107 protein-coding genes, 3 tRNA genes and 1 pseudogene (2 of these 111 running past the window's edge) are annotated in these 115,343 nt (G+C 71.3%); 47 read left to right on the top strand and 64 right to left on the bottom strand.

The genetic code is table 11. The annotated features are described in order from the left end of the window. Nucleotides 1-45, top strand: partial view of a hypothetical protein gene (locus tag AC5L35_RS09270; RefSeq protein WP_495059133.1) — the 3' portion only. Its footprint begins 324 nt before the window's first position; only the last 45 of its 369 coding nucleotides appear in the window; its start codon lies beyond the left edge, outside the window; it ends in the stop codon at nt 43-45. An 81-nt stretch (nt 46-126) separates the two neighbouring features. Here the strand turns inward: AC5L35_RS09270 and AC5L35_RS09265 are convergent, their stop codons facing one another. The 12 genes from AC5L35_RS09265 to AC5L35_RS09210 all read right to left on the bottom strand — a co-directional run bounded on the left by AC5L35_RS09265 (nt 127) and on the right by AC5L35_RS09210 (nt 13,488). Then, nucleotides 127-1,764 carry a monocarboxylic acid transporter gene (locus AC5L35_RS09265; protein WP_495059269.1) on the bottom strand — a complete coding sequence of 546 codons (1,638 nt, stop codon included), beginning with the start codon at nt 1,762-1,764 and terminating at the stop codon, nt 127-129. Between the two features lie 2 nt (nt 1,765-1,766). After that, nucleotides 1,767-2,099 carry a DUF485 domain-containing protein gene (locus AC5L35_RS09260; protein ID WP_495059132.1) on the bottom strand — a complete coding sequence of 111 codons (333 nt, stop codon included), beginning with the start codon at nt 2,097-2,099 and terminating at the stop codon, nt 1,767-1,769. Nucleotides 2,100-2,366: 267 nt separating this feature from the next. Next, complete coding sequence (locus tag AC5L35_RS09255; RefSeq protein ID WP_495059268.1) at nt 2,367-4,085, bottom strand: sodium/solute symporter; 1,719 nt, start codon at nt 4,083-4,085, stop codon at nt 2,367-2,369. 163 nt (nt 4,086-4,248) lie between these two features. Beyond that, the gene (locus AC5L35_RS09250) at nt 4,249-5,979 is read right to left on the bottom strand and encodes a sodium/solute symporter (protein ID WP_495059131.1); all 1,731 of its coding nucleotides are present in this window, start codon (nt 5,977-5,979) and stop codon (nt 4,249-4,251) included. A 9-nt stretch (nt 5,980-5,988) separates the two neighbouring features. Continuing rightward, nucleotides 5,989-7,122 carry a hypothetical protein gene (locus tag AC5L35_RS09245; RefSeq protein WP_495059130.1) on the bottom strand — a complete coding sequence of 378 codons (1,134 nt, stop codon included), beginning with the start codon at nt 7,120-7,122 and terminating at the stop codon, nt 5,989-5,991. Continuing rightward, nucleotides 7,119-7,991: a LytR/AlgR family response regulator transcription factor gene (locus AC5L35_RS09240; RefSeq protein ID WP_495059129.1), complete on the bottom strand. Its 873-nt coding sequence runs from the start codon at nt 7,989-7,991 to the stop codon at nt 7,119-7,121. Before AC5L35_RS09240 ends, AC5L35_RS09245 begins: the two co-directional genes overlap by 4 nt. 136 nt (nt 7,992-8,127) lie before the next feature. After that, on the bottom strand, nt 8,128-9,000 hold the full coding sequence (locus tag AC5L35_RS09235; protein ID WP_495059267.1) for a S49 family peptidase: 873 nt from the start codon (nt 8,998-9,000) through the stop codon (nt 8,128-8,130). A gap of 81 nt (nt 9,001-9,081) precedes the next feature. Beyond that, nucleotides 9,082-10,287 (bottom strand): sensor histidine kinase, encoded by a 1,206-nt coding sequence (locus AC5L35_RS09230; protein ID WP_312859429.1) that lies wholly within the window; start codon nt 10,285-10,287, stop codon nt 9,082-9,084. 14 nt (nt 10,288-10,301) lie between these two features. Beyond that, nucleotides 10,302-11,177, bottom strand: coding sequence for an Fpg/Nei family DNA glycosylase (locus AC5L35_RS09225; protein WP_495059128.1), 876 nt, complete (start codon nt 11,175-11,177; stop codon nt 10,302-10,304). 9 nt (nt 11,178-11,186) lie between these two features. Further along, nucleotides 11,187-11,627, bottom strand: a complete 441-nt coding sequence (locus AC5L35_RS09220) for a hypothetical protein (protein WP_169399048.1) — start codon at nt 11,625-11,627, stop codon at nt 11,187-11,189. 72 nt (nt 11,628-11,699) lie between these two features. Continuing rightward, nucleotides 11,700-12,206 (bottom strand): cupin domain-containing protein, encoded by a 507-nt coding sequence (locus AC5L35_RS09215; RefSeq protein WP_495059127.1) that lies wholly within the window; start codon nt 12,204-12,206, stop codon nt 11,700-11,702. 55 nt (nt 12,207-12,261) lie between these two features. Continuing rightward, nucleotides 12,262-13,488, bottom strand: coding sequence for a cytochrome P450 (locus AC5L35_RS09210; protein WP_495059126.1), 1,227 nt, complete (start codon nt 13,486-13,488; stop codon nt 12,262-12,264). Between the two features lie 178 nt (nt 13,489-13,666). Between AC5L35_RS09210 and AC5L35_RS09205 the strand changes: the two genes are divergently transcribed. Genes AC5L35_RS09205 through AC5L35_RS09195 form a run of 3 tightly spaced genes read left to right on the top strand, consistent with a single transcriptional unit; the run spans nt 13,667 to nt 17,864 of the window. Further along, the gene (locus AC5L35_RS09205; protein WP_495059125.1) at nt 13,667-14,128 is read left to right on the top strand and encodes a MarR family winged helix-turn-helix transcriptional regulator; all 462 of its coding nucleotides are present in this window, start codon (nt 13,667-13,669) and stop codon (nt 14,126-14,128) included. Then, nucleotides 14,128-17,067 (top strand): MFS transporter, encoded by a 2,940-nt coding sequence (locus AC5L35_RS09200; protein WP_495059124.1) that lies wholly within the window; start codon nt 14,128-14,130, stop codon nt 17,065-17,067. Before AC5L35_RS09205 ends, AC5L35_RS09200 begins: the two co-directional genes overlap by 1 nt. Next, the gene (locus AC5L35_RS09195) at nt 17,064-17,864 is read left to right on the top strand and encodes a YceI family protein (protein ID WP_495059123.1); all 801 of its coding nucleotides are present in this window, start codon (nt 17,064-17,066) and stop codon (nt 17,862-17,864) included. Before AC5L35_RS09200 ends, AC5L35_RS09195 begins: the two co-directional genes overlap by 4 nt. Nucleotides 17,865-17,871: 7 nt before the next feature. Here AC5L35_RS09195 and AC5L35_RS09190 read toward each other — a convergent pair whose 3' ends face one another. The 4 genes from AC5L35_RS09190 to AC5L35_RS09175 all read right to left on the bottom strand — a co-directional run bounded on the left by AC5L35_RS09190 (nt 17,872) and on the right by AC5L35_RS09175 (nt 22,738). Next, a complete protein-coding gene (locus tag AC5L35_RS09190; protein WP_495059122.1) occupies nt 17,872-18,405 on the bottom strand; it encodes a methylated-DNA--[protein]-cysteine S-methyltransferase in 534 nt (177 codons plus the stop codon). 4 nt (nt 18,406-18,409) lie between these two features. Continuing rightward, complete coding sequence (locus AC5L35_RS09185; RefSeq protein WP_495059121.1) at nt 18,410-18,979, bottom strand: TetR/AcrR family transcriptional regulator; 570 nt, start codon at nt 18,977-18,979, stop codon at nt 18,410-18,412. A gap of 180 nt (nt 18,980-19,159) precedes the next feature. Further along, the gene (locus AC5L35_RS09180; protein ID WP_495059120.1) at nt 19,160-20,947 is read right to left on the bottom strand and encodes a gamma-glutamyltransferase family protein; all 1,788 of its coding nucleotides are present in this window, start codon (nt 20,945-20,947) and stop codon (nt 19,160-19,162) included. Nucleotides 20,948-21,025: 78 nt separating this feature from the next. Further along, on the bottom strand, nt 21,026-22,738 hold the full coding sequence (locus AC5L35_RS09175; RefSeq protein ID WP_495059266.1) for a TM0106 family RecB-like putative nuclease: 1,713 nt from the start codon (nt 22,736-22,738) through the stop codon (nt 21,026-21,028). Nucleotides 22,739-22,951: 213 nt separating this feature from the next. Here AC5L35_RS09175 and AC5L35_RS09170 point away from each other — a divergent pair, with 213 nt between their 5' ends. The 5 genes from AC5L35_RS09170 to AC5L35_RS09150 all read left to right on the top strand — a co-directional run bounded on the left by AC5L35_RS09170 (nt 22,952) and on the right by AC5L35_RS09150 (nt 26,482). Then, a complete protein-coding gene (locus tag AC5L35_RS09170; protein ID WP_495059119.1) occupies nt 22,952-23,518 on the top strand; it encodes a DUF6474 family protein in 567 nt (188 codons plus the stop codon). Nucleotides 23,519-23,607: 89 nt separating this feature from the next. Beyond that, on the top strand, nt 23,608-24,144 hold the full coding sequence (locus AC5L35_RS09165; protein ID WP_495059118.1) for a hypothetical protein: 537 nt from the start codon (nt 23,608-23,610) through the stop codon (nt 24,142-24,144). Nucleotides 24,145-24,180: 36 nt separating this feature from the next. Then, a complete protein-coding gene (locus tag AC5L35_RS09160; RefSeq protein WP_495059117.1) occupies nt 24,181-24,915 on the top strand; it encodes a YcnI family copper-binding membrane protein in 735 nt (244 codons plus the stop codon). Continuing rightward, nucleotides 24,912-25,490, top strand: coding sequence for a copper resistance CopC family protein (locus AC5L35_RS09155; protein ID WP_495059116.1), 579 nt, complete (start codon nt 24,912-24,914; stop codon nt 25,488-25,490). The genes AC5L35_RS09160 and AC5L35_RS09155 overlap by 4 nt, the downstream gene beginning before the upstream one ends. Continuing rightward, nucleotides 25,487-26,482 carry a copper resistance D family protein gene (locus AC5L35_RS09150; protein WP_495059115.1) on the top strand — a complete coding sequence of 332 codons (996 nt, stop codon included), beginning with the start codon at nt 25,487-25,489 and terminating at the stop codon, nt 26,480-26,482. The genes AC5L35_RS09155 and AC5L35_RS09150 overlap by 4 nt, the downstream gene beginning before the upstream one ends. A gap of 1 nt (nt 26,483) precedes the next feature. Here the strand turns inward: AC5L35_RS09150 and AC5L35_RS09145 are convergent, their stop codons facing one another. From AC5L35_RS09145 to AC5L35_RS09135, 3 genes are all read right to left on the bottom strand, one after another. Further along, on the bottom strand, nt 26,484-27,905 hold the full coding sequence (locus AC5L35_RS09145) for a dihydrolipoyl dehydrogenase family protein (protein WP_495059114.1): 1,422 nt from the start codon (nt 27,903-27,905) through the stop codon (nt 26,484-26,486). Further along, on the bottom strand, nt 27,902-28,561 hold the full coding sequence (locus AC5L35_RS09140) for an NAD(P)H-binding protein (protein ID WP_495059113.1): 660 nt from the start codon (nt 28,559-28,561) through the stop codon (nt 27,902-27,904). The genes AC5L35_RS09145 and AC5L35_RS09140 overlap by 4 nt, the downstream gene beginning before the upstream one ends. 87 nt (nt 28,562-28,648) lie before the next feature. Further along, on the bottom strand, nt 28,649-29,116 hold the full coding sequence (locus AC5L35_RS09135) for a DUF4442 domain-containing protein (protein ID WP_495059112.1): 468 nt from the start codon (nt 29,114-29,116) through the stop codon (nt 28,649-28,651). A 230-nt stretch (nt 29,117-29,346) separates the two neighbouring features. On the opposite strand from AC5L35_RS09135, the gene AC5L35_RS09130 reads away from it, so the two are divergent. From AC5L35_RS09130 to AC5L35_RS09120, 3 genes are read left to right on the top strand one after another with little or no spacing between them, the layout of a single operon-like run. After that, on the top strand, nt 29,347-30,375 hold the full coding sequence (locus AC5L35_RS09130; protein ID WP_495059111.1) for an NAD(P)-dependent alcohol dehydrogenase: 1,029 nt from the start codon (nt 29,347-29,349) through the stop codon (nt 30,373-30,375). A gap of 45 nt (nt 30,376-30,420) precedes the next feature. After that, nucleotides 30,421-31,485: an amidohydrolase family protein gene (locus AC5L35_RS09125; RefSeq protein ID WP_495059110.1), complete on the top strand. Its 1,065-nt coding sequence runs from the start codon at nt 30,421-30,423 to the stop codon at nt 31,483-31,485. After that, entirely contained in the window at nt 31,485-32,213 is a 729-nt protein-coding gene (locus AC5L35_RS09120) for an iron-sulfur cluster assembly protein (RefSeq protein WP_495059109.1), read from the top strand. The genes AC5L35_RS09125 and AC5L35_RS09120 overlap by 1 nt, the downstream gene beginning before the upstream one ends. A 75-nt stretch (nt 32,214-32,288) precedes the next feature. Here the strand turns inward: AC5L35_RS09120 and AC5L35_RS09115 are convergent, their stop codons facing one another. Both AC5L35_RS09115 and AC5L35_RS09110 read right to left on the bottom strand, forming a co-directional pair. Beyond that, nucleotides 32,289-32,738, bottom strand: a complete 450-nt coding sequence (locus AC5L35_RS09115) for a cytochrome P450 (protein WP_495059108.1) — start codon at nt 32,736-32,738, stop codon at nt 32,289-32,291. A 189-nt stretch (nt 32,739-32,927) separates the two neighbouring features. Further along, nucleotides 32,928-34,166, bottom strand: coding sequence for an acyl-CoA thioester hydrolase/BAAT C-terminal domain-containing protein (locus tag AC5L35_RS09110; RefSeq protein ID WP_495059107.1), 1,239 nt, complete (start codon nt 34,164-34,166; stop codon nt 32,928-32,930). 99 nt (nt 34,167-34,265) lie between these two features. Here AC5L35_RS09110 and AC5L35_RS09105 point away from each other — a divergent pair, with 99 nt between their 5' ends. Then, entirely contained in the window at nt 34,266-34,961 is a 696-nt protein-coding gene (locus tag AC5L35_RS09105) for a haloacid dehalogenase type II (RefSeq protein ID WP_495059106.1), read from the top strand. A 17-nt stretch (nt 34,962-34,978) separates the two neighbouring features. Here the strand turns inward: AC5L35_RS09105 and AC5L35_RS09100 are convergent, their stop codons facing one another. Further along, nucleotides 34,979-35,695 carry a class I SAM-dependent methyltransferase gene (locus tag AC5L35_RS09100; RefSeq protein ID WP_495059105.1) on the bottom strand — a complete coding sequence of 239 codons (717 nt, stop codon included), beginning with the start codon at nt 35,693-35,695 and terminating at the stop codon, nt 34,979-34,981. A 177-nt stretch (nt 35,696-35,872) separates the two neighbouring features. Further along, on the bottom strand, nt 35,873-36,991 hold the full coding sequence (locus AC5L35_RS09095) for a 5-methyltetrahydropteroyltriglutamate--homocysteine S-methyltransferase (protein WP_495059104.1): 1,119 nt from the start codon (nt 36,989-36,991) through the stop codon (nt 35,873-35,875). Nucleotides 36,992-37,084: 93 nt separating this feature from the next. On the opposite strand from AC5L35_RS09095, the gene AC5L35_RS09090 reads away from it, so the two are divergent. Further along, entirely contained in the window at nt 37,085-37,924 is an 840-nt protein-coding gene (locus AC5L35_RS09090) for an LLM class F420-dependent oxidoreductase (RefSeq protein ID WP_495059103.1), read from the top strand. Nucleotides 37,925-37,927: 3 nt separating this feature from the next. Here the strand turns inward: AC5L35_RS09090 and AC5L35_RS09085 are convergent, their stop codons facing one another. Continuing rightward, a complete protein-coding gene (locus AC5L35_RS09085; RefSeq protein ID WP_495059102.1) occupies nt 37,928-38,698 on the bottom strand; it encodes an IclR family transcriptional regulator in 771 nt (256 codons plus the stop codon). A 62-nt stretch (nt 38,699-38,760) separates the two neighbouring features. On the opposite strand from AC5L35_RS09085, the gene AC5L35_RS09080 reads away from it, so the two are divergent. Further along, entirely contained in the window at nt 38,761-39,003 is a 243-nt protein-coding gene (locus AC5L35_RS09080; RefSeq protein WP_495059101.1) for a DUF2630 family protein, read from the top strand. Between the two features lie 50 nt (nt 39,004-39,053). After that, the gene (locus tag AC5L35_RS09075) at nt 39,054-39,719 is read left to right on the top strand and encodes a nucleoside/nucleotide kinase family protein (protein WP_495059100.1); all 666 of its coding nucleotides are present in this window, start codon (nt 39,054-39,056) and stop codon (nt 39,717-39,719) included. 3 nt (nt 39,720-39,722) lie between these two features. Here the strand turns inward: AC5L35_RS09075 and AC5L35_RS09070 are convergent. Next, a tRNA-Leu gene (locus tag AC5L35_RS09070) sits at nt 39,723-39,805 on the bottom strand. A 132-nt stretch (nt 39,806-39,937) separates the two neighbouring features. Here AC5L35_RS09070 and AC5L35_RS09065 point away from each other — a divergent pair. From AC5L35_RS09065 to AC5L35_RS09020, 10 genes are all read left to right on the top strand, one after another. Continuing rightward, complete coding sequence (locus AC5L35_RS09065; RefSeq protein ID WP_495059099.1) at nt 39,938-41,218, top strand: FHA domain-containing protein; 1,281 nt, start codon at nt 39,938-39,940, stop codon at nt 41,216-41,218. Nucleotides 41,219-41,276: 58 nt separating this feature from the next. Further along, complete coding sequence (locus AC5L35_RS09060; protein ID WP_169395592.1) at nt 41,277-41,732, top strand: FHA domain-containing protein FhaB/FipA; 456 nt, start codon at nt 41,277-41,279, stop codon at nt 41,730-41,732. Nucleotides 41,733-41,823: 91 nt separating this feature from the next. Then, entirely contained in the window at nt 41,824-43,167 is a 1,344-nt protein-coding gene (locus tag AC5L35_RS09055) for a PP2C family protein-serine/threonine phosphatase (RefSeq protein WP_495059098.1), read from the top strand. Next, entirely contained in the window at nt 43,167-44,606 is a 1,440-nt protein-coding gene (locus AC5L35_RS09050) for an FtsW/RodA/SpoVE family cell cycle protein (protein WP_495059097.1), read from the top strand. Before AC5L35_RS09055 ends, AC5L35_RS09050 begins: the two co-directional genes overlap by 1 nt. Then, complete coding sequence (locus tag AC5L35_RS09045; protein WP_495059096.1) at nt 44,603-46,075, top strand: peptidoglycan D,D-transpeptidase FtsI family protein; 1,473 nt, start codon at nt 44,603-44,605, stop codon at nt 46,073-46,075. The genes AC5L35_RS09050 and AC5L35_RS09045 overlap by 4 nt, the downstream gene beginning before the upstream one ends. A gap of 52 nt (nt 46,076-46,127) precedes the next feature. Beyond that, on the top strand, nt 46,128-47,417 hold the full coding sequence (locus AC5L35_RS09040; protein WP_495059095.1) for a serine/threonine-protein kinase: 1,290 nt from the start codon (nt 46,128-46,130) through the stop codon (nt 47,415-47,417). Nucleotides 47,418-47,526: 109 nt separating this feature from the next. Continuing rightward, entirely contained in the window at nt 47,527-49,470 is a 1,944-nt protein-coding gene (gene pknB, locus AC5L35_RS09035) for a Stk1 family PASTA domain-containing Ser/Thr kinase (RefSeq protein ID WP_495059094.1), read from the top strand. 42 nt (nt 49,471-49,512) lie between these two features. Further along, a complete protein-coding gene (locus AC5L35_RS09030) occupies nt 49,513-50,148 on the top strand; it encodes an aminodeoxychorismate/anthranilate synthase component II (protein WP_495059093.1) in 636 nt (211 codons plus the stop codon). 94 nt (nt 50,149-50,242) lie between these two features. Next, entirely contained in the window at nt 50,243-50,506 is a 264-nt protein-coding gene (crgA, locus tag AC5L35_RS09025) for a cell division protein CrgA (RefSeq protein WP_495059092.1), read from the top strand. Nucleotides 50,507-50,579: 73 nt separating this feature from the next. Continuing rightward, nucleotides 50,580-51,014 (top strand): PH domain-containing protein, encoded by a 435-nt coding sequence (locus tag AC5L35_RS09020; protein ID WP_495059091.1) that lies wholly within the window; start codon nt 50,580-50,582, stop codon nt 51,012-51,014. Between the two features lie 301 nt (nt 51,015-51,315). On the opposite strand, the gene AC5L35_RS09015 is transcribed toward AC5L35_RS09020, so the two are convergent. The 3 genes from AC5L35_RS09015 to AC5L35_RS09005 form a co-directional block, all read right to left on the bottom strand. Beyond that, a complete protein-coding gene (locus AC5L35_RS09015) occupies nt 51,316-51,978 on the bottom strand; it encodes a rhomboid family intramembrane serine protease (RefSeq protein ID WP_495059090.1) in 663 nt (220 codons plus the stop codon). Between the two features lie 229 nt (nt 51,979-52,207). Further along, a complete protein-coding gene (locus AC5L35_RS09010) occupies nt 52,208-52,741 on the bottom strand; it encodes a peptidylprolyl isomerase (RefSeq protein ID WP_495059089.1) in 534 nt (177 codons plus the stop codon). Nucleotides 52,742-52,772: 31 nt separating this feature from the next. After that, nucleotides 52,773-53,897, bottom strand: a complete 1,125-nt coding sequence (locus AC5L35_RS09005) for an alpha/beta hydrolase family protein (RefSeq protein WP_495059088.1) — start codon at nt 53,895-53,897, stop codon at nt 52,773-52,775. A 244-nt stretch (nt 53,898-54,141) separates the two neighbouring features. Here AC5L35_RS09005 and AC5L35_RS09000 point away from each other — a divergent pair, with 244 nt between their 5' ends. Further along, the gene (locus tag AC5L35_RS09000) at nt 54,142-54,669 is read left to right on the top strand and encodes a hypothetical protein (RefSeq protein ID WP_495059087.1); all 528 of its coding nucleotides are present in this window, start codon (nt 54,142-54,144) and stop codon (nt 54,667-54,669) included. Between the two features lie 62 nt (nt 54,670-54,731). Here the strand turns inward: AC5L35_RS09000 and AC5L35_RS08995 are convergent, their stop codons facing one another. Beyond that, nucleotides 54,732-55,220: a GNAT family N-acetyltransferase gene (locus AC5L35_RS08995; protein ID WP_495059086.1), complete on the bottom strand. Its 489-nt coding sequence runs from the start codon at nt 55,218-55,220 to the stop codon at nt 54,732-54,734. A gap of 133 nt (nt 55,221-55,353) precedes the next feature. Between AC5L35_RS08995 and AC5L35_RS08990 the strand changes: the two genes are divergently transcribed. After that, nucleotides 55,354-56,859, top strand: a complete 1,506-nt coding sequence (locus AC5L35_RS08990) for an ArnT family glycosyltransferase (protein WP_495059085.1) — start codon at nt 55,354-55,356, stop codon at nt 56,857-56,859. A gap of 37 nt (nt 56,860-56,896) precedes the next feature. On the opposite strand, the gene AC5L35_RS08985 is transcribed toward AC5L35_RS08990, so the two are convergent. Continuing rightward, entirely contained in the window at nt 56,897-57,892 is a 996-nt protein-coding gene (locus AC5L35_RS08985) for an Ldh family oxidoreductase (protein ID WP_495059084.1), read from the bottom strand. Between the two features lie 236 nt (nt 57,893-58,128). On the opposite strand from AC5L35_RS08985, the gene AC5L35_RS08980 reads away from it, so the two are divergent. Together AC5L35_RS08980 and AC5L35_RS08975 are read left to right on the top strand one after the other, a co-directional pair. Next, nucleotides 58,129-59,121 carry an undecaprenyl-diphosphate phosphatase gene (locus AC5L35_RS08980; RefSeq protein WP_495059083.1) on the top strand — a complete coding sequence of 331 codons (993 nt, stop codon included), beginning with the start codon at nt 58,129-58,131 and terminating at the stop codon, nt 59,119-59,121. Nucleotides 59,122-59,310: 189 nt separating this feature from the next. Further along, nucleotides 59,311-60,933: an APC family permease gene (locus AC5L35_RS08975; protein WP_495059082.1), complete on the top strand. Its 1,623-nt coding sequence runs from the start codon at nt 59,311-59,313 to the stop codon at nt 60,931-60,933. Nucleotides 60,934-60,939: 6 nt separating this feature from the next. On the opposite strand, the gene AC5L35_RS08970 is transcribed toward AC5L35_RS08975, so the two are convergent. The 3 genes from AC5L35_RS08970 to AC5L35_RS08960 are packed head-to-tail and all read right to left on the bottom strand — an operon-like array spanning nt 60,940 to nt 63,093. Further along, a complete protein-coding gene (locus AC5L35_RS08970) occupies nt 60,940-61,362 on the bottom strand; it encodes a hypothetical protein (protein ID WP_495059265.1) in 423 nt (140 codons plus the stop codon). Between the two features lie 10 nt (nt 61,363-61,372). Beyond that, complete coding sequence (locus tag AC5L35_RS08965) at nt 61,373-62,206, bottom strand: heavy metal-binding domain-containing protein (RefSeq protein ID WP_495059081.1); 834 nt, start codon at nt 62,204-62,206, stop codon at nt 61,373-61,375. 17 nt (nt 62,207-62,223) lie between these two features. Next, nucleotides 62,224-63,093 carry a heavy metal-binding domain-containing protein gene (locus AC5L35_RS08960; protein ID WP_495059080.1) on the bottom strand — a complete coding sequence of 290 codons (870 nt, stop codon included), beginning with the start codon at nt 63,091-63,093 and terminating at the stop codon, nt 62,224-62,226. Nucleotides 63,094-63,501: 408 nt separating this feature from the next. Here AC5L35_RS08960 and AC5L35_RS08955 point away from each other — a divergent pair, with 408 nt between their 5' ends. Then, complete coding sequence (locus AC5L35_RS08955; RefSeq protein ID WP_495059079.1) at nt 63,502-63,693, top strand: helix-turn-helix domain-containing protein; 192 nt, start codon at nt 63,502-63,504, stop codon at nt 63,691-63,693. 55 nt (nt 63,694-63,748) lie between these two features. Here the strand turns inward: AC5L35_RS08955 and AC5L35_RS08950 are convergent, their stop codons facing one another. The 12 genes from AC5L35_RS08950 to dnaA form a co-directional block, all read right to left on the bottom strand. After that, on the bottom strand, nt 63,749-64,177 hold the full coding sequence (locus AC5L35_RS08950) for a pyridoxamine 5'-phosphate oxidase family protein (protein ID WP_495059078.1): 429 nt from the start codon (nt 64,175-64,177) through the stop codon (nt 63,749-63,751). A gap of 146 nt (nt 64,178-64,323) precedes the next feature. Continuing rightward, nucleotides 64,324-64,399: transfer RNA gene (locus AC5L35_RS08945), tRNA-Ala, on the bottom strand. Between the two features lie 50 nt (nt 64,400-64,449). Continuing rightward, nucleotides 64,450-64,563, bottom strand: a complete 114-nt coding sequence (locus AC5L35_RS08940; RefSeq protein WP_312859057.1) for a DLW-39 family protein — start codon at nt 64,561-64,563, stop codon at nt 64,450-64,452. Between the two features lie 34 nt (nt 64,564-64,597). Beyond that, nucleotides 64,598-64,671 (bottom strand) — tRNA-Ile (locus tag AC5L35_RS08935). An 80-nt stretch (nt 64,672-64,751) separates the two neighbouring features. Continuing rightward, nucleotides 64,752-65,564, bottom strand: a complete 813-nt coding sequence (locus AC5L35_RS08930) for a DUF3566 domain-containing protein (RefSeq protein WP_495059077.1) — start codon at nt 65,562-65,564, stop codon at nt 64,752-64,754. Nucleotides 65,565-65,820: 256 nt separating this feature from the next. Further along, nucleotides 65,821-68,343 carry a DNA gyrase subunit A gene (gene gyrA / locus AC5L35_RS08925; RefSeq protein WP_495059076.1) on the bottom strand — a complete coding sequence of 841 codons (2,523 nt, stop codon included), beginning with the start codon at nt 68,341-68,343 and terminating at the stop codon, nt 65,821-65,823. Nucleotides 68,344-68,385: 42 nt separating this feature from the next. Next, nucleotides 68,386-70,365, bottom strand: coding sequence for a DNA topoisomerase (ATP-hydrolyzing) subunit B (gene gyrB, locus AC5L35_RS08920; protein WP_495059075.1), 1,980 nt, complete (start codon nt 70,363-70,365; stop codon nt 68,386-68,388). A 300-nt stretch (nt 70,366-70,665) separates the two neighbouring features. Next, complete coding sequence (locus AC5L35_RS08915; protein WP_495059074.1) at nt 70,666-70,992, bottom strand: DciA family protein; 327 nt, start codon at nt 70,990-70,992, stop codon at nt 70,666-70,668. A 360-nt stretch (nt 70,993-71,352) separates the two neighbouring features. Then, nucleotides 71,353-72,519: a DNA replication/repair protein RecF gene (recF, locus tag AC5L35_RS08910; RefSeq protein ID WP_495059073.1), complete on the bottom strand. Its 1,167-nt coding sequence runs from the start codon at nt 72,517-72,519 to the stop codon at nt 71,353-71,355. Beyond that, a complete protein-coding gene (gene gnd, locus AC5L35_RS08905; protein ID WP_495059072.1) occupies nt 72,519-73,466 on the bottom strand; it encodes a phosphogluconate dehydrogenase (NAD(+)-dependent, decarboxylating) in 948 nt (315 codons plus the stop codon). Before gnd ends, recF begins: the two co-directional genes overlap by 1 nt. A 53-nt stretch (nt 73,467-73,519) precedes the next feature. Next, complete coding sequence (gene dnaN, locus AC5L35_RS08900) at nt 73,520-74,680, bottom strand: DNA polymerase III subunit beta (RefSeq protein WP_495059071.1); 1,161 nt, start codon at nt 74,678-74,680, stop codon at nt 73,520-73,522. Nucleotides 74,681-75,562: 882 nt separating this feature from the next. Next, nucleotides 75,563-77,227 (bottom strand): chromosomal replication initiator protein DnaA, encoded by a 1,665-nt coding sequence (gene dnaA / locus AC5L35_RS08895; RefSeq protein WP_495059070.1) that lies wholly within the window; start codon nt 77,225-77,227, stop codon nt 75,563-75,565. Nucleotides 77,228-77,668: 441 nt separating this feature from the next. Between dnaA and rpmH the strand changes: the two genes are divergently transcribed. From rpmH to AC5L35_RS08855, 8 genes and pseudogenes are all read left to right on the top strand, one after another. Continuing rightward, nucleotides 77,669-77,812 (top strand): 50S ribosomal protein L34, encoded by a 144-nt coding sequence (gene rpmH / locus AC5L35_RS08890; RefSeq protein ID WP_169399592.1) that lies wholly within the window; start codon nt 77,669-77,671, stop codon nt 77,810-77,812. A gap of 13 nt (nt 77,813-77,825) precedes the next feature. Continuing rightward, the gene (gene rnpA / locus AC5L35_RS08885) at nt 77,826-78,185 is read left to right on the top strand and encodes a ribonuclease P protein component (protein WP_495059069.1); all 360 of its coding nucleotides are present in this window, start codon (nt 77,826-77,828) and stop codon (nt 78,183-78,185) included. Continuing rightward, complete coding sequence (gene yidD / locus AC5L35_RS08880; protein WP_495059068.1) at nt 78,178-78,465, top strand: membrane protein insertion efficiency factor YidD; 288 nt, start codon at nt 78,178-78,180, stop codon at nt 78,463-78,465. The genes rnpA and yidD overlap by 8 nt, the downstream gene beginning before the upstream one ends. Continuing rightward, the gene (gene yidC, locus AC5L35_RS08875; RefSeq protein ID WP_495059067.1) at nt 78,459-79,628 is read left to right on the top strand and encodes a membrane protein insertase YidC; all 1,170 of its coding nucleotides are present in this window, start codon (nt 78,459-78,461) and stop codon (nt 79,626-79,628) included. The genes yidD and yidC overlap by 7 nt, the downstream gene beginning before the upstream one ends. A gap of 93 nt (nt 79,629-79,721) precedes the next feature. Continuing rightward, nucleotides 79,722-80,252 carry a Jag family protein gene (locus AC5L35_RS08870; protein WP_433277268.1) on the top strand — a complete coding sequence of 177 codons (531 nt, stop codon included), beginning with the start codon at nt 79,722-79,724 and terminating at the stop codon, nt 80,250-80,252. Next, nucleotides 80,245-80,940, top strand: a complete 696-nt coding sequence (rsmG, locus tag AC5L35_RS08865; protein WP_495059066.1) for a 16S rRNA (guanine(527)-N(7))-methyltransferase RsmG — start codon at nt 80,245-80,247, stop codon at nt 80,938-80,940. Before AC5L35_RS08870 ends, rsmG begins: the two co-directional genes overlap by 8 nt. Before the next feature lie 53 nt (nt 80,941-80,993). Then, nucleotides 80,994-81,885, top strand: a pseudogene (locus tag AC5L35_RS08860) (ParA family protein). A 34-nt stretch (nt 81,886-81,919) separates the two neighbouring features. Further along, complete coding sequence (locus AC5L35_RS08855) at nt 81,920-82,912, top strand: ParB/RepB/Spo0J family partition protein (RefSeq protein WP_495059065.1); 993 nt, start codon at nt 81,920-81,922, stop codon at nt 82,910-82,912. Nucleotides 82,913-83,030: 118 nt separating this feature from the next. Here the strand turns inward: AC5L35_RS08855 and AC5L35_RS08850 are convergent, their stop codons facing one another. Beyond that, nucleotides 83,031-83,978 (bottom strand): D-alanine--D-alanine ligase family protein, encoded by a 948-nt coding sequence (locus AC5L35_RS08850; RefSeq protein ID WP_495059064.1) that lies wholly within the window; start codon nt 83,976-83,978, stop codon nt 83,031-83,033. A 718-nt stretch (nt 83,979-84,696) separates the two neighbouring features. Beyond that, nucleotides 84,697-86,028 (bottom strand): aminotransferase-like domain-containing protein, encoded by a 1,332-nt coding sequence (locus AC5L35_RS08845; RefSeq protein WP_495059264.1) that lies wholly within the window; start codon nt 86,026-86,028, stop codon nt 84,697-84,699. Nucleotides 86,029-86,263: 235 nt separating this feature from the next. On the opposite strand from AC5L35_RS08845, the gene AC5L35_RS08840 reads away from it, so the two are divergent. Next, entirely contained in the window at nt 86,264-86,920 is a 657-nt protein-coding gene (locus AC5L35_RS08840) for a GNAT family N-acetyltransferase (protein WP_495059063.1), read from the top strand. A gap of 169 nt (nt 86,921-87,089) precedes the next feature. Here AC5L35_RS08840 and AC5L35_RS08835 read toward each other — a convergent pair whose 3' ends face one another. The 6 genes from AC5L35_RS08835 to AC5L35_RS08810 all read right to left on the bottom strand — a co-directional run bounded on the left by AC5L35_RS08835 (nt 87,090) and on the right by AC5L35_RS08810 (nt 91,923). Beyond that, nucleotides 87,090-88,244 carry an N-acetylmuramoyl-L-alanine amidase gene (locus AC5L35_RS08835; RefSeq protein WP_495059062.1) on the bottom strand — a complete coding sequence of 385 codons (1,155 nt, stop codon included), beginning with the start codon at nt 88,242-88,244 and terminating at the stop codon, nt 87,090-87,092. A gap of 172 nt (nt 88,245-88,416) precedes the next feature. After that, the gene (gene trxA, locus AC5L35_RS08830; protein WP_169400095.1) at nt 88,417-88,743 is read right to left on the bottom strand and encodes a thioredoxin; all 327 of its coding nucleotides are present in this window, start codon (nt 88,741-88,743) and stop codon (nt 88,417-88,419) included. A gap of 38 nt (nt 88,744-88,781) precedes the next feature. Further along, a complete protein-coding gene (gene trxB, locus AC5L35_RS08825) occupies nt 88,782-89,789 on the bottom strand; it encodes a thioredoxin-disulfide reductase (RefSeq protein WP_495059061.1) in 1,008 nt (335 codons plus the stop codon). 87 nt (nt 89,790-89,876) lie between these two features. Then, nucleotides 89,877-90,617 carry an RsmA family anti-sigma factor gene (locus tag AC5L35_RS08820; RefSeq protein WP_495059060.1) on the bottom strand — a complete coding sequence of 247 codons (741 nt, stop codon included), beginning with the start codon at nt 90,615-90,617 and terminating at the stop codon, nt 89,877-89,879. Next, complete coding sequence (sigM, locus tag AC5L35_RS08815; RefSeq protein WP_495059059.1) at nt 90,614-91,165, bottom strand: RNA polymerase sigma factor SigM; 552 nt, start codon at nt 91,163-91,165, stop codon at nt 90,614-90,616. Before sigM ends, AC5L35_RS08820 begins: the two co-directional genes overlap by 4 nt. 182 nt (nt 91,166-91,347) lie before the next feature. Next, a complete protein-coding gene (locus AC5L35_RS08810) occupies nt 91,348-91,923 on the bottom strand; it encodes a TetR/AcrR family transcriptional regulator (protein ID WP_495059058.1) in 576 nt (191 codons plus the stop codon). 301 nt (nt 91,924-92,224) lie between these two features. Between AC5L35_RS08810 and AC5L35_RS08805 the strand changes: the two genes are divergently transcribed. Next, nucleotides 92,225-93,004 (top strand): alpha/beta hydrolase, encoded by a 780-nt coding sequence (locus tag AC5L35_RS08805; RefSeq protein WP_495059057.1) that lies wholly within the window; start codon nt 92,225-92,227, stop codon nt 93,002-93,004. A gap of 106 nt (nt 93,005-93,110) precedes the next feature. On the opposite strand, the gene AC5L35_RS08800 is transcribed toward AC5L35_RS08805, so the two are convergent. Genes AC5L35_RS08800 through AC5L35_RS08785 form a run of 4 tightly spaced genes read right to left on the bottom strand, consistent with a single transcriptional unit; the run spans nt 93,111 to nt 99,555 of the window. Then, the gene (locus tag AC5L35_RS08800; protein ID WP_495059056.1) at nt 93,111-94,814 is read right to left on the bottom strand and encodes a protein kinase family protein; all 1,704 of its coding nucleotides are present in this window, start codon (nt 94,812-94,814) and stop codon (nt 93,111-93,113) included. Nucleotides 94,815-94,868: 54 nt separating this feature from the next. Next, entirely contained in the window at nt 94,869-96,530 is a 1,662-nt protein-coding gene (murJ, locus tag AC5L35_RS08795) for a murein biosynthesis integral membrane protein MurJ (protein ID WP_495059055.1), read from the bottom strand. Then, the gene (locus AC5L35_RS08790; protein ID WP_495059054.1) at nt 96,527-99,064 is read right to left on the bottom strand and encodes a DUF6049 family protein; all 2,538 of its coding nucleotides are present in this window, start codon (nt 99,062-99,064) and stop codon (nt 96,527-96,529) included. Before AC5L35_RS08790 ends, murJ begins: the two co-directional genes overlap by 4 nt. Further along, entirely contained in the window at nt 99,061-99,555 is a 495-nt protein-coding gene (locus AC5L35_RS08785) for an NUDIX domain-containing protein (RefSeq protein WP_169400212.1), read from the bottom strand. The genes AC5L35_RS08790 and AC5L35_RS08785 overlap by 4 nt, the downstream gene beginning before the upstream one ends. A gap of 98 nt (nt 99,556-99,653) precedes the next feature. Here AC5L35_RS08785 and AC5L35_RS08780 point away from each other — a divergent pair, with 98 nt between their 5' ends. Continuing rightward, nucleotides 99,654-101,120: a CCA tRNA nucleotidyltransferase gene (locus tag AC5L35_RS08780; protein WP_495059053.1), complete on the top strand. Its 1,467-nt coding sequence runs from the start codon at nt 99,654-99,656 to the stop codon at nt 101,118-101,120. Nucleotides 101,121-101,126: 6 nt separating this feature from the next. Here AC5L35_RS08780 and AC5L35_RS08775 read toward each other — a convergent pair whose 3' ends face one another. Then, nucleotides 101,127-102,458, bottom strand: a complete 1,332-nt coding sequence (locus tag AC5L35_RS08775) for an MFS transporter (protein ID WP_495059052.1) — start codon at nt 102,456-102,458, stop codon at nt 101,127-101,129. 33 nt (nt 102,459-102,491) lie between these two features. Between AC5L35_RS08775 and AC5L35_RS08770 the strand changes: the two genes are divergently transcribed. Then, nucleotides 102,492-103,100: a YqgE/AlgH family protein gene (locus tag AC5L35_RS08770; RefSeq protein ID WP_495059051.1), complete on the top strand. Its 609-nt coding sequence runs from the start codon at nt 102,492-102,494 to the stop codon at nt 103,098-103,100. A 24-nt stretch (nt 103,101-103,124) separates the two neighbouring features. Here AC5L35_RS08770 and AC5L35_RS08765 read toward each other — a convergent pair whose 3' ends face one another. Next, nucleotides 103,125-103,583, bottom strand: a complete 459-nt coding sequence (locus tag AC5L35_RS08765) for an SdpI family protein (RefSeq protein ID WP_495059050.1) — start codon at nt 103,581-103,583, stop codon at nt 103,125-103,127. Nucleotides 103,584-103,817: 234 nt separating this feature from the next. Between AC5L35_RS08765 and leuS the strand changes: the two genes are divergently transcribed. Continuing rightward, nucleotides 103,818-106,718, top strand: coding sequence for a leucine--tRNA ligase (gene leuS, locus AC5L35_RS08760; RefSeq protein WP_495059049.1), 2,901 nt, complete (start codon nt 103,818-103,820; stop codon nt 106,716-106,718). Between the two features lie 13 nt (nt 106,719-106,731). Here the strand turns inward: leuS and AC5L35_RS08755 are convergent, their stop codons facing one another. The 4 genes from AC5L35_RS08755 to AC5L35_RS08740 all read right to left on the bottom strand — a co-directional run bounded on the left by AC5L35_RS08755 (nt 106,732) and on the right by AC5L35_RS08740 (nt 110,363). Further along, nucleotides 106,732-107,430: an SDR family oxidoreductase gene (locus tag AC5L35_RS08755; RefSeq protein ID WP_495059048.1), complete on the bottom strand. Its 699-nt coding sequence runs from the start codon at nt 107,428-107,430 to the stop codon at nt 106,732-106,734. A gap of 108 nt (nt 107,431-107,538) precedes the next feature. Beyond that, complete coding sequence (locus AC5L35_RS08750) at nt 107,539-108,111, bottom strand: C40 family peptidase (protein WP_495059263.1); 573 nt, start codon at nt 108,109-108,111, stop codon at nt 107,539-107,541. A gap of 538 nt (nt 108,112-108,649) precedes the next feature. Then, entirely contained in the window at nt 108,650-109,729 is a 1,080-nt protein-coding gene (locus tag AC5L35_RS08745) for an inositol-3-phosphate synthase (protein WP_495059047.1), read from the bottom strand. Between the two features lie 13 nt (nt 109,730-109,742). Next, the gene (locus tag AC5L35_RS08740; RefSeq protein WP_495059046.1) at nt 109,743-110,363 is read right to left on the bottom strand and encodes a PadR family transcriptional regulator; all 621 of its coding nucleotides are present in this window, start codon (nt 110,361-110,363) and stop codon (nt 109,743-109,745) included. A 150-nt stretch (nt 110,364-110,513) separates the two neighbouring features. On the opposite strand from AC5L35_RS08740, the gene AC5L35_RS08735 reads away from it, so the two are divergent. From AC5L35_RS08735 to AC5L35_RS08725, 3 genes are all read left to right on the top strand, one after another. Next, nucleotides 110,514-110,930, top strand: coding sequence for a DUF5318 domain-containing protein (locus AC5L35_RS08735; protein ID WP_169400625.1), 417 nt, complete (start codon nt 110,514-110,516; stop codon nt 110,928-110,930). A 397-nt stretch (nt 110,931-111,327) separates the two neighbouring features. Then, complete coding sequence (locus AC5L35_RS08730) at nt 111,328-113,709, top strand: transglycosylase domain-containing protein (RefSeq protein WP_495059045.1); 2,382 nt, start codon at nt 111,328-111,330, stop codon at nt 113,707-113,709. 74 nt (nt 113,710-113,783) lie between these two features. Continuing rightward, nucleotides 113,784-115,277, top strand: a complete 1,494-nt coding sequence (locus AC5L35_RS08725) for a glycosyltransferase family 87 protein (protein WP_495059044.1) — start codon at nt 113,784-113,786, stop codon at nt 115,275-115,277. Between the two features lie 9 nt (nt 115,278-115,286). Here the strand turns inward: AC5L35_RS08725 and AC5L35_RS08720 are convergent, their stop codons facing one another. After that, a protein-coding gene (locus AC5L35_RS08720) for an N-acyl homoserine lactonase family protein (protein ID WP_495059043.1) crosses the window boundary here: on the bottom strand, nt 115,287-115,343 show its 3' end. It continues 753 nt past the right edge of the window; only the last 57 of its 810 coding nucleotides appear in the window; its start codon lies off the right edge, out of view — the gene reads right to left on this strand; its stop codon occupies nt 115,287-115,289.

Raw genomic sequence — 115,343 nt, 5'->3', positions numbered from 1 at the left:
TGGGCCACGGCGGTGCACTCCCGCCGGATCGTGACGATCTGCTGACACGCGAAACGGGGCGGGCCCGTGGGCCCGCCCCGTTCCGGTACAGGTACCGGACGCGTGTCGGCTGTACTCGGTGCGCGACTAGTGCGCGATCGCCTTCTCGGAGCCGGCGCCGGTGAGCGACCGGACCTCCATCTCCGCGAACTTGCCCTCCTCGACGGGCCGCCTGCCACCGATGTAGGTGCCGATGATGCCCAGGAGGAACGACGCCGGGATCGAGACCAGGCCCGGGTTGTCGAGCGGGAACCAGTGGAAGTCCACACCCTGGAGCATCGACGCGCTCCGGCCGGTGGCCGCGTTGACCGGCTTGCCGGACACCGCCGGCGAGAAGACGATCAGGACGATGCAGATCGCCAGGCCGCCGTAGATGCTGAACAGCGCGCCGGTGGTGTTGAACTTCTTCCAGAACAGCGAGTAGAGGATCGTCGGCAGGTTGGCCGACGCCGCGACCGCGAAGGCCAGCGCCACCAGGAAGGCGATGTTCTGCCCGTTGGCGACGATGCCGCCGATGATGGCGACGACCCCGATCACCAGCGCGGTGATGCGGGCGACCCGGACCTCGGCGTCCGGCGAGGCCTGCCCGCGCTTGATCACGCTGGCGTAGACGTCGTGGGCGAACGAGGCCGACGCGGTGATCGTCAGGCCTGCCACCACGGCCAGGATCGTCGCGAACGCGACGGCCGAGATGATGCCGAGCAGGACCTCGCCGCCGAGCTGGTAGGCCAGCAGCGGCGCCGCGTTGTTCTGGGTGGCGCTGGTGATGGTGCCCGGCGGCAGGAGCGCCGCAGCGCCGTAGCCCAGCACCAGCGTGAACAGGTAGAAGAGCCCGATCAGCCAGATGGCCCACACCACCGAGCGGCGGGCTTCCTTCGACGAGGGCACCGTGTAGAAGCGCATCAGGATGTGCGGGAGGCCCGCGGTGCCGAGCACCAGCGCGAGTCCGAGCGACACTAGGTCGATCGGGTTGGTGTACTGCAGTCCCGGTGCGAGCAAGGCGTCGCCCTTCGGGCTGGCCGCGGCGGCGTCACCGAGCAGGGCCGAGAGGTTGAAGCCGGCGATGCCGAGCACCCAGACCGTCATGACAGCGGCCCCGATGATCAGCAGCACGGCCTTGATGATCTGGACGTACGTGGTGCCCTTCATGCCGCCGACGAGCACGTAGACGATCATCAGGATGCCGACGACGGCGATCACGGCGCCCTGGCCGACGCGGTTGCTGGTGGGGATCTGCAGCAGCAGGGCGATCAGGCCGCCCGCGCCCGCCATCTGCGCGAGCAGGTAGAAGAACGACACGACGAGCGTGGACGTGGCCGCCGCGGCACGCACGGGCCGCTGCCGCATGCGGAACGCGAGGACGTCGCCCATGGTGAACTTGCCGGTGTTGCGGAGCAGTTCGGCCACCAGCAGCAGCGCGACGAGCCACGCCACCAGGAAGCCGATCGAGTAGAGGAAGCCGTCGTAGCCGTTGAGCGCGATGGCTCCGGCGATGCCGAGGAAGGACGCCGCGGAGAGGTAGTCGCCCGCGATCGCCACCCCGTTCTGCGGTCCGGTGAAGGCACGGCCTGCCGCGTAGTAGTCGGACGCCGTCTTGTTGGTGCGGCTCGCCCGGTAGACGAACACCAGGGTGACGGCGACGAAGGCGAGGAAGATGCCGATGTTGAGGCCGACGTCGCCGACGGCGGTGGCGGCAGGCGGGGCAGGTGCCTGCGCGATGTCCATGTTCATTCTGCGCCCTCGATCTGCTGACGGATCTTCTCGGCGGCCGGGTCGAGGTGCTTATTGGCGTACCGCACGTAGATGGTGGTGATGGCGAAGGTGCTGACGAACTGCAGCAGGCCGATGATCAGGCCGATGTTGATGTTGCCGGCCACCTTGATCGCCATGAAGCCCGGCGCGTACGAGGCGAGCAGCACGTACGCCAAGTACCATGCCAGGAAGGCGACGCTCATGGGGAACACGAACCGCCGTAGCCTGCGGCGTAGGTCAGCGAACTCCGGACTTGCCTGCACCTGTTCATACACGGTGCCTGTAGATCGCTCGCCTGTCGTGCTCACGGCGTCCTCCCCGCTCGTATCCGGCTGCGCACCGCGTCCCGCCGCGCCATCCGGGGTATCACAACGAAGCGAACGATAGTTCAGTCACACTCGCTCGTCGGAATACTCCGGTGGGGTGAACGCGAGGGTCGTCGCAGTTGCGCGACAAGGGCCCGATCAGCGGTCGAATCACCAGGACGAGCGGTCAACGAGCGGTCGATGATGGACAGAGCGTCACAAATGTGACCGCGCAGTCACGCGACCGTTAGCGCTTTGGTATGTGTGGCGTCAACCACTTGCGCGTTTCACGCGCTCTTCGAGACGGTCCCTGGTCAATCCGAGGCGTTCCGGGGCGTGCAGCCGGAGCAGCACCTGGTCGACGTCGGCAGGCCGCTGCTTCGCCGTCAACCGGCTCACCACCACCATCGTGAGGAACGCGGCGGGCACGGTGGCCAGCGCAGGCCGGTAGAGCAGCACCCCGATCCAGCCCGTCCCGCCGAATCCCGACAGGCTCACCGCCACCGCTCCGGCCGAGGTCAGCCCGCCCACCAGCACCCCGGCGATCGAGCCGACGGCGGTCAGCCCCCGCCACCAGACGCCCAGCACGAGCAGCGGGCAGAACGTCGACGCGGCCACCGCGAACACCAGCGCGACGGCCTCGGAGAAGTCGAGGCGGGTGACCGCGAGCGAGAGCCCCAGCGGGATCGCGCCTGCCACGACAGCGGACATCCGGAAGTCCCGCACCCTGCTGCTGCCCAGGATGTCGGTGGAGAGCACCCCGGCGACGCTCACGACGAGGCCGGACGACGTGGACAGGAACGCGGCCCATGCACCCGCCGCCACCAGGCCGCCGAGCAATGCCCCCGCCCAGCCGCTGCCCAGCACGGCAGTGGGCAGGAGCAGCACGGCGGCGTCGGTGTCCCCGCTGACGAGGAGTTGCGGGGTGTAGAGCCGGGAGAGCGCACCGAGCAGCGTGACCACGCCGTAGAACCCGCCGAGCAGCGCCAGCACGACCACCGCGCTGCGCCGGGCCGCCCGGCCGTCGGGGTTGGTGTAGAAACGCACCAGCACGTGCGGCAGGCCCATCGTGCCCAGGAACAGCGCGATGATCAGCGAGTAGGTGGCCAGCAGGCTGTCGTTGCGATCGTCCGGGAACGGGGTCAGCCAACTCTCGTCCGAGGCGGGCGCGCCCGCCGTCGTCGGCACGGACGAACCGCCGGGGAACTCGAGCGTCGCCGGCGCGTCGACGGTGTGGGTGCCGACGTCCCAGCGGACGAGGCTGTCGACGCGCTGCACGCCGTCGACCTCGCCGGTGGCGGTGAAGCTGACCGGGTCCGCGACCTCCAGCACCACGTCCGTGCGGATGTCGACGGTGGTGTTCTCCTGGAACTGCGGCGGGGCCGGTCGGTCGAAGGTGCGCTGGTCGCTGAGGAAGAAGATCAGGGCGATGACCGCGGGCAGCGCCAGCGCGGTGAGCTTGAGCCAGTACTGGAACGCCTGCACGAACGTGATGGACCGCATGCCGCCCAGCACCACCGTGGCGACGACGACGACCGCGGCCGCGACGACGCCGATCCACGACGGCAGCCCGGTGACCGTGGCGACGGTGAGGCCGGCGCCCTGCAACTGGGGCAGCAGGTAGAGCCAGCCGATGATGACCACGAAGACCGTGCAGACCTTGCGCAGCACCGGCGACCGCAGCCGGGCCTCCGCGAAGTCGGGCACCGTGTACGCCCCCGACCGGCGCAGCGGGGCCGCCACGAACATCACGAGTGCCAGGTAGCCCGCCGTGAAGCCGACCGGGTACCAGAGCGCGTCCACCCCGTCACGCAGGATGAGCCCCGCGATCCCGAGGAACGACGCCGCCGACAGGTATTCACCCGAGATCGCACCCGCGTTCGCGGCCGGGCCCACGGTGCGGGACGCCACGAGGAAGTCCGAGGTGCTGCGGACGACCCGGACGCCCAGCGAACCGATCACGGCCGACGCCAGCGCCACGAGGCCCATGGCGAAGAGCGCGATCAGGCCGGTCGTCGTCACGCGCACCACTATGTCAACGCGGTCGTCGCTCTACCACATCGTCTTCGGCGCGCCGCTCACCGCATCCCTACGCGAGCCGGGCGGTTGATCCGCTCTGTCCGATAGGTCCAGGCCCATCCGCCCGGAACGGCTATGCCTCGCGGTCGAGCCGGTCGTGGGAGAGACCGAGCCGCTCCGGAGCGTGCAGGCGCAGCAAGGTGCTGTCGACGCCCGGTGGGATCTCGGCCCGCGTCATCATGCTCACCACGACCATCGTGAGGAACGCGGCAGGCACCGTGAGCGCGGCAGGCCGGTGCAGCAGCACTCCCACCCAGTCCGACGGCACCGTCGCGAACAGCGTGAGGCAGACCGCGACGCCGGACAGCGCCCCGCCCACCAGTACCCCGGCGAGGGCACCGCGCGCCGTGAGCCCGCGCCACCAGATCCCGAGCACGAGCAGCGGGCAGAACGTGGATGCGGCCACCGCGAACACCAGCGGCACCGTCAGGGCGAAGTCGAGCCGGGTGACCGACAGGGCCAGCGGCAGCGGCACGAGCGCCGCCACGAGCGCGGCCAACCGGAAGTCGCGCAGCCGTCCCCGGAGCAGATCGGTGAACAGCACCCCGGCCAGGCTCACCACGAGCCCCGACGAGGTGGCCAGGAACGCGGCCGCCGCACCGGCCGCCACCAGGCCACCCAGCAGCCAGCCTGCCCAGCCCTCGCCGAGCACCGCCGTCGGGACGAGCAGGACCGCCGCATCGGTCTGCCCGCTCACCAGCAGCTGCGGCGTGTACAGCCGGGAGAGCGCCCCCATGAAGGTCACCAGCATGTAGAAGGACCCGATCATCGCGAGCACGACGACCGTGGTGCGCCGGGCGGCCCGCCCGTCCGGGTTGGTGTAGAAGCGCACCAGCACGTGCGGCATCCCCATCGTGCCGAGGAAGCCGGCAACGAGGATGGAGTAGATCTCCAGCAGCTGGTGGGGGGCGCTGCCGGACATCGGCTCGAGCCACGCCCGGTCGGTGGCCGGGGCCCCGACCACGGTCGGCACCGCCGCACCGATGACGAAGCCCAGGCTGGTGTCCGCCGCCACCTCGTAGCGGCCGGGCTCCCACGTCACCCGGCCGTTCACCGGCCTGCGGTCCACCTCGCCGTCCACGTCGACGCGGACCCGCGCGGCCACCTCCAGCACGACGGGCGTGCGTACCTGCACGGTCGTGTCGGCCACGAAGTTCGGCGGGGCAGCCCGGTCGAAGGTGCGGGTGTCGGACAGGAAGAACCCCAGCACGATGACGGCGGGCACGGCCAGCGCGCTGAACTTGAGCCAGTACTGGAAGGCCTGCACGAACGTGACGGAGCGCATGCCGCCCCCGATCACCGTCAGCACGACGATCACTCCGGCCGCCGCGACACCGCTCCAGGCCGGGAGCGGGGTGAGCGTGGTGAGCGCGAGGCCCGCTCCCTGCAGCTGCGGCAACAGGTACAGCCAGCCGATCACCAGCACGCACGCGGTGCACACCCGGTGCAGCGCAGGCGAGGACAGGCGGGCCTCGGCGAAGTCCGGCACGGTGTACGCGCCCGACCGGCGCAGAGGCGCCGCCACGAACAGCACCAGCGCCAGGTAGCCGGCGGAGAACGCGATCGGGTACCAGAGCGCGTCGGCTCCCTCGCGGAGGATCAGGCCCGCGATGCCGAGAAAGGACGCGGCGGACAGGTACTCGCCCGAGATCGCGCCCGCGTTGGCCACCGAGCCGACGGTGCGCGACGCCACCAGGAAGTCCGACGTGCTCCGCGCGACCCGGACCCCGACCGAACCGATCACGGCGGACGCGATGCCGACGAGCGCGATCGAGACCAGCGCGACCAGCGCGGGCGTGCTCAAGATCGGAGCTCAGTCCTGCACGTGGTCGGCGAAGTTCTGTTCCACCCGCTCAGCCGTACGCGTGTGCCAGAGGCCCAGCCCGAACAGGAACGGGTAGACGAGCACGCCCAGCAGCAGCCACGGCACGCGCAGCCCGAGCACCTCCATCCGGCCGATCTCGGGGAAGATGTAGAACAGGACCGGGAGCACCCCCAGGGTGAGCCCGGCGACCACGGCGAACCGCAGCGCGACGGCCAGCTGCGAACCGATTAGGTTGCTGCGCAGCAGCTCGCCGACGCCCGTACCCTCCTGGATGTCGACCACGGTGCGGACCGGCCGGGCCACTCCCTTGCGCTCGGCGAGCACCACCCGCACGCGCCTGCTCTCGACGTCGTCCGGGCTGCCGGAGCCGGGCCCCTCGTCGGTGCCGTCCTGTTCCGACGGTGGGGCGGACGGTCCGCGGGTGCGGGAGCCGGGGGCCGGGGTGCGCGCGGTGAACAGCGGGTCACCCGACAGGTCCGTGACGGCGGCCTGCTCGTCGGGTTCGCCCGTGCCGGGCTCGGCCTCCTCGGGCGGGTCGGTGGCCTGCTCGACGGGCGCAGGCGGCGCGGGGGCGACGGCGATCAGGTCCACCGTGGCCGGGAGCACGGGCAGGCCGGGACGGGTGGCGTCCACGTCCGTCTCGGGACCGGGGTCGGGGTCGTCCGGCTGCTGCGGGCGCGACCACGCGGCCGGGGCCAGCGGCGGGAAGACCTGGTCGTCACCGGTGCGCTCCCGGCGGAGCAGTCCGCTCGGCCGGGACGCGACCGGGCTGCCGACCGGCTCGGGGCGCGGTGCACCGGGTCCGGGGGTGGCCACGGAGTGGCGCGGCACGTACCCGAACGAGCCGGTGGAGTCGACGCTCTCCCGGCGGGCATGCCGCCCGCCGGTGGCCGAGTGGCCCGAGGCGATACGGCGCTGGATCTCGTCGCGCAGCCACCCGGCTCCGCTGTCGGTCTCGTCGTCGGCGTCCGCGTCGTCGTTCTCGCGGTCCTCCGCGGACTCCTGTTCGCGGTCGTCGGGCGGGTTCTCCTCGCGACGCGCCGCCCCGGGCCCGGGGGGACCTGGATCGTCCCCGGGCTCGGGTGTCACCGACGGCGGGACGCCGTCGGTGAACGTGGTCACCGCTGGCTCCACGCCTGTTTCGTCGCGCGGACGAGCCGGTCCTTCAGCTCACGGGTGTGGCGCCGGCTCACCGGCAGCTCCGCGCAGTCGGGGCCGTTGCCGACCCGGACGACGTAGCCCGATCCCGACAACCGCAGCTCGGTGACCAGCGGGAGCGACACCAGGAACGAGCGGTGGATGCGCACGAAGCCGGCGTCGCGCCAGCGGTCCTCGAGCACCGACAGCGGGATGCGGACCAGGTGGCTGCCCTCGTGGGTGTGCAGCCGCGCGTAGTCACCCTGCGCCTCGACGTACCGCACGGCGGAGCGCGGCACGAGCTTGGTGGTGCCTGCGAGCTCGACCGGGATGACCTCGTCCTCGCCGCCCTCCTCGCGCACCGGCTCCGCCACCCCGGTGGTCCGGTTGGCGAGGATGCGGTCGATCGAGGCGGCGAGCCGCTCGGCACGCAGCGGCTTGAGCAGGTAGTCCACCGCGCCCACCTCGTAGGCGTCGACGGCACGGTCGTCGTGGGCGGTGACGAACACGACCGAGGGCGGAACGGCCATCGACGAGAACACGCGCGCCAGTTCGAGTCCGTCGAGGCCGGGCATCCGGATGTCGAGGAAGACGACCTCGACGTCGGTGCGCTCCGCCACGCGGGTGCCCGTCATCGGGTTGGCGAGCCCCCGGCTCACCTGGCCTGCCGTGGCTGCCTCACGCACGCCCTGGCGGCTGTTGAGGATGCGCAGGGCGTCCGTTGCGTCGGAGGCCTTGAGCACGATCCCGACACGGGAGTCCTCGCTCAGGAGGTAGGCCAGTTCTTCGAGAGCCGGTTCCTCGTCATCCACCGCGAGGACGACCAGGCCGCCGGAGCTGTCGTTGCTGTCCACGATCTCCTCATCCTGCGTGTCCGGGACTCGCGCCAGGGCCGGGACGACCACGCCCCGGCCCCGCCGACCATGGTGACGGCGAATCCGTGTGAGTGCCAGGGGCCAGCACCAATCGGGATCGACCGGTCACACCGCGCTACAGACCGTACCGTGCCCATGTGGCTCTTATCTCGGCCGCCTGTGTGATACCCAGCAGTTGATCGGCACCGAGCGTCCACGCCGCGGCCGGGGCGGCGCCCAGGCCCAGCCGGGCAAGCAGTGGCCTGCGTCCCTCCACCGGCACCAGCTCGGCGTCGGGGAAGCGTCCGCTCAGCACGCCACGAGCCGTGCCCAGGCCGTCGACCAGCCCGATCTCGACGGCGCGCGCGCCCGTCCACACCTCGCCGGTGAAGATGTCGGCCCCGGTCTTCAGGCGGTCGCCGCGCCGTGTGGTGACCCACTGCTTGAAGATCTCGTGCAGCTCGTCCTGCAGGTCACGCAGCCAGTCGACGTCCTCCTGCTTCTCCGGGAGGAACGGATCGAGCCGGGCCTTCGAGGTGCCCGCGGTGTAGAGCCTGCGCTGCACGCCCCACCGCTCGATCAGGTTGTGCAGCCCGAACCCCTGGCTGATGACCCCGATCGACCCGACGATCGACGTGGAGTGGGCGTAGATCTCGTCGGCGGCGCAGGCCAGCCAGTAGCCGCCGGACGCCGCCACGTCCTCGCAGAACGCGAGGACCGGCACGCCCTTCTCCTCGGCGAGACCGCGGATCCGGTCGGCCACGAGCGCGGACTGCGTCGGCGAGCCGCCCGGCGAGTTGACCAGCAGCGCGACGGCGGCGAGCCGGTCCGGCGCGAACGCGCGCTCGAGCATCTTCTCGACCGCGTTGGCGTTGATCACCGAGCGCGGCACCGGGCCCGTCGTCGCCGTGATCACACCGTGCAGCCGGACCATCGACACCACGGGCCGGTCCGCGCGGTCACCGAGCCGTCCCGGGAGGCGGGCGGCAAGTCGATCGGGGAGGCGCAACGCGTCCATACCGTCACGTTACGCGGTAGCGTCAACCGGCGCCTGACAAGATCGAGATCCGCCGGTACTGCGGTAACGCGGTCAGACCCGGATACCCGCGCGGAACTTCGGGACCCTGAGAGTGATCTTCATGCCGGCACCGGGCGCGGTGTCCACCACGAGCCCGAAGTCATCGCCGAACGTGGAGCGCATCCGGTCGTCGACGTTGCCGAGACCGACGTGCGCGCCGGACTGGTGGGCGTCGTCGAGATCGTCGGTGAGCCGCGCCGGATCCATCCCGATGCCGTCGTCCTCGACGATGATCACGCACTCGGCTCCGGCGTTCTCCGCCGTGATCGTGATGGTGCCGCCGTTGGGCTTGCTCGCCAGCCCGTGCCGCACGGCGTTCTCCACCAGCGGCTGGAGGGCGAGGAACGGCAGCACCACGGAGAGCACCTCGGGGGCGATCTGCAGCTTGATGTTGAGCCGGTTGCCGAAGCGGGCCTTCTCCAACCGGATGTAGCGCTCGATGTTGGTGAGCTCGTCCGACAGCGTCGTGTACTCCCCGGCGGTGCGGAACGAGTACCGGGTGAAGTCGGCGAACTCGATCAGCAGCTCCCGGGCACGCACCGGGTCGGTGCGGATGAACGACGCGATCGTGGTGAGCGCGTTGTAGACGAAGTGCGGCGAGATCTGCGCCCGCAGCGCCCTGACCTCGGCCCGGTTGAGCCGGGCTCGCGACTCGTCGAGCTCGGCGAGCTCGAGCTGGCTCGACACGTACCGCGCGACCTCGGCGGTGGCCCGCAGCAGCACCGGGCCCGCGGTGGACGTGGTGAGCGCGGCCAGCGTGCCGACGATCGCGCCGTCGGTCTCCAGCGGCACCACGACGATGCCGCGCACCACGCAGTCGGGGTGGTCGCAGATGATCGCCGTGTGGGACAGCACCTGCTGGCGGCCGGTGGAGATCACCTGGTCGGCGAGGGCCCGCACGTCGGGCTCGTGCTGGTCGGCGTCGCCGTCCCAGGCGAGCGTCTGGCCGCGGTTGTCGGTCATCGTCAGCGCGCAGGTGTCGAGCAGCTGACGCAGGTAGGGCAGGGCGAACGCCGCCGAGTTGTGGGACAGGCCCTCACGGAGGGCGGGGGCGGCGAGTGCGACGGTGTGCAGGGTGGCGAAGGTGGCCCGTTCGAGCGGTGTGGCGAAGGTGTTGCGCCGGTTGCGCAGGATCAGCACCACGACCAGCACGATCATGATCACGATGACGCCGCCGGCGATGAGCAGCGCCGTGGAGCTGCCGAGCAGCTCGGTCACGTTCACCTTCCTACCTACCTCACCAGCCGCGACAGCCGGCGGTCGGCGAGGGGTTTGCCACCGGTCTGGCAGCCGGGACAGTACTGGAAGGACTTGTTGGCAAAAGAGACTTCCCGCACCGTCTCCCCGCACACCGGACACGGCATCCCGGTGCGGGCGTGCACCCGCAGCCCCGAGCGCTTCTCCCCCTTGAGCTGTGCCGCCCCCTGGCCGACGGAACGCTCGACGGCGTCGGTCAGCACGGAGCGCATCGCCGCGTACAGCTCGTCGATCTGCTCGGGCCTCAGCCGGCCGGAGGCCGCGTAGGGCGAGAGCTTCGCGGTGTGCAGGATCTCGTCGCTGTAGGCGTTGCCGACGCCGGCGATCGCCTGCTGCTCCACGAGCAGCGTCTTGAGCCGCTCACTGCGCCCGGTGAGCACCGCGGCGAACTCGTCGCGGGTGAGCGCGAGTGCGTCAGGGCCGAGCCGCGCGATGCCGGGCACCTCCTGCGGGTCGTGCACCAGGTACACCGACAGCCGCTTCTGCGTGCCCGCCTCGGTGAGGTCGAACCCGGGGCCGCCGACGTGGTCGAGGTGCACACGCAGCTCCAGCGGCCCCCTGCCCGGCTTCGGCGGGGTGGCCGACGCCGAGTCGTGCCAGCGCAGCCACCCGGCCCGGGACAGGTGCGTGATCAGGTGCAGCGGGTCGTCCGGCCGGTCCAGGAACTCGACGGCGAGGAACTTCCCGTAGCGCGAGGCGCCGGTGACGACCCGGCCGACCACCGCCGACACCGGCGGGTCGAACGTCTTGACGGCGCTCATGCTCGCCACGTCCACACGCGCCACCGGCCGGTAGAGCGCGTGCTCCCGCAGGTGGTGGGCCAGCGCCTCGATCTCGGGCAGCTCGGGCATGGGTGCCTACTAGTTCACCGGCTGGAGGGGGCTGTCGGCGTGGCCCGGCGTGCCCTGGGTGCGCAGCCTGCGCACCACGATGCGCAGCTCCTCCTTGGACTTCGACCCGCCCCGGACGAGCCCGGTCCACCGTTCGGCGGGGAGGTCGTAGCTGCCCGCCGTCTCGGCCACGACGGTCCACGGCCTGCGCAGGTACCAGCGCACCGGGAAGAACAGCACCGCGGCGACGAAGACCAGCCAGAGGAACCAGGGTATGTGCACCTGCGCCGGTGCCCACACGATGACCACCAGCCAGAAGAAGAACAACGCCGACAGGATGAGCACCGCCGCCCCGCGGCCGCCGTCGACGTCGTGTTCGAAGTCGTCCCCCGTGGCCGGGAGCGACCACTCGATGTTGCGGCGGACCAACCACATCCGCCCGTCGACACCAGCCACCGTCTTACTACCCATGATCCCCGCCGTCGTGAGTCGGGCCCGTGCAACCTCCACTTTCCCACAACTTCGGGCCCCGATGGGTGGACGTCAGCAGGCCGGGGGGACGGTGCTCCGGTCCGGCACTCCGGGGTCGAGAAGGTGGGTGACCACCATCTCGGCGGGCACCGCGCCCTCGTTGCTCGCGCGGTGCGGGGAACCGTCGTCGACGAACACGGCCTCGCCCGCCGTGTAGCGGGTGGGCCGGCAGGCGTCCTCCCGCCGGACCGTGACCTCACCGGAGCGCACGATCGCCAGCTCCGTGCCGGGATGCCGGTGCCACCCGGTGCTCTCGCCGGGGCCCAGTACGACGGTCTCGACCGAGTACACGGCCGGACCGGTGGTCCGCATCGACACCCGCTCCTCGACACGGCCGCTGCCGATCAGGGCGGGCCCGGTCGGACCCGGTGGGGGCGGGGGCGGCGCCACCGGTGGCGCTGCCGGCGCAGGTTCGGGCACGGGGTGGCCCAGCTGGCCCGGTTGTGCGCATCCGGTCAGCACGAGCACGAGGGCGGCCAGCCCCACCGCGACGACGAGACGGGGCCCAGTTCTGCTCACGGCGCGGAGGGTAGCGGCCGGGAACACGGGCGCCCTCACCCCTTCGGGCGGCCGGCTACCAGCGCAGCGGCAGGCTCGTCAGGCCGTTGATGAAGTTCGACACGAGCCGTCGGGGCTCGCCGTCGAGCTCGACGGGCGGCAGCCGCAGGAACTCCCCGAAGAACTCGCGCATCTGCAGCCTGGCGAAGGCCGCGCCGAGGCACAGGTGTGGGCCCTGGCCGAACGCGATGTGGTCGTTCGGGTCGCGCGCGATGTCGAATCGGAACGGGTCGGGGAAGCGGCGCTCGTCGTGGTTGGCCGAGACGTGGTAGACGACCACCTTGTCCCCGGCGGCGATCTGCCGTCCCTGCAGCTCGACATCGCGGGTGGCGGTGCGCCGGAACGTCAGCACCGGCGGGTGCACCCGCAGCATCTCCTCGATCGCCGACGGCAGCAACGCGGGATCGGCGCGTAGCCGCCGGTAGGCATCCGGGTTCGCGACGAGCGCGAGCACCCCGCCGGGAAGAGCGCTGCGCACGGTGTCGTTCCCGGCGACGACCAGCAGGAAGAAGAACATCTTGAGCTCGGCGTCGGTGAGCCGCTCGCCGTCGACCTCGGCCTCGACGAGCGCCGTCATCACGTCGTCGGCCGGTTCGCGGCGCTTGCGCTCGGCGAGGCCCTCCGCATACCCGAACATGTCGGCGAGCATCGCGGGCGAGCGCGGGTTGACCGGCCGTCCCTCTGCGTCCGTGACGACGTGGCCGTGCTCGGGGTCCTGGTAGCCGATCACCCGGTTGGTCCACTCCAAGAGCAGGGCGCGGTCGCCGACGGGCACGCCGAGCAGGTCGGCGAGGTTCTGCAGCGGGAGGTCGTCGGTGACGTCGCGGGGCAGGTCGCAGTGGCGGTCCCCGGCCACCGCGGCCAGCAGGGCGGCGGCGCGCTCCCGGATCACCTCGGTGAACTGCTCGAGCCTGCGGCGGGTGAACGCGCCGGTGACGAGCCTGCGCAGGCGGACCTGCTCCGGCGGGTCCATGTTCAGGATCATCCGGCGGATGAACGGCAGGTCGCCCGGGTCCGGGTCGCGGATCTGGGTGGCGCCGAGCGACGAGGAGAAGTCCGACGGCGAGCGCAGGACGTGGCGGACGTCGGCGTAGCGGGTGATGGCCCAGAACCCCGGGCCGGCGGGCCAGATGCCGACCTCGGGCTCGTCCTGCCAGCTCACCGGGTCGGTGTCCCGCAGGAGCCGGAGATCGTCGTGCGGTACGCCTCGCGCGAAAGTCCGGGGGTCGAACACATCGAGCATGCCCCTTGGATACGCCACGTGAGGCGGCCCCGGAACCGTGGTGGTCGGAATCACGGCGCGAAGGCCCCAAACAAGTTGCCGATCGGACTTCGCCCGAGCATGCTTGGCCCAAGCAAGTTGTTGCTTGCTACAAACAACGCTAGTAAAGCGCAGGCAAACGGCTGGTGAAGGAGGCGTGATGGACGAGAGTGATCTCCTGATCGCCGACCGCATCGCCCAAGAGGTCAGCCGGCTCGGCCGGATGGTCACCGCGCTGCGGCGCCACCGCGGCGACATGGCAGTGGCCCACGTACTGGTCCAGCTCATCGACGAGGGGCCACAGCGCGTCAGCGCCATCGCCGACGCCGTGGGCACCGACGCCTCCACGGTGAGCCGGAAGGCCGCAGAGCTCGTGGCCGCCGGCCTCGTCGAGCGCCGCGCCGATCCCGACGACGGCAGGGCCCACCTGCTTGCCGTCACCCCCGCGGGAAGCCGGATCTGCGAGGACGGCCGGCGCAAGCGCGTCGAGCTCGTCGCCTCGGTGCTGTCCGGCTGGCCCGAAGAGTCCCGCCGACGCCTTGCCGAACTGCTCGGCCGCTTCGCCGACGATGTACAGGATGCGGGCCGGCGGGTCAGCCGCCGGCCAGGAGGAGAGAACTGATGTCCACCCAAGTTGCCGCGGAGCCCGCCACCAGGGCAGCACCGGCACCGTCGGGCGAGCTGAGCCACCGCCAGGTGCTGACGATCCTGGTGGGCCTCGCCCTCGGGATGTTCCTGGCCGCCCTTGACCAGACGGTCGTCTCGACCGCGATCCGCACCATCGCCGACGACCTCGGCGGGCTGAGCCTCCAGGCCTGGGCCACCACCGCGTTCCTCATCACCGGGACGATCACCACCCCGCTGTACGGCAAGCTGTCGGACATCTACGGCCGCAAGCCGTTGTTCCTGACCGCCATCACGATCTTCATCGCGGGCTCGGTGCTGTGCACCTTCTCGCAGTCGATGTACGAGCTCGCCGCGTTCCGCGCGGTGCAGGGGCTCGGCGCAGGCGGTCTGTTCTCACTGGCACTGACGATCCTGGGCGACATCGTGCCGCCCCGGGAGCGCGCGCGGTACCAGGGCTACATCCTCGCGGTGTTCGGCACGTCCAGCGTGCTCGGGCCGGTGATCGGTGGGGTCCTGTCGGGCCAGACCACCATCCTGGGCATCGACGGATGGCGCTGGATCTTCCTGGTGAACGTGCCGATCGGCGCCATCGCGCTGATCGTCGTCGCGCGGGTGCTCACCATGCCGCACATCCCGCGGCCGCACCGGATCGACTGGCCCGGTGGCCTCATGCTCGCGGTTTTCCTCGTGCCGCTGCTCATCGTGGCGGAGCAGGGCCGGGAGTGGGGCTGGGGCTCCACCAGCTCGCTCGTCTGCTACGCGATCGGCCTCGTCGGTCTCGCCCTGTTCCTGGTGGCCGAGCGGCACTACGGCGACGACGCACTGATCCCGCTGCGGCTGTTCCGCAACAGCGTCTTCGCGCTGTCGGCGGCTGCCGGCATCGTGATCGGTGCCGGCATGTTCGGTGGCATCTCGCTGCTGCCCCAGTTCCTGCAGATCGTGCACGGCGCCAGCCCGACGGAAGCCGGCTTCCTCACGCTCCCGCTCGTTGCCGGGATCATGATCTCGTCGATCGTCTCCGGACAGATCACCTCACGCACCGGCCGCTACAAGATCTTCCCGATCATCGGCGTCGCTCTGATGGCCGGCGCCATGCTGCTCATGCACTTCCGCGTCAACGTCGACATCCCGCTGTGGGAGCTCGACCTCTACATGCTGATGTTCGGCCTCGGGCTGGGTCTTTCCATGCAGACCCTCGTGCTGGCCGTGCAGAACGCGGTGCCGGCGCGGGACATGGGTGTGGCCACGGCGTCCACCACCTTCTTCCGGCAGCTGGGCGGCACGATCGGCGTCGCGATCTTCCTGTCGATCGTGTTCAGCACGGTCACCGGCAACATCTCCGACGAGTTCCGCAAGGCCTCCACGACCCCGCAGTTCCAGGCCGCGCTCGCCGACCCGGCCGTGCGCGACAACCCGGTCAACCAGCCCGTGATCGCCGCCCTGTCCGGCGGTGGTGACGGAGGCGCGTCCAGCGTCCTGAACGACTCCTCGTTCCTGCAGCAGATCGACGCGCGTCTGGCCCGGCCGTTCCTCGTGGGCTTCTCCGACTCCATGACCGCGACCTTCCTGATCGTCGCGTTCGTGCTGATGGTGGCGTTCGTGCTCGTGCTGTTCATCAAGGAGCTCCCGTTGCGGACGATGTCGGGTTCGCAGGCACGGGCGATGGAGGACGCCGGACTGGCCGAGGCCGGACCGTCCGGATCGCCGATGTCCGCCGAGGGGGCGGCCGCCCAGGTCACGAGCTCCGACGCCGCCCACACCCCCGCACTCCCTCCCGCTGCGCCATCCGACACGGCGAGCCGCGCGGCGGCGTACAACGCGGCGGCAACCCACAACGGGACGGGCGGGCGACACGCACTGATGAGCCAGGACACCACTCCGCTCACGGCCACGGTCAACGGCAACGGCAACGGCAACGGGCACGCACCGGCCAACGGACACCACGTGCCCGACGCCGCTCCGGCGCCGGTCTACGAGCAGACGCAGGCCACCCAGGTGCCCGCCTACCCGGCCGCGACCGGGATGCCGGAGCAGCCGGTCAACGACAACGGGCCCGCCGTGTACGGCACGGTCTCGCGCAGCGACGGGCTCGGGCTGCCGCAGGTCGTCGTCACCGTCGCCGACCCGGCAGGCCGCCAGGAGGCCCGCACCACCACCGGCCACGACGGGTACTACCGCGTGGACCTGCGCACCGGCGGCACGTACCTCGTGGTGGCCGCGGCCGGCACCTACCAGCCGCACGCCGCCATGGTCGCCGTCGGCGGCACCCCGGCCCGCCACGACGTCGCGCTCAGCGGTTCGAGCGGCGTGGTCGGCACGGTGCGCACCCCGGACCTGATCTCGGGCACCCGGGCGGTGGCCGCAGCCGCGGTCACCCTGATCGACGCGCGTGGCGACGTCGCCGCGGCGCGGGTCACCGACGCCGACGGTCGCTTCCAGCTCGTCGGGGTGCCCGACGGCAGCTACACGCTGACCGCCGCGAGCCCCGGCCACCAGCCGGTCGCCGTGAGCGTACGACTCGCCGTCGGCGCGACGATCGAGTGCGACCTCGAGCTACCGCGGCGCTCGCGCCTGCTCGGCACGGTCACCGCGGCGAGCAACGGTCGCGGAGTGGCCGAGGCGATGGCCACCCTCGTGGACTCCACCGGGACGGTCGTCGGATCCGCGGTCACCGAACCGGACGGTTCGTTCACGTTCGAGGACCTCGCCGAAGGCACCTACACGCTCACCGCCAGCGGGTACGCGCCCGTGGCACAGGTGGTGCACATCTCGGCGGGGGCACAGGCCTCCACCGTGGTGCAGCTGGGCACGCCGAACCCGGCCGCGCAGAACCCGGCCGCGCAGAACCCGGCCGCACAGACCCCGGCAGGCCCGAACGGGACGCCCCCCGCGGAGCACCTGTTCGAGCCGTTCGACGCCGGCGGTGTCCGGTGAGCGCCCTGACCGGCCAGCTGACCACGCTCGACGGCTGGCCGGTGCCGGGTGGCACCCTCACGGCCGTCGACGCTAGCGGCGTGCAGCGGGCCCGTGGCTCCAGCGGACCCGACGGCCGGGTCGTCATCGAGGGGCTGCCGGCCGGCCCGTACACCGTGATCGTCGCGGCGCCGGGCCACGACCCGCTGGCCCGCACCGTGTCCGTCGGGACCGGTCCGGTCACCGCGCTCGGGGAGCTCCAGCTGCCCAGGGCGGGCGGCGCGGTACTCCCCGCCCCGGGCACCTGGACGATCGACCCGGTGCACTCGAGCATCCAGGCCACCGCGCTGCACATCGGGCTGGGCCGCATCCACGGGCGGCTGCGCCGCTTCAGCGGCCACGTCCAGGTGGCCGACCCGCTGGAGAACAGCTCGGTCGAGGTGCTCATCGACCCCACGGGCGTGGACACCGCCGAGGAGATGCGGGACGAGCACCTGCGCAGCCCGGACTTCCTCGACGTGCTGCGGTACCCGGAGATCCGCTACAAGAGCGACGGCCTGCGTCGGCTCGACGCCACCCACTGGGTGGTGGAGGGCGTGCTCACGCTCAAGGACGTGAGTGCACCGGTGCCGCTGCGGGTGGAGTACCACGGCACCGGTCCCGGCCTCACCGGAGAGGTACGCGCCGCGTTCTCGGCGACCACCGAGGTGTCGCGTGACGACTTCGCCATCGACTGGAACCAGTCGGTGCTCGCCGGTCTGCTCACCGTGGGCCGCACGCTGCGGCTCGACATCGACATCCAGGCCGTCCGTACCTGAGCGGGGCTCACTCCGGCCCGAAGTCCAGGGCCGGGGTGAGCACCCCCTCCAGGGCGAGCAGCCACTCCTTGGTGGCGCGGCCCCCGCCGAACCCACCCAGCGAGTCGGCTCCCAGCACCCGGTGACAGGGCACCACCACCGGCAGCGGGTTCGACCCCATGATCGCACCGACACCCCTCGCAGCCGTGTGGCCGCGGGGGGTGTCGGTGCTTCTGGCGGCCAGTTCCCCGTAGGTCACCGTGCTCCCGAAGGGCACGGTGTCGTACAACGCCTGCAGGACCGTCCGCTGCCAGCCGTGGGTGAGTCTCCAGTCGAGGGGCACGTCGAACGCCCGCCGGCCGCCTGCGAGGTACTCCGCGATCTGCGCGGCCGCCGTTCCCCCGTCACCGTCGACGACGGGCTCCCCGAGCCGCGCCGCCATCCGGTCGACCGTCTCGGGACGGTCGCCGAACGCCACGAGAGCGAGACCGGCGTCGGAGACACCGAGTGTGAGGGCGCGGATCGGGCCGGGGGCGGGAACGACGGTGCGGACGATGGCCACGTCCTCAGTGTGGCACCGGCTCCGTACGGTCCCCCGGGAAGAGATCGGCGGCCAGGTGCCGGCACACCCACTCCGCCCAGTCCGGCGGCGTCCACCCCTGGCCCACGACGAGCAGGCCGTACGTCTCCGGCGCCAGCAGGGCGGCGACGACGTCCGTGGCTCGCTGCAGGGAGATCCGATCGGTGAAGCCGGGCTTCTCGGCCAGCTCATCGACGGCCTGGCTGTGCCGCGCGAGCACGGCACGCCTGGTCCGGTCCAGCAGCTCGGCGAGCTCGGGGTCGGCCGCCGCGGCACGCAGCACGGTGTCCAGGGGGTGGGTCCGCTCGATGGCCGACACGCTGGCGGCCACGTGGTGGCCCAGCGCTCGGCGCCCGTCCGGCTCCACGCTGAGCTCCGCGACCTCGTCAGCGGGCTGGTCCTCCGGGTCGAGGCCGAGCGCGGCCTCCAGAACGGCCACCTTGCTCCCGAAGGACAGGTACAGCGTCTGCACCGCGACGCCGGCCTCCCGGGCGATCCCGGCCATCGTGGTCTCGAGGTAGCCGTCGCGGACGAACAGCGCTTCGGCTGTCTCCACGATGCGGGCACGGGTGGCCCGAGCCCGCTCGCTACGGACGGTATTGCGTCGGCGCGTATTGATGGAACCCTCCACTGGAACGTCGTTCCAGCATGACGTTACAACATCAAGTTCAACGCTACGAGCCGACGAGGTCGACGGCGCACCCGTACCGGGCCCCGGTACGGGTGCGCAGCCTGGTCAGAACGCCGACGCAGCACCCACGCCGCTCCGGGTGTCCGCCGCCGCACGCAGCAGCGGGCCGTCCCCGCGGCCCACAGCGCACATCCGTCCCAGCGCCCATTCGCCCTGGTCGGTGACCACGTGACCGCGGCGGCTCAGCTCGGCCAGGGTGGCTGCGCCGAGCCGGGACTCGACCACGAGCCCGCCGGGCTCCCACCCGCGCGGCGCGAACGACGACGGGAACGCCGTGCTGTGCCAGGCCGGCGAGTCGATCGCCGCCTGCAGGTCCAGACCGCCCACGGTGTGGGCGAGCCAGAAACACAGCTGCCACTGGTCCTGCTGGTCGCCGCCGGGGGTGCCGAACGCGAGCCGCGGCTCGCCGTCACGCAGACCGAGAGAGGGGCTCAGCGTGGTGCGCGGCCGCCTGCCCGGCACGAGCGAGGACGGCAGGCCGTCCTCCAGCCAGAACATCTGGGCCCGCGTGCCGAGGCAGAACCCGAGCGCGGGGATGGTGGGTGAGGACTGCAACCAGCCACCCGACGGTGTCGCCGAGACCATGTTGCCTGCGGCGTCCACGACGTCGACGTGCACCGTGTCGCCGCGCATCACACCCGAGCGGCTGACGGTCGGCTCGCCAAGACCCGGCCCGCTCACCCCGTCGCCCGGCTTGCGCCCCGGCTTCGCCGCGTACTCCGCGAGGCGCGGCTCGCGCCCGTCCGGGGAACCGGGACGCAGCTCCAGCGAGGCCTTCTCGCCGATCAGCGCTCGGCGTGCGGCCGCGTACTCCGGGGACACCAGCGTCTCCAGCGGCACCGGCGCGCTGTCTCCGTACCAGGCCTCACGGTCGGCGAGGGCGAGCTTCATCGCCTCCACCGCCCGGTGCACCGTCTCGACCGAGGCGACACCGTCGTCGTAGCGCAGTTCGGTGTCCCTGAGCAGCTGCAGCGTCTGCGGCAGCACGGGTCCCTGCGACCACGGGCCCGGCTTCGCCACCGTCCAGCCGTCCCCGACGTCCACGGTGAGGGCGTCCTCGTAGGTGGCCTCCCAGCCCGCGAGGTCGTCGGCGGTGAGCAGGCCCGCGTGGTCCCGGCCGGACTCGTCGCGCACCGGGGTGCGGACGAACGCGTCGATCTCCTCGGCGACGAACCCGCGGTACCAGGCGTCGCGGGCGGCGTCGATCTGCCGCTCGCGGTCGCCACCCGCCGCAGCGGCGGCGTCGAGCAGCCGCTGCCAGGTGGCGGCCAGCACCGGCAGCCTGTGGACGGACGTCGGCACGGTGCCGTCGGGCATCCAGGTGGCGGCCGAGGTCGGCCAGAACTCCCGGAAGTGGTCGGCGACCGTCGCGATCGTGGTCGGGACCCGCGGCACCAGCGGGAACCCCGACGCCGCGTAGCGCAGGGCCGGGCCGAGCACCTCGGCCAGCGACATCGTGCCGTGGTCTCGCAACAGGATCAGCCAGCCGTCCCAGGCGCCGGGCACCGTGGGTGCAAGCAGCCCCGTGCCGGGCACGATCGTCAGGCCCAGCTCGTCGCGCAGCAGGCTGACGGTGGCCCGAGCGGGCGCGACACCCTGCGCGCACAGCACCCGCGGGGTGGTGTCGCCCGCGGTGACGAACACCGCGGGCAGGTCGCCACCCGGGCCGCACAGGTGCGGTTCGACGACCTGCAGCACGAACCCCGCCGCGACCGCGGCGTCGAACGCGTTGCCACCACGGGCGAGGACCGCCATGGCCGTGGCCGTGCCGAGATAATGGGTGCTGGAGGCGGCGCCGTTGGCGCCCCGCTGCTCGTGCTTGATCGGCGACATGACCGAATCATTGCCCGTGGAACACCCCGGCGTGGGTCAGGAGCGGCACGGATCACGCCGCCGCGACCTCGTGGCTGATCAGAGATCTGCCGCGAGCGGTACCTCGGTGATGGCGGCCGAGGTCATCCACTGCCGCAACGCGCGGGTGGCGGCCACGTCGTCGGCGTTGTACTCGAGCAGGCGCCTGCGCTGCGCCTCGTCGGGGGGTGCGCCGTCCATGCCGACCGCGTCGCGGTACCACCGCATCGAGTTCTCGCCGCCCGCCTCGGGATCGTGCCAGGAGAAGCCCGCCGCCGGGGCGATGCGCTTGAGGCCCTTCCCGTGTGCGCACAGGAACCACTCGCTGACCACGGCGAAGAGGTCGACCCAGCACGAGTCGGTGATGAACGCCTCGATCTCGGCCACCGGAGGGATCCCGGGCAGCCCGGCGAACCGGCGGGCGGACGCCAGCAACCAGCGGTTCTCGGCCTGCTCGTTGTAGCAGTAGGCGGCGAAGGTGCGCCCGGTGGCGCGGGCAGCCTCCCGGACAGCCGTGAGCCACGCCCAGAACTCGGCGAAGGAGCGGGCCTCGTCGACGGTGGGAACCGGCTCCCAGGTGGCGAAGGCGCGGTAGCCGGCGGGCTCGTCGCCCGGCCGCGCACCGCCGGGGTGGTGCAACAGCACACCCCACAGGTAGGCACCGGCCTCGCCGAAGCTCTCCATGTCGACGTCGACCTCGACGTCGGCGCGCAGCACCGGCGTGTGTGGCACGCGCCGCACCACCGACAGCCCCCGCTGCCGGGCCCGCGCGAGGGCGATCATGTCGGCGAACGGCACTCCGGCAGGCGGGATCGGCGGTTCGAGCGCGGGATCGAGGGCGGCGAGCTGGCCGACGGTGCGCACCCCGAGGTCTCGCAGCACGGCGGCGGGCTCACCGCGCACGACGAGGCTGACGTCCTCGACGCGTTCGAGGTCGGCCTCGCAGGTGGGCCACCAGGGACAGTGGCGGCACTCCGTGATGCGCGACGGTGTGGCCAGCGCGGGTGCTCCGGTGGCTGCGGCCGCGGCGACGGCGGTGCGGTCGGCGAAGCGGGTGTCGTACTCCGCGAGCGTGGACCGGGCTCCTGGCCAGTGGCCGGCACGCAGGTCGTGCCAGACGACGACGTCGGCGTCCATGCCGATGACGCCGCCGTGGTCGCCGTGCACGAGTTCGGCCACGGGCGCCCAGCCCGCGGCGTGCAGCATGCGGTTGAGGTGGGCGAGGCGCAGCAGATCGCGCGGCTGGGACCGCACCTTCCGCGCCGGATCCGGCAGGGCGCGCCGCGGTGACGGCTCGACGAGCGGGGAGGTGAGCGCGCCGTTGCCCGGATCGGTGATGCGGTGGCGCACGACGATGACGGGCAGGTACCCCCCGCCGGCGACCCTGACCAGCAGCTCGGCCCCACCACGACGCCCGGCGGCACCGACGTCGGGCAGCACCGCGCCCCAGATCAGCGGCGCGTCGGCGTGGACGGCCGCGGCGGTGGCGGCGATCCGCTCGCGGGTGGACCCCGCTGCGGGCACCACGTGCCAGCCCGGGCCCGCGGCCGCCGCGAGCCGCTCGCCGATGCTGGCCCGGTGGGCAGCGGCGTCGGCCCGGCGCTGTTCGAGCGACGGATCGGGCAGGGCACGCGGAAGGCCTGCCGCCTCCGGATCGTGGTCGAGGTGGACCCGCCGCCGGCAACGCGTGGTGACGGCGGCGTCGAGGGACACCACGGCCGCTCCGGTGGGAGCGTCACCGGTGGGCCGCACCGGACAGGTCCGGTTCTCGATTGCCGTCACAGGGACGAGGGTAATGACCGCCACCGACAGCCGGCGTTCGCGCCGTGACCACCCGAACCGGTGATCCGCGCCGCGGACGCGCCGGGGTGGACGGCGCAGCGGGCACCGGCCCGGAGCCCTAAGCTGCTGACCACCCCGTTCTGATCATCGGGCGGGCGCGAGAAGGGTGAGCGGATGGGGCTCCGGCGACGGTCCGGTGATGACGTGCGCTCCGCCGACTCCACGGCAGCGCCGCTCCCGGACGAGAAGAAGCAGACGACGAAGAAGGCCGGGCGAGCCGCCCGGCGGAAGGCGGAGACAGCCATCGACAGCGCGGGGGCCGACCAGGGACGCGGCCGCCAGCCCTTCACCGCGGCCAGGGCGAGGCGACTCATCGGCGTCAGCAAGGCTGTCGCCCCGCTGCTGGCGCCCTACGCCCTCGCGGCCGCCGGAGTGGCCAGGGCCCGCTGGGACGCCTACCGGGCCGCGCGCCTGGGGGTGGACCCCACGCAGCTGTCCGCCTACGCCGGCCCGGGCGGTGCACTGCACGCCCGGCTCTCCCGGGTGGCCGAGGCGCTGGGTGAGCTGGAGTCGGGGGTGCATGCGCACCCCACGGAGGCGGCACGCAGGTTCGTCGCCGACACGCGGCCGCGACTGGTCGACCTGTCGGTCGCCGTGCGGGCCGCCGAGCAGATGCCCACCGCCCGCCGGCGCACCGCGTACCGGGCGATCGGGGGCGAGCTCGACCGGATCGAGATCGACCTCCTCACCCACCTGGGCATCATCACCTGACCTCGAAACGAGGTCGTCCTGCCCGGATCCGGCACGCAGGACGACCTCGTTTCCGCGGCGCCGGCGCAGCCGGACTACCGTCCGTCCCCATGAGCGGCGGTTCTGCGGGCGGCCTCCGCCCGCTACGCGGCGCGGCGCTGGCCGTGCTGAGCACGCTGCTCACCGCCGTCGGGCACATGGCGGGTGGCGGCACCGTGCCGGAGCTGTCCCTGCTCGTTGTGCTGTTTCCGCTGCTCGCGGCAGCGTTCGTCACGGTGGCGGAGCGCGCCCGTAGCGCCGTGGCCGTGATCGCGGCCCTCGGCGCCGGTCAGCTGGTCATGCACCTGCTGATGGTGCTGCTGCATCCGATGGACCACGTCGCGGCGCCGGTGGTGTCGTCGGGGGCCGGGATGCTGGGTCTGCACGCGGCCGTCACGCTGTGCATCGCAGGCGTCCTGCGGCACGCCGACGCAGCCGGGGCGGGGCTCGTCGCCGCGCTGCGGCGGGTGGTGCCGCGGCGCCTGAGCCCGCTTCCGGCCGACCGGCCACTGCCCATCCGCCCGGTGCCCGGCCCTGCCGTGCCCGCGCGGCTCGCGCGCGCTCTCGCTGTCGCCCATGTCAGGCGTGGCCCTCCGGTGGGGTGCTGACCAGCCCCTTTCACCGACCCACACCGGGAGACACCCATGTCCTCGTCCACCCGCCGGAACGCCTTGCGTGCCGGCACCGTCGCCGCGCTGGCCGTGACGGTCGCCGTCATCGGCGCCGCTCCGGCACTCGCACACGTCACCGCCCAGCCCGGCACCGCCCAGCAGGGCGGCTACTCCGTGGTCGCCCTGCGCGTGCCCACCGAGTCCGACACGGCAGGCACCGTCAAGCTGCAGGTGACCCTGCCGCTGGACCACCCGATCACCTCCGTCCGCACCACGCCACGCCCCGGCTGGACCGCGACGATGACCAAGGCGCCGCTCAACCCGCCCATCCAGCGCAGCGGGCGCACGATCACCGAGGCCGTCAGCACGGTCACCTGGACCGCCGACCCCGGCACCCGGATAGCCCCCGGCGAGTTCGTCGACTTCCCGCTGTCGCTCGGCCCGCTGCCCACCGACACCGACCGGCTCGTGCTCCCGGCCGTGCAGACCTACGACAACGGCGAGGTCGTGGCGTGGGACCAGCCGCCCGCTGCTGACGGTTCCGAACCGGAACGGCCCGCCCCCGGCGTCACCCTGACCCCGGCGGACGACGAGGCGGCCACCGCGCCGGTCACCGGCACATCCGCCGCCGGCCCCACCGCAGCGGGAGGCACCGACGACACGGCCCGCTGGCTCGGTGGCGCGGGGCTGCTCGTCGGGGCGCTCGGCCTCGGAGTCGGTGCGGGTGCGGTACTGCGCACCCGCCGCACGGCAGGAGCAGGCAAGTGACCGCCGGTGTCCTGCGGGGCGTCGCCGTCACGGTGCTGTGCGGTCTTGCGCTGCTGTTCGGCGCCGGGCAGGCGCTCGCCCACACCCGGCTGGAGAGCAGCGACCCTGCCGACGGAGCGAGTCTCGCCACCGCACCCCAACGCGTGTCACTCACATTCAACGAGTCGATGCAGCCCGGCTTCACCACGCTCACCGTCGTCGGGCCCGACCAGGCGCGCTACGAGACCGGTGACGTCACCGCGAACGGCGAGACGGTGAGCATCGCCGTTCGCCCGCTCGGGCCCGCAGGCAACTATCAGATCGGCTACCGGGTGGTGTCGGAGGACGGGCACCCCGTCAGCGGCAGCGTCGGGTTCACCCTCACCACCGCAGGCCCCGGGAACGCGGCCGCCGCGAGCCCGGCCGCCGCCCCCGCCGCTTCAGCGGCACCCACCTCGCCCGCACCCGTCGCGGCCGAGGGCGCCCCGGCGCAGCCCGCCGGTGACGGCGGCGCGCCCGTCTGGCCGTGGATCGTGGGCGCCGTGGTGCTCGTCGGTGGCGGCGTGTTCGCCGCGCTGCGGATGGCCAGGGGATGACGCCCCCGACCGCGGGTCCGCGTCCGGCTGACCGGTACCTGCTGCCGCTCAGCTGGGCCGGGCTCGCGGTCGGAGCCGCCATCCTGGCCAGCATCCTGTCCGGCGCGCTGGTGGGCGCGACCCTGCCGGTGGTGATCGGCACGTCCGTCACCCGTACCGGCATGGACGTCGCCGGTGTCGCGTGCGTCGGGCTGACCCTCCTCTGCACGCTCCTCCCTCAGGTCCGTGACCTGCCGGGGGGAGCGGTGCGGGACCTGACCCGGGTACAGGCCACGGCCGACCGGTGGCTCGTGCTGCTGGCAGGCGGCTGGCTGGTGCTCGTCATCGTCGGCGTGATGTTCCGGGTCGCGTCGGCGTTCGCCCGTCCGGTGTCGGAACTGAACGGCACCGAGGTCGTGGAGTGGGCGACCCAGCTCGCCGCGGGTCGCGGCATGGTGCTGACCGCGGGCTGTGCCGCCGTCGTCCTCGGGTGCGGCGTCGTCCGGCTGTACGACCGCGACCGGCTCGAGGCGCGCGTCCCCATGGTCGCCGCGCTGCTCGGTCTGATCACCCCCGCCGTGACCGGGCACGCCGGCGCCGCACCCGACCACCAGCTCGCGATCATCACCGTGGGAGCGCATGTCGGCGCGGCCGGCCTGTGGGTCGGCGGCCTCGGGGCGATGCTGGTGCTGATCGCGCGACACCGCCCGGTGCTCGACGCGGTGCTGCCTCGTTTCTCGCGGCTGGCAGGCGGCTGCCTGCTCGTGATCGCGCTGACCGGCGTCGTGACGGCCCAGCTCCGGCTGCAGAGCTGGGCAGCGCTGTTCACCACCGGCTACGGCTGGCTCGTCATCGCCAAGACGGGCTGCCTCGTGCTGCTCGCGTGCCTCGGCGGCCTCGCCCGGCGCCGGCTCGCCACCGGGCGCACCCCGGTGCTGCGCTGGGCCGCACTGGAGACCGCGCTGATGGCGGCGACCCTCGGACTCGCCGCGGCACTCTCCCAGGCCGGCTGACTCAGCCGAGCTTGCGGTAGGCCTCCAGCAGGCGCAGCCACACCTCGTTCATCGTGGGATAGGCCGGGACCGCGTGCCAGAGCCGGCCCATCGGCACCTCACCCACGACCGCGATGGTGGCCGCGTGGACCATCTCGGCCACGTCCTGGCCCACGAACGTCGCGCCCACCAGTACGCCGCGCCCCTCGTCGACCACGAGCCGGGCCGCCCCGTCGTAGCCGTCGGCCTGCAGTGACGACCCGCCCACGGCGATCGGGATGTCGACCACGCGGACGTCGATCCCGGCGGCCCTGGCCTCCTCCTCGGTGCGCCCCACCGCGGCCACCTCCGGATCGGTGAACACCACCTGCGGCACCGCGACGTGGTCGGCGGTGGCGGCGTGCTCACCCCACGGCCCCAGATCGAGCTCCTCGCCGATCGAGCGGGCTCCGATGACGGCCCCGACGATCCGGGCGGCGTACTTGCCCTGGTGGGTCAACGGCGCCCGGCCCGTGACGTCGCCGGCGGCGTAGAGCCATTCCCCCTCGACACCCTGGACCAGCCCGGAGTCGTCGACGGTGAGCGGCTTCCCCGGCTCCAGCCCGACGGCGTCGACCCCCACGGAGTCGGTGTTCGGGCGCCGGCCGGTGGCGAGCAGCAGCTCGTCGACCGTGACCGAGGTGTTTCCGAGGTGCATCTCGATGGCGTCGCCGGCAGGCGAGACGGAGTCGAGCCCCTGTTCCAGACGCAGGTCGATGCCCTCCTCGCGCAGCGCGGCAGCCACCCGATCCCCGGCGAACCGTTCGAGCCCCGCCAGCAGACGCGGCCCGTGCTGCACGAGCGTCACCTGCGAACCGAGCCGCTGGTACGCCTGGGCCAGCTCACATCCGACGACCCCACCGCCCACCACCCCCAACCTGGCCGGGATCTCCTTGGCCGAGGTGGCATCGCGGGAGCCCCACGTGCGCACGGTCTCCAGGCCGGGCACCGGCGGCACGACCGGGACGCTCCCGGTGCACAGCACGACGGCACGGCGGGCGGTGAGCGTCTCGGTACCGACGGTCGCGCCCTCGACCGCGACGGTGCGCTCACCCGTCAGCCGGGCGGTGCCGCGCACGACGGCGATGCCTGCGCCCGTCGCCCACTGCACCTGGCTCTCGTCGTTCCAGTCGTGGGCGAAGGAGTCGCGGCGGGCGAGCACGGCGGCGGGGTCGAAGTCGGCCGTCGTGCCGGGCAGCCTGCGAACCGCGGCTACGGCGTGGCCGGTGCGCAGCAGCGCCTTCGACGGCATGCACGCCCAGTACGAGCACTCCCCGCCGAGCAGCTCGGACTCCACGATCGCGGCCGAGAGCCCCGCACGCATCGCGTAGTCGGCGACGTTCTCACCGATCGCGCCGCCACCGACGACGACCACGTCGAAGGTCCGGCCCGACGCCTCGCTCATGCCGACACCGCCGCGATGGCCTCGTGCACTTCGTCATCGCCCTCGCGCAGCTCCAGAACCTTCCCGATGGTGCCAGGGGCGTCGAGGAGCGCGGCGAGCACGGCGGCGGTGTCGTCGCGGGTGACGTCCGCGCGGTCGACGGGCGGCGGGGCGAGCAGCACGCGCCCGGTGCCCGGGTCGTCGGTCAGGCGGCCGGGGCGCAGGATCGTCCAGTCCAGGTCGGTGGCCTTCAGGGCCTCCTCGGCGGCCTTCTTCGCCCGCACGTAGGCCGCCCAGACCTCGTCGGTGCCGGGTGCGAGTGTCTCGTCCACCCCCGTGGAGGAGACCAGCAGGTACCGCCGGACACCGGCCAGCCGCGCCGCCTCGGCGAGCAGTTCGGCAGCTGCCCGGTCGACGGTGTCCTTGCGCGCGACGCCACTGCCCGGCCCGGCGCCCGCGGCGAACACCACCGCGTCGGCGCCCGTGAGGTGGTCGGTGAGCTCCGCGGCCCTCGCCGACTCCAGGTCGACGACGGCGACGGCCGCACCCGCCTGCTCGAGGTCGGCGCGGTGGTCGGGGTTGCGTACCACCCCCGTGACCACGTCACCGCGGCTCGCCAGCAACGCGGCGACCCGCAAACCGATCTTGCCGTGCGCCCCTGCGATCACCACATGCACAGCAGCGACGCTAGTCGCGCGACCGCCTGGCTGCCGGGCGAGTGCCCCGTCCCGGGTACGGGCTGCCCCCGTTCGTGCCCTGGTGGTTTATGCCGTTGCGTCCCGGCGGTTGGGGCGCAGCGTCCACACCACCGACATCCGGGTGGTCTCGATGCCGTCCTCGCCCGTGATCACGACGGTGACCGCGAACTCCGGCCTGGTCCCCGTGTCGAGGTCGGCGAGCACATCGGCAGCCGGCCGGTCGGGCACGGCGGTGGCGGTGAGCGGTCCGCGGGCGAGCCGCAGGTACCGGATCTCGCTGCTGACGACCAACGGCGTCGCGCGCTCCAGCACGGCCCCGAATGCGGCCATGGAGACGGCACCGGATGCCGTCTCCCCGAGCCCGAAGATCATCGCGGCGTGCGGACCGCCCACGTGGTTACGCAGCTCGGCGGTGTCCGGGAGCCGGACCACCGCACGCTCCGGCGTGACCTCCTCGAACTCCACGCCCACCGTGCGCACCCACGGGACCAGCTGCCCCATCAGCGCGCCGACCCCGCTCGTGTCCGTCGTCACGGCGGTGATGTTACTCGTCGGTAGCACTACCCGACAGGTACGGGGAGCTCCGGTCCACCGGGCCGTAGAGCCCGTCGTCACCCCAGGTCAGGCCCCCGAATCGCAGGTGGACCTGGTCAACCATGTCCGTTTTATCGCTCCGTGGAATAGGCACGGTTGTGACCGCTACGGCCCGGGATTGGGATCGGGATGCGGGTTGGAATCGAGACGACTCCCACGGAGGTATGCCGGTGAAAGCCGTCCGGGTGCACGAGTACCACGTCGATCCCACGATCGACGACATACCGGAACCCAAGCTCGCTGGGCCGCTCGACGTCATCGTGAAGATCGGTGGCGCCGGCGTCTGCCGCACCGACCTGCACATCCTCGAAGGGCAGTGGGCCGAGGCGATGAGCCCCGAACTGCCCTATGTCATCGGCCACGAGAACGCCGGCTGGGTGCACGAGGTGGGCGAGGGCGTCACGAACGTCGCTGTCGGCGACACGGTGATCCTGCACCCACAGCCGTCCTGCGGGCTCTGCCTGGCCTGCCGCGCGGGCCGCGACATGCAGTGCGAGAACGCGTTCTTCCCCGGGCTGTCCGACAACGACGGCGGCATGGCCGAGTACCTGCGCACCACCGCCAGGGCGTGCGTGAAGCTCAACCCCGACACCAACCCCGCCGACGTCGCCGCGCTCGCCGACGCCGGCATCACCGCCTACCACGCCGTGCGCAAGGCCGTGCCCCTGCTCTACCCGGGCACGACGGCCGTGGTGCAGGGCGCGGGCGGGCTCGGCCACATCGGCATCCAGGCGCTGGCCGCGCTCACCGCCACCCGCATCGTGGTGGTCGACCGCAACCCCGATGCGCTGGCGCTGGCCAAGCAGATCGGCGCCGACGAGACCGTGCTGGCCGACGGCAACCACGTCGAGGCCGTGAAGGACCTGACGGGCGGCAACGGCGCGAACGTCGTGTTCGACTTCGTGGCCGAACAGGGCGCGGAGAACGACGGGTGGCAGATGACCGCGCCCGCCGGTTCGGATTTCATCATCGGGTACGGCGGCGAACTGCGAATTCCGACGCTCGACTTCGTCGGCGGCGAGAAGAACGTCATCGGCAACATCGTCGGCACCTACAACGACCTCGCCGAACTGATGGTCCTGGCCCAGGCCGGGAAGGTCACCCTGCACACCAAGCAGTACCCCCTCGATGCGGCGCTCGACGCCCTCCACGATCTCGACGCCGGCCGTGTCCGCGGTCGCGCGATTCTCGTTCCGTAGCAACTCGACACAACAGCTGGTCCGCACCGACGCGAAAGGCCCACCATGTACGAGAAGGACGGCGAGAAGTACTTCATCGTTGATTCGCACATCCACTACTGGGACGCCAGCCGGGAGAACTGGAAGCCGGGAGCCGAGGAGTACGCGAAGGGCTGGATCGACTGCTTCTACGGCTACCACCAGCTCGGCCCGCCCGAGACCCACTGGGACTACGAGAAGTACCTGAAGGTCACTCCCGAGGACTTCGAGCGCGACATCTTCACCGAGGGCCACGTCGACCACGCGATCTTCCAGTCGACCTACCTCAAGGAGTGGTACACCACCGGCTTCAACACGGCCGCCAAGAACGCCGAGATGCTCGAGAAGTACGGCGACCGCCTCATCGTCAACGGCCGGTTCGACCCGCGTGACGGCGAGGCCGGAATGGCCGAGCTCGAGGCCGACGCCGAGAAGTACAACCTCAAGGGCGTAAAGCTCTACACCGCGGAATGGAACAACGGCTCCCGGGGCTGGAAGCTCACCGACCCCGAGTCCTACCGGTTCCTGGAGAAGTGCCAGGAGCTCGGGATCAAGAACGTCCACGTCCACAAGGGCCCCACGATCTGGCCGTTGAACAAGGACGCGTTCGACGTGGCCGACGTGGACCAGACCGCCACCGACTTCACCGACCTGAACTTCATCGTCGAGCACGTCGGCCTGCCGCGCATCGAGGACTTCTGCTTCATGGCGGTGCAGGAGCCCAACGTCTACGCGGGCCTGTCGGTGGTGATCGGCGGGCTGATGCACGCGCGGCCGAAGTTCTTCGCCAAGGTCATCGGTGAGCTGATGTTCTGGGTCGGCGAGGACAAGATGCTCTACGGCGGCGACTACAACATCTGGGTGCCGAAGTGGCAGGTCGAAGGGTTCGTCGACTGGCAGATGCCCGACGACGAGGCCTTCACCGACTACGCGAAGCTCACCACCGAGACGAAGAAGAAGATCCTCGGGCTCAACGCCGCGCGGCTCTACGACATCCCGGTTCCCGCCGAGCTGCAGCTCGCCACCACGGCAGGCGAGGACCTGCAGCCGGGTGAGGAGCTGGTCAAGGACGTCGCGGGGGCGCAGGCGTGATGCGGTGCCCACCCGGTTCCGAGCTTCGGGACGCGGTGTGGGCCGCGCTGGGGACGGTGCTCGACCCGGAGCTGGACGAGCCCATCACCGAGCTCGACTTCATCGAGTCGTGCACCGTCTCCGAGCACGCCGCCGTTCCCGGGCACGGCACGCCCGAGGTCGTGGCGACGGTCGTCCTGCGGCTGCCCACGTTCTTCTGCGCCCCGAACTTCTCGTTCCTGATGGTCGCCGACGCGTTCGACGCGGTGGCGGCGGTCCCCGGGGTGACACGGGCGGACGTGACGCTGGCCGACCACCACGCCTCGTCGGAGATCAACGGCGGGGTGGCTGCCCAGGCGGGGTTCGTCGGGTCGTTCGGGGAGGAGGCAGGTGCGGAGCTCGACGAGCTTCGTCAGCAGTTCCTCCGCAAGGCGGCGCTCGCCGGCCAGGACCGGGTCGCCCGGCCCCTGGTCGACGCCGGTGCCGGTCCCGACGAGCTCGCGGCACTGACCCTCGGGTCGGTGCCGCCGTCCCCGGAGCTGGACCGGCTCCGCGAGCGGCGCGCGGCGATCGGGATGGCGCACGACGACGACGCTCCGCTGCTCGTCCAGGCCGACGGCAGCCGGGTCACGGCCGCCCAGGTGCCTCTGCACCTGCGGCGGGCGCGGTTGCAGCGGATCGGGATCGAGACGAACGGGGAGTACTGCAAGAGCCTGCTGAAGACGAGGTACGCGGACGCAGTGCACTAGCCGGCGGTGGGCCGGGCCGGTGATCCAGCGGGGTGGCATCACGACGTTGCGGCGTCGGGATGCCACCCCGCTCTTTCACGTCACGGTGACGCGAAGCGTGCGGAAGCCGCGGAGGATGTTGTGCAGGACCGGTTCGGCCTCCACGATCTCGAACCGCCGGACCCGCTCGGCCGGCGCGGTGAAGATGGCGAGCATCTCCATCCGGGCGAGGTTCATTCCCACACACGCGTGCGGCCCGGCACCGAACGCGAGGTGGTCGCCCGGTCGGCGCTGCACGTCGAACCGGTCGGGATCCGCGTACCTGCGCTCATCGCGGCTGCCCGACCCGTAGAGCACGATGGCCCGTGAGCCCGCCGGCAGTACGACGGCCACCGGGAGCGCGAACATCTCGTACTTCGGCAACCACACGGCGGGGCCCGCGTCGCGAAGTGCCCGGTATCCGGGCCACGGATCCAGGAGGGCGGCGTCGCTGTAAAGATCGTAGTCGGACCACGGGGCCGAATCGATTTCATTGCTGGTCGTCACGCTCGTTCTCCTCGTCGCCGGTGGCCTTTCGATCCACAGTCACCGTCCGCGACACACGGCGTCCACGACGGGGAGCCCATGATTTCGGCCCTCGGAAACAATATTCATCGCAATCCTCCGGAACTTCCCACGGAAAACGGAAGAAAGCCGGAAAACGCGGTCGGGCAGCGGACGCTTCAGGAAGTCCGGTCAGCTCAGCGCGCCGGCCAGGAAGCGTTGCGCGGCCTGCCACGTCGCGCGTTGGCCGGACGCGTTGCCTTCCGGGGTGCCGCCGGAGATCAGGCCGAGGTTGCGGTCGACGGTGGCGGGTGTGCCGGGCAGCCCGCAGAAGTGCCCGGCGCCGGGCAGCACCAGCAACTCGTCGTCCTCCGCGACGCCCGCGCGGGTGCCCCGGCGCAGGGCGATCCGCTCCGCCATCTCCACCGACGGCCACATGGCGTCGGCGTCGCCCGCCACGACCAGCATCGGCGCGTGGATCCGCTCCACCGGGATGGTCGAGCGGGCAACCGCACCGACGTCGCGGCGGCTGCGGGCGTACATGTCGTGCAGCCGCAGCGCGCCGCTGTACCGAGGCCCGCTCAGCCTGCGCAGCACCGCGTGTTTCACGACCTGCCCCAGCAGGCGCTCGCCGTGCATCGGCAGCCAGGGCAGTTCTCTCCCACCGCGCGCGAGCGCGGCGTGCCTCGGCGGTACCCCACCGGCGCCGAGCGCCTGCCACACCACGTCGGTCGGCGCGACGGCCACCACGGCCCGGACGGGGGGTGCGTCCGGCTCGGCCAGCGCCGACAGCGCGAGACCGACCCCCACCGACTGCGCCCAGACCGCGATGCGATGCGGGTCGGCCTCCGGGAACTCCGCAAGCGCCCGGCCGAGCACCTCGACCGGGATCCGGTCCATGGCGGGCGGCAGGCCCGGTTCCTGCATGTAGGCGAGCACGGCGGCCGCGTAGCCGTGGGAGGCCAGCAGGGCGGCCCGCGGCGCGACTGCCGCCGCGCCGGTCGAGCCCCCGACGACCAGCACCCCGGGCAGCGGCGCCGATGCGCCCCGGGGCACGTACACCTGCAGCCGCCAGCCGTCGCCGGAACGGCTGTGCCGGTCGACGTCGCGCAGGCACAGCCGCTCGGCCCGGGTCTGCGCCGAGAATCCGTAACCGAATGCCTCCGCCGTCACCGTCCACCCGGGAATCGGATTCGTGAAGGTGACGGACGGGGCGTCGCCGTCGTCCGGTTCCATGCTCGAGAACGGGAAATCACCATCGCCCACGGCGAGTGTGCCGTCCGCGCGAATCGGATAGGTGCCCTCGGACCGCCAGCGCCGGCCCGCGGCGTCGGTGGTGGTCAGCCGCAACCGGAGCGGCAGACCCGTCGACGCCCCCTCGACGTGCCACGACACGGGTTCGTCGACGAGGCCGCGTTCCGGTTCGGCCACGAGTCGCACCCCGCCAAACTTGCAGCAAAGCCACTTTCCTGCAACGAGGTCGCCTGAACGTGGCTTTGCTGCAATGGGATCGGGGTTAGGGTCGGTTCCGTGGATGTTCGCGCGCTCGTGTTCGACGTCTTCGGCACAGTGGTGGACTGGCGCTCCGGGGTGGCGGGCGAGGTCGCACGGCTGCTCGGCGAGGAGGTGGACGCCGAGGCGTTCGCCGACGAGTGGCGAGGCCGGTACCGCCCGTCCATGGACCGCGTGCGCCGCGGCGAGCTGCCGTGGACCCCGCTCGACGCCCTGCACCGCGCCTCCCTCGACGACGTGCTCGACGACTTCGGTGTGGGCGAGGCATCGGAAGCGACCCGTACCGAACTGGTGCTCGCCTGGCACCGGCTGCCGGCGTGGCCCGACTCCGTCGACGGCCTGACGCGGCTGAAGCGCCGCCACATCATCGCCACCCTCTCCAACGGCAACGTGGCGCTGCTGGTGGACATGGCGAAGCACGCAGGCCTGCCGTGGGACACGGTGCTCTCGGCCGAGCTGTTCGGCCACTACAAGCGCGACGCCGAGGTCTACGACGGCGCCGTACGGCTGCTCAGCCTGCCGCCGGAGCAGGTGCTGATGGTCGCCGCCCACGTCGACGACCTCGCCGCCGCCCGGTCGCGGGGCCTGCGCACGGCCTACGTCCACCGGCCACTCGAACGCGGGCCGCAGGCACCCCCGCCCCCGGCGGCCGACCCGGACGCCGACCTGACCGTCGGGTCGCTGACCGAACTGGCCGACAGCCTCGGCGTCTGAGGGTCGGCGTCCGAGAATCAGGGACTGGCCGTGAGCACCCGGAAGACGTTGTCGAGGCGGTAGCCGCCGTCGGCCGTCCGGTGCTCCGCGAGCCGGGCGAGCACGGCCCGGCGGACGGCGGGTTCCCCCGCCCGTGCGGACGCGCGGCGCCCGATCCCGGACGCGAGCAGCGGCCCGAGCACCGCGTCCGCGTCGGGGTAGCGGAACGGGCAGACGACCTCGTCGAACACCTCGACCGTCAGGCCGGCGAGCGCGACGAGCTTGCGCAGGCGGCCGGGCTCGGTGAGCGGCGCGGGGCCGGCTGGCGCCGCCCGCGGCGGCAACCACGGTGCGAGCGCCTCGCCGAACGCGCGCACGTCGCACTCCTCCTCACGCCCCCACACCGTGACGACGACGGCCGACCCCACGCGGGCCGCCGAGCGCAGCACGGCGAGCGGGTTGGTGACGTGGGGGAGCAGTTGCACGGCAGCCACGACGTCGAACGGGCCGGCGGGCGGGTCGTGCGCATCGCCGACCCGGAAGTCGCCTTCGGGCACCGCGGTGGCGGCAGCGGCGACGGCGGAGCGGTCGACGTCCAGGCCGGTCACCACGGCTCCGCGGTCGGCGGCCGCCCTGGCGAAGGCCCCGGTCCCGCAGCCGAGGTCGAGCAGCGTGGTGCCCCTGCCGATCCCGGCCGCCTCCAGTGCCAGCGCATGCAGGGGCGCGCCCCAGCCGCGCGGACCCTCGTCGGACACGGCCGTGAGGCTAGTGCGGTGGCCACGAACGTGCCGGGTTGATCGCGGGATCCAGGTGGTTCCTCGCAAGGCGCCGCCCGCAGCTCATACCGGGGTATTCGCCAGGGCGGCAACGCCGCGAGGGGCCGCCTGGGCCCGCGAGGAACTCGGTAAACGTTTGTGGCCGCCGCACTAGCGTCAGCCCCAGACGTCCTGCGCCACCTCGACGATCAGGCGCAGCTTCGCCACCTGCTCGTCCTGCGTGAGGGAGTTGCCCTCGACGGTGGAGGAGAAGCCGCATTGCGGGGAGAGGCAGAGCTGGTCCAGCGGCACGTACTTGGACGCCTCGTCGATGCGCCGTTTCAACGTGTCGGCGTCCTCGAGCTCGCCGCGCTTGGTGGTGACGAGCCCGAGCACCACCTGCTTGCCCGGCGGCACGAACCGCAGCGGGGCGAACCCGCCGGAGCGCTCGTCGTCGAACTCGCAGAAGAAGCCGTCGACGTCCAGCTCGCCGAAGAGGGCCTCGGCCACGAAGTCGTAGCCGCCCTCCGCCGCCCACGAGGAGCGGAAGTTGCCCCGGCACATGTGGGTGGTGATCTTCATCTCGTCCGGCCGCCCGGCGATGGCCGCGTTGATCTGCCGGATGTAGCGCAGGTGGGCGTGGTCGGCGTCCTCGCCCTTCGCGGCCATCTCGGCGCGCTGTGCGGGGTCGTTGAGGTAAGCCAGGCTCGTGTCGTCGAGCTGCAGGTAGCGGCATCCGAGGTCGGCGAGCGCGCGCACCTCGTCGGCGTAGGCAGCGGACAGGTCGGCCCAGAACTCCTCGACGTCCGGGTACACGGTCCTGTCGATGGCGGCCGTCCCGCCGCGGTAGTGGACCATGCTCGGCGACGGGATCGTCAGCTTCGGCACGGCCGTGGTGGTGATCGAGGCGAGGTACTTGTAGTGCTCGGCGAAGATCGGGCACTCCAGGCGCACCTTGTCATGGATGGCGAGCCCGGCCGAGGTGAAGGCGCCCTCGCCCTCGGCGTTCACCATGCGCACGCGGATCTGTTCGTCGGTCTTGCTGATGCCGCCGAGCTGGTAGATGAAGTCCATGTGCCACGACGTGCGGCGGAACTCGCCGTCGGTGGCCGCCTGGAGGCCGATCTCCTCCTGCAGCGCCACCACGTCGCGGATGGCGGTGTCCTCGGCCTCGCGCAGGCCGTCGGCGTCGAGGCTGCCTGCGGCGAACTGCTCCCGCGCCGCGAGGAGTGCCTGCGGACGGAGCAGGCTCCCGACGTGATCGGCCCGGAACGGCGGCTCACTGCGTCGATGCATGGTCGGCAATGTATCGCCAGGGTGGGCGCTCTCGGAGCGTGACCTTCCACATGGTGGAAGACCGCTTCTCCGCCTTCGTGCGAACCTGGCGGGATGGAACACGGCATCGTCACCTTCCTGACCGACTACAGCATCGGCGGCCCGGCCCTGGCCAGAGCCGTGGAGGAGCGCGGTCTCGACGGCCTCTTCCTCACCGAGCACACCCACATCCCGACCAGCCGGGCGACGCCGTGGCCGAACGGGCCGGATCTCGAGCTGCCGCGGCACTACTCGCACACGCTCGACCCGTTCGTCGCGCTCGGGGCGATGGCGGCGGTCACCGACAGGATCACGCTGGGCACGGCCGTCTCGCTGATCCTGCAGCACAACCCGATCGGGCTGGCGAAGGCCGTGGCGAGCGTGGACCACATCGCCGGTGGCCGCGTCGAGCTCGGCGTCGGGCCGGGGTGGAACCGCGAGGAGATGGCCAACCACGGCATCGATCCGCGCACCCGCACCGCGCGGATGCTGGAGCACATCGCGGCGATGCGGGCGATCTGGGAGAACGACGAGGCCGAGTTCCACGGGGAGTTCGTGGACTTCGACCCGCTCTGGTCGTGGCCCAAGCCGGTACGCATCCCCCCGGTCCTGATCGGTGGTGAGGGCCCGACGGTGCTCGACCGCGTGCTGTCGCACGGTGACGGCTGGATGCCGCGCCGGGCGGGGTTGGACGAGATGGACGCGCTCGCCGCGCGGATCACCGAGCTGCGGAGCCGGGCGGCCGACGCGGGCCGCGGGCACATGCTCGTCACCGTCTTCGGCGTCAAGCCCGACCGGAAGGAGATCGAGGCCTACGCCGACGCCGGCGCGGACGGCGTGCTGTTCACGCTGCCTGCCGAGGGGGCCGACACGGTGCTCCCCCTCCTGGACGAGTGGGCCGCACTGGTCGCCTGAGTCTCACTCCGGACGCGGGCCGGCGGCGCCCATCCGGGCCGCCGCGTGCCGCACCACCCGTTCCAGCTCCCAGCGCCGGTCGGCGAACTCGGCACGCGTGACGGAGACGCCGAGCGCTCCCGTGACCTCCCCGCCCGGACCACGGACGGGGGCGGCCACGCCTGCCACGCCGGGCTGGTACTCCTCCACCTCGACGGCGGCACCGTCGGACCGGATCCTCATCAGCTCCCGGTCCAGCGCTCTACGGTCGGCCACCGTGTGCGGGGCGAGCTGGGGCATCCCGGTGCGGGTGATGAGCTCCGCCAGCCGTCCGGGCCGCATGTCGGCGAGCAGCACCTTGCCTGCCGCGATGGCGTGTGGCGCCGTGGGCTCGCCGACGCGCATCGGGTCGGGCCGGGGGTGCTCGGCGCAGTCGTCGACGTACGCCACGACGACGTCGACGTCGCGGAGCACCGCGAGGTAGGCGGCGGCGTCGGCGGCGGTGTGCACCTCGTGGAGGATCGCGCGCACGGACGCGGGCGGGCGCACCTGGTCGGTCAGACCGCGGTGCAGCTCGGCGACGCGGTAGCCGAGCCCGTAGCCGCGCACGTCGTGCAGCCGGACGAGATAGCCCTCCTCCACGAGCGTGCCCAGTGCCCGGTAGACGGTGGGGAGGGGGGCGCCGAGACGGCGGGCGATGGCCTTGGCGGTCACCCCGTCGCCCGCGGCGGCGACCGCCTCGACGACCCGGAGCGCGCGGGTGATCGAGGACCCGGTCGTGCGCGCCGGTGCCACGTGCCCCAGTGTCGGGTAGAACGTGCGTCACGCGCACCTCATCGATGGACGGGGACGACCAGATGAACGACGACGAACTGCACCACCGGATCGACGAGCTGGTGGCCGAGGAGCACCGGTTGGAGCGCGCCCACGTCGGCCAGCCGCTGTCGGAGTCCGAGCACCAGCGCATGGAACAGCTGGGTGTGCAGCTGGACCGCTACTGGGATCTGCTGCGCCAGCGCGACGCCCGCAGGCGAGCCGGGCTGAACCCCGAAGATGCGCAGGAGCGCGCCGGAGACGTGGTCGAGGGCTACCGCCAGTAGACCGCCGGGCGCCCGGTACCACCGCGCGCAGCAACCACGGCGGACATGGGATGCGCCGCAGGCTCCGCTCGGGGAGCATCGACGGTGTGCGGATCACTCCGGTCAGCCCTGACCTCCTCGTCGAGGAGATCACCGACCTCGTGGCGGGCCGGTCCGGCCGCGTGCGGCTCGCGCTGGACGGGCCTCCCCCGTCAGGGCCCGTCGTGCTCGCCGAGCGCGTGGCCGTACAGCTGCGGGCACTCGGGCGCGCCGTGCTGGTCGTGGCGGCCGCCGACTTCCTGCGGCCCGCCTCGGTACGGCTGGAGTACGGACGCGAGGACCCCGACGAGTTCCTCGACGGCTGGCTGGACGAGGCCGGGCTGCGCCGGGAGGTGCTGGGGCCGGCCGGCCCGGACGGTTCCGGGCGGCTGCTGCCCCGGCTGTGGGACACCGCGACGGACCGCGCTTACCGGGACGCGTACACGGACCTCCCGGCCGACGGGGTGGTGGTGATCGCCGGTGCGCTGCTGCTCGGCCGCGGGCTGCCGTTCGACGTGAGCGTGCACCTACGGATGAGCTCTGCAGCCCTGGCTCGCAGCCTTGCCGACGGTGAGCAGTGGACCCTGCCGGCCTACGCCCGCTACGACGTGGAGCGTGATCCGGCGGCAGCAGCCGATCTACTGGTGCTGGCCGACCACCCGGACCGTCCCGCGATCCGACGGGTGGAAAGGAGGTGATTGTGGGCGAGGAGGGAGTTGAACCCTCACGTCCTTACGGACACACGGACCTGAACCGTGCGCGTCTGCCATTCCGCCACTCGCCCTGGCAGGAGGAAAGTTAGCACGCCCCCGGAGGGGTCCGATCAGGGGCCCGGGTCGGTGGGCGTGGCGCCGCTGGCTAGCACAGATACGATCTGCGCTGCCAGCAACACGCCGATGCGAACGGAGGAAGATCGGTGGGCCGCGTGGACAGGTTCGAACGCCGTCTCCAGGGACTGGTGGGCGACGCCTTTGCGCGGGTCTTCGGTGGCAGCGTCGTTCCCCAGGAAGTCATGCAAGCGCTGCTCAGGGAAGCCGAGGACCACATCGAGGAGCTGGTGGGAGGGCGTCTGCTGGCGCCCAACCGCTTCACAGTGCTCCTCAGCCCGTCGGATCTCGATCGCATGGCCGGTGATCGGGAGCAGATCGTGAACTCGCTCTCTGCCTCCGTCACCGAACAACTCGCCGACCAGGGATGGGACACCTACGGCGAGGTCGTAGTCTTTCTGGAGCGCTCCGATGCGCTGCACACGGGACAGTTCCGCACCCGCTCGTCCGTGGACCCCGACGCTTCCCGCCGGGACGCCATCCGAGCACGCGACGCAGGAGAAGCACCCATGAGCCAGCAACCGGGCCACCCCGAGGAGAACGGGCAGTACGGCTACGACCGTGGTGCCCCCGGCGGATACGGGCAGCAGACATACGCCCCGCCCGCCTACGACCAGCGCCAGGGGGGGTACGACCAGGGCGAGCAGCACCCCCAGCAGCCGGGCTACGGCCAGCAGCAGCCGGGCGGCGGCTACCCGCCACAGGGCGGCCACCCCCAGCAGGGTGGCTACGACCAGGGCTACGGGCAGCAGCCGGGTGGCGGCTACCCGCCGCCGCAGCAGGGCGGCGGCTACGGCGGCCAGCAGGGTGGCGGGTACGAGCAGGGCTACGGCCAGCCCGGTCAGCCGGGTCAGCCGGGTCAGCCCGGCTACCCGCCGCAGGGTGGCGGCTACGAGCAGGGCTACGGCCAGCAGGGGTACGCGCAGCCCGGCTACGGACAGCCCGGCTATGGGCAGCCCGGCTACGACGCCGGCTACCAGCAGGGCGGGGGCTACCAGCAGCAGCCCTACGAGCAGGGCTACGACGGCGGCTACGACCAGGGTTACGGCCAGCAGGGCGGCGGCTACGGCGGCTACCAGCAGGGCCTGACCGCGTCGCTCAGCCTCGACGACGGCTCCGGTCGCACCTACGACCTCACCCAGGGCAGCCACGTCATCGGTCGCGGCCAGGATTCCTCGTTCCGGTTACCGGACACCGGCGTGTCGCGACGCCACCTGGAGATCAGCTGGGATGGTCACACCGCCACGCTGACGGATCTTGGTTCCACCAACGGAACCACCGTCAACGGCAACCCTGTGCAGACCTGGCAGCTGAACGACGGCGACGTCATCCGGGTCGGCCACTCGAGCCTCGTCTTCCGCGCCCAGTAGTCGCGCGGACCCGAGCTCGGCAACAAACACCTATCGGAGAGAACGGAGTTCGCCGCGAGTGCCGGAGTTGGTGCTGCAGCTGACCAGGGCGGGCTTCCTCGCCCTCCTCTGGCTGTTCGTGCTTGTCGCGCTCCGGGTGGTGCGCTCCGATCTGTACGCCGCGTCCGGCCTTCGGGCCCTGGTCCCCGGCGGGCGGACCACCACCCGGACCGGGCGCGGACGCACGGCCCGTCAGCTGCTCGTTACGCAGGGAGCGCTGGCGGGGACCCGCGTGTCGCTGGACTCCCGGCCGATCCTCATCGGCCGGGCCGACGACTCGACACTGGTGCTCGACGACGACTACGCCTCCACCCGCCACGCACGCATCGCGATGCAGGGAGACGAGTGGTATGTCGAGGATCTCGGGTCGACGAACGGGACATACCTTGATCGGGCTAAGGTCACCGGACCCACCCGGGTTCCCCTGGGGGTCCCTGTCCGCATCGGCAAGACGGTGATCGAGCTCCGGTCATGAGTCGGCGAACGCTGCACGTGCGCACCCCGGTGTCCGACCGGGGGCGGCCTCGCCGGTCGATCTGCCCCGAACGTATTGGCGGAGCGCTGACATGACGCTGGTCCTGCGCTACTCCGCCCGCAGCGACCGCGGGCTCGTCCGGCAGAACAACCAGGACGCGGTCTACGCCGGGCCACGGTTGCTGGCACTCGCCGACGGGATGGGCGGGCACGCCGCCGGCGAGGTGGCGTCGTCGCTCGTGATCTCGGCGCTGGCGCCGCTCGACGAGGACGACCCCGGCGACGACCTGCTCGCCGAGCTTCGTGACGCCACCGTCGAGGGCAACGCGGCGATCACGCGCCACGTCGCCGACGCCCCCGACCTCGACGGGATGGGCACCACCCTCACGGCCATCCTGTTCGCGGGCTCCCGGCTGGGCCTGGTGCACATCGGTGACTCGCGGGCCTACCAGCTGCGTGAGGGCGTCTTCAGCCAGATCACGAAGGACGACACGTTCGTCCAGTCGTTGATCGACGAGGGCCGCATCACCGAGGAGGAGGCGCACACGCATCCGCAGCGGTCGCTGCTGCTGCGCGCCATCACGGGCCAGGACGTCGACCCCTCGCTGACCGTGCGCGAGGCCCGCGCCGGCGACCGCTACCTGCTGTGCTCCGACGGGCTGTCGGGCGTGGTGAGCGACGAGACGCTGGCCGACACGCTGCAGTCCTACCGCGACCCTCGGGAGTGCGCCGATCGCATGATCGAGCTCGCGCTGCGCGGGGGCGGCCCGGACAACATCACGTGCATCGTCGCGGACGTCGTCGACATCGAGTTCGGTGAGGACGCCCCGATCATCGGCGGGTCGGTGGGCGACGGCAGCGAGGACGGACCACCACCCGACTCGGCAGCCGCCCGCGCCTCCGCCACCACCCTCACCCGCGTGGCACCGCAGCGGGTGCTGGCCGCCACCAAGGCGCCCGCGGCCCGCCGCTCCCGTGTGAAGCTCGTGGTGGGCGTGGTCACGGTGCTCGCGGTGCTGATCGGCGGTGCCGTGCTCGCGCGCATGTGGGTGCTGCAGCAGTACTACGTGAGCGCGGACGCGCAGGAGATCGCGATCTTCCAGGGAGTGCGTGGGGAGGTGCTCGGCATCCCCCTGCACATGGTCGCGGAGCACACCGACATCAAGCTCGACGACCTGCCGGAGGCCGACCGCAGCTCCGTCCGCGCCGGTATCGAGGCCGCCGACGGTCTCTCCGGTGCCCGCGGCGTCGTCGAACGGCTGCGGTCCCGGATGCTGGAGCCCTGCCCGCCGCCTGCGCCACCGCCCCCGCCACCACCACCGCCCCCGGCGGCCGGCCAGGGCCAGCCACCCGTCGCGGGAGCCCCGCCCGTCGACACGACACCGCTGCCGACGCCGGCACCCGAACCCGGAACGACCTGCCGGTTGGTGAGCTGATGGCGGCTCCCGACCTCCGTGCCGAACCGGCGCCGGCCGCGCCGGCGCCACTGCCCACCGGTCGAGGCATCGAGCTGGTACTCCTGGCGTTCGCCGCTGTGCTGGTGACCGGTGCTCTGGTGCTGGTCGAGGCCAACCAGGAGCAGGAACTCACCCGGGTTCTGCTGTTCATCGGGCTCGCGTACCTCGGCCTGTTCACGGTGGCGCACTTCGCCGTCCGCCGGTTCGCCCCGTACGCCGACCCGCTGATCCTGCCGTGCGTGGCGCTCCTCAACGGGCTGGGCCTGGTGATGATCCACCGGCTGGACCTGGCCGAGATCGACCAGGCGCTCGCGCTGGGCAAGGACGCACCCGCCGAGCTCATCGCGCGGCAGATCGCCTGGACCGCCATCGGCGTCGCGTTCTTCGTGGCCGTGCTGTGGGCCGTGCGCGACCACCGCACGCTGGCGCGCTACGGCTACACCGCGGGATTCGCCGGCATCGTCCTGCTGGCGCTGCCGGGCCTGCTGCCGTCGTCGATCTCGGAGGTCAACGGCGCCAAGCTGTGGATCAGGGTCGGACCGGTCGGCATCCAGCCCGGCGAGTTCGCGAAGATCCTGTTGATCGTGTTCTTCGCCGCGTTCCTCGTGCAGAAGCGCGACCTGTTCACGACGGCGGGCCGCCGGTTCCTGGGCATGGAGCTGCCGCGCGCCCGTGACCTCGCGCCGCTGCTGCTCGCGTGGGGCCTGTCCGTCGGCGTGCTCGTGCTCGAGCGCGACCTCGGCACCTCGCTGCTGTTCTTCGGCATCCTGCTGGTGCTGCTCTACGCGGCCACCGAGCGGGTGTCGTGGATGCTCATCGGCCTGACGTTCTTCCTGGGCGGCTGTGTGCTGGCCTACCACCTGTTCGGCCACGTCCGCGTGCGTGTGCAGGTCTGGCTCGACCCCTTCGCCGACTTCAACAACACCGGGTTCCAGATCGGGCAGGCCCTGTTCAGCCTGGGCACCGGGGGCGTGGGCGGCACCGGGCTCGGCGCGGGCCGACCGGATCTCGTCCCGTTCGCCGAGAGCGACTTCATGCTCTCCTCGCTCGGCGAGGAGCTGGGACTGATCGGGTTGGCCGCGATCCTCGTGATCTACCTCGTGCTCATCACCCGCGGGCTGCGGAGTGCGCTGGCGGTGCGGGACAGCTTCGGCAAGCTGCTGGCCACCGGGCTCGCGTTCGCGATCGCCCTGCAGATCTTCATCGTCATCGGCGGGGCGTCGAAGCTGATCCCGCTCACCGGCCTCACGCTGCCCTTCCTGTCCTACGGGGGCTCGTCGCTCGTGGCCAACTACGCGCTCGTGGCGCTCCTGCTGCGGGTCTCCCACGCCGCGCGGGCACCGCTGCCCCGCCGCCCGGCCACCCCCCTGCCGCCGATCGCCGAGGCCGGGACCGAGCTGGTGGAGCGCCCACGGTGAACACTCCGGTCCGGCGGATCGCCATCGCGGTGATGGTGATGATCCTGCTGCTGATGACCAACCTGACCTACGTGCAGGTGGTCAAGGCGAGCGACTACCGCAACGACCCGCGCAACCAGCGGGTGCTGCTCTCCGAGTACTCGCGCAAGCGCGGTCAGATCGAGGCCGACGGCCAGATCCTGGCCAGCAGCGTGGAGACCGACGACAGGCTGCGCTACCAGCGGCAGTACTCGGACGGAAAGGTCTACGGCCCCATCACCGGCTACTACTCGGTGATCTACGGCTCCAGCGGCATCGAGCGCGCCGCCGACTCGGTGCTCAACGGCAGCGACGACCGGCTGTTCGGCCGCAGGCTCTCCGATCTCATCACCGGGCGCGACCCCAGCGGGGGCAACGTGGTGCTCACCCTCGTTCCCGCCGTGCAGGAGGCCGCGTACGACCAGCTGCAGCGCAAGGGGTACGCAGGCTCGGTCGTGGCGATCCGCCCGCAGACCGGCGAGATCCTCGCGATGGTGTCGACCCCGTCGTTCGACCCCAACCCGCTGGCGAGCCACAACTCCGAGCAGCAGAACTCGGCCTGGAAGAGCGACGAGGGCGCCGATCCTCCGGTGCTGATCAACCGGGCGATCTCCGAGACCTATCCGCCCGGCTCCACGTTCAAGCTCATCGACACCGCCGCGGCGCTCAGCAGTGGCCGCTACACGCCGGACAGCCCGCTCACGGCGGCGCCGCGGATCACGCTGCAGGGCACCAACACCACGTTGGAGAACTTCAACGGCAACGCGTGCGGCACCGCGGCCACGGCGAGCCTGAAGGACGCGCTGCAGCGTTCCTGCAACACCGCCTTCGCCCAGCTGGGCGCCGACCTCGGTGAGCAGGCCATCCGCGACCAGGCCAACAAGTTCGGGATCGGTCAGAGCCTCACGATCCCGATGCCGGTGGCTCCTTCCACGATCGGCGAGATCCAGGACACCGCCGCGCTGGAGCAGTCCGCCATCGGTCAGCGGGACGTGGCGCTCACCCCGCTGCAGAACGCGATGATCGTGGCCACGATCGCCAACGGTGGCCAGGTCATGGCCCCGTACCTGATCAAGGAGATCCAGAGCCAGGAGCTCGACCCCGTCGAGACCACCGAGCCGGATCGTCTCGGCCGTGCCATCGATCCCGCCGTGGCGCAGACCCTGACCCAGCTGATGGTCAACAACGAGAACAGCTACTCGGGCGCGGGGAAGATCACCGGCGTGCAGATCGCGGCCAAGACCGGCACGGCCGAGCACGGCAACGATCCCAAGAACACCCCGCCGCACGTCTGGTACGTCGGGTTCGCCCCGGCCGACAACCCGCAGGTGGCCGTCGCCGTGCTGGTGGAGTCCGGCGGCGACCCGAACGACCTGGCGGCCACGGGCGGCGCGGTCGCGGCCCCGATCGGCCGGGCAGTGATCCGCGCCGCGCTCGGGGGTGGGCAGTGAGGCTGCACGCGCACGGCACCGGAGTCACGACGAGCACCAGCGAGGAGCAGCCGTGACGGTTCTCGCCGCGGGGCAGAAGATCGCCGACCGCTACCAGCTGGACCGCCGTATCGCCGTCGGCGGCATGGGTGAGGTCTGGGAGGCGTCCGACACCCGCCTGGGCCGCAGCGTCGCGGTCAAGGTGCTGCGGCCGGAGCTGTCCGACGACCCGGAGTTCCTGCACCGCTTCCGCATCGAGGCCCGCACGGTCGCGTCGCTCGACCACACCGGTATCGCCGCGGTGCACGACTACGGCGAGGACGACGGGCCGGGCGGGCGCCGCACGGCGTACCTGGTGATGGAGCTTGTGCGGGGGGAGCCGCTGTCCACACTCATCTCGCGGGGACCCATCGAGACGGACGAGACGCTGCGCCTCCTCGAGGAGGCGGCCTGGGCGCTGCAGGCGGCCCACGAGCGCGGGTTCGTGCACCGGGACGTGAAGCCGGGCAACATCCTCGTCCGCAACGACGGGCTTGTGAAGCTCACCGACTTCGGGATCGCGAAGGCCGCCGACGCCGTGCCGGTCACCCGGTCCGGGATGGTGATGGGCACGGCCCACTACATCGCCCCGGAACAGGCCAGTGGCTCCGAGGCCGGCCCGGCAGGCGACGTCTACTCGCTCGGGATCGTCGGGTACGAGTGCCTGGCCGGGCACCGCCCGTTCCGCGCGGAGAGCGCAGTGGCGGTCGCGATGATGCAGGTGCGGGAGCTGCCCCCACCCCTACCCGCCACGGTCCCGCTGCGCGCCCGCGAGCTCATCGAGGCCGTGCTCGTGAAGGACCCGACGCTGCGCTACGGCACCGGAGGCGAACTGGCCCTCGCCGTCGCGGCGGTCCGGCGGGGTGAGCCACTGCCCGAGCCCATCTCGGTGAGTGGCGAGATGCCCCTCACCACGACGAGGTCGCCGGCCACGCCGTCGCGGCCGCGGCCCGCGGTCGGCGGCGCCGCGCGGCGTCCGGCCGCCAAGCCGAGCCAGGAACGCAGGCCTCGCACGCCGTCGGGCGCGATGCGCCGCACCGCGCAGGAACGACCGGTGCCCGCGCCTGCGGCCCGCACCGAGCCACTGCGCCTGCAGCCCAAGGCCCGCACCGGGCGAACATTGCTGCTCGTGCTGTTCGTGCTGCTCACGATGGCCGCCGTACTGGTCGGAGTGTTCCTGGTCCGCAGTCCACGGACCGACGGTCGCCAGTCACCCGATCCGGTCCCGCTGGGGTCGTCGACCGGTACCGTGTCGAGCCGGGAGGGCGTCCTGGCCGGACCGGCGGTGTCCGACCACACGCTCGTCTCGAAGATCGTCCGGTGAACCCGTCAAATCGACGGTCCAGCGCTCAGATGGCCGACACCGGCCCCCACTGGGCGATGGCGCCCGGCATGATGTCCGAATCACTCATGACTCCCAGGAACCGGCAGCGATGACCACCCCCCGACTGTTGTCCGAGCGCTATGAGCTGGGCGAGGTGCTCGGTTACGGCGGCATGTCCGAGGTGCACCGCGGGCTCGACACGCGCCTGGGCCGGGACGTCGCTATCAAGGTGCTCCGCGCGGACCTCGCGCGTGACCCCCAGTTCCAGATGCGCTTCCGCCGAGAGGCTCAGAACGCCGCCGCGCTCAACCACCCCGCCATCGTCGCGGTCTACGACACCGGTGAGGTGGGCGCCGAGTCCGGCACGCTCCCCTACATCGTCATGGAGTACGTCGACGGGCAGACGCTGCGCGAGATCGTCAAGACCACCGGTCCGATGACGCAGCAGCGGGTCATCGAGGTGATGGCGGACGTCTGCGCCGCCCTCGACTTCAGCCACCGCCACAACATCATCCACCGCGACGTGAAGCCGGCCAACATCATGATCAACCGCGCCGGCGCGGTGAAGGTGATGGACTTCGGCATCGCCCGCGCGCTCGGCGAGGGCCAGAACGTCACCCAGACCGCCGCCGTGATCGGCACGGCACAGTATCTGTCGCCGGAGCAGGCGCGGGGCGAGGCGGTCGACGCCCGCAGCGACGTCTACGCGGCGGGATGCGTGCTGTTCGAGCTGCTCACCGGCGACCCGCCGTTCACCGGTGACACGCCCGTGGCCGTGGCCTACCAGCACGTGCGGGAGGACCCCCGCCGCCCGTCCGACGTCAACCCGAGCATCCCCGCCGCGCTCGACGCCGTGGTGCTCAAGGCACTGTCCAAGAACCCGCTCAACCGCTACCAGTCGGCCGCCGAGATGCGCTCCGACCTGGTGCGGGTGCGCAGCGGGCAGAGCCCGATGGCCCCGCTCGTGATGAGCGAGGACGAGCGCACCGCGATGCTCGCGCCTGGCCCGTCCACCGGCCCCACCCGCCGGCTCAACGGCGGCCGGCACAACGCGGCGCCTGCGCCGGTGGCCGACTACGGCGGCTACGACGACTACTACGACGAGGAACCGCGGCGCAACACCGCCCGCACCGTCGGCATCGTCGTTGCGGTGCTCGTTGCGCTCAGTGTCGTCGGGTTCGGGGTCTACCAGTTCCTGCGGCCGCCACCACCTCCCCAGCAGGTGGCGATCCCGAGCGTCGTGGGGCGGACCCAGGTGGACGCCACCAACCAGATCCTGGCCGCGCGCCTGGTGTTGGGCACGGTTCAGGAGGTCCCGTCCCAGGTGGCCCAGATCGGTCAGGTCATCTCCACCGACCCGCCGGTCGGCACCGAGGTCGCCGAGCGGTCCGCCGTGAACATCTCGGTGGGCAAGGGGCCCGAAACGGCCACGGTGCCTGCCCTCACGGGCAAGACGGTGGCCGAGGCCACCGAACTGCTCACGAAGCAAGGTCTGAAGATCGGCGCCCAAACCACGAAGGAGACCTCGAACGCCGACAGCGTCGGGAAGATCATCTCCTCCACGCCGGGGCCGGGCGAGTCGGCCCCTGGCGGGAGCGAGGTCGCCGTGGTCATCGGTGCCGAGCAGACCACCATCCAGATTCCCGACCTCTCGGGCCGCGACGCCGACGACGCGGAGCAGGCGCTCACCCAAGCCGGTTTCCGGGTGCAGACCCAGGACGTCGACGGCGGCGGCGACGAGGGCTCGGTGGCGGGCACCAATCCGCCGGCAGGCAGCAAGGTGGCGCGTGGCTCGCAGGTCACCCTGCAGATATCCCGCGGCAACGAGGTCGAGGTGCCCAACGTGGTCGGGGAGTCCGTCTCGGACGCGCAGCGCGACCTCCAGCGGGCGGGCTTCCGGAACATCAGCCAGGAGACCACCGAGGTCAACAGCTCGGACCAGGACGGCAAGGTGGTCAAGCAGTCCGTCCCCGCCGGTTCCACGGCCGATCCGAACGACGAGATCACCCTCACGCGCGGTCGCTTCTCCGAAGGCGTGTTCGGCAACAACTAAGAGCGCGCTACGCCCGTCCGCATTTTCGGGGACACTACGTGTATGCGCGTGCTGGTGATCGACAACTACGACAGCTTCGTCTACAACCTGGTGCAGTACCTGGCCCAGCTCGGCGCCGACAGCACCGTTCGGCGCAACGACGAGGTCGACCTGGACGAGCTCGACGACGTCGACGGTGTGCTGGTCAGCCCGGGCCCCGGCACGCCGGAGCGCGCGGGGTCCAGCATCGAGGTGATCCGGCGGAGCGCCGACCGCGGGCTTCCCCTGCTCGGCGTGTGCCTCGGCCACCAGGCGATCGGCGTGGCGTGGGGCGGGATCGTCGAGCGCGCTCCGGAACTGCTCCACGGCAAGACGTCGCTGGTGCACCACTCGGGCGACCCTCTGCTGGCCGGCCTGCCGGATCCGTTCGTCGCCACCCGCTACCACTCGCTGTCGATCCGCCCCGACTCGCTGCCGGCCGCCCTCGAGGTGACGGGGCGCACCGAGACCGGCGTGATCATGGCCGTCCGCCATCGTGAGCTCCCGGTCGTCGGCGTGCAGTTCCACCCGGAGTCCGTGCTGACCGAGGGCGGCCACCGGCTCCTGGCCAACTGGATGGCAGAGGCCGGGCACCCGGCCGCCGAGCCGACGGTGGCGGCGCTCACGGCGGAGACGGCCGCTCTGAGCGCCAGCGCCTGAGCCCGGAGCGGACGCACGCCCTGCGGGTCCGGGTCCTACCCGGCCGCGCGCTACCGTGGGGGTCAAGCACCCCGAACATTCCGCGAGGTCAGACATGCCGAAGTCCAAGGTCCGGAAGAAGGCCGTCTACACGCCGCCGTCGAGCGAGAGCCGCACGCCGGTGAAGGTGGCCGGGCCGACCCACCCCGTCTACGTCGTCGTGATGCTCGGCCTGATGCTCGTCGGCCTGATCTGGCTGGTCGTCAACTACCTCGCAGGCGACTCGATCCACTTCATGGTCGCCCTGGGCCCTTGGAACTTCTTCATCGGGTTCGTACTCATCGTAATCGGCCTTCTGATGACCATGCGGTGGCGCTGACCAGCGGAAATACAGGGATGTAAGCAGTCCCCAGTGTGGACGGATGCTGTGGACAAGTTCACGCTGAGTGATCATGTGTGAGCAGGTCCGGGAGTGGAGTCCCGCCCCCGGCCTGGTGGTGTGCGCCTGGCTGTTCACCGTGGCCGCCGCCGGCTGGTTCGTCGCGCTCACGGCGACGGATGCCGATCCGGCCGGCCGGCTGCTGGCCGGCGTGGCCGCCGTCGGAGCCGGTATCGCCGCGGCCTTCGGCACCAGGGCCCGGCCGCGGCTGCGCGTCGACGCGGACGGGCTGACCGTCAGCGGGATGTTCCGCACCCACCACCACCCCTGGCCCCTGGTTCGTGAGGTCCGGGTGCTGCAGATGCGCAGGCTGGGACGGCAGACCTCGCTGCTGGAGGTCGACACCGTGACGACCGACGGCGACGAGCGTCTGATCGTCTTCGGCCGGCTCGATCTCGCCGCCGACCCGGAGGACGTCGCACCGCAACTTCTCGCGCTCCGGCCCTGAGCGTCACCCCGTCGCGAGCACCCCGACGGGATCCCTCACATGTCGTAGCGCCGGCACTGCTCGTGAGCCGGAGCCGCCCGGATGAGCGGTCGTGCCGACGCCCGGGACCTGTTTAGGATCACGGGGAATCGACGAAGGGAGTCTGCATGGCAGCGAGGACACCGATGCGGGGCACTGACGGCTGCGCCACGGGCTGCGGCTGCAGTACACCCGCCTGATCCATCCCGACGAGCCACGGCGGGGGCACCCTTCCCAGGGTGTCCCCGCCGTCGTCTGTTCGCGCCGTCGGCTCGCGGCGCCGCTACACGAGCGCGGTCACCGCGATCAGGAGCAGCAACACGATCGTCAGCCCGACGAGCGCGGCGGCCTGCACCGCCGTCCGGTTCCGGACGGGGGCGTAGACCAGCGCGCTGGTGGCCACAGCGCCGATCACCAGTCCACCGAGGTGGCCGAGCAGCGAGATGCCCGGGATGAGCACGCTGATCACGAGGTTGACCGCGATCAGCCCGATCACCTGGCCTGCCGGTGCCCGCAGCCTGCGCAGTACGACGGCGAGCCCACCCATCAGCCCGAACACGGCCCCGGACGCGCCGGCCACCGCCTGGTTCGGCACCGAGAACAGCATCACCGCAGCGGAGCCACCCAGCAGCGAGATCAGGTACACGGCCAGGAACCGGCCCCGTCCGAGCACGATCTCGAGATCCCGGCCGAGCACCCACAGCGCGATCATGTTGAACAGCAGGTGGATCGGCCCGATGTGCAGGAAGCCCGAGGTGAACAGCCGCCACCACTCGCCGTTCTGCACCAGCACGGGAACGAGGGCCCACTCGTCGAACAGCGGGGCGGCAGCGTTTCCGTTGACACTGCCCGCCTGCACCACGGTCCAGATGAAGATCGCGGTGTTGATCCCGATCAGCGTGGGCACCACCCACGGGCGGCCGGCCCTCGGCTCGGCCCCCGCCACCGTGGTGCCGCGCCTGCCACTACGTGCGGCCTGGCCGACGCAGTCGACGCACTGGTAGCCGACCGACGCCTCACGCAGACACTCGGGACACGCAGGTCGATCGCAACGCGTGCACGTCAGTCCCGTGGCGCGATCCGGGTGCCGGACGCAGACGGCCGGCGCCCCCGGCGGAGGGCCCCCCGGATGAGGCGGGGGCGACGGCGGACCGTCGGGGTGGCTCACTGCTCGGTCAGTCCGAGATCTCGACGCGCTCGATGACGACCTCGTTGAGCGGCCGGTCGGAGCGGTCGGTGCTGGTGGTGGCGATCGCGTCGACGATCGCCCTGGACTCGGCGTCGGCCACCTCACCGAAGATGGTGTGCTTGCGGTTGAGGTGCGGCGTGGGGCCGACGGTGATGAAGAACTGGGATCCGTTGGTGCCGGGCCCGGCATTGGCCATGGCCAGCAGGTAGGGGCGGTCGAAGCGCAGGTCGGGGTGGAACTCGTCGCCGAACTGGTAGCCGGGGCCACCCCGTCCGGTGCCCGTGGGGTCGCCGCCCTGGACCATGAACCCGCTGATGACCCGGTGGAAGACCGAGCCGTCGTAGAACGGGCCGGAGTCGCCGCCGCTCGCATTGGGCTGCGAGTAGCTCTTCCGACCGGTCGCGAGTCCGACGAAGTTCTCCACCGTCTTCGGAGCGTGGTCCGGGAAGAGGGTGATGCGGATATCGCCCTGGTTCGTCCGCAACGTCGCGGTGTGCTTGGAGTTACCTGGTTCCGTCACGTCTACATGGTGCCAGCCCGTCTCCCGGACGTCAGCGCAGCACCTCGGCCAGGAACGATGTGACGGCCCGCTCGTACGCCGCGGGGTCGGCGTTCCAGGACGCCGTGTGCTCCACGGTAGGCACCTCCAGGTAGCGCATCGGCCAGTCGAGAGCGGGCGCCGCGGCCACGAGGTCCCGGCTCGGCCCCACCGGAACGGCCGTGTCCCCGGTGCTGTGCACGATCAGCGTGGGCGGGCGGTGCGCCGGCGGCCGCCGTCGCAGGTCGAAGCGGTCGAAGTCGATTCCGATCCGCCTGCTGGTCATCGCCGTCGCGAGGCGGCTGAGAACGGGAGGCAGTCTCCGGTTGCGGGCCTGCTGCCGCAGGGTGGCGCGCCAGTCCACCAGCGGCGCGTCCCACACGACGGCGGCAACGGCTGCTGCCTCGGGCGAGCGGTCCAGCAGCGCAGCGATGATCGCGCCGCCCATGGACCAGCCGAACAGCACGACCCGCCGCGCGCCGCGGTCCCGGGCGAACCGGACGGCCGCCTCGAGATCCGTCCATTCGGTGTCACCGAGGTGGTAGAAGCCGTCCGGGCTCCTCGGTGCGCCCGCGTCGTTGCGGTAGGTCACCACCAGCCCCGGGAAGCCCATCCCGTGCAGGGCTGGCAGGACCCGCAGTGCCTCCCGGCGCGAGCCGCCGCGACCGTGCACCATCACCACCCACGTGTCACCGTCCGCCGGGACGAGCCAGGCGGGGCAGGGCCCGAGCGGCCCGACGACCGCGACGTCGTCGAAGGGCAGGCCGCGGGCCCCGGGATCGGGGTCGTACGGGCCGGCGTCGAGCACGGCGGAGGTGCCGGGCAGCGGGACCGGGCCGCCGAGCAGTGGCCGGACCACCTCGCCCCGCCGCACCGTCGTGACGGGTCCGAGCACCGCCAACCCGCCTCCGTCGTCCCCGTCGGGACCGGGCCACCGCAGGCCCCACGTCCCCGGCTGGGCGGTCAACCGCGATGCCGCCAGCGTGACCGTGGCGTCGTCGGAGGCGACAACGCGCTCCGGGTACAGCGGACGCTCGGACGTGTCCAGCAGGAGCGAGGAGTAGAACCAACCGACTCCAGCAGCACCGGCGCCGATCCCGAGACCGATCCCGGTTCCGACCCGTACGAGCAACGCCATTCCGGTGATGATGCCGAATCCGGTTCGTGATCGTTCACCCGCGTCACATCGTCAAGGGTCCGGAGGTCATCCGTCCTGGTGAACCCGCTCGCCCCGCCGAGTTCTCGACCACCGGAAAGAGTGAATCGTGATCACTCCGTGCTGATCGGCACACCCCGCCCGCGAAGCCTTCGTTGACCAAGTTGATCAACGTCGGTCGATCGACATCGACATCGACGCCACCCAGTACGAAGGGAAACTCCACATGAGCAGTTTCGCCCGGCGCACCATCCGTACGACCGCCGCAGCGGCCGGTATCGCAGCACTCGGGGTCGGCTTCGCCGGCCACGCCTTCGCGGCCGAGACCCCGGAGCTGCCTGCCGTGCCCGGCGTCGACGGACTCGAGGCGCCGGCCCTGCCGGATGCGGCCTCCCTCCCGGACGTCCTCGGGAGCCTGCCGGCCGCACCGACCAGCAGCCTGGCGGAGCTGCCGGAGGCCTTCGCGTTCGAGGCCCCGTCGTTCGCCGCGGCCGGCCTGGACACTCCGGCACTCCCCGACGTGTCGGCGGTCGAACTGCCGTCGACCCCCGATGCCGGTCTGCCGGGGCTCCCCGAGCTGCCGGCCCTCCCCGAGGCGGGTCTGCCCGAGCTCCCGGCGCTCCCCGCCGACCTGCCCGAGCTCCCGGCGACCCCGAGCCTCGACGCCCTGAGCGCCATCACGGACGCCGCCCCGACCGACCTCGGCGCCCTGCAGTTCGACGCTGCGTCGCTCGCAGGCGACATCCTCGCCTGACGCACCCCGCGGCTCGTGCCGCGGCGACCTCTCCTGGTTGCCGCGGCACGAGCCGTCCGAGGTCAGGACGACAGGACGAGCTTGAGACCTCGGTGAGAGTCGACGAATCCCAGCCGTTCGTAGAAGCGGTGCGCGTCGACGCGGGAGCGGTCCGACGTGAGCTGCACCAGCTCACATCCGCGGGCGCGGCACTCGTCGATCGCCCACCGGACGAACAGCCGGCCCAGCCCGCGGTCGCGGTACGCGCTGTGCACCCGCACCGCCTCCACCTGACCCCGCAGCGCCCCACCACGCGAGAGCCCCCGGGTGAACGAGAGCTGCATGGTGCCGACGACCTCGTCCGAACTCGTCGTCAGACAGACCAACAGCTGCTCGTCGGACGCGTCGATCTCGGCGAACGCAGCCTCGTAGGCGCTGAGCTCGGCGCTTTCCCTTCCCCGTCCGAGCGGGTCGTCGACGAGCAGCGCCACCAGGTGTGGCACGTCGGCGCGCCGGGCGCGACGGACCCGGAACTCCTGATCACCCGTGGTGAGCACACAGATCACGGTCATACCGCGATCATCGCAAGGCAGCGATGACCATCAGGTTGTTCCACGTGGAACAACGGAGTGCGCACCGGTCCGCTGCCGTGGAGTCGGCGGAAAAAGGGTCACCAAGGGGCAAACAGGGCGGTACCGTCCACGCGTGATCGGCGCCACGGGGGAGATCGGCGCTGCGGACGGTCCACCCGGCCGGAAGCCCGTCGCGTGGATCTGGCTCGGCACGCTCGCCACAGCCGTGGCGGTGCTGCTGGTCGCCGTGGCCGGCCGGTACGGCTACCACCGCGACGAGCTGTACTTCATCCGCGCCGGGTCCGAGCCCGCCTTCGGATACGTCGACCAGCCCCCGCTCACCCCGTTGCTCGCCCACGCCCTCCACACCCTGTTCGACGGGTCGCTCGTCGGACTGCGGCTCGCGTCCGCGGTGACGGCAGGGATGGTCGTGCTGCTCACCGGGCTGCTCGCTCGCGAGTTCGGGGCCGGGCGGGGCGCCCAGGTTCTCGCGGCCGCGTGCATGACGGCATCGGCGCTGCTCCCCGTGGTGAGCCACATGCTCTCCACCACGTCAATCGACCTGCTGGTGTGGACCGCGATCTCGTGGCTCGTGGTGCGGGCCCTGCGCGACGGTGGCCCGGTATGGCTCGCCGTCGGGCTCGTCGCCGGCGTCGGGCTGCAGAACAAGCTGCTTCCGGCGTTCCTGCTGGGCGCCCTGCTGGTCGGGGTACTGGTGGCCGGACCGCGCTCGGCACTGCGAGCGTCATGGCCGTGGCTCGGCGGGCTGCTCGCGCTGGCGCTGTGGGCGCCCAACCTCGTCTGGCAGGCCGCGAACGGGTTCCCGCAGCTGGCGCTCTCCGCTGCCATCGCCGCGGGCAGCTCCGGCACCAGCGAGCCCTGGTACGTGTTCCTCCCGTTCCAGCTGATCCTGGTGAGCCCGGCGCTCGTTCCCGTCTGGGCGCTCGGCTGGTGGCGCCTTGCTCGTGACCCCCGGCTCCGCACGTGGCGCTCCTTCGCCGTGGCCTACGTGGTGCTCGCGGTGCTGTTTCTCGTCACCGGCGGCAAGCCCTACTACCTGGCGGGCCTCTATCCCGTGCTGCTCGCCGCCGGAGCGGCACCGGTGCTGGCCTGGGCGCGCTCCGAGACGGGGCGGGCGATCAGCCTGGGTGTGGCGCTCGCAGTGAGCGCGGCCGCGGCGAGCGTCCTCATGCTGCCGCTGGTGCCCGACCACCGGCTCGCCGCGACACCGATCGTCGACATCAACTACGACGCGGGTGAGACCGTCGGCTGGCCCCGCTTGGCGGCCACCGTCGCCGCGGCCCGCCACACCGTGCCCGCCACCGAGCGCGTCGCCGTCCTGACGCGCAACTACGGGCAGGCCGGCGCCGTCGATCGCTTTCTGCCCGAGCTCCGCCCGGCCTACAGCGGCCACAACTCCTACTGGACGTGGGGGCCGCCCACCGACGCCACCACCGTGATCGCCGTAGGGTTCGAGGAGGAGCAGCTGCGCAGGTGGTTCGGCCGGGTGGAGCACGCCGGACGGGTCGACAACGGGGTCGGGCTCGAGAACGACGAGCAGGGCACGCCGGTGTGGGTGGCGCGCGACCAGCTGGTGCCGTGGGACCGGCTCTGGCCGGAGCTACGCCACCTCGGCTGAGACCGGCGCCGTCCGCAGTGCCCCCGCCGCGGCGACGTCAAGGGCTGGACGTGAGCTCGCGGAGCGCATCCAGCACCGCAGGCTCGACGTCGATGCCCCCTGTGGCGACCCGCTCGGCACGCACGGCGGCCGATCGCTCGAACGGCATGCGCACGGCCACTGCCGGATCGATCGGCCGGGTCGCCCGCACGGCGGCCGCGAACTCCGCGGTCCGCTGCTCGAACTCGGTGGGCGAGCCGAAGAGATCCGGCCGCAGCGCGAGCACGAGCATGCCGAAGTCCTCCAGCTGCGGTGGCGACGCGGGGGACCCCGCCAACATGCCGAGAAGCTGCACGACTATGCCGAGCCCGCTGCCCCGGTGGCCGCCCCAGGCGGCGAAAGCACCGGACAGCGCCGCCACCGGGTCGTCAGTCGGCTCACCTGCGGCGTCGTAGGCCGAGCCGGGCGGTAGCGGGCGCCCGGTGCGGTGGGCGAGCACGGCCTGCGCGTGGATGATCTCGGAGATGCCGATGTCCCAGATCACCGGGACCCCGCCGCCGGTCGGGAACCCGAAGCAGATCGGGTTGGTGCCGAAGCGCGGCTCGGTCCCGCCGTACGGCGCCACCCACGGCGTCGCGTTCGACGCGAGCATGGCGACCATGCCGGCCCCGGTGACCATCTCCGCGTAGTACGAGAGCATGCCCGTGTACCAGGTACGGTTCGCCCCCACCACGGCCAGACCCGACGTCCGGGCCTTCTCCACCGCGATCTCGGTGGCGCGGCGGCCGACGAGGTAGCCGATGCGGTCAGCGCCGTCGAGTTGCGCCGACACCGGCGACTCCCGTGTGATCCGCATGTCCGCGTCGGTCAACGGGGTGTGGGCGAACCGATCGGCGATGCTGAGGATCCGGGCGAGCCCGCTGTAGGAGAGCCCGCGGAGCTCGCAGTCCATGAGGTGGTCGAGGATGATCGCGGCCTCCGGCTCGCCGAAGCCGAGGGCGCGCAGCGCGTCGGTGCCGAGTCGGACCGCGGTGTCGAGTGCGACGAAGGCCATGGCTCAGGCCTGCCGGCCGTGCGAGTTCACCATGCCGTCGATTCTGCGTCCTGTTCCGCGTGAGCAGCGACCGGGAGCCGAGCCGATCGGAATCTCTGCCCGGACCGGAAATTCCCGTCGGGCGGCGTATATCCAGTCTTTCCCGACATACCCCTCGCACCGACCCCCGAACCTCGATGCTCCATTTCCATTAGGGTGCGGACCGAGCACCGATATGCAACGAGGAGAGCACCGCAGTGGGCACCTTGAGTTGGCTGGAAGCGATCGTGATCGGTGGCCTGCAGGGGGTCGCGGAGCTCTTTCCGGTATCCAGCCTCGGACACAGCGTGCTGATTCCCGCGGTGATCGGGGGCAGTTGGGCCCAGGATCTCGACGTCAGCTCACCGGAGTCGCCGTACCTGGCCTTCGTCGTCGGCCTGCATGTGGCCACAGCCCTCGCTCTGGTCGTGTACTTCTGGCGCGACTGGGCCCGCATCATCCGGGGTCTCGTCACCAGCATCGTCCGCCGTGAGGTGACCGAACCCGATCAGCGGCTGGGCTGGCTACTGGTCGTGTCGACCATTCCGGTGGCACTCGCAGGCCTGGTGCTGGAGCACGTGTTCCGGGTCTACCTGAGCAGGCCGCAGCCGACTGCTGCATTTCTCGTCGTCAACGGCGTGCTCCTGCTCGTGGGGGAGCGGCTGAGACAGCGGTCCGAGATGCGCGACCCCGAACCGGCGACCGTCCCGCTGGTCCAGGATCCCGCCACCGTCCCGCTGTCCCGGGTCCGGGCCGACCTCGGCCACGGCGGGGCGACGCATCGCGCACCTGAGCCCGCCACCGCCGAGGAACTGGCGGACCGTCGTCTCGCCGAACTTCCCCTGGGTAGAGCGGTGCTGATCGGCGCGGCGCAGATCGCCGCGCTCGCGCCGGGCATCAGCCGGTCCGGCTCCGCGATGGTCACCGGCCTGGTCAAGGGGCTCTCCCACGCCGACGCGGCCCGCTTCTCCTTCCTGCTGGCCACGCCCGTGATCCTCGCCGCGGGCCTGCTCAAGGTGGGCGACCTCGCCGGCCCGCTCGGCGACGGCATCCGGCCCCAGATCCTGGTCGGCAGCCTGCTGTCCGGGCTCGGCGCATATGTCTCGGTGCGGTATCTCACCCGTTACTTCGAGACGCGCTCACTACGTCCGTTCGGCATCTACTGCATCGTCGCGGGTCTTGCGTGTCTGGCCTGGTTCTGGCTGCGCTGAGCACATCCGGTCAATCAATACTTGGCATTTCGGACAGTCCTCTCGGAAATCCGCGGAGCTGGGCGCCGCTACACCTTTTACTGACGTTAGCTCACACGTACGCTTCCACCCATCGAGCGGCCGAATAGCAAAGCCGGATTTACTTTGCTCGTGCGCTGTCCGCAGTCTCCCTGATCGGAGTCATTCCCCATGACCGAAATCTCCACCGGACGTGAGAGAACGGCGGCGCCCGGCCTGCGTCGTGACGTCGGGCCGATCCCACTGATGTTCATCTCCCTCGGCTCCATCATCGGCTCTGGGTGGCTGCTGGGCGCACTCACCGCGGCCACCGCCGCAGGCGGCGCATCGGTGTTGTCATGGCTGCTGGCGGGCGTCGTGATGGTGCTGCTCGCCCTCGTGCACGCCGAACTCGCGGCGGCGTACCCCTTCGCGGGCGGCACGGCCCGCTACCCGCGCCTCGCGTTCGGCGCGCTGGCCGGGTTCGCAGCCGGCTGGGTGGGGTGGCTCCAGGCGGTGACCCTCGCTCCGATCGAGGTCGAGGCCGCGCTGAGCTACCTGGACCACGCCTGGCCCGGACTGGTGAACGGGGACGGCGCCCTCACCGGCCTCGGGCTCGTCATCGCCGTCGTGCTGATAGCCATCTTCACCGTCGTGAACATCATGGGCGTCAAGTGGCTGGCGGAGTCCAACCGGGTCACCGTGCTGTGGAAGGTGGCGGTGCCGATCCTGACCGTCATCGTGCTGATCGTGGTGTCCTTCCACGCCGGCAACTTCACCGCGGGCGGTGGCCTCGCCCCGTTCGGCGCCCACGGCGTGTTCGCGGCGCTGCCGCTCGGTGTGGTGTTCGCCCTGCAGGGCTTCGAGCAGGCGGTCCAACTGGGCGGCGAGGCGCGCAACCCCCAGCGTGACCTCCCCCGGGCCGTGATCGGGGCCGTCCTCATCGGCACCGTCATCTACATCGGGCTCGAGATCGCGTTCGTCGGCGCGCTCGACCCGGCCAACCTGCTGCACGGCTGGGCGACTCCCGTCGGCAAGGGCGACTACGGCCCCTACGCCACCCTGGCCACCACACTCGGCGTGGGCTGGCTCGCCGTCATCCTCTACATCGACGCGTTCATCTCGCCTGCCGGAACCGGTCTGGTGTACCTCGGCACCGCATCGCGCCTGTCGTATGCGCTCGGCCGCTCCGGCCAGGTCCCACGGTCGACGGCCAAGCTCAACAAGGCCGGGGTGCCGTGGGTGTCGCTGCTGCTGGCGTTCGTGGTCGGGATCATCTGCTTCCTGCCGTTCCCCAGCTGGCAGAGCCTCGTCGGCCTCGTGACCTCCGCGACCGTGATCATGTACGGCTTCGCGCCGGTGACGCTCATGGCGTTGCGTCGCAACGACCCCGACCGGCTCCGCCCGTACCGGCTCAAGGGCGCTGCTGTCATCTCGCCGATCGCCTTCATATTCGCGAGCGAGATCGTCTACTGGGCGTCGTGGCAGACCGTCGAGAAGCTGCTGATCCTGCTCGCCGCCGGCATGGTGGTCTTCACGCTCTCGAACCTGCTGGGCAAGAGCTCCTCCAACCACTCGCTGGACGGGCGCGCGATGCTCTGGGTCCTGCCGTGGTTCGTCGGGCTCGGGATCATCTCCTACCTGGGCCAGTACGGCGGCATCGGAGTGATCCCGCCGTGGGTCGACCTCGGCGTGGTGGCCGTGTTCGCGCTGGTGATCTTCTTCATCGGCCTTCAGGTGGCGCTCCCGCCCGAGCGGGTGGCCGAGGCGCTCGTGATCGAGGAGGCCGAGGCCGCCGCCGAACCGGCGACCTGACCCGGCTCAGGCCCCGCCGGCGAGAAGCCGCTCCAGGGCCACCCGGGCCGCGGCATCACGGGCCGCGACCCGGGTGAGGTCCTCGGCGAGTGCCTGCAACCACTGCTCGACGGTGACGGTGCGCCTGCTGATCACGACGTCCCGCACGACCTGGCGCACCTCGGCCTCCACGGTGCCGTGCGGTCCTTCGTGCAACGCCAGTTGCCTGCCCTCGCCGTGCACGACCACCGCGACCACGCGCCCCTTCCGGCCCGCGATCCGGTCGCCCATCCCGCGCCGGTGGTCCACCTCCACCATCTCGGCCGGGAGGGCACCGGCCAGTGCCCCGGAGAGGACCCTCGCGTACGAGGCGACATCCGTACGGTCGGATCCCAGGGTGGCCGCGAGCAGCTGCACGTCGCCCATCGGCCCCAGGCCGCTCGGCTCCATCGTCACCGCGTCACCCGTCCGTCAGCGGCAGCACGAGCTGGGGGGTCGGGATGCGGTGGTCGGGGCGCAGGGGGCGCACCGCGGTGCCGATGGCGAAGAACTCCGTGGTGTGGCCGCCCCACCGATGACCGTGCGAGAGCAGTTGCACCCCGACGATCCCCTCGGCGTGCAGCTGCTCCGCCTCCGCCTGCATCCGGCTCATCGCGAGCTCGCGGGCGTCGTAGAGCGCCTCGGTGAACTGCGGCAGCTCGACGTTCTGCCCGACGTTGCCCATCGCCTGCCAGAACCGCTGGTGGGCGATGTGATAGACGCACGAGCCCATCACCATGCCCAGGGGCGCGTACCCGGCCTGGACGAGCGTCCAGAAGTCCTGTCCGGACAGGTCGGACGTGAAGGGCTGGTTCTTGTTGTTGCGCCACGACACGCCTTCGGGCGTGCGGGGCTCGTCGGCCGTCACCGCGGTGCCCACGGCGATGAACTCGGCGAGGTCGGCGCCGAACTCCTTGAACTCGATGTGCAGCCGGACCCCGACGATCCCGTCGGCACCGAGTTGGTCGGCCTCGGCCTCCATCCGGGTCATCGCGAGCTCCCGGGCGTGGTACATCGCCTGCGACAGCGTGGTGAGCTCCTGGTTGCGGTTCCAGCGGCCCATCTGGAAACCGACGTGGTAGATGCTCGACCCGAGCACCAGCCCCACCGGCCGGAAACCGGCCTCCCGCACCAGCAGGAACTCGTTGACCGAGAGGTCGGAGGTGAACAGGCTGGTCGCCTGGCCGGGGCGCATCTCGGCGAGGCGACGCATCGCATCCTCGGGTATGCCCAGCTCTGTCGGGTCGGCGGTCACAGGATCTCCAGGGTGGGTCAACGGAGCGACAGGTAGGTCAACGTGCGCGTCGGCGCCGCGGTGTCGGTGTGGAAACGCACCAGGGCGGTGCCGAAGACCGCCGCCTCGGCGACGTGGTCACGGTGGTTCTCTCCGGGCTCGATCTCCCAGGCGTGCAGGTCCATCGACGACACGATCGCGCCGTCGGCCCCCGACTCGCGCACGTGCCCGGCGAGCCGGTGCCGGGCGTCCGCCCTCGTGTGGCTGATCAGCTCGGTGTAACCGGAGACCTCCGTGTTGCCCGCGCCCCACGCGGCCTGCTGGCGTGTCTGCCAGTCGTCGTGCCGGATGGCCACGGAGATGCCGTACACGAGGTCGGTCGGCATCCAGCCGGCCGCAACGAGCTTGGCGACGTCCTGTCCCGGCAGGTGGGTGCTGAAGATCCGGGACGGTCTGACGCTGCCCCGCGCCCGCACACCGGTGCCCAGCGCGGTGAACTCGCGCGCGCCGCCGTCGAGCTGGGACATCACGAGCCCGACCCCGACGACGCCGTCGGCGCCGATCGTCGCCGCCTCCTGGGCCATGCGGCTCATCGCGGTGCCATAGCCGCGGTAGAGCGCGTCCACGTAGGGACGGAAGCCCGCGAACCGCGTGGACGCCGACGACGTGATCGTGGGGGTGGCCCACCCGCCGTAGACGCCACCGTAGATACCGCAGCCCTGGAACCCGGTCCAGCCGATCTGCTGAACCATCGAGCCCATCACCTCGCCGACGGGCTCGAACCCGGCCACCTGCAGGCCGGCCGCCGCCGGCGCCGAGAGAAGCGACGTCCACGCTCCACCTGCCGCGGCCCGCCGCGCCCGCTCGGCAGCTACAGGCGGCAGCCCACGCCCGTCCCAGTCGGCCACGTCGTCCTCCGCGCTTCATTCCCCACTTCGGACACTAGTCCTCTCCGCGGAGCCGGTGTGGAGCCAAAACTGCACGTCAGGGACGGTATGGGCACATGGTACGAATCCCCGTGGACGGTGTGGCCGGCGCGCCATACCGGGCGAAGGTGGGGTCGTCGGCGAGTCGCGCGGAGCGCTCCGAGGGACGACGAGACCGATGCGCAGGCAGGAAGGACTCGTCACCGTTCACGTCCGGGACGTCGACGAGGCGCAGGCGGTGGGGAAGCGAGTACGTCTACCCGCAGCGGCTCGAGATGCTCGACCGGTCCTCTCACCTCGACATGACGATGGTGGTGGGCCGGATGGGACCGGTCCTCCTCGGCGAGGTCGGGGTACGACACGCGCTTGCGCATCATGACCGCGTGCTGCGTGAGCGTGCGTGGGTTGCAGGCCGGCTTCCGCAAGCACGTCGGCGTGTCACCCCTGCAGTACCTGCGCACCGTCCGACTCCGCCGGGCCCACGACGACCTGGTGGCGACCAGTCCCCATGAGGACAGCGTGGGATCGATCGCCCAGCGGTGGGGTTTCATGCACCTGAGCCGGTTTGCCGCCGCACACTAGGCCGATTACGGCGAGAGCCCGTCGGGCACCCTGCGCTCCGCCCACTCCTAGCCGGTCAGGACGAGCCACCCAGATCCGCCGACACCCAGCGCTCCGGCCGTAGGAAGATGCAGATCTGCTCACCGTGGTCGGCCTTCGCGACCTCCATATAGGCGGCGACCTCGTCCGGCGGCAGATACCGCCTGCTCAGCTCCAACAGGTGCTCGTCGGTGCCCGGAACCGTCCGCGAGACCGGCCCTTCCACCGCCACATACCGAATCGTCGGTTCGACACGATCGACCATCAACGTGAAGCGGCCCGCAGTCCGGATGAGCTCGGCCTTCACGGATGCGACCGCGGTGAGCACCCAGACCTCGCCACCAGGGACGTACTGGTACCACATGGGCACCGTCACAGGCCCGCGCTCCGGACCTGCGGATACGGACAGTGCGGCGATGCGCGGCTCGGCCAAGAACTGCTGTCGTTCTTCCAAGGACAACGGCATGTAATCGATCGTAGGAGTCGACCCCGACAAATCCGGCGGGCCGGGCCCTCCTCAAGCCGACTGGTGCAGCCCCCGGACGCCGGCGATGAACGCGGCCAGCGTGAGGCCTCAACCCCTGGCCGGATGATCGCCAGGGGCGTTCCCACTGGTGGAGACGAGGGGAATCGAACCCCTAACCCCCGCCTTGCAAAGGCGGTGCTCTGCCAATTGAGCTACGTCCCCGTGCTGAGCGAGGACGTTACCCGCCCGCCGTGGGCGGGAGCACACCAGGCTCAGTTGTTGGTGGCGTCATGCCAGAGGTCGTTGTCCGAACGGGACGCACGGACCTTCGAGAACACAAGCGCACCTGCGGCGATAGCGGCGACGACAGCGATGATCTTCTTCACGGGTTCACGTCCTGCCTGTCCCGGGGATGGGGAGTGGGCCCAGCTGGATTTGAACCAGCGACCTCGTCGTTATCAGCGACGCGCTCTAACCAACTGAGCTATGGGCCCCTGCGGCGGAGACGAGATTACCCCAGCGTCTCCAGCCGCCCCCCACCGGCTCCCCCTTCCGGAGGACCGCCGGTCGGGGATCAGTCGCGCTCGGAGAGCGTGACCTCGATGCCGCCGACGAGGTCGGCCGACACGTTGTAGACGAACGCCCCGATCGTGACGGCGACGGCGAAGAGCAGGCTGTTGATCGCGCCGATCACCGCAGCGAGCCCGAACACGCGCCCCGCACTGATCAGCGGGCTGCCGGTCGGCGTCTCACCCGACACCAGGTCGGCGTAGGTGCCGTTGAGCCGGTCCCAGACACCCATCCCGTCGAGGATGCCGTAGAGCACCCCGACCGCCACCATCCAGATGAAGAACAGCACCACGGCCAGCACGAGGGCGAGCTTCAGTACCGACCACGGATCGAGTCGCTTGAGCTGCAGCGCCGCCTGGCGCGGCGGGCGGCTGCGCCTCGGCCGACCGGCCGAGAGGGAGTCGCTGTCCGACGCCGGCTCGTCGGTCTCCGACGAACCGTCGGTGCTGGTGGCAGGCTCGAGGAAGGTGGTGGGGGCCTCCTCGAGCAGACCACCGGCGGGTCGCTCGTCGGCGACCTTCTCGTGCTTCTCCGGCGCGTCCTTGCCGGGCATCCGGTGCCACGGCGGCGGGCCCGCTGCCGGGCCCGGGGACGGAACCTGACCTGGAGACGCGGTGGGACGCGCGCCCGACGCTCCCGAGGACGGACGCGTCGCCGCAGCATGAGACGCCTCGGCGGCCTCCGGTGCCTGCCGTGGGCCGGAGCCGTTGTCCGCCGTGGTCAGCCGCAGCTCCGTGGTGACCGCCTCCGGCCCCTCCGGATCGAGCCGAGGGGAGTCGTGCGCGTCCCCCGGTCGTGAGACGGCACCTTCCGACACGCGCACCGTAGGAGCGACGGGCTCCGGAGCCGGTGCACCGGCAGGGGCGCCTGCCCCGTTCGCGACAGGCGCCTCTGCGGAACCCGCGGCCCCCTCCGGAGCGGCGACCTCGGCGCCACCCGCACGCTGCTGAGCAGCAGCGGACTCTCCGGTGGCCACCCGGCTACGGCCGTCGGGCTCACTCGATTTTCGCGTCTTGTCGTTCACGAGGTGAACGTCTCCTCGGGGCCAGGTGGGGTGTTGCCGGCTCGACGGATCACTGCTCGGCGGTGGTGGCGCCGTTCAGCTCCGCATCGTCCGCGTCGTCCTCCGCGTTGCGGGCGACCGCCAGCAGGGTGGCGCTTTCACCGAGATTCATCAGGCGCACTCCCTTCGTCTGACGGCCGGCCTTGCGTACCTCGCGGGCCGACGTGCGAATCACCCCTCCGGTCGAGGTGATCGCGTACAGCTCGTCGTCGATCCCGACGATGAGCGCGCCAACCAGAGTGCCACGGCGCCGGTCGTACTGAAGCGTGAGAACACCCTTACCCCCGCGACCCTGCACGGGGTAGTCCTCGATCGGCGTACGTTTCGCGTAGCCGCCCGCCGTGGCGACCAGGACGAACTTGTCCTCCTGCACGACGCCGAGCGAGAGCAGCCGGTCGCCGGAGTTGAACCGCATCCCCAGCACCCCGGACGTGGCACGCCCCATGGGCCGGAGCACCTCGTCGCTGGCCGTGAACCGGATGGACTGGCCCTCGGCGGACACCAGCAGCAGGTCGTCCTCCGCTGAGCAGAGCACCGCGCCGACCAGTTCGTCGTCCTCGCGAAGGTTGATGCCGATCAGGCCGCCCGTACGGGGCGAGTCGAAGTCGGTGAGCCGCGACTTCTTCACCAGGCCGGTGCGGGTGGCGAGCACCAGGTAGGGCGCCGCCTGATAGTCGCTGATCTGCATGACCTGGGCGATGTGCTCGTCCGGCTGGAACGCCAGCAGGTTGGCGACGTGCTGGCCGCGCGCGTTGCGGTTGGCCTCCGGCAGCTCGTAGGCCTTGAGCCGGTAGACCCGGCCCTTGTTGGTGAAGAACAGCATCCAGTCGTGCGTGGAGCAGACGAAGAAGTGGGCGACGATGTCGTCCTGCTTCAGCGTGGCGCCCTGCACGCCCTTGCCGCCGCGCTTCTGCGCCCGGTAGAGGTCGGTCTTCGTACGCTTCGCGTAGCCGGTCTGCGTGATCGTGACGACCACGTCCTCGACGGCGATGAGGTCCTCGTTGGTGACGTCACCGTCGTCGGCCACGATGCGGGTGCGCCGGTCGTCGCCGTGCTTCTCGACGATCTCGGTGAGCTCGTCGCGGACGATCTGCCGCTGCCGCTCGGGCCTGGCCAGGATGTCCTGCAGGTCAGCGATCTCCAGCTCGATCTCGGCGAGCTCGTCGATGATCTTCTGGCGTTCGAGGGCGGCGAGGCGCCGCAGCTGCATGTCGAGGATGGCCTGGGCCTGGATCTCGTCGACGTCGAGCAGCTGGATCAGGCCGTCGCGGGCGACCTCGACGGTCTGTGACGCCCTGATCAGCGCGATGACCTCGTCGAGCGCGTCGAGCGCCTTGACGTATCCGCGCAGGATGTGGGCCCGCTCCTCCTTCTTGCGGAGGCGGTAGCGGGTGCGCCGGACGATGACCTCGATCTGGTGGCGGATGTAGTTGCGCACCACCTGGTCGAGCCGCAGGGTGCGCGGCACCCCGTCGACGATCGCCAGCATGTTGACGCCGAAGCCGTACTGCAGCTGGGTGTGCTTGTAGAGGTTGTTCAGCACGACCTTGGCGACGGCGTCCCGCTTGAGCGTGATGACGATGCGCATGCCGACGCGGTCGGAGGACTCGTCGTTGATCTCGGCGATTCCGGCGATCTTGCCGTCGCGGTGCTGTGCGGCGATCGACTCGATCAGGTTGTCCGGGTTGACCTGGTAGGGCAGCTCGGTGACCACGAGGATGGCGCGCCCCTTGGCGTCCTCCTCGACCTCCACCACGGCGCGCATCCGCACTGAGCCGCGACCCGTGCGGTACGCCTGCTCGATGCCGTCGCGGCCGACGATCAGGCCGGCGGTGGGGAAGTCGGGGCCCTTGACGCGCTCCATGAGCGCGGCGAGCAGCTCCTCGTCGGTGGCCTCCCAGTTGTCCAGCGCCCACACGACGCCGGCCCCGACCTCACGCAGGTTGTGCGGCGGCACGTTGGTGGCCATGCCGACGGCGATCCCGGCGCTGCCGTTGATGAGCAGGTTGGGCACCCGCGACGGCAGGACGAGGGGCTCCTGCGTCTTGCCGTCGTAGTTGTCGGCGAAGTCGACGGTCTCCTCGTCGATGTCCTGCAGCATCGCCATGGCCAGCGGAGACAGGCGGCACTCCGTGTACCGCATCGCCGCGGCCGGGTCGTTGCCCCGGGACCCGAAGTTGCCCTGCCCGTCGATCAGCGGGTACCGCAGTGCCCAGGGCTGGGCCAGCCGCACGAGGGCGTCGTAGATCGACGAGTCGCCGTGCGGGTGGTAGTTACCCATCACCTCGCCCACGACGCGCGCGCACTTGACGTAGCTGCGGTCGGGGCGGAAGCCGTTCTCCCCCATCGAGTACAGGACGCGCCGGTGCACCGGCTTGAGCCCGTCCTCGACCAGCGGCAGCGCGCGGCCGACGATGACGCTCATCGCGTAGTCGATGTAGGAGCGCTGCATCTCCTGCTGGATGTCGACCGGTTCGGTTCGGTCGCCACCGCCGGGCGGTGGGGGCAGGGTGGGGTCGAGGGTGTCGGTCATGGTCCTTCTCTGCTCGTGCGGCTCGGGCGGTGGGCGCGGGGACTACACGTCCAGGAACCGCACGTCCTTGGCATTTCGGGTGATGAACGAGCGGCGCGACTCGACGTCCTCGCCCATGAGGATCGAGAACAGCTCGTCGGCCGTGGCGGCGTCGTCGAGTGTGACCTGCAGGAGCAACCGGTTGGCCGGGTCCATCGTGGTCTCCCACAGCTCCTTGGCGTTCATCTCGCCGAGGCCCTTGTAGCGCTGGATGCCCTCGTCCTTGGGCAGCTTCTTGCCCGCCGCCCGGCCGGTCTCGAGCAGGCCCTGCAGCTCGCGGTCGGTGTAGGCGAACTCCGGCTCGGACCCCCGGCCACCCCACTTGATCTTGTAGAGCGGGGGCTGGGCGAGGAACACGTGCCCGTGCTCCACCAGTGGCCGCATGAAACGGAACAGCAGGGTGAGCAGCAGGGTGCGGATGTGCTGGCCGTCGACGTCGGCGTCGGCCATCAGGACGACCTTGTGGTAGCGCAGCTTCGCCACGTCGAACTCGTCGTGGATGCCGGTGCCCAGCGCCGTGATGATGGCCTGGACCTCGGTGTTCTTGAGGACGCGATCGATGCGCGCCTTCTCGACGTTGATGATCTTGCCGCGGATCGGCAGGATCGCCTGGAACATCGAGTCGCGACCCGACTTGGCCGAGCCCCCCGCGGAGTCGCCCTCCACGATGTAGACCTCGGACTTCGACGGGTCGGTGGACCGGCAGTCGGCCAGCTTGCCCGGCAGGCCACCGATGTCGCCCGCGCTCTTGCGCCGGACCAGTTCCCTGGCCTTGCGCGCAGCGGCCCGGGCCTGCGCCGACTGCACCGCCTTGTTGACGATGGTGCGGGCCTCGGTGGGGTTGCGCTCGAACCAGTCGGCCAGCCACTCGTTGCTGACGCGCTGCACGAACGACTTGACCTCGGTGTTGCCCAGCTTCGTCTTGGTCTGCCCCTCGAACTGGGGCTCCTTGACCTTCACCGAGACGATGGCGGCGAGACCCTCGCGGATGTCGTCGCCCGACAGCGCGGGGTCCTTGTCCTTGAGCAGCTTCTTGTCGCGCGCGTAGCGGTTGACCGTGGTGGTGAGCGCCGAGCGGAAGCCCTCCTCGTGAGTGCCGCCCTCGTGCGTGTTGATCGTGTTGGCGAACGTGTAGACCGACTCGGTGTAGCCGGAGTTCCACTGCATCGCCACCTCGACCTGGTGGCCGGTGCCCTCACCCGTGAACGAGACGAGCTTCTTGTGGATCGGGTCCTTGCTCTTGTTCAGGTGCGCGACGAAGTCCTCGAGCCCGTTCGGGTAGCAGAACGTGTACTCCTTGACCTTCGCGACGTAGCCCTCGGCGTCGGGCTCCTCCGCCTCGCCGTTGTCGCCGTTGCGCTCATCGCGCAGCGTGATCGTGAGGCCCTTGTTGAGGAAGGCCATCTCCTGCAGGCGGCGGCGGATCGTCTCGATGTTGTAGGTCAGCGTCTCGAAGATGTCGCCGTCGGCCCAGTACGTGACCGTGCTGCCGGTCTTCTTCGTGGGCTCGCCCTTGCGCAGCGGGCCGGGCACCGAGCGCGAGTAGTGCTGCCGCCAGACGAAGCCGTCGGTGTGGATCTCGACGTCGAGCGCCGTGGACAGCGCGTTGACCACGGACACACCGACGCCGTGCAGGCCGCCCGACACGGCGTACGAGTCGCTGTCGAACTTCCCGCCCGCGTGCAGCATGGTGAGCACCATCTCGACAGCGGGACGCTTCTCCACCGGGTGCATGCCGACGGGGATGCCACGGCCGTCATCGACCACGCGCACCCCGCCGTCGTCCTGCAGCGTGACCTCGACGCGCGTGGCGTAGCCGGCCATCGCCTCGTCGACGGCGTTGTCCACAACCTCCCAGATCAGGTGGTGCAGACCGCGCTCGCCGGTGGACCCGATGTACATGCCGGGGCGCTTGCGAACCGCCTCCAGCCCCTCGAGCACAGTGATGGACGACGCGCTGTAGGCGTTCTTCTTCTCCGGCACGGGCTGCCTGTCTCCTCGCCACGAGGGCCCGTCGGCCGGGAACGCGCGGGTGAGCGCCGTCCGACGTCGGGGCCTTACGACCGGGCGATCGGGGAGCGCCCGGAACACGTCTCCCATCATACCGGTGCGCTGCGACAGAAACGCGCCTAGGAGACCCCTCAAATCGTCTCAGACAGCCGATCGTGGACTTCGGCGGGTCACGACGGCGGCGCGGGGGTTGCAAACGGGCTGCGGGGCAGTCACGTGGCGCTGAGTCGCCGCCTGCCGCCCGGTTGCCCCCGACGACGGTCCCCGCCCAGGTCAGCCGTAGGTGTCGCGCGGTCCGCGACCCCGCACGCTCCGGGGACCGTGGCGCCAGCTCGGCCCCGACGGAGCCACCACGCGGATCCTGCGCACCACGTCCTTGCCCACCGCGGCCGCGAGCCGGACCAGCAGCTGACGCTGCAACGTGCGCAGCTGGGTGGCCCACGCCGTCGACTCGGCCTGCAGCACCAGCTCACCGTCACGCAGCGACAGCGGGGTGCAGTGGTCGGCGATCTCCGAGCCCACGAGGTTCGGCCACCGCCCGAGCACGGTGGCGTCCGTGAGGCGGGGTGACCAGCCGCGGTCCAGCGACACCCGGGACACGAGCCGGCCGAAGGGCTGGGGGTCACGGTCGTCGGGTCCCGGACCCGACCACCGCCTGCGCCTGCTCCGGCCCGCCGCCGGCTTGCGCCCCTGCCGTTCCGCGGAACGCTGCGCGGTGCGTTCCGCCGACGCCTCGCGGGCGGCACGGAGCGCCTCGCGGGCGATGTCGGCACCCCTGCCCGCAGCGGCCGTACGCCCAACGGTTCCACTCGATTCATCCCCAGGCCTGGGGACAGCAGCACTCGAAGAGGGCGCGCTGGGCGGTTGTCGACGCACGACGGGCGGTCGTTTCTGCTCGTCATCACCAGGGGAGCGGAAGTTATCCACAGTATCCACAACCTTGTACACAGGTGGCTGAGATCACACAGACTGCGCTGACGTGGCGTCTTGCGGAAGTCGCTCGACAGTACCGCCGCCCACCGCAAACCGGACGCCCGCCAGGCCGTCGGGCACGTCCTCGGGTACCGCGGCGGTGATCAGCACCTGCTCGGCGCGACGGGCGACCGCGGCCAGCGCGCTGCGCCGGCGGGAGTCCAGCTCGGCGAACACGTCGTCGAGCACGAGGACCGGCTCCACGTCGTCGTCACACAAGAGGCGATAGGAGGCGAGCCGGAGCGCGAGCGCGAACGCCCACGACTCCCCGTGGCTGGCGTACCCCTTCGCCGGCCCGTCGCCCAGCCGCAGTTCGAGGTCGTCACGGTGGGGGCCGACCAGGCACACCCCGCGCTCCACCTCCTGGCGGCGCACCACGGCCAGCGCCTCGACGAGGAGGACCTCGAGCTCGGCGACCGAGGTCGGCAGCTCCCCCTCGACGCTCGAGCGGTACACCAGTGCGATCGGGTCGGACGTGGGCGCGACCTCGGCGAACGCGTCGACCGCGCGTGGGCCGACGGCGGCCACCAGCTCCAGGCGGCCGGCGAGCAGCTCCGCCCCGTGCCGGGCGAGATGGCCGTCCCACACGTCGAGCGTGCTCAGGTCGCCGCCGGAGGCAGCGGCCGAGCGGCCCGCCGAGCGACTGTTGCGCGCGGTCTTGAGCAGCGCCGACCGCTGCCGGAGCACCCGGTCGTAGTCGGCCCGCACCGCGGCGTACCGCGGGTACCGCGACACCAGCAGGTCGTCGAGGAACCGGCGGCGCTCGCCGGGATCGCCCCGCACCAGCGCGAGGTCCTCCGGCGCGAACAGCACCGTCCGCAGGATCCCCAGCACGTCACGCGTCTTCGCGACCGGTGCCCGGTTCACCCGGGCGCGGTTGGCCCGGCCGGCCGTGATCTCCAGCTCGATGCCCAGCTCACGCCCGTGGTGCACGACCAGCCCGCGCACCACCGCGCGCTCCGCGCCCCGCCGGATCAGCGGCGCATCGGTGGCGACCCGGTGCGAACCCAGGGTGGCCAGGTACCCGGCGGCCTCGACGAGGTTGGTCTTGCCCACCCCGTTCGGACCGACGAGCACCGTGACCCCGGGCTCCAGCTCGAGCTCGGCCTTCTCCCACGACCGGAAGTCGGCGACGGCGAGACGCCGCAGGTGCATCAGCTCTGGGTCGAGCCCGTGCCCGAGCTCGGACCCGCGTGCTCGCCAGGCGTGCCGGACGGTCCGGCGGCCGACTTCACCGCGTGCCCACCGAACTGGTGACGCAGGGCGGCCACGGCCTTCATCGAGGGGGAGACCTCCTGGCGCGAGCCGAACCGGGCGAACAGCGCCGCGGAGATCACCGGGAGCGGCACCGCGTGCTTGATGGCCTCCTCGATCGTCCACCGACCTTCGCCGGAGTCCTCGACGTAGTCGTCGAGCGAGGCGAGCCCCGGGTCGTCCTTCAGCGCGGCGACCAGCAGGTCGAGCAGCCACGAGCGCACGACGGTGCCGCGGGACCAGGCCTGCAGGACACCCGGCACGTCGGTGATCAGGTCGACCGCCGAGAGCAGCTCGAAGCCCTCGGCGTAGGCCTGCATCAGGCCGTACTCGATCCCGTTGTGGACCATCTTGGAGAAATGGCCTGCGCCGACCGGGCCCGCATGCACGAAGCCCTCCTCGCGCGGCCCCTCCGGGCGCAGCGCGTCGAAGATCGGGAGCGCGCGCTCCACGTGCTCCGCCGACCCGCCTGCCATCAGCCCGTAGCCGTTGGCCTTGCCCCAGATCCCGCCGGACACGCCGACGTCGAGGTAGCCGATCCCCTTCTCGTCGAGCAGCGCGGCGTTCGGACCGTCGTCGGTGTAGCGGGAGTTGCCGCCGTCGATCACGAGGTCACCCGGCTCGAGCGCGTCGGCGAGGGCGCGCACGGTGCCCCGCGTGGGCTCGCCGGAGGGGACCATCACCCACACCACGCGCGGCGCGGTGAGGGCCGCCGCCAGCGAGGCGAGCGAGTCGACATCGGTCACATCGGGGCGGGGGTCGTACCCGACCACCTCGTGCCCGGAGGCACGAAGCCGGTCGCGCATGTTGCCACCCATCCGGCCCAGACCGATCAGTCCGAGTTGCACGGTTCCACTCCTGGTGTGTCTCGTCGGGGGGAGCTCGCCCGCGCTCGTACCGATCAGCCGGGGAGGCGAACGGGCATCAGCAGGTGCAGGTAGCCGGGCACCGGCTCTGCAGTCTCCTCCCCGCCATTGTCCTCCGCGGGCGCGGCAGGCACCGGCCGGACGAGGGCCGGGCGGTTCGGCGTGGTGAACGTCAGCTGGGCACGGGCGGTGTGCAGGGCGCCGAGCGAGTCGAGCAGGTAACCGGGGTTGAACGCGATGGTGAGCGGCCCGCCGTCGAGCTCGCACGGGAGTTCTTCCTCCGCGCTGCCGACGTCGTCACCGCCCGCGGCGAGCCGGAGACCGTCCTCGCCGAACTCCATCCGCACCTGAGCCACTCGGTCGGTGACCAGCGCCACCCGCTTGATCGCCTCGACCAGCGGCGCCACCTCGATGACGGCGGCGCTGGTGTGCTCGGCCGGGATGAGCTGGCGGAACCGCGGGAACTCCGCGTCGAGCAGCCGGGTGGTGGCGCGCCTGCCCGCGCCGGTGATGCCGAGCATCCCGTCGCCCGCCGAGAGCGCGAGCTCCACGGTGCCGGCACCGGCGAGCGTCTTGGCGACCTCGGCCAGTGTGCGTGCCGGGATGAGGACGGCGCTCGACTGCGCGGTGTCCTCCGGGGTCCAGTCCAGCTCGCGGACCGCCAGCCGGAACCGGTCGGTGGCGGCCAGCGTGAGCCGCGCCCCCTCGATCTCCAGCCGGATGCCGGTGAGCATCGGAAGCGTGTCGTCGCGACCGGCCGCGACCGCGACCTGGGCGACCGCCTGGGCGAGCTCGCCCGCCGCCACCGTGCCCGCGAGCTGCGGCATGGCCGGTAGCTGGGGATAGTCCTCGACCGGCATGGTCGGCAGGCTGAACCGGCTGTTGCCGCAGTTGATCGTGGCGCGCGACCCGTCGACCACGAGGTCGACCGGCTTGGACGGCAGCGCACGGGTGATGTCGGCGAGCAGCCGGCCGGACACCAGCACGCGGCCAGGATCGCCGATGGTGGCGTCCAGCTCGACGCGGGCCGACGTCTCGTAGTCGAACCCGGAGACCGTCAGGCGGTCACCGTCGGCGCCGCCGGACGCCTCGATCAGGACGCCACCCAGCACCGGGACCGGTGGCCGCGCCGGAAGGCTGCGAGCCACCCAGGCGGCCGCGTCGGCCAGGACGTCGCGTTCGACCCGAAACTTCATGGGGGACCTCTCGCACTGGCGGTGTGGGGGACGAGCTCGGGTGGACCCATCGGCGGGAGGCCGAGTGGTCGTGCCGGTCGAGGCACCGGGCACCCGCTGGGTTCGCCGGCACGGCCTGAGCCGGAAGCCCACCGTAGAGCCTCCGGACCGCAGGTGTCATCCCGGCCAGGGTGCGACCCGATCCAGGTTCCGCTCCGAATCCATCCACGTCGCTTGTTCTTGTGTAGTTCTTCATGGAGAGAGCAACAGCAGTAGTACTAGGGCCTGTGGATTGTGTGGATGGACGACGTTTCCGCAGGTCACACGGTGCGGCGGCCTGTGGAGCAACCTGAGGGGCGTTAGGTGGTCTGCTCGCCTGCTCGGTGGATGGCGGCGTTCGTACTCGATCTGTCCCCCGGATGAACACCGGTTGTCCACCGTTTCGGACCGATCCGTCCACGGGCCCCAACTCGTCCATCCACAGAGTTGTCCCCAGATGTGGGTGAAGAGTGGTCGTGTGAGAACGCTGTGCGACTGGTTTCCCGCGTTCCACACGGGTCGCGGGACGGTGCTGAACTCACAGAGTTCCCTCCCGACACAACGTTGAGGACGCTGAGTCACCGGTTTGGCCGTATTGAACACGGCGCGTCATGAGACGGAACGCCGACGGACCCCCGGCGTGCGCCGAACGGCGGTACACAAGCGCACTTCCGAGCGCCCGGAGGCGGCTCGACCTGGATCCACAGCCCGGCACCCGCGCCGCAACGAGCGCCACCGGCTCGAGGACGACCGAGCAACGTCTCCGCACCGGGCGCACACCACGCGATGCGGGCGAGGCGGGATGGAGTGGGGCGGAGAGGCCTTATTACTACGGGGTGCGCTGGAGGCGGGTGACAGCCGCGATCAGTGGCGGGCGCGCTGCTTGATCCGCGCCGTCAGCTCCTGGACCTGTTCGAAGGTCTTGCGGCGTTGCGCGATCTCGTTGCGGATCTTCTTGTCCGCGTGCATGACCGTGGTGTGGTCGCGGCCGCCGAAGGTCTGGCCGATCCGCGGCAACGAGAGGTCGGTCAGCTCCCGGCACAGATACATGGCGATCTGCCGGGACTGCGCGAGCGCCTTCGTCTTACCCGGCCCACACAGCTCGTCCATCGTGACGCCGAAGAACTCGGCGGTGACCGCCATGATCGTGGGCGCCGTGATCTCGGACGCAGCCGAGTCGGGGATCAGGTCACGCAGCACGATCTCGGCGAGCTGGGTGTCGACCGGCTGCCGGTTCAGCGACGCGAACGCCGTGACGCGGATGAGCGCACCCTCGAGCTCCCGGATGTTGCGCTCGATGCGCTCGGCGATGAACTCCAGGACGTCACCGGGCACCGCGAGCCGATCCTGTGCGGCCTTCTTCCTCAGGATGGCGATCCGCGTCTCCAGCTCGGGCGGCTGGATGTCGGTGATCAGGCCCCACTCGAACCGTGTGCGCATCCGGTCCTCGAGCGTCTCCAGCCGCTTCGGCGGGCGGTCCGAGGACACGACGATCTGCTTGTTGGCGTTGTGCAGCGTGTTGAAGGTGTGGAAGAACTCCTCCTGGGTGCCTTCCTTGCCCTCCAGGAACTGGATGTCGTCCACCAGCAGCACGTCGACGTCCCGGTAGCGGCGCTGGAAGGCCACCTTCCGGTCGTCGCGCAACGAGTTGATGAAGTCGTTGGTGAACTCCTCGGTGGACACGTACCGCACCCGCATTCCGGGGAACAGCCGCTGGGCGTAGTGCCCGACGGCGTGCAGCAGGTGGGTCTTGCCCAGCCCGGAGTCGCCCCAGATGAACAACGGGTTGTACGCGCGCGCCGGTGCCTCGGCGACAGCGACCGCGGCCGCGTGGCTGAACCGGTTGGACGCACCGATGACGAACGTGTCGAAGGTGTACTTCTCGTTCAGCCGCGTCTGCGAGCGTGGAGTGACCTGCTCGCCGGCAGGCGGCCCGGAGTACGTGGGCCACACCTCCGGCGTGCGACCGTCGATGCCGGAGCCGCCGTTGCCGCCGCCCAGGTGTCCGCCGTTGCCGCCGCCGAGGTGGGCACCCGCCGGCTCGCCCAACGCCAGCGGACCGGTGATCGGCAGTACCGATCCGTCCACGCCGGTGAAGTTGTCACGTTGCGACGGGTCGGCACCGCCCTGTCCGCCGTTGCCCTGTCCGCCGCCGTGCATGGGCCCGTGACCCCCGCCGAGGACAGCTGCGTTGGGCCGCGTGGTGGCGCCGGGCGGGTCGGGCACCTCGGTGCCGCCGCCTGCCGCCGAGGCGTCGACGACGACCGCGAGGTTCACCGCCACCCCGAGGTGCCTGCCCAGCGCATCACTGATGGGACGGCGCAGGATCCGCTCGATCGCGTCCTTGGCGAACTCGCTCGGTGCGGCGAGGAGCGCGGTGCCGTCGATCAGCCCGAGCGGGCGGGTGAGGCGGAGGAACGCCCGCTGCTGCGGGGAAAGAGTGTGGGCTCCGGAGCCTGACGAGGCTCCCGAGAGATCCGCGATCACGCGGTTCCAGACCTGACCCAGGTCTCCTGGTTGGTCGGGCACCGGTCCGCGCTCCCCTCCGGTCGTTCACCCCGGACGTTCTGGCGCCCGATCGGTCGATCATCCCCAGGCTTGTCCACACCTGTGCGCAAGACGCTACGCGGGCAAGCAGCGCTGAATGCGTGCGGGCCCGTGCTGGTGGTGTTGGCCGGTGTCGGCGATCCCCCCGGATCGAACTGTGGAGGGGGGACGCTAACAACAGAGACGGCTTGCCACAAGCCGCCTGGTCGCGCAAGGCTGCAAGGGGATGACGAGGACCAGCCTGGTTTGACCCTCTGTGCGGCGGCTGCGTACCCTGGACTGAACCGCGCCCGCGCAGGTGAGCCCAGTGCTGTCCAAGGATGGTCTCGGCTCGTGCGGGTGTCGCAGCACCACCGTCCGAACCCGAAGCACGATGATCATCGACGGCCGCTCTGTCGCCCGTCGACCCCAGGAGAGCCGACCGTGAGCAAGGGCAAGCGCACCTTCCAGCCGAACAACCGCCGCCGGGCCCGTACCCACGGCTTCCGGTTGCGGATGCGTACCCGCGCCGGCCGGGCCATCGTCGCCGCCCGCCGCGGCAAGGGCCGCGAGCGGCTCTCGGCCTGATTCGGCCGTCCCGGTGTTGCCGGCCGGATCCCGGCTCACGCGCCGGGACGAGTTCGCTTCCGTCGTCCGACGGGGTCGACGCAGCGGCCGATCACGGCTCGTCGTCCACCTCCGTCGCGCCAACGGCGGCAGCGAGCCACGAGCGGGGTTCGTCGTGAGCAAAGCAGTCGGAAACGCCGTCGTCCGTCACCGGGTGACGCGTCGGCTCCGGCATCTCGTCGTGCCCCGGCTCCGGCAGCTTCCGCCGGACACCCTCCTCGTGGTCCGGGCACTCCCGCCTGCGGCCGGCGCCTCGTCGGCCGAGCTGGGCGAGGACCTCGACGCCGGCCTGCGGGGCGCACTGCGAAAGCTCTCCGGAGCACGCGGTGAGTAACCCCGCGGGCCGTTCGGTCGTGGCGCGGGTCCTGATCGGTCTGCTTCACGGGTACCAGCGCTGGGTCTCGCCCGCGCTGCCCCCGACGTGCCGCTTCTACCCCACCTGTAGTGCCTATGCGGTAGGGGCGCTGCAGGTGCACGGCGTGCTGCGGGGCTCCTGGCTCACGCTCTGTCGGTTGCTGCGGTGCGCGCCGTGGCACCCTGGCGGTATCGACCCGGTGCCACCGCGCCGTCCCCGCCCGGCCCGGAACCACCTCGAGGAGCAAGCGCCGTGCTGAACTTCATCTACTACCCGGTCTCTTTCATCCTCTGGGTATGGCACAAGGCGTTCGGCTACCTGTTCGGTGAGTCCAGCGGCATCGCCTGGGCCCTCGCGGTCGTGTTCCTCGTCTTCACGCTGCGCGCCATCCTGTACAAGCCGTTCGTCGGCCAGGTGCGCTCCATGCGCAAGATGCAGGAGTTCCAGCCGGAGATCGCGAAGCTGCGCAAGAAGTACGCGAACGACCGGCAGAAGCAGGCCGAGGAGATGCAGAAGCTCCAGAAGGAGCACGGCGTCAACCCGGTGGCCGGCTGCCTCCCGGTACTCGTGCAGGTGCCGGTCTTCATCGGCCTCTTCCACGTGCTGCGCGAGTTCGGGCCCATCCTGCCCAACGGGGCGGCGCGCACCGAGAACTACTACTTCGACGCCAGCGGTGTTGCGTCCTTCAATGACGCCAACCTCTTCGGCGCCAAGCTGGGCGCCTGGGTGACGCTGGGCGAAGAGAAGCTGCAGGCGCTCCCCGGCGGCGGCACCACCATCGCCAACATGCTCATCGTGATGATCCCGCTGATGATCGCCGCGGGCATCTTCACCCACATCACCGCGCGGCACTCCGTGGCCCGCCAGACCGCGGCGCAGGGCGAGAACCCGCAGACCGCGATCATGAACAAGCTGATGCTGTACGTCTTCCCGATCGGCGTCGTCGTCGGTGCACCGTTCCTGCCGCTCGCTGTGCTTCTCTACTGGGTATCCAACAACCTGTGGACCCTCGGCCAGCAGTACGTCGTGTACCGGCGCATCGACGCCGAAGAGTCGACGAAGCGCGAGCAGACGACGGCCACCCGGCAGGCATTGGCACCTCGCCCCGGCCAGAAGCCGGTCCGCCCGGAGCCGGCCGTCGAGGAGCCCACCACGAAGCGGCCGGGCGCGAAGCCTGTCACCCGCAAGGCCACGCCCCCCTCCAAGCCCGCCGCACCTTCCACGAACGGCGCCTCCAACGGCGCGCCCCCCGCTGCTCCGCCAGCGGCGGCAGTCGGCGGGGACGGGTCGGTCGCCAACGGGGACGGATCCGTCGCCAACGGTGCGGCGAGCGCGAACAGCACAGCAGGCGACTCCGCGAAGAGCCCGCGCAGCGGCGGCGTGACCCGCTCGCCCGCGCGGCGCCCGCGCAAGCGCCGCTGAACACGAGCCATCCGCGGCCCGCCCTCGCCGGCGGCCGCAGCGGTGTGCCGGGTGCCCGGCGTCATCGCAACCGTTTCGGAGAGGAGACGCATCGTGCCGAAGACTGCGCAGGACGGGGCCACCGAGAGCGTCGCCGCGAGCCCCGCGGCGAGCACCGCCGAGGACCAGCTGGTGCGCGAGGGCGACATCGCCGGTGACTACCTCGAGCGGCTACTCGACGTGCTCGACTACGACGGCGACATCGACCTCGACGTCGAGGCAGGGCGGGCGATCGTCAGCATCGACGGCGGCGAGGACCTCGACAAGCTGGTGGGCGAACGGGGCGCGGTGCTCGAGGCACTACAGGAGCTCACCCGCCTCGCCGTCCAGCAGTCGTCCGGCAATCGGAGCCGGCTGATGCTCGACATCGCCGGGTGGCGTGAGGCGCGGCGCGAGGAGCTCACCAAGCTTGGTACCCGTACCGCGAAGGACGTGTTGGCGTCCGGGGAGTCCGTGCGGCTGCGCCCCATGACCCCCTTCGAGCGCAAGGTCGTGCACGACGCCGTCGCTCGCATCAAGGGTGTGTCGAGCGAGAGCGAGGGCGAGGAGCCGCGGCGGCAGGTCGTCGTCTTCCGCGGTGCCTGACCTCCCGGCCACCTCTGTTCCGATCGATGGGGTAGCCGGTTCCGTCTTCGGTGACCGGCTACCCCTCGCTCGTCGTTTTGCCGAGCATCTCGTCACGTCCGGTGTGGAGCGCGGTCTGATCGGACCCCGCGAAGCGCCCCGCGTCTGGGATCGGCACGTCCTCAACTGCGCCCTCGTCGCGGAACTTGTGCCGGATGGCGCGCGTCTTGTGGATGTGGGTTCGGGAGCGGGCCTCCCCGGGATACCGTTGTCGCTGGCTCGGCCCGATCTCAGCATCGTCCTCATCGAACCCCTCGCGCGTCGCGTGGAGTGGCTCCGCGAGGTGATCGCCGATCTCGGCCTGTCAGTGACAGTGGAGCGGGGTCGGGCCGAGGAGACTGTGGTTCGGCGGCGATGGGAGGGTGCCGACGTGGTGACCGCTCGCGCGGTCGCGCCCTTGGCGCGGCTTGCCGGTTGGAGCCTTCCGTTGCTGCGGCCCGGCGGGATTCTGCTCGCCATGAAGGGCGCCACCGCCCCGGCTGAGGTCGAGCGGGACGCCCCGGCTGTCCGCAGGCTGGGCGGTGGGGTCCCACGGATCGAGCGAGCCGGCGTCGGAGTCATCGATCCCCCGAGCACGGTGGTCGTCATCGAGCGAGTGCGGGAGGCCGGGAAGCCCGACCGACCGCGGCGCAGGAGAGGGCAAGCGTGACGTTCAGAGTGTCCCAGCACGAGATGTCCCCACACCAGATGTCCCAGCGCGAGATGCTCCCTCCCGTTTCACGTGAAACACCGGGATGGACACCCATTGCCGAGGAGGCCGAACGCGCGGCCAGGGTGCTGCACCCCGACCGGCACCGGATGCCCCGTCCGGCACATCGGCGGGTGATGACCGTCCACGAGCACGGTCAACCTCGCTGCCGCGCTGGCGATGCACGGGGTCCGGGTGCTCGTCATCGACCTCGACCCACAGGGCAACGCGAGCACCGCGCTCGCCGTCGAGCACCGGCTCGGCACGCCGTCGGTCTACGAGGCGTTGCTCGGAGAGATCCGCATCGTCGACGCGGCGGTCAGGAGCTCCGCCTCTCCCGACCTCCTGTGCGTCCCGGCCACGATCGACCTGGCCGGTGCGGAGATCGAGCTCGTCAGCATGGTCGCCAGGGAGAACCGGCTCAAGCAGGCGCTGACCGACGGCTCGCTCGACGAGCTCGGGGTCGACTACGTGTTCATCGACTGTCCCCCGTCGCTCGGGCTCCTCACCGTCAACGCCCTGGTGGCCGCGAGTGAGGTGCTGATCCCCATCCAGTGCGAGTACTACGCCCTGGAAGGGCTCGGGCAGCTGCTGAGCAACATCGACCTCGTGCGGTCGCACCTCAACACCGCCCTGCACGTCTCCACGATCCTGTTGACGATGTACGACGGCCGCACCAAGCTCGCCGACCAGGTCACCAACGAGGTCCGCAGCCACTTCGGCACCACCGCGCTGCGCACGGTGATCCCGCGCAGCGTCAAGGTCTCCGAGGCGCCCGGCTACAGCCAGACCGTGCTGGCCTACGACCCCGGTTCGCGGGGAGCGATGAGCTACGTCGACGCAGCGCGTGAGATCGCCGACCGCGGAGCGCGGATGAACCTTCCTGCTGATCCGGACGGGCGGTAGTCAGATGACCGAGCGGGGGACGCCAGTGGAGCGCGTGGCCACTCAGCGCAAGGGCGGGCTGGGACGCGGTTTGGCCGCGCTCATCCCGACCGCACCGGCGGCTCCGGCGCCTACCGCGGTCCTCACCGTCGCCCCGGCCGTGCCGACGGGATCCCCGTCGGAGGGGCGCGCATCCCACCCCGTCGACATCCCCGCGTACCCGGCCACCTCCTCGGTGGCCGGTGCGGTGTACCGCGAGATCGACCTCGCCGCGATCCGTCCCAACCCCCAGCAACCGCGTACCAACTTCGACGACGAGAGCCTCGCCGAGCTGGAGCACTCGATCCGCGAGTTCGGGCTCCTGCAGCCCATCGTGGTCCGCGAGGCGGCCTCCCCCGGTACCTACGAGCTCGTGATGGGCGAGCGCCGCTGGCGCGCCGCGCAGCGGGCAGGGCTGGCGCAGCTGCCGGCGATCGTCCGCCGTACCGGCGACGACGCGATGCTGCGCGACGCGCTGCTGGAGAACATCCACCGCGTCCAGCTCAACCCGCTCGACGAGGCGGCCGCTTACGAGCAGCTGCTTGCGGAGTTCGGCGTCACGCACACCGAGCTCGCCGACCGGCTGGGCCGGAGCCGGCCGGTCGTCACCAACACGATCCGGCTGCTGAAGCTCCCGGTGTCGGTGCAGCGCCGGGTCGCGGCGGGCGTGCTGTCCGCCGGCCACGCCCGCGCGCTGCTCGGGCTGAATGACGCGGGTCGGCAGGAGGAGCTCGCCGCCCGGATCATCGCCGAGGGCATGTCGGTCCGCGCCACCGAAGAGGCCGTTGTCCTTCTGCGGCGCGAGTCTCCTGCGCCCGCGAAGCCGAGCCGTCGCAAGCCGATGCTGGCGCCCGGCATCGAGGACCTGGCGAACCGGCTGTCCGACACGTTCGACACGCGCGTGAAGGTCGAGCTGGGTCAGCGCAAGGGCCGGATCGTCGTGGAGTTCGGGTCGGTCGAGGATCTGGAGCGGATCGCGAGGCTGATGGACCGGCCCGACGAGGAGTGACCCCCTGACCCTGTTTCACGTGAAACAGGGTCAGCGGCCGCCCCGGGTCCGGCCGGCCTCACCGCGATGTCGGTCTCGATGTTCGCTCGGGGGCGCATCGTGTTTCACGTGAAACAGCTCAGCCGCGGGCGACCGCCCGCTCGACGAGCGCCGCGTAGAGGTCGCCCAGCTTCATCCCGGCCGCCCGAACGGTGGTGGGCAGCAGCGAGGTCTCGGTGAGCCCGGGCGAGACGTTCACCTCGAGGATCTGCACCCGGCCGTCGGCATCGACCACCGCGTCCATCCGGGATACGTCCCGCAACCCGAGTAGCTGGTGGGCGGCGAGCGCGGTCTCCGCCAGGATCCCCAGCGTCGCCTGGTCGAGGCGCGCCGGGCAGTGGAACGTCGCGGCGCCCGGTGTGTAGCGGGCGGTGTAGTCGTAGACGCCGCCCACGGCGTCGACCTCGACCGGCGGCAGCGCCCGCGGCTCGTCGCCGTCATGAACGACCGTGACAGCGACCTCCGTGCCGGCGATGAACCGCTCGGCGAGCACCGTGTCGGCGTAGGCGAGACAGCTGACCATCGCGGCGGGAAGCTCCGCCCGCTCCGTCACCACCTGCGAGCCGAGCGCCGAGCCACCCTGGTCGGGCTTCAGCATCAGCGGCAGACCGAGGCGGTCGACCATCGCGTCCAGGACCGCCTGCGCGCCGAGCGCCCGGAACGTCGTGTGCGGCAGCGCGACCCAGTCCGGTGTGTCGAGACCGGCGCGGGCCAACTCCGCCTTCGCCGTCGGCTTGTCCCAGGCGCGCCGACAGGCCTGCGCAGGCGTCCCGACGAACGGCACCCCGAGTAGCTCGAGCACCGCCTGGACCGAACCGTTCTCCCCCTCGCCCCCGTGCAGCGCGATCGCGACGGCGTCGGGCGGGTCGCTCCGGAGCCGCTCGACGAGCGCGGCGTCGACGTCCCACTCCCGTACCGACGCACCCGCATCGGACAGGGCGGCGGCCAGCCGCCGTCCGGATCGCAGGGACACCTCGCGCTCGTGCGACAGGCCCCCAGCCAGCACGGCCACAGTTCTTTCGGTCACCGCCGCATTCTCCGGTACGGCGATCTGTGATGCGGTCCCGGCTCGACGGAGCTACGAGTGGCCGGGCGCGCGAGGGATCCACGGAGCCGCGGGCGCCGACAACGGCCGGCACCCGCCCGGCCTCAGGAGAACGTGGGCGGCAGGCGAACTCGGTGGGCGCGGCTGTTTCACGTGGAACAGGTGGAGTCCCTGCGAGCGTCGCGGTGACTCGCACGGGATTCGCGGTCCGCCAGGCAGGAGCGGGTGGTGCGGGAGCCAGGTGCCTCAGCGATGCGCTCAGGGCGGCATCGGTCGCGGTGAGCAGCCGGGCCCGAGTCGACGGTCGGATGGCCGACTCGTACGGAGTCACGGGACTTGCACTACTGAACCGGCGCCTCGGACACAGGGGAAAACCACCCCGCGCGCGACATGGACACATGTCGCTGTTCGAAGGCGGGTTCTGACCGCGGTCAGAACCGTACGGACGCCCGGTGCCGGCCGCTTACGCGACATGGCCACATGTCGCTGCTGGGAGGCGGGTTCCGGCCGCGATGTGTGTCCATGTCGCGATCAGGGCCGTTAGGCGGGGAGAGATGGGCGTCGGCCGGGCGGTTCATGCACCGGTTCTCGGCGACTCGCGCACCCAATTTCGGCGACTCGCGCGCAGAATCTTGGCGACTCGCGGGCGGTCCTGCGGCCCGCGCGGGAGCACGATCCGCGCGGGGTCGGGGGCCTGGCGTCAGGGGGTGTGGGGGCTGGGGGTCTGGGGGCCGTTGCGTGCCGGCGCGGGGCCCACCGCGGGACGGGCAGGCGAGCCGAACGTGCGCATGACGTCCAGCTCCGCCTCGAGCACGCCCGCGAGCCTGCGGACGCCCTCGGTGATGCGCTCCGGGGTCGGGTAGCAGTAGGACAAGCGCAGCTGCCGGCTGCCGAATCCGTCGGCGTAGAAACCGGTGCCGGAGGCGTAGGCGACGCGGGCGGTGACTGCTCGCGGCAGCATTGCCTTCGTGTCTACCCCCTCCGGCACCGTGACCCAGACGTAGAAGCCGCCGTCGGGCACGTTCCACGTGCAACCGTCGGGCAGGTACGTGTCGAGAGCGTCCAGCAGGGCGTCGCGCCGGTCGCGGTAGGCCTCGGCGAAGGTCTTGATCTGGCTGCGCCAGTCGTGCCCGCTGAGGTAACGCGACACGAGCATCTGCGTGAAGCTCGGTGGGCAGAGGGTGGCCGACTCGGCGGCCAGCACGAGGCGGTCGCGCACCGCGGGCGGCACCAGCGCCCACCCCACGCGCAGGCCGGACGCGAAGGTCTTGGAGAACGATCCGAGGTAGACCACCGAGCGGTCGAGGGAGCGCAGCGCCGGGTAGGTGCGGCCGCTGAACCCGAGCAGCCCGTAGGGGTTGTCCTCGACGACGCCGACCCCGTAGGAGGCACAGATCTCCAGGATCTCGGCCCGGCGCTCGACGGCGAGGGTGACGCCTGCGGGGTTGTGGAAGTTCGGGATCGTGTACAGGAACTTCGGTGTGATCCCCTGCGCGGCGAGCGTGCGGAGCGCCTCGCGGAGCAACTCCGGGACGAGGCCGTGCTCGTCCATCGCGACGTGCACGACGCGGGCCTGGTAGGCGGCGAAGCTGCCGAGCGCGCCGACGTAGGACGGGCCTTCGGCGAGCACGACGTCACCCGGGTCGCAGTAGATGCGCGTGACGAGGTCGAGTGCCATCTGCGAGCCGACGGTGACGACCACGTCGTCCGGATCGGCGCGGATGCCTTCGAGCGCCATCACCTCGCAGATCTGCTCGCGCAACGCGGGCACGCCCTGTGCGGAGCCGTACTGCAGCGCGACCTCTCCCTCGCGCTGCACGAGGTCGGCCACCTCGGCAGCCAGGGCGCCGAGGGGCAGGGCGGCGAGGTTGGGCATGCCGCCGGCCAGCGAGACGACCTCCGGCCTGCTCGCCACGGCGAACAGCGCGCGGATCTCCGATGCGGTCATGCCCGCCGTGCGAGCGGCGAACCGCTCGGCCGGCACTGGTGCCGCCGCCGATTCGATGCCGGACGGTCGTTGTGACGGGGGCACGGCCGACTGCGGCACGGTGGATCCTCCCGGGGTTTCCTCGGCAGCGGGGACGCCGATCGGGGGCTGCGGCCCACCGAGTGTAACCGGGAAGAGGGAACTTCCTTCAGTTCGTCGTGGGTGAGACACCAGTCGCAGTACTCGGGGTGTCGGTTCTTGCTGGATCGATCTATGGTCGAGAAGTCGACGCGAGGGGCGGCGGCGTTCTCTCAATGGATCTGGTCGCCGGAGGTTGCTCTTGTCGTGGCACATGGCGCCCCTCACCCTGGACAATCTCGACGACTTGCCCAAGCGGTGTCGTCGATGCGTGTTCTGGGAGCTGTCGGAGCATCTCGCTAAGCAGGCGGCGGACTTCGGGTCCACCGAGCTCGAGAAGGAGGCCTGGGTCTCCGAGGTGCTTCTCGAGTGGGGATCGTGCGGGCGCATCGTCCACATGGACGGCGTCCCGGCCGGCTACGTGATCTATGCCCCGCCCTCGGCGTCGCCGCGGGCGGCGGAGCTGCCGACCGGTCCGGTCAGCGCCGACGCGGTGCTCCTCACCACCATGCAGGTGATGCCGGAGTTCGCGGGCGAGGGTCTGGGCCGGATGCTCGCGCAGGCCGTCGTGCGGGATCTCACGCGCCGCGGTGTCAAGGCGATCGAGGTGTTCGGCGAGCAGCGGCCCGGGGACGAGCCCGGCTGCCTCATCCCCGCCGACTTCCTCCGCGGCGTCGGGTTCAAGACCATCCGGCCCCACCCGCGGTACCCGCGTCTGCGGATGGAGCTGCGCTCCGCGATGACGTGGAAGGAAGACGTCGAGGCCGCGCTGGAGCAACTGCTCGGCACGATCACCATCCCGATGCAGGCTTCCAGCGTGAGCGATCAGCCGCGCCGGCAGGTACCCACCCGCTCCTGAGCGGAGCTCTCACGCCCGTACAGGGCGCCCTGTAGCGGACGCTGACGGGCTGCGGGCCCCGTGCCGGTGCGAGGGGCTGGACCCTGCCGTGTCGCGGCTCACGGGCCCGTACATCAAGAAAAGTGGATGTACGAGTGCCCGTAATGACCGATATGCCCGATCTTACGGGTCAGATCGCCTGCGCTCCGCGCTCCAGCTCGCGTGCGAGCACATCGGAGAACGTGAAGGTGCCGGTGGGCTGATCGTCCTGACCCAACAGGTAGAGCCGCTTCACGGCGACGAGGATGCCCTCGGCCACCACGTCGCGGAACGCCGGATCGAGCAGCCGCTTGCGGTCACCGATGTGGGACAGATACCCGATCTCGACCCGAACCGTCGGCATCCGCGTCAGCCGCAGCAGCTCCCAGGTTCGGCCCTGGGTGCGGCAGTCGTACATCGCGGTGCGCGTGAGCAGCTCCCGCTGGATGAAGCCGGCGAGGGCCTCACCGACGGTGGACGTGGCTCCGGAGCCGTTGCCGAAATGGAAAGTGGCAAGGCCCTGGGCGTGCATGCTGCGGTTGGCGTCGGTATGCAGCGACAGCACGAGGTCGGCGCCGGCGCTGTTGGCGAACGCTGCCCGCTCGGTCTCGGCGGGGCAGGTGTCCTCCTGCCGGGAGAGCATCGCGTCCATACCCGTGGCTGTCATCCGGCCGACGAGCCTGCGGGCGAGATCCCACATGAGGTCGGCCTCCGCGACACCGGCCGCCATGATGCCGCGGTCCGGCCCGCCGTGGCCGGGGTCGACGACGATCCGCTTGCCGCGCAGCCGCGGGCCTGCCTGGCGCAGCAGCTCCTGCTCGCGCAGCAGGTGGGGCCGGCCGCCGGTGACCTTGCGGCCGAGCTGGCGGAGTGAGCGCAAGGTGGCGGGACCGCACAGACCGTCGGGCACGAGACCGTACTCGCGCTGGAACTTCCGCAGCGCGGCCTCGGTCTGCTCGTCGAAGACGCCACCAGGACGCCCTGGGTCGTACCCGAGCTCGAGCAACCGCTCCTGCAGAGCGACGACGTCGTCACCGCTCATCGGGGCGGAGATCATCAGCGCGAGCATCCGGTCGCCGAGGGTCCACCCGGCCTCCCGCAGTGCGCGGTAGGTGGCCGGTCCGACGAGCCCGTCGGTGATCAGGCCCCGCTGCTGCTGGAACGCACGTACGGCCTGTTCGACGGCGTGGTCGAAGCGGTCGTCCCCCGGACTCTCCGGACTGTCGCCGAGCAGGCCGAACCGTCGCAGCGTGGACCGGATCTCGACGACGGCCGGACCGCTGTCACCTCGGCGCAGCAGCTGCATGCACTCCTCGCTCGTTCGTCAGGCACCGTCGCTGCGGTGCTCGGATCGTCGCTCATTGTGCCCTGCCGGTTCCCCGATGGGGGATGGCGGGCCGTGTCGGCCGATGTTTGTGTCGTGATAGACAAGTACCCCGCTTCCGGCTTCGGAAGCGGGGTACTCGGGGTGGATCGAATCAGCCCAGGTAGTCGGCGAGATCCGAGAGCAACGCAGCCTTCGGCTTGGCTCCCACGATCTGCTTCACCGGCTTGCCGTCCTGGAAGACGATCATCGTCGGGATGGACATGACCTGGTAGTCCCGGGCTGTCGACGGGTTGGCGTCGATGTCCAGCTTGGCCACGGTCAGCTTGTCCTTGTTCTCACCGGCGATCTCGTCGAGAACGGGCGCGACCATCTTGCACGGCCCGCACCAGGTGGCCCAGAAGTCGACCACGACTGTTTTGTCGCTCTTGAGTACGTCAGCGTCGAATGAGTCGTCGGTGACGTTCACCGTGTTGGCCATTGGAATCTCCGTTCGTCGGTGAGGATCAAAGAATTCGTTCAGCCGGTGACCGCGGCGACCTGCTCGGCCACCTGGCCGTAGCCGCCGCCGGCCAACTCGCTGGGCACCGGGCCGTCGGCCAGCCAGCGCTCGGCGTCGATCGCCGCGGCACAGCCGGAGCCCGCGGCGGTGATCGCCTGCCGGTAGGTCTTGTCGACGAGGTCACCCGAGGCGAACACGCCGGGGATGGCCGTGCGCGTGCTCGGCGCCTGGACCTTCACGTAGCCGTCCTCGTCGGTCTCGAGCACGTCGCGAACGAGTGCGCTGCGGGGGTCGTGCCCGATGGCGACGAACATGCCCGACACCTCCAGGAGGGACTCCTCGCCGGTGACCGTGTCGCGCAGCTTCAGGCCGGCCACGCTCTTGTCGCCCACGACCTCGACGACCTCGGCGTTGGTGCGCCAGCGCATCTTCGGCTCGCTCTTCGCCCGCTCCAGCATGATCCTGGAGGAACGGAATTCCTCGCGGCGGTGCACGATCGTGACCGATCGGGCGAACCGGGTGAGGAAGATGGCCTCCTCCATCGCCGAGTCACCGCCGCCGATCACGGCGATGTCCTTGTCGCGGAAGAAGAAGCCGTCACACGTGGCACAAGCGCTCACACCACGGCCCAGGAGCAGTTGCTCCCCGGGAACGTGGAGGTAGCGGGCGGCCGCGCCCATGGCCAGCACGACCGCGCGGGCGCGGTAGGTGACGCCGTTGGCGAGGACGGTCTTGACCTCGCCCTCCAGCGATACCTCCTCGACGTCCTCGGCGCGCAACTCGGCGCCGAAGCGCACGGCCTGGCCACGCATCTGCTCCATGAGCTCGGGGCCCATGATGCCGTCGGTGAAGCCGGGGTAGTTCTCGACCTCGGTGGTGGTCATCAGGGCGCCGCCGAACTGGGTGCCCTCGAAGACCAGCGGCCTCAGCTGAGCCCGAGCCGCATAGACGGCCGCGGTATACCCGGCCGGCCCGGACCCGATGATGATCAGCTCACGCACCTCGTCGGTGGTCACTGGCGCCATGCCTCCCCTGTTTGTCTGTGCTTGTCAACACGATCCCAGGGGCAAGCATTCCGACAGCTACCGGGCACCGCCCGCGGGTGGCGGGGATCACCCGCCGATCCGCATGGACGCCAGCAGCACGCCTCCTGCGGGCCCGCAGCCCGGGTCGACGACCGCCACGTCGAAGGTGCCCAGCCGCCCCGTGGCGAGCACCAGCAGCACGCCCTCGCGGCCGTCGAGCTCGACTCGACGCCCACCGAGGAGCATGGCGTCGGGCTCCAGCGTGGGGGCTACGGCGCGCAGGCAGCCCGCACGTCGTTCGGGGTCGGCGAGGTCGCCTGCGTCGGTGGCGCCGACCGCCGCCCGTGCGACAGCGGCCAGGTTCACACGATCGACGGACGGCAGCGGGGCGGCCCGGCCCCATACCCCACCGGCGACGACGAGAGCGGCGAGCACCGCTGCGGCGCCGACGGACGGTCGGGGCCACCGCCGTGACGGGCGGGTGCGCGCCGGCCGGGACGTGCCCCCCGGACGGCCAGATGGTGCCCCGCGACGCGGACCGGGATCACCCGCGGCGCGCCCGGTGTCCACCCGCGGGCCTGCAGCATCCAGGGCGGCGGAGGCCGCCTCCCGCTCCAATGCCGCATCCCACCGCGCGGCGATCTCCGGGGGCACGGCCGGGGCGGGCAGCGCCGCCAGCTCGGCGCGGGCGGCGGCGAGCGCGTCCAGCACTGCCGTCGCGTCGGTGTCGGCAGCCGCCGCAGCGCGTACCCGCGCGGCGCGGCCGGGGTCGAGCAGCCCGGCGTCCAGGTCGGCGAGTTCCGCGAGGTCAGGGTGTTCGGCGGTCATCGCACCTCCTCCCTCAGGTGCCCGAGCAGCACCGCCAGGCGTGCGCGGCCCCGCGCGCAGCGGCTCTTCACCGTGCCCACCGGGACCTCCAGCAGCTCTGCGGCCTCCATCACCGGCCAACCCTGCACGTCCACCAGCACCACGGCCAACCGCTGCTCGACGGGCAGCGCCGCGAGGGCGGCGTCGACCGTCAGGCGGGTGACCAGTTCGGAGGCGAGATCGGGCTGCCCTGCCGCGACGTCGCGGTCCGGCAGCGGAACGGTGGTGCGTCTGCGCTCGTGCCTGATCCGGTCGATGCAGGTGTTGACCAGGATCCGGTGGAGCCAGGTGCGCACCGAAGCGTCCCCTCGGTACGAGCCGGCGCACCGGAACGCGGCCACGAGGGTCTCCTGGACGGCGTCGGCGGCGTCCTCCGGGTCGTGCAGGGTGCGTAGCGCCAGCCCCCACAGGCGGGACCGGTAGCGCGCAACCAGCTCGGCGAACGCGTGCCGGTCGCCCGCCCGGTGTGCGAACAACAGCTCCGCATCGGTGGCAGCCGGGGAGCACACGAGCCGGAGACTAGGTGGCGGCCGCCGTCTCCCGTGGCCGTTCCGGAGAACTGGTGATGATCAGGAACCGGGGCGACGTGCCGGTGACTCGGTGAGCAGGTCTCGCGAGTCGTGTTGTCGCGGGATCGTCGAGTCCCCGCCGGCGTGAACGCAGGAGCGAAATCCCCACTTCACGTGGTTCTTCAGCTCGATCTGCACTGGTCCGGCGAGTGGTATTCCAGGAGCCAGGCAACGGCCCGGCGGGCGCGTTGGATGGGCTCGTGGTCCCGGTGCAGGACGTAGTTGTCGTTGGCCAGGTGGAGAAAACTGTCGAACTCGAACGCCAGCTGGGCGGGTTCCTTGTCGCGGATGGCCAGCTGACCTGCTTCGCAGGCATCTTTGATGATGTCGGTGAGCAGACTTGTCCATGCGATGTGGTGTTTGACGAGAAGTTCGCGGACATCACCGGCACGGGCGCCGAACTCTGAGCTGGCAGCCGCGAAGAAGCAGCCGCCGGGGAACGTGTGCTGGGCGTAGTTCAGGAAATTCTCGAACAAGGCGCGTAGTCGGGCGATCGGCTCGGGCGCGCTCAGGGCCGGACCGATCACCTGAGCGTTCATGATGTCGGCTGCCGCGGCGATGGTGGCCAGCTGGAGCTCCAGCTTGGCGCCGAAGTGGGCATAGAGCCCTCCCTTGCTCATCCCGGTTGCGACCGCCAGATCCGCGATCGACAGTCCGTCCAGGCCTCGCTCGGTGGCCAGCCTGGTTGCCGCTTCCATGATGGCCCGGTAGCTGCGCTCTCCGTCGGATCGCCGGGGGCGGCGTGATGCGGAAGAACGGGGGGCACCCCCGGTGGTGACGCCCCGCTCAGGCGTCTGACTGTCCATGTTGACAAGTAGACCCGAGCGCTCGTAACCTCAGCAAGAAAGAACGATCGATCGTAATAACTAGGGCCTTCGGCGCAGGTGAGGGGGTCGCCTGCCGCGAAGACCGAGCGACGGCTCTGTGCCTGGTAGGCGGACGCCGGTGAGAGATCCAACCGAAACGGGGCGTTCGATGTCTGACCGCGCAGAGGAAAGAATGCACCTGCTCTATGCAGATGAGAAGATCGAAGGTGTGCGGGTCGAACGGTACGGAGAGCCATCGTCGCTGCCCTCCTTGGTTTTCGTGCACGGCGGTACCCAGGGGAGCTGGGCCTGGGAACATGTCGCTCCGGATCTGGCCGGCCGCGGATGGCATTCCTCCTGTCTCAATTGGTTCGGCCACCACGGTTCTGATGCTCTGGCGCCCGCAGAGGCACTTCAGCGCTCCATTATGGATGTCACGCGAGAGATACGTGTGGTGACTGATCGGCTGCCCGGGGATCCCGTCCTCATAGCCCACAGTATGGGCGGTCTCGCGGCTCTGGCATATGCGAGCGAAAGTCCCGTGAAAGCCCTGGTGTTGCTCACTCCCGTGGTGCCCGAGAAGCATGCCGGCGCAGAAATCCCCTTGCCGGTCGACCCGTCGAGCATGTGGCTGATTCCAGCCCGAGCGCTCCGTGAGGTGTTCTGGGACGCGGTGGCCGACGACGAAGCGCAGAGATATGCATCTCTGGTCGTCCCGGAATCCCCTCGGGCGGTCATCGAGGCCACTCGGTGGACGGTTGATCTCGACGTGAGCAGTATTACCGCTCCCGCGTACCTACTGGGAGCGGAGTGCGATTCGGTCGTACCCCACGAGTATGTCGAGTCCCTCGCGAAGGAAATGGGCGCAGAGTACGATATCCTGCCCGAGCAAGGGCACGGCGTCATTCTGAATCCCATCTGGGAGGATGTCGCCGCTCGCATTTCCAGGTGGCTGGACAAGACGGTCAAGTAGCCGTCCTAAGCCGCGTTCTCCCGCAGCTCCATCGCCTGATGCGAGGACGCCCCACGAGCTGGGCGCCCTCGCATCACCCGTGACTGCTCCGAAGAACCGACGACGATCACGTACCGGCGCGGAGGAACTGCACCTCGTCGATCTCGCTGGAATGGGCGTCGCCGCCACCGCTGAGCTTCGAGATCCACAGCAGCACGTGCGTGACCGGCTGGCTTCCCGCGAGCGACACCGGGGTGCTGTGGTCCCTGAGCGTGACCTCGGCGATCGGCACGGTCTCGTCGAACGCCGCATCCGGGGCGGGAGCCGAGCGGACCTGGATCACCGTGCCCGCGCTCGGCGACTCGATCGTGAGCTCGGAGAGCTGCACGGCCGACGCGAACGACACCATCACCCCGACACCGGGCTTGAGCGCCGGGAACTGCTGCTTGTAGCTGAAGGTGCTCCACCCGCTCGACGGGTCGCCGTCGATCACGCGGGACACGCGCGCGGAGTTGTCGCGGTCGCCCACGGTGTCGTAGACCTGGACGCCCGCGACCGCCGCCACGGCGCCCGGCGCGGCCGCCGGACCCGGCTGCGCGACGTCGGCGGCCGGGGCGGAGATGGCTCCACCGTCGACCTTGATGGGCGGCGCGTTGCCTTCCGAGAACACCGAGCCGAGCTGAACCGCGACGTATCCGAGCACCAGGAGGACCGCTACGGCGAGCGCGGTCAGCCCGGTGGCGAGCTTGCGCCTGCGTCGCGGGTCGGGAGGGGTGACGGCGCGTCCCTTGTCCTGCCACACGTCGCCCGGTCCGGAGGGCACGCCGTCGTCGGCAGGGGGGAACAGCGCCATGCGGTCCTGCTCGGCGACCACCTCGTCGAGGAGGCGGTGGACCGCGGCGGCGGTGTGGACCTGGCCGGGTGCGCCGGCAGGGCCGAGCGTGCCCGCAGTGATCGCGTCGAGTTCGACGGGTACGCCCGGTCGCTGCTCCGACGGGGGCACGAGAGAGCCGCCCGGCGAGCGCTCGGCCGCACCGAGACCGGCCAGCGCGGCGTCGGCGGTGGACAGCGGCCACCGCGAGGTGAGAAGGGTGTAGAGCACTGCGCCGAGCCCACGGATGTCGTCGGCCGCGGTGACGTTGGGACGGGGCAGCGCGAAGCAGAGCTGTACACGCCCCTCCGGGGTGATCCGCACGCGCTGAGGGTGGTCGCAGCCCAGCACGAGGCCGTGGCGGTGTGCCTCCTCGGCCGCGGCAGCGAGCGGGGCCACCGCGCGAGCTGCCGCGATCGGCTTGATCAGCCCGTCGGCCACGACATCGGCGAGGCTCCGTCCGGGCACCCACTCGGTGACCGCGACCCCCAGCACGTCGTGGGGTATGCCGCCGGTGCCGGGAGCCAGCACGTCGAGGAGCCGGGCGCACCCGCTGTGCTCGAAACTGCCTGCGCGCAGGGCTCGCGCGACGATCTCGTCGGCGCGTGCAGCGGCCTCGCTCTCCGAGATGCTCTCGCCGCTGAACCTCCGCAGCACGGTGGCGCCGACGTCGCGGCGCAGGATCGTGTCCTCGGCCTGCCAGAACTCGGCGCCTGCCGCGGTGTCGGAACCGACGCGCGTGCGCAGCCGGTAACGGCCGGCGAGTTCGGTGCCTGCGATGGTGCTGGATGGGACCGCGCGAACGGTGGGAGTCTCGGAAGACGGCCCCAGCCGAACCGTGGGCGCATCCTCCGGACGCTTCTGCTCCGGGACGAATGGTGTAGGCGCCGCATCGGTGGTGGGCGCTCCCCCCTCCCATGGCGCCGCCGCACCCGACGGTGGGCTCGCCAACTCACTCACTTCCACGACCTCCCCAGACACCGCGAACCACTCCCGCCCCACTCGAAGGGTACGTCAGGGGGAGGCCCTACGCCGAGGTTTGCGCCGGTCGACGAGCCGTTCGAGGCGAGCGAGCGCGGAGTCTATTTCGCGCACTCGTAGCAGCTTCATCGCGATCAGGGTCAGAATCGCCATCACGACCGCTGCCACCGCGAGCTCGATCCACGCTCTCGCCAACGGCGAAAGCTCCGCGAGCATCCGGTCGAGCAGGGTGACGGCCCCGAGAGCGAGCAGCCCGGCTGCGACCGAGGCGAGGAGTGACCGGCCCACGGTGCCCAGCACCTGCCCCGTCGGCACCCGGCCCAACCGGCGCCGCAGGAACACCTGGCCGACCACGGCGCCGGCCACGAACGACACGGCGTTGGCCGCAGCGAGCCCGAGCACGATGTCCTGCGGGGGCAGCAGGACCGGGCACAGCAGCAGCAGTGGCACCTTGACCGCGACGGTGAACAGCTGGATGAACGTGGGGGTCCGGCTGTCGGTGAGCGCGTAGAACACCCGCAGTTGCAGCATCGTGACGCCGTAGGGCAGCAACCCGAAGGCGGAGACCGCGATGGTGGTGCCGAGCAGGGTGGCGCCGTCCAGGTTCGCCTGCCGGAGCCCGAACAGCGCGACTCCGACCTCCGTGCCGAAGATCGTGAGCAGCACCGAGATCGGCACGAGGAACACCGCGGAGAGCCTTGTGCCGAGTGACAGGTCCGCCACGACGTCCTGGGTCCGGCCCTCGGCGGCGGAGCGGCTCATCCGCGGCATCAGCGCCGTGAGCAGCGAGACGCCGAGCACCCCGTAGGGCACCTGGAGGAGCAGCCAGGCGTTCGCGTAGACGGCGTACGCCCCCTGGTCAGCGGCGAAGGCCACCCGGGAGGTGATGATCAGCCCGGCCTGGCCGATCAGCACGTACGCCGTGACCCACACGGCGAGCCCGCCCGCGGTGGTGAGTCGTGGGTCCCAGCCCCACACCGGGCGGTAGCGGAACCCGGCTCGGCGCACCGCCGGGATCAGGACGACCGTCTGCACGGCGATCCCGAGTGTGGTGCCGAGACCGAGCACGAGCAGGCGCGCGCCCTCCGGCACCACCATGTAGACCGCGACGACCCCGATGACGACGACGTTGTTGAGCACCGGGGCCCAGGCGAACGCGCCGAACGCGCCCCGGCTGTTGAGGATCGAGCCGAGCAGCGCGCCCATGCCGTAGAAGAAGATCTGCGGCAGCAGCATGTAGGCGAGCGTCGTGGCGAGCGCCGGGTCGGCCGTGCCCGTGCTCTGGCTGCCGATGTAGATGCGGGTCAGCAGGGGCGCCGCGAGCATGGCGACCGCGGTGGCCACCACCAGCGCGATCCCGGCGAGGGTGAGCAGCTTGCGGGTGTAGGCCTCGCCGCCGTCGCGGTCCTCGGTCTGGGCACGCACCAGCAGCGGGATCATCACGCTGGTCAGCACGCCGCCGATCAGGAACTCGTAGACGATGTTGGGCAGCGTGTTCGACAGCGTGTACGAGTCGTTGATGATCGTGGCGCCCAGCACCGTGAACAGCGCGACCTGTCGCAGGAACCCGGTGATCCGGCTGACCAGGCTCGCGACCGCCATGAGGCTGCTGGACCGCCCGAGCGACGGCTCCTTCCGCGGCGTCACGACCACCAACTGCTCCGTGGGGCTGTCGTCCGGAACGGGGTTGGTCACGGGCTGGGGACGCGGGGCGGCTGCGGGCCGCGACCCGGGGGGCGGGGCGGGCCGTCGGGCCGGGGGTGGGGCACCGGGAGGCGGTCGGTGACCTCGAGGGGGTCCGGGAACGGGTCGCCCGTCTTCGACGGGGGGACCCGCCCAGGGCCCGGGGGACCAGGGTGGTCCGGGCGGGGGCGCAGCGGCTCCGGGCGGCCGTCCGTCTCCGGTGCCGGACGGCCCCGGCCCGGTTCGCCGCGGACCCGCCGGAGTATCCGACGGACCGCCAGCACCACGAGCAGTCCGCCCGCGCTCGCCGTCAGCCACACGGTGATGGTGCCGTAAGCGGTGGACCGCACCCGCAGGCGGCTCGGTGGTCCGAGCAGTTCTCCACCCGGAGTGCGTACCGCGGCCTGGACGATGAACTGGCCCGAGCGCGTGACCTCGGCGCTCACCCGTACCTGCCGCCTGCCGAGTGGTGGCACCTGCTGGGGCGGGATCGGCGCCACGCGCAGGCCTGCCGACGGGAGGATCTGGACGTGGACCTCGACCGTGACCGGCAACCCGTTCGCGACGGTGATCAGGATCGGGGCGTCGGAGGTCCCGAGCGAGTACGGACTCGGTGGCTCCAGCACGCGCACCGATGCCCGCAGTTCGGCCACCCTCGCCGCGCCGGCGGTGGCTGACGCGGTGGCGGCGGCAGGCCGGCCCCGCCAGGCCGCCGAGACCGGCCGGGCGAGGCCGAGCCGGAGCGGGTCGAACGCGTCGTCGGGGCTGACTCCCACGCCGGAGCGCGGTACCGCGGCAGAGCTCAGGTCCTCGATGTCGCGTGCGGTCTCGCCGACGATGTCGACCGCGCTGCCGGGGATCTCACTGCCGCCCGCCCGCAAGGGGTAGGCGGGCGCCAGCGGGGCGGTCCCGGCAGGCGGACCTGCTGAGAGCACCCCGTCGAGCGCGCGGGGCACGATCCGGCGAGCCTCGATGAGCTGGTCGACGGTGGCGAGCAGCGCGTCGGCTCCGTCGCCCTCGACCGCCCACTGGTGTGGCGGTGCGAGCACGAGTGGGCCGGGAGCGGCGGTCCCGTCCGGCGCCTCCTCCGTGCGGAAGGTGAGGGCGCCGATGAGGTCCTGGGTGGACAGCGGACCGACCGTGCCTGCCGGGGTGGTCGACACCACGGCACCGCCGCGGCCGGGGTCGGGGCCGGAGAAGCTGCTGGGCCCGGAGGCGGCGCGGGTGAGCAGCGGATCGGTCAGCACCGCGAACTGGGGCAGGCTTCCGCCTGCGATGGGAACCACGCCGCTGTGACGCTGCACGCGGCCCTGGTCGACGCCGTCCGCGGAGAGCACCAGTGAACGGCCGTCGGCCTCGGCGATCCGGTCCAGCGCGGGGTCGTCGGCCACGCCTCCGACGGGCCACGTGACGCCGGGCACGACCGTGTTGTGCAGGACGTCGGACAGGACCTGCCTGCCCTCCCGGATCGTCGTCGTCGCGAGGTCCCCGAGCCCACCTCTCGTCAGAGCGACGAGATCTGCATCCGCGTACGGCAGCGCGATCACACAGCCGCCCTTCGCCACCGCTTCGAGACTGTCCAGCCAGCGCCCCGCCACCTCGGCACCCGTCCCGGGCACCGGGCCGCCGCCACCGGGCCGCTCGACCTCGTACCCCGCGCGCATCAGGGACGCCGTCTCCACGAGATCGGGGTCGATGGCCAGGCAGGTGGCCGCCCGCACGCTGGACCCCGGAGGCGCGCTCGTGGTGAGCGCCGAGACGAGGCTGCCGAGCCTGCCGCCGGGAGCCATGGACGCGGCGAGGTCGTCGTCGGTGAGCAGGGTGGGCTCGCCCGGCACCGTCGCCACCAGCCGCGGGGTGTCGGTGATCGGGAACAGCAGCGAGAACGGGATCGCCGCGCCCGCGGGAGGCGGAGGAACGCTGCCCGCCCCGTCGGGGGCAGGCGGCAGCGACATCACGGGCAGCAGCATCCGGACCGCGGCCAGTCGCGCCCGCTGGCCGTCGCGCGGCACCCCGTTGACGTTGACGAGCAGCTCGTGCACCCCGACGGAGTCGAGAGCGAGGCTCGTACCGGGCGCGCCCCGGAGCGGCACGGTCAGCCGGATCGGCATCTGGCCACGCGGTGCGAGCTCCCCGGGGAGCCCGGTGAACTGGGGGGTGACCGCATCGGTGCTCGCGTCGCCGTCCAGGGCGTCGCGGAGCGCGCCCTCCGTGCCCAGCGGTTCGCCGCGCTGCACGCGGATCACCAGGTCCCCGATCGGCTGGTCGCCGGTGTTCGTCAGTGTGCCGGCGAGGGTGAGGATGCGGGGCCCCGCCGTGGTGACGACGCGCGGGGTGAGCTGCGTCAGGTCCAGTCGCAGCGGCCCGGCGGCCCCGTCCGGATCCAGCTGGAACGGGAACTGTAGGGGCGCGGCCCGGGCCGGAGATGCGTACGCCGGGGTGGCCGACGGCCCTACGAGCAGCAGTCCCGTCAGTGCCAGCCCCGTCAGCGCCAGCGCCGTGAGCATCCGAACCGGGATCGCGACCAGGGTCGCGATCGGCTTCACGCCGTCTCCTCCAGGAGCTCCGTGGCCCGCCGGATCAAGCGTCGCTCGTCGGCGTAGGCCAGCCGCGACTCGAGCTCCTCGAGCGGCACCCAGGCCACCTCGGAGACTTCGACGTCGGAGTCGGACAGTTCGCCGCCGAGGGCGCGCAGCAGGAAGTGGTGCACGGTCTTGTGCACGCGCCGGTCCTCGGCGACGAACCAGAAGTCGATGGTGCCCAGTGGTGCGACCACGCGGCCGATGATGCCGGTCTCCTCCTCGACCTCTCTCACCGCCGCCTCCTCGGCCGTCTCACCGGCCTCGATGTGGCCCTTGGGCAACGACCACAGCAGCCGTCCCCGCCGGTCCAGCCGCCCGATCACCGCGGCCGTGCCCGATGCGGGGTCCACCACGAGCCCACCTGCCGACGTCTCGTCGACAGTCCGCAGCCGCCGCCTGCGATCCGAAGGGCGGCTCGCGCGGCGCCCCCCGGAACGGCCGCGGGATGTGGACATGCGGCGATCGTATCGAGCAGACCGGTTCCGGTGCCCGGCCAGCGCCGGGCCACCATCCTCGTCGCTGCGTCCGACCCGGGCGCCTACACTGGCCCGCCGTGTCCGCAGCAGCCCTGGCGTCCGGTGCCGTTCCCCCCGACCTCGTTCGTGCCCAGGAGAATGCGGTCGTGGAGATGGTGCAGATCGGGCCGGTCGCGGAGGAGCTGGCGGCCCGCTTCGCCCTGGCCGGCCACCGCCTCTACCTCGTCGGCGGCAGCGTCCGCGACGCCCTTCTCGGGCGCGAGTCCGGCGACCTCGACTTCACCACCGACGCGCGGCCAGACGCGGTACTCGCGGTGCTCGCCGGCTGGGCCGACGCGGTCTGGGACACCGGCATCGCCTTCGGCACCGTCGGGGCGCGCAAGCGCGGCGACACCGTGGAGATCACCACGTTCCGGGCCGACGCCTACGACCGCGTCACCCGCAACCCGGTGGTCGCCTTCGGCGACACCATCGAGGACGATCTCGTGCGCCGCGACTTCACCGTCAACGCGATGGCGGTGGAGCTCACCGGCGACGAGCGCCGCTTCGTCGACCCGCACGGTGGGCTCGCCGCGCTCGCGGCGGGGGTCCTCGACACGCCTGCGACGCCGGAGGAGTCCTTCGCCGACGACCCGCTGCGGATGCTGCGGGCCGCCCGCTTCGTCTCCCAGCTGGGGCTGGCGCCCGCCCCCCGGGTCCTCACGGCCATGACCGCGATGGCGGCCGAGCTGCGCCGGATCACCCGCGAGCGGGTGCAGGTGGAGCTCACCAAGCTGATCTGCGGCACGTACCCGCGCCGGGCGGTCGAGCTGATGGTCGACACCGGGCTGGCCGAGCAGGTGCTGCCGGAGGTGCCGGCCATGCGGCTGGCCGTCGACGAGCACATGCAGCACAAGGACGTCTACACGCACTCGCTGGTCGTCATGGAGCAGGCGATCGAGCGCGAGGAGCCAGGCAGCCCGGATCTCGTGCTGCGCCTCGCGGCCCTGCTGCACGACATCGGCAAGCCCGACACCCGGCGCAAGGAACCCGACGGGCGCGTCAGCTTCCACCACCACGAGGTGGTCGGGGCGAAGATGGTGCGGCGGCGGCTCCGCGAGCTGCGCTATCCCAAGGCCGTCATCGACGACGTCGCCCAGCTCGTGTTCCTGCACCTGCGGTTCCACGGCTACGGCACCGGCGAGTGGACCGACTCCGCGGTACGGCGCTACGTCGCCGACGCAGGGCCCCTGCTCGACCGGCTGCACAAGCTCGTGCGGTCCGACTGCACCACCCGCAACCGACGCCGCGCGGCCACGCTGCAGCGCAGCTACGACTCCCTCGAGAACCGGATCGCAGAGCTGCGCAAGCAGGAGCAGCTCGACGCGATCCGTCCCGACCTGGACGGCAACGCGATCATGGAGCTGCTCGGCGTCCCGCCCGGCCCGCTCGTCGGAAAGGCCTACAAGCACCTCCTCGCCGTGCGCATGGAGCGCGGCCCGCTGTCGCGTGAGGACGCGGAGGCCGAGCTCCGCATCTGGGCGACCGAGAACGGCGTGGGCTGACGGCGGTCAGGCCTCGCGGGTGCGCCGCAGTTGCTGGTCGTGGGCCAGCAGCCCCAGCAGGTAGAGGGCGGCCGCCGCGCCCAGGAGCCACGGGGCGTAGCCGTCGGGCGGGCTGAGCAGGGCGGCGACGGCCACCGCGAGCACGTAACCGACGTTGAACACGATGTCGTACAGGGCGAACACCCGGCCGAGGAACCCGTCGCCCGCCTCGCTCTGCACCGCGGCGTCGGTGCACAGCTTCACGATCTGGCCCGTGGCGCCGAGCACGAACGCCGCCGCCAGCACGGCGGGAGCGGAGAGCAGCAGCGCCAGGGCGACCTGCGTGACGGTGGCGACCACCAGCGCCGTGCGGATCGTGCGGGGACGGCCCCAGCGCCGCACCATCCACGGCGCGAGCAGCGCCGCGACCCCGAGACCCGCTGCGCCGAGCAGGACGGCCTCGCCGATGCCCGCCAGCCCGGCGCGGAACAGGCCGCTGTCGGTGAACGCGTACCGGAAGAGCAGCAGCGACAGCAGTGTGGTGATGCCGATGGACAGCCGGTGGGCCGCCAGCGCGAGGAAGGACGCGGCCACCGAGGGGGTGGCGGCGGTGGCGCGTACCCCGTCGGCGAGCCCGTGCAGGACGGTGACGGCGGTGCGGCTGCCCGGGTCGGTCCGGTCGGGCCCGAGCGACCCGCGGCTGAACCCCGCAGCCAGCGCGGCGGCGAGCAGCGACCCGACCACGGCCACCAGCGTGGTGATCGCCGAGCCGGTGTCGTCGGGCCCGACGATCGCGCGGATCCCGATCGCGCTGGCCCCGCCGAGCGCGGCCATGCCGGCGCCCACGGTGACCGCGAAGGTGTTGGCCTCGACCAGGTGCCGCCGGGGGACGACGTGCGGGAGCGCCACCGACAGGCCCGAGTTGACGAACCGGCTGACCCCGGCGACGGCGAGTGCGGCCAGGTACAGGCCCGGACCGGAGACGCCGGTGAAGACCGTGGCTGCGACCACGACGATGAGCGCTGCCCGCACGACGTTGGCCGTCATCAGCACGCGCTTGCGGTCCCAGCGGTCCAGCAGCGCCCCGGCGAACGGGCCGATCAACGAGTACGGGAGCAGCAGCACGGCCAGCCCGGCGGCGACGGCGATCGGATCGGCCTGCCGCTCGGGGTTGAAGAGGACCGCGCCGCCGAGTGCGGCCTGGAACACGCCGTCGGCCCATTGTGTGGCGAAGCGCACGGCGAGAAGGCGACGGAGGCCGTGGGTGCGGACGAGCCGGGCGAAACCCAGTCGCTCGGTCGCCTCGGTCGCGGCTTTTCCAGCGGCGACCGGCGGCGTCGGTGGTCCCGATGTCGGCACGGGCGAAGGCTACGCGGACTGCCGGATGCGACGATGGACCGCGTGGTGGACGACCGCTCGGGCTCTGGTGCTTCTCCTGGTTCCGAGCCGGGGCCGGGCAGCCTGCTCGTTGCTGCGCCGGGGCTGCAGGATCCCAACTTCCACCGCACGGTGATCTTCATGATCGAGCACCGGGACCGGGGCAGTCTCGGCGTCGTGCTGAACCGGCCGAGCGAGGTCCCGGTGCGCGACGTGCTGCCTGCCTGGGCGCCGCTGTCCGCGCAGCCCAGCGCGGTGTTCGTCGGTGGTCCGGTGGAGGGGGAGACGGCGCTCTGCCTCGGGGCGGTGCGCACCGGCCTCCACCCGGGCAACCTGGAAGGGCTGGTGCGGGTGCGCGGTCCGGTGGTCCTGGTCGACCTCGACACCGATCCGGCGGCGATCGGCCCGAGTCTGCGTGGCCTGCGCGTGTTCGCCGGCTACTCGGGCTGGGACGCGGGACAGCTCGCCGGGGAGATCGACCGTGGTGACTGGATCGTGGTCCCTGCGCTGCCCGACGACGTGCTGTCCGGCCACGACGCCGCGCTGTGGGGCCACGTGCTGCGCAGGCAGGGCATGCCCCTGTCGCTGCTGGCGACCTACCCGTCCGACGTCCGGCACAACTGACGGCCGGCGCTCGGCGAGGCGGGGTCAGCCCTGTTCGGCGCCGCTCGGGACACTGGTGGCCGTGTCGCGGCAACCGGCCACGAGGTCGCATCCGGCGCACGTGCCCGAGCAGCCGGACGGCCCGGCGGCCGGCGGGGCCACGGAGGTTGCGGCGCGGTCGCCCACGACACCGGCGACGCCGGCGAGCCCGAGCGTCCCGACGACCGCCACGGCGAGCACCACCCAGCCGAGCACGCCACCCGCTCCCGAGAGCAGCACCGCTCCGCCCGCCACCGCGATCGCACCCGCGGCGGCGGCAGGCGTGGCCGCTGCCCTGTTGCCGATGACGAACGCGGCGTGCGAGCTCAGGGTCGTCTCCGTGCGGACCCCGATCCAGGCGTTGCGGCGCAGGCGCGAGCGGGCGCCGAGCACGGCGACGGCGATGAGCGCGAGCCCGGCCAGCACGAGCAGCGAACCGAGGACCAGACGGAGTGACTGCGGCACGTGGCCAGCCTAGTGCGGTGGCCACGAACGCCGGTGGACGTTTGTGGCCGCCGCACTAGACGAACCCGGGCGCGGGACCTGCGTCAGCGGAGTTACCCTGAAGGCGTGGCCCATCGACTCCTCGTCGAGGCCGCGTCGCAGTAGCAGCACCCGGCGCGGCCGACCCCTCATGCCCCGAGCGGCAGGGGGGTCTTCTGGTTTTCGGGCCGACTAGACACCTCCCAGGAGTGGGACATGAGCACGGACACGACCGCAGTTGCGCCGGAGCGCGCCGACGGCCCAGCCGACGACGGGGCGCTGCCCTACCGGTACAACGCGCGGCTGGCCGCGCAGATCGAGCGTCGCTGGCAGGACCGGTGGGAGAGCGAGGGCACCTTCCACGCCCCCAACCCGTCGGGTCCGTGGGCCGATCCGGCCGCCACCGCTGGCGAGAAGGTCTACCTGCTCGACATGTTCCCGTACCCGTCGGGCTCCGGGCTGCACGTCGGTCACCCGTTGGGATTCATCGGCACGGACGTGCTGGGGCGCTACCTGCGGATGAACGGCCGCACGGTGCTGCACGCGATGGGCTTCGACGCGTTCGGGCTGCCCGCCGAGCAGTACGCCGTGCAGACGGGCACCCATCCGCGTAAGACCACCGAGGAGAACATCCAGCGCTACAAGGCGCAGCTGCGCAGGCTGGGCCTGGGCCACGACGAGCGCCGCTCGGTGGCCACCACCGACGTCGAGTTCTACCGGTGGACGCAGTGGATCTTCCTGCAGATCTACAACTCCTGGTACGACGAGGCGCAGCAGAAGGCGCGTCCGATCGCGGACCTGGAGGCCGAGTACGCCGACGGCACCCGAACCGCTCCCGACGGGCGGGCCTGGAGCGAGCTGACGGGCGTGGAACGGCGCCGGGTGGTCGACGGGCACCGGCTGGCCTACATCTCGGAGGCGCCGGTGAACTGGTGCCCGGGGCTGGGCACGGTGCTGGCCAACGAGGAGGTCACCGCCGACGGCCGCAGCGAGCGGGGCAACTTCCCCGTGTTCCGGCGCAACCTGAAGCAGTGGATGATGCGGATCACCGCCTACGCCGACCGGCTGGCGGCCGATCTGGACCGGCTGGACTGGCCCGACTCGGTCAAGGCGATGCAGCGCAACTGGATCGGCCGCTCCGAGGGCGCGCAGGTCCGCTTCCCAGTCACCGGCGTCGGCACACCGATCGAGGTCTTCACCACCCGCCCCGACACCCTGTTCGGCGCCACCTACATGGTGCTGGCGCCCGAGCACCCGCTGGTCGACGCGATCACCCCCGAGGCGTGGCCCGCCGATGTCGATGCGCGCTGGACCGGCGGGGCCGCCACGCCGCGCGAGGCCGTCACCGGCTACCGGGACGCGGCGGCGCGCAAGTCGGAGCTGGACCGGCAGGAGAACCGGGAGAAGACCGGCGTCTTCACCGGCGCCTACGCCACCAACCCGGTGAACGGGCAGCCGATCCCGGTCTTCGTCGCCGACTACGTGCTGATGGGCTACGGCACCGGCGCGATCATGGCGGTGCCTGCGCAGGACCAGCGCGACTGGGACTTCGCCACGACCTTCGGCCTGCCGATCACCCGCACCGTGCAGCCGAGCGACGGCTGGGACGGCGAGGCCTTCACGGGCGACGGCGCGGCGATCAACTCGGCCAACGACGAGATCAGCCTGAACGGCCTGGGCGTCACCGACGCCAAGCGCGCGATCATCGACTGGCTGGCGGCCCGGGAGTCCGGTGAGTCGGTCGTCCAGTACAAGCTGCGCGACTGGCTGTTCTCCCGGCAGCGGTACTGGGGCGAGCCGTTCCCGATCGCGTGGGACACCGACGGCCTGCCGGTTCCGCTGCCGGACGACCAGCTGCCCGTCGAGCTGCCCGAGATCGACGACTACTCCCCGAAGACGTACGACCCCGACGACGCCGACACCGAGCCGGAGCCGCCGCTGTCGCGGGCCGAGGACTGGGTGGCGGTCGACCTGGACCTCGGGGACGGCCCGCAGCGCTACCGCCGCGAGACCAACACGATGCCGCAGTGGGCCGGTTCGTGCTGGTACTACCTGCGCTACCTGGACCCGGAGAACGCCGAGCGCTTCGTCGATCCCGAGGTCGAGCGGTACTGGCTGGGCAAGGACCCGTCCCGCGGTCCGGGCGACCCCGGCGGCGTCGACCTGTACGTCGGTGGCGTCGAGCACGCGGTGCTGCACCTGCTGTACGCCCGGTTCTGGCACAAGGTGCTCTACGACCTGGGCTACGTCACCTCCGAGGAGCCGTTCCGGCGGCTGTTCAACCAGGGCTACATCCAGGCGTTCGCCTACACCGACGCGCGTGGCACCTACGTTCCCGCCGAGGAGGTCGTGGAGGTCGTCGACCCCGACGGCACCCCTGGTTTCACGTGGAACGGACAGCCGGTGCGCCGGGAGTACGGGAAGATGGGCAAGTCGCTGCGCAACGTGGTGACTCCCGACGAGATGTGCGAGCGCTACGGCGCCGACACCTTCCGCCTGTACGAGATGTCGACGGGGCCGATGGACGTCTCCCGTCCGTGGTCCACCCGCGACGTCGTGGGTTCGCAGCGGTTCCTGCAGCGCGTGTGGCGCAACCTGGTCGACGAGCACACCGGCACGGCCCGCGTCACCGACGAGGAGCCCGACGTCGAGACGCTGCGTGCGCTGCACCGGGCGATCGCCGGCGTGCACGCCGACTTCGCGGCGCTGCACTACAACACGGCGGCGGCCAAGCTCATCGAGCTGAACAACCACCTGACCAAGACCTACGGCACCACCGGTGTGCCGCGGAGCGTCGCCGAGCAGCTGGTGCTGATGATGGCGCCGCTGACGCCGCACGTCGCCGAGGAGCTGTGGACGCTGCTGGGCCACGAGGGCTCGCTGGCCCACGGTCCGTTCCCGGTGGCCGACGAGCAGTACCTGCTGGCCGACACCGTCGAGTACCCGATCCAGGTCAACGGCAAGGTGCGTGGCCGGATCACCGTTGCGGCGGACGCGGGTACGGACGTGGTGGAGGCAGCCGCGCTGGCGGAGGAGAAGGTCGCCGCCCTCCTGGACGGCCGCACTCCCCGCAAGGTCATCGTGGTGCCCGGCCGCCTCGTCAACGTGGTGGTCTAAGAGGGTTCATGGGTCAGCCTGCGGCCGGCCGCAGCACGAGCTCGGTGAGGGCGGCGTCGTCGGGCGCCGTCACGGCCAGCAGCACGGCCCCGGCCACCGACTCCGGCCGCAGGTAGGCCTCCGGCCGGTACTCGCCTCCCTCCTGGGCGACGACGTGGCGCTGCATCCCGGTGTCGACGCGGCCGCAGTGCAGCGAGGTGACCCGCAGACCGTTCGGGGCCTCCTCGGCCCGCAGCGCGTCGGCGAACGCCCGCAGGGCGAACTTGCTGGCCGCGTAGGAGGCCCAGCCCGGGTTGGCGGCGAGGCCTGCGCCGGAGTTCAGCAGCACGACCCGTCCCCGTGCGGCCCGGAGCGCAGGCAGCAACAACCTGGTCAGCTCGGCCACCGCGACGACGTTCACCTCGAACTGGCGTCGCCAGGTGGCCACGGAGGTGTCGGCGACGGTGCCGAGTGCACTCATGCCGGCGGAGTGCACCAGCACGTCGAGGCGCTCGACGCCACCTGCCGCCTCGGCCAGCGCCGCGGTGTCGGTGAGTTCGACGGGCCATGGGCGCGCGCCCGGTAGCTCGGCCGCCAGTGCTTTCAGCGCCTCCGTGTCCCGGCCACCGAGCAGCAGATCATGCCCGGGAGCGAGCGCCCTCGCCACGGCGGCGCCGATGCCGCGGGACGCCCCGGTGACCAGGGCGAGAGGACGTAGGTCGAGCTCCGTCACGGCCGCGCACTCTACGACCGTCCTGACCTGCTCCTACCTCCGGGGACGCCGGTCCGCCCGGCCGTGGGCGGGAGAACCCCGCGAGACGGGCGGACCGCGCGTCGCTGGTCAGATCCGGCGGGCGCCGTTGAACGGCATGGCGTTGATGTTCGAGACCTTGACCGGAGTCCTCGAGTTCACCGCGTTCACGACCTTGCCGCCGCCGATGTAGATGCCGACGTGGCTGACGGGCCTGTAGAAGAAGACCAGGTCACCGGGGCGGAGGTCGGACTTCGAGACCGGTCTGCCCACCCTGGACATCGCACGGCTGTTGCGGGGCAGGGAGACGCCGGCGTTCTTGAAGGCCCAGCTGACCAGTCCTGAGCAGTCGAAGGCGTTGGGGCCGGTGGCGCCCCAGCGGTACGGGGCACCGATCTTGCTCATCGCGTGGCCGACGGCTCTCGCCGCGACGGCGCTGGGCCTGGACAGGGCGACGGTTTCCACCGGCAGCGCGACGGTGGCGGGGGAGTTCACCGGCGCTTCGGGGGTCGCTGCGAGTTCTGGTGCTGCTGCAGGTGCTGCTGTGGGTGCTGCGGTGGGGGCGGCCACGCCGTTGAGGGCGGGCAGGACGCCGACGAGAGCGGCGGCAGCGGTGGCGGTGGCCGTGATGGCGGCGCGGGTTGCCAGAGCAGGGATGTGCATGGGCACGGATGCGGTTCCTCGGGGTGAGCACCGCCCGACGCACGGCCGCCGAACCGGGGAGCTGGCGGCGTCAACGGGGAGCGAGTACGCACAGCCGCCGATGTTTCCGGCCGTGCCACACCCCGCCCGTCAGACGGTGACCCTGCGTCCACCGCTCCGGGTGAGCGGCGGTGCCGGCAGGGCCGTCCGAGACGCTACGAAGGCGTTTCACCAAATCGGCATGACGTATCTCTCAAGAAAGCAACCCTGCTGTGTGATCGTGATCACCGCAATTTCCACCCGAATAGTGGAGTGTCGCGATGGTGATCTTCCACCCGGGATCGGCAATTGTGTGGATCATCCTCGGCCTACCGTCGGCCAGGGGGCCATTGGCGTTGCCAATGATCCGAAAGAGTGAAAATCAATTGCGTTATGAAATGAAGTTGATCGCACGAAAAGGTTGTGCCCGCGGAACGAAAAAAGCCCGGTACAGCCGACCGGCCCCGGGCGCGGCAGGTGCCGCGGCCGGGGCCGGTCGGTGCGAGGGATGGCGGGTTCGTCAGCGCTCCCGCTCGCCGCGGATGAACTCCTCCACGGCCCGCCGGGCCTCGTCGTCGCTGTACTGCTCCGGCGGCGACTTCATGAAGTAGCTCGACGGCGACAGCAGCGGGCCGCCGATGCCCCGGTCCTTGGCGATCTTCGCCGCGCGCACGGCGTCGATGATGATGCCGGCCGAGTTGGGCGAGTCCCATACCTCGAGCTTGTACTCCATGTTCAGCGGCACGTCCCCGAAAGCGCGGCCCTCGAGCCGCACGTACGCCCACTTGCGGTCGTCGAGCCACGCCACGTAGTCCGACGGTCCGATATGGACATTGTCCTTACCGAGATCCCGGTCGACCTGCGACGTGACCGACTGCGTCTTGGAGACCTTCTTCGACTCCAGCCGCTCGAGCTCCTTCATGTTCAGGAAGTCCATGTTCCCGCCCACGTTGAGCTGCATGGTGCGGTCGAGCTGAACGCCGCGGTCCTCGAAGAGCTTCGCCAGCACCCGGTGGGTGATGGTGGCGCCGACCTGGCTCTTGATGTCGTCACCCACGATGGGCACGCCCGCCACGCGGAACTTCTCGGCCCACACGGGGTCGGAGGCGATGAACACCGGTAGTGCGTTGACGAACGCCACGCCTGCGTCGATGGCGGCCTGCGCGTAGAACCGGTCGGCCGCCTCGCTTCCCACCGGGAGGTAGGACACGAGTACGTCGGCTCCGGTGTCCCGGAGCACCTGCGCGACGTCGACCGGCTGCTCGTCGGACTCCGTGATGGTCTCCCGGTAGAACCGGCCCAGCCCGTCGAGCGTGTGCCCACGCTGCACCGGTACGTCGAGCGGCGGCACGTCGGCGATCTTGATCGTGTTGTTCTCGCTTGCGCCGATGGCCTCGGAGAGGTCACGACCGACCTTCTTGGCGTCCACGTCGAAGGCGGCGACGAACGTGATGTCCCGGACGTGATAGCCGCCGAAGTCGACGTGCATCAGCCCAGGAACGCGGGTGGACGCGTCGGCGTCCGCGTAGTAGTGAACGCCCTGTACGAGCGACGCTGCGCAGTTCCCGACGCCGACGACGGCGACACGGACCTGAGTCATGGCCGGCTCCTCCTCATGTTTCGGTGTGCCCAGGCCCTGGCTCGCGGGTCCCTGGGTGGTCGGTATCCGAGTGGTGATCGGCAGCGTCGCCGGTGGCGCTGTCCTGCTGCGCTCGCTCGGTGGCGATCAGCTCGTTGAGCCAGCGCACCTCGCGCTCGCTCGAGTCGAGACCGAGCTGGTGCAGCTCCCTGGTATAGCGGTCGATCTGTGCACCTGCCTTGGCCAGCGTGGACCGCAGTCCCTCGCGGCGTTCCTCGACGGCTCGCCTGCGGCCCTCGAGGATCCGCATCCGGGCCTCTGCCGGGGTGCGGGAGAAGAAGGCGAGGTGCACGCCGAAGCTCTCGTCGTCCCACGACTGGGGGCCGGACTCGGTCAGCAGCTCCGCGAAGCGCTCCTTGCCCTCCGCGGTGATGCGGTAGACGCGCCGGGCGCGCCGGGACCACGCGCCCGGCTCGGGCGCCTGCTCCGGATCCTCGACGATCAGGCCGGCGCGCGTCAGGCGACGCAGCGCCGGGTAGAGCGAGCCGTAGGAGAAAACCCGGAACCCGCCCAGCCGCAACCCGAGCTGTTTGCGCAGTTCGTAGCCGTGTACCGGGGCCTCGTGCAGCAGACCGAGGATCGCCAGCTCCAGCACGACGACCCACCTGCCTCTCTGCCCGATGCCGACGCCCATTGTATCGGCTCGATACATCTACCCGCTGTGTCGAGAAGTACGCCACCCACTGAACGAGTGCACCGGAGGCGTTCTCAACAGGGGGCGTGACAGCCCGCGTACCCTGGCCGGGTGCGCACCCAGCGACAGGTGGTCGACTACGCGTTGCAGCGTCGGGCGCTGCTCGCAGAGGTCCACTCCGGTCGGGTCGGGGTTGCCGAGGTCTGCGACGCCAGCCCGTACCTGCTCCGAGCCGCGCGGTTCCACGGTGAGCCGACCGACCAGACCTGTCCGGTCTGCCGCAAGGAGCGGCTCACGCAGGTCTCGTGGATCTTCGGCGACGCGCTCAAGCACGCGGCCGGGTCGGCCCGCAAGCCCGAGGAGATCGAGCAACTGGCGAACTCCTACGCCGATTTCTCCGTCTACGTGGTGGAGGTCTGCCGCACCTGTAGCTGGAACCATCTCGTGCTGTCCTACGTCATGGGCACTGGTGACGCTCCCCCCACCAGTGGTCGCAGATCCGACCGACGCAGGACCGCCGCCGAGTGACCGACTCCCCCACCCCCGAACCTCCGGAGCACCGGTGAGTGATCAGCACCACCCCCGGTTCGGCATGGTCGGGGGCCCCGGCCAGATGCCGCCGGGTGCCCCTGGTCCCCGATCCGGCCCTCCGCCACGGCCCCCGATGCCTGGCGGCCCGCTCCCCGGTGGGCGTCCCATGCCGCCGCATGGCGCCCCGCCGCCCGGAGCCCCTCGTCCCGGAGCCCAGCAGCCGAGGCCGCCGCACCCGGGAGCGCCTTATCCGCCTCCCCCCGGCGCGCCCCAGCGCGGCCGGGCCCCCGCTGCGCCTCCGCCCGGACCCGCCCCACCGCAGCGCTACCGCCCGGACGGCCCACCCGTACCGCAGCAGCCCGGCGGGCCCAGGGCTCCGTACACGTCCGGGGACATGCCACTGCTCACCCACGACGAGACCGGTGCCGCCTCGGTGGCGAGGGAGGGTGCCCTCGCTCTCGCCGAACGAACGGCGACGACCGGGGGGACCGGACCGGGCACGCCGGTGCCGCCGTCCGGCAAGCGCAGCCGGTGGCGTCGCATCCGCCGGATTCTCTACGTCCTGCTCGGTCTGGCGGTGATCGGCCCGTTCCTCGCCTTCGCCGTCGGCTGGATGATCTTCGACGTGCCCACGTCGGACGAGGCGACGCTCACCCAGGTCGCCACGTTCACCTTCGCCGACGGTCAGCCGCTGGCCACGGTGCGGCCCGAGAACGTCAACCGGGTGAAGGTCACGCTCGACCGGATTCCCCTGCAGACCCGTCAGGCCGTGGTGGCCACCGAGGACAACACCTTCTACTCGAACCCCGGCTTCGACATCACGGGCATCTTCCGCGCGGTCTACAACCAGCTCACCGGTGGGATCGGCGGCGGTTCGACGATCACCCAGCAGTACATCAAGGTGTCCACCGGCCACGACGAGGTCTCATTGCTGCGCAAGTACAAGGAGGTCGTGCTCGCGGTGAAGATCTCCCGCGAGCAGACCAAGGACCAGATCCTCGAGAACTACCTCAACACCATCTACCTCGGCCGTGGCGCCTACGGGATCCAGGCTGCGGCGAAGGCCTACTTCGACAAGGACGTCAAGGACCTGACGGTCTCCGAGAGCGCGATGCTGGCCGGCATCATCTCGGCGCCGTCCGCGTACGACCCCGCCAAGAGCGAGCAGAAGTCGACGGATCGCTGGAACAGGGCCCTCGACCGGATGGTGGAGAACAAGTACCTCACCCCGGCCGAACGCGCTCAGCAGACGTTCCCCACCAACTGGCTCCCTGAGCCGCCGCAGCTGGGCGGAGTGCCCGGCGACGACCGCTACCACATCTACGACAAGGCCGTCGGGGAGCTCGCGGCCAAGGGGATCACCGAGGACCAGATCGACACCGAGGGCCTCACGATCACCACCACGGTGCAGCAGCCACGGCAGGAGCAGGCCGTCAAGGCGATCAAGAAGGTGATGGAGGGCCAGCCCGACAACCTGCGTTCTGCGCTGGTCTCCGTCGACCCCAAGACGGGCGCGATCCTGGCGTACTACGGCGGAGCCAACGGCCTCGGCACCGACTACGCCAACGCCATGCGCCAGCCCGGGTCGTCGTTCAAGCCGTTCGTGCTGTCCGCGGCGCTGCAGAGCAACAAGGGCATCGGACTGGGCTCCACCTACGACGGCTCCTCGCCTCAACAGTTCGACGGTGGGGTCACCGTCAGCAACTCCGAGGGCTTCAACTGCGACGAGTGCACGGTGCAGACGGCCATGACGAAGTCGATCAACACGATCTTCTATCGGATGGCGGTCGATGTCGGCACCCAGCGCGTGGCCGATGCAGCCCACCAGGCCGGCATCCCCCAGGACGTGGAGCTCACTGCCCGCGGTGGTATCGCGCTCGGTGACTCGGAGGTCCACCCGGTGGACATGGCGTCGGCGTTCGCGACGTTCGCCGACGACGGACAGCGGCACGAGCCCTACATCGTCGCGAAGGTCGTCGCGGCCGATGGCCGGGTGCTCTACGACCGCGGGGAGGCCGCAGGCGAGCAGGCGGTCCCCGAGCAGGTGGCGCGCAACGTCACCGAGTCGATGATCGATGTCGCGAGCAGTTCCAGAATCGCGCTGTCGGACGGTAGGCCGGTCGCGGCCAAGACGGGCACCGTGCAGGCGGACAAGCCGGGCCAGAACAAGGACGCGTGGACGGTCGGGTACACGCCGTCCGTCTCCACCGCCGTCTGGGTCGGCAGCGACAACAGCGACCCGATCAAGAACGCCTCCGGTAGCCCCATCTTCGGGCGCATGCTGCCCGGGTCGATCTGGCAGGAGTTCATGAACGACGCCCTGCGCGGCACGCCGAAGGAGCAGTTCTCGAAGTTCGTGCCGCTGGGCAAGCCCCCGGCTGCCGACCCCAGCACCAACGCCTCGGGCGCCCCGCCCACCTCGGGTTCGCCGCAGAGCGGGTCACCGTCGACGGACGACGAGGACGACAACAACGGTCGTGGCGACTCGAACGGCAACGGGAACGGCAACGGCAACGGCAACTCTGACGACGATTCGGACAACCCGTTCGGGGTCCTGCCGGGCGACGGTGGCAACAACGGCAACAACAACGACGGCAACGGCAACGGCAACAACAACGACGGCAACGGCAACAACAGCGACGGCAACGGCAACGGCAGCGGCAACGGAGGCGGGGGCAACCCGCGCGGCGGGGACAGCAACGACCAACCCACCGGAGGCAGCGGCGACAGCGGTCGCAACGCGCCGGCGAACAACCCGGCCGGGTCCACGCGGTGACCGGAGCCGGGCGGGGGGCAGGGCGGCCTCCCGCGCCGCCCACCCGGGTCGTCCCGACCTGGACCGATCCGTTCGTGGCCACCGCCAGCCGGATCGTGGGCGGTCCGCTGGGCCGGCACGCCCTGATCGGCCGCAGCGCGTTCTGGACGCCGCTGCGTGCGGTGCTGCTCCTCGCCGTGGTCGTGCTGGCGCTGGGCTGGCTCGGTAAGGCGCCCTGCCTGCAGCAGGGCCCGTCATCGGACGGCGGCCTGATGCTCGACTGGCGCAACGGCCGCCAGTACGTCGCGATGTGCTACTCGGACACCGTCCCGCTGTACGGGGTCGAGGGTCTCGACAGCGGGGCGGTGCCCTACCGGGACTCGTGGGTCGAGAACGGCGGCACCCCGTCCGAGCAGGTGCGCTACATGGAGTACCCGGTCCTCACCGGGTACTTCCAGTACGCCAACGCGCGCCTCGCCGACGGCTGGCTGTGGCTCGCCAAGCAGGTGCAGACCCTCCCGACAGCACTACCCGTCGTCGTGTACTTCAACATCTCGGCGATCTGGCTGGCCATGGCCTGGCTCGTGGTGGTGTGGGGGGTGCGCATGCTGCGCCCGTCCCGGCCGTGGGACGCGGCACTGGTTGCGGTGTCGCCACTCGTGGTGGTGCATGCGTTCACCAACTTCGACACGCTCGCGGTCGCATGCGCCACGCTGGGCCTTCTCGCGTTGGCCCGCCGGAACCCCGGGCTCGCCGGCGTACTGCTGGGGATCGGCGGGGCCTTCAAGGCCTACCCGCTGCTACTGCTGCTTCCGATCGTGCTCGTTGCGTTCCGCCGCCGCGACGCGGCCACCGGCATCACCACGGCCGTGGCGGCCGTCGTCACGTGGGTGATGATCAACGCGCCGGTCGCGGTGACGTTCACGCAAGGTTGGTGGGAGTTCTTCCGGCTCAACCAGACGCGGCCTGCCGACCCCGACTCGCTCTACTTCGTCGTCTCGTACTTCACGGGTTGGCCTGGTTTCGACGGTCAACTGGCATCGGGACAGCCGCCCACGGTGCTCAACACGGTGAGCGCCGTGCTGTTCGTGCTGTGCTGTGCCGGACTCGCCGTGCTGGCCTGGCGGGCACCGCAGCCCCCGCGGCTGGCGTCGCTGGCGTTTCTCGTTGTGGCCGCGTTCCTGCTGGTCAACAAGGTGTGGAGCCCGCAGTACTCGCTGTGGCTGGTACCTCTCGCGGTGCTCGCGCTCCCGCGGTGGCGGCTGCTCTTGGCCTGGATGCTGATCGACGCGCTGGTCTGGGTGCCGCGGATGTTCTACTACCTCACCCCCGCGTCGAAGGGGTTGCCGCCGGACTGGTTCCTCGGAGCCGTCGTGCTCCGCGACGCGATGGTCGTGCTCCTGTGTGTGCTGGTCGTGCGGTCCGTCCTGCGGCCCGAGACGGATCCGGTGCGGGCGGTGCGGTTGCGCGGCCCGGACCGGGACGACCCGGACTGGCCCCCGCTGCCGAGGTCGACACGGTCGGAGCCGTACCCGTTCCGGGCCGGCACCGTGTCTCCCGGTGCCGATCCGGCCCGGAACGGTTCCTGACCGTTCGCGTCACCCCAGTACGACGGCCACCTGTCCGGCGCGTCCTGCCGCGGCGGGGAAACGCTC

Source organism: Pseudonocardia sp. OZ21, from assembly GCF_059359135.1.
This window is presented reverse-complemented; position numbering and strand designations above follow the sequence as displayed.

Bases quoted from the DNA above. Each gene is read 5' to 3' on its own strand.
- AC5L35_RS09265 (WP_495059269.1), bottom strand. From the start codon at position 1,764: ATGGACATCGCGCAGGCACCTGCCCCGCCTGCCGCCACCGCCGTCGGC.
- AC5L35_RS09255 (WP_495059268.1), bottom strand. From the start codon at position 4,085: ATGGGCCTCGTGGCGCTGGCGTCGGCCGTGATCGGTTCGCTGGGCGTC.
- AC5L35_RS09225 (WP_495059128.1), bottom strand. From the start codon at position 11,177: ATGCCCGAGCTGCCCGAGATCGAGGCGCTGGCCCACCACCTGCGGGAG.
- AC5L35_RS09220 (WP_169399048.1), bottom strand. From the start codon at position 11,627: ATGGGTAGTAAGACGGTGGCTGGTGTCGACGGGCGGATGTGGTTGGTC.
- AC5L35_RS09210 (WP_495059126.1), bottom strand. From the start codon at position 13,488: ATGCTCGATGTGTTCGACCCCCGGACTTTCGCGCGAGGCGTACCGCAC.
- AC5L35_RS09205 (WP_495059125.1), top strand. From the start codon at position 13,667: ATGGACGAGAGTGATCTCCTGATCGCCGACCGCATCGCCCAAGAGGTC.
- AC5L35_RS09200 (WP_495059124.1), top strand. From the start codon at position 14,128: ATGTCCACCCAAGTTGCCGCGGAGCCCGCCACCAGGGCAGCACCGGCA.
- AC5L35_RS09180 (WP_495059120.1), bottom strand. From the start codon at position 20,947: ATGTCGCCGATCAAGCACGAGCAGCGGGGCGCCAACGGCGCCGCCTCC.
- AC5L35_RS09165 (WP_495059118.1), top strand. From the start codon at position 23,608: ATGAGCGGCGGTTCTGCGGGCGGCCTCCGCCCGCTACGCGGCGCGGCG.
- AC5L35_RS09160 (WP_495059117.1), top strand. From the start codon at position 24,181: ATGTCCTCGTCCACCCGCCGGAACGCCTTGCGTGCCGGCACCGTCGCC.
- AC5L35_RS09150 (WP_495059115.1), top strand. From the start codon at position 25,487: ATGACGCCCCCGACCGCGGGTCCGCGTCCGGCTGACCGGTACCTGCTG.
- AC5L35_RS09145 (WP_495059114.1), bottom strand. From the start codon at position 27,905: ATGAGCGAGGCGTCGGGCCGGACCTTCGACGTGGTCGTCGTCGGTGGC.
- AC5L35_RS09125 (WP_495059110.1), top strand. From the start codon at position 30,421: ATGTACGAGAAGGACGGCGAGAAGTACTTCATCGTTGATTCGCACATC.
- AC5L35_RS09120 (WP_495059109.1), top strand. From the start codon at position 31,485: ATGCGGTGCCCACCCGGTTCCGAGCTTCGGGACGCGGTGTGGGCCGCG.
- AC5L35_RS09095 (WP_495059104.1), bottom strand. From the start codon at position 36,991: ATGCATCGACGCAGTGAGCCGCCGTTCCGGGCCGATCACGTCGGGAGC.
- AC5L35_RS09090 (WP_495059103.1), top strand. From the start codon at position 37,085: ATGGAACACGGCATCGTCACCTTCCTGACCGACTACAGCATCGGCGGC.
- AC5L35_RS09080 (WP_495059101.1), top strand. From the start codon at position 38,761: ATGAACGACGACGAACTGCACCACCGGATCGACGAGCTGGTGGCCGAG.
- AC5L35_RS09075 (WP_495059100.1), top strand. From the start codon at position 39,054: ATGCGCCGCAGGCTCCGCTCGGGGAGCATCGACGGTGTGCGGATCACT.
- AC5L35_RS09055 (WP_495059098.1), top strand. From the start codon at position 41,824: ATGACGCTGGTCCTGCGCTACTCCGCCCGCAGCGACCGCGGGCTCGTC.
- AC5L35_RS09050 (WP_495059097.1), top strand. From the start codon at position 43,167: ATGGCGGCTCCCGACCTCCGTGCCGAACCGGCGCCGGCCGCGCCGGCG.
- pknB (WP_495059094.1), top strand. From the start codon at position 47,527: ATGACCACCCCCCGACTGTTGTCCGAGCGCTATGAGCTGGGCGAGGTG.
- AC5L35_RS09030 (WP_495059093.1), top strand. From the start codon at position 49,513: ATGCGCGTGCTGGTGATCGACAACTACGACAGCTTCGTCTACAACCTG.
- crgA (WP_495059092.1), top strand. From the start codon at position 50,243: ATGCCGAAGTCCAAGGTCCGGAAGAAGGCCGTCTACACGCCGCCGTCG.
- AC5L35_RS09020 (WP_495059091.1), top strand. From the start codon at position 50,580: ATGTGTGAGCAGGTCCGGGAGTGGAGTCCCGCCCCCGGCCTGGTGGTG.
- AC5L35_RS09005 (WP_495059088.1), bottom strand. From the start codon at position 53,897: ATGGCGTTGCTCGTACGGGTCGGAACCGGGATCGGTCTCGGGATCGGC.
- AC5L35_RS09000 (WP_495059087.1), top strand. From the start codon at position 54,142: ATGAGCAGTTTCGCCCGGCGCACCATCCGTACGACCGCCGCAGCGGCC.
- AC5L35_RS08995 (WP_495059086.1), bottom strand. From the start codon at position 55,220: ATGACCGTGATCTGTGTGCTCACCACGGGTGATCAGGAGTTCCGGGTC.
- AC5L35_RS08985 (WP_495059084.1), bottom strand. From the start codon at position 57,892: ATGGCCTTCGTCGCACTCGACACCGCGGTCCGACTCGGCACCGACGCG.
- AC5L35_RS08975 (WP_495059082.1), top strand. From the start codon at position 59,311: ATGACCGAAATCTCCACCGGACGTGAGAGAACGGCGGCGCCCGGCCTG.
- AC5L35_RS08970 (WP_495059265.1), bottom strand. From the start codon at position 61,362: ATGGAGCCGAGCGGCCTGGGGCCGATGGGCGACGTGCAGCTGCTCGCG.
- AC5L35_RS08950 (WP_495059078.1), bottom strand. From the start codon at position 64,177: ATGCCGTTGTCCTTGGAAGAACGACAGCAGTTCTTGGCCGAGCCGCGC.
- gyrA (WP_495059076.1), bottom strand. From the start codon at position 68,343: ATGACCGACACCCTCGACCCCACCCTGCCCCCACCGCCCGGCGGTGGC.
- recF (WP_495059073.1), bottom strand. From the start codon at position 72,519: ATGCACCTGCGGCGTCTCGCCGTCGCCGACTTCCGGTCGTGGGAGAAG.
- dnaN (WP_495059071.1), bottom strand. From the start codon at position 74,680: ATGAAGTTTCGGGTCGAACGCGACGTCCTGGCCGACGCGGCCGCCTGG.
- AC5L35_RS08835 (WP_495059062.1), bottom strand. From the start codon at position 88,244: ATGCAGCTGCTGCGCCGAGGTGACAGCGGTCCGGCCGTCGTCGAGATC.
- trxA (WP_169400095.1), bottom strand. From the start codon at position 88,743: ATGGCCAACACGGTGAACGTCACCGACGACTCATTCGACGCTGACGTA.
- trxB (WP_495059061.1), bottom strand. From the start codon at position 89,789: ATGGCGCCAGTGACCACCGACGAGGTGCGTGAGCTGATCATCATCGGG.
- AC5L35_RS08820 (WP_495059060.1), bottom strand. From the start codon at position 90,617: ATGACCGCCGAACACCCTGACCTCGCGGAACTCGCCGACCTGGACGCC.
- AC5L35_RS08810 (WP_495059058.1), bottom strand. From the start codon at position 91,923: ATGGAAGCGGCAACCAGGCTGGCCACCGAGCGAGGCCTGGACGGACTG.
- AC5L35_RS08805 (WP_495059057.1), top strand. From the start codon at position 92,225: ATGCACCTGCTCTATGCAGATGAGAAGATCGAAGGTGTGCGGGTCGAA.
- AC5L35_RS08785 (WP_169400212.1), bottom strand. From the start codon at position 99,555: ATGTCCACATCCCGCGGCCGTTCCGGGGGGCGCCGCGCGAGCCGCCCT.
- AC5L35_RS08770 (WP_495059051.1), top strand. From the start codon at position 102,492: ATGGACCGCGTGGTGGACGACCGCTCGGGCTCTGGTGCTTCTCCTGGT.
- leuS (WP_495059049.1), top strand. From the start codon at position 103,818: ATGAGCACGGACACGACCGCAGTTGCGCCGGAGCGCGCCGACGGCCCA.
- AC5L35_RS08750 (WP_495059263.1), bottom strand. From the start codon at position 108,111: ATGCACATCCCTGCTCTGGCAACCCGCGCCGCCATCACGGCCACCGCC.
- AC5L35_RS08745 (WP_495059047.1), bottom strand. From the start codon at position 109,729: ATGACTCAGGTCCGTGTCGCCGTCGTCGGCGTCGGGAACTGCGCAGCG.
- AC5L35_RS08730 (WP_495059045.1), top strand. From the start codon at position 111,328: ATGCCACTGCTCACCCACGACGAGACCGGTGCCGCCTCGGTGGCGAGG.